General features: G+C 35.6%; 105 protein-coding genes and 1 other annotated feature (2 of these 106 cut by a window edge). Of the genes, 26 read left to right on the top strand and 79 right to left on the bottom strand.

Annotated elements, in window-relative coordinates; translation table 11 throughout:
- The 6 genes from A5821_RS00815 to A5821_RS00790 all read right to left on the bottom strand — a co-directional run.
- A protein-coding gene (locus tag A5821_RS00815; RefSeq protein ID WP_086312483.1) for a cation-translocating P-type ATPase crosses the window boundary here: on the bottom strand, positions 1 to 30 show its beginning. 2,439 nt of this gene lie to the left of the window's left edge; only the first 30 of its 2,469 coding nucleotides appear in the window; its start codon is at positions 28 to 30; the stop codon falls past the left edge of the window.
- A 753-nt stretch (positions 31 to 783) separates the two neighbouring features.
- On the bottom strand, positions 784 to 1,611 hold the full coding sequence (nadE, locus tag A5821_RS00810) for an ammonia-dependent NAD(+) synthetase (RefSeq protein WP_086312481.1): 828 nt from the start codon (positions 1,609 to 1,611) through the stop codon (positions 784 to 786).
- Between the two features lie 83 nt (positions 1,612 to 1,694).
- Complete coding sequence (locus A5821_RS00805; RefSeq protein WP_086312479.1) at positions 1,695 to 3,167, bottom strand: nicotinate phosphoribosyltransferase; 1,473 nt, start codon at positions 3,165 to 3,167, stop codon at positions 1,695 to 1,697.
- Between the two features lie 81 nt (positions 3,168 to 3,248).
- The gene (locus A5821_RS00800; RefSeq protein ID WP_086312477.1) at positions 3,249 to 3,659 is read right to left on the bottom strand and encodes a GtrA family protein; all 411 of its coding nucleotides are present in this window, start codon (positions 3,657 to 3,659) and stop codon (positions 3,249 to 3,251) included.
- A gap of 109 nt (positions 3,660 to 3,768) precedes the next feature.
- Positions 3,769 to 4,401 (bottom strand): response regulator, encoded by a 633-nt coding sequence (locus A5821_RS00795; RefSeq protein WP_170922923.1) that lies wholly within the window; start codon positions 4,399 to 4,401, stop codon positions 3,769 to 3,771.
- 13 nt (positions 4,402 to 4,414) lie between these two features.
- Positions 4,415 to 5,506 (bottom strand): sensor histidine kinase, encoded by a 1,092-nt coding sequence (locus tag A5821_RS00790; protein WP_086312475.1) that lies wholly within the window; start codon positions 5,504 to 5,506, stop codon positions 4,415 to 4,417.
- Between the two features lie 122 nt (positions 5,507 to 5,628).
- On the opposite strand from A5821_RS00790, the gene A5821_RS00785 reads away from it, so the two are divergent.
- Genes A5821_RS00785 through A5821_RS00775 form a run of 3 tightly spaced genes read left to right on the top strand, consistent with a single transcriptional unit; the run spans position 5,629 to position 8,889 of the window.
- Complete coding sequence (locus A5821_RS00785; RefSeq protein WP_086312473.1) at positions 5,629 to 6,561, top strand: ABC transporter ATP-binding protein; 933 nt, start codon at positions 5,629 to 5,631, stop codon at positions 6,559 to 6,561.
- Positions 6,562 to 6,575: 14 nt separating this feature from the next.
- Positions 6,576 to 7,724 carry an ABC transporter permease gene (locus tag A5821_RS00780; RefSeq protein WP_086312471.1) on the top strand — a complete coding sequence of 383 codons (1,149 nt, stop codon included), beginning with the start codon at positions 6,576 to 6,578 and terminating at the stop codon, positions 7,722 to 7,724.
- Complete coding sequence (locus A5821_RS00775; protein WP_170922921.1) at positions 7,711 to 8,889, top strand: ABC transporter permease; 1,179 nt, start codon at positions 7,711 to 7,713, stop codon at positions 8,887 to 8,889. Before A5821_RS00780 ends, A5821_RS00775 begins: the two co-directional genes overlap by 14 nt.
- A 47-nt stretch (positions 8,890 to 8,936) precedes the next feature.
- On the opposite strand, the gene A5821_RS00770 is transcribed toward A5821_RS00775, so the two are convergent.
- A complete protein-coding gene (locus tag A5821_RS00770) occupies positions 8,937 to 9,293 on the bottom strand; it encodes a DUF1827 family protein (protein ID WP_086312465.1) in 357 nt (118 codons plus the stop codon).
- 181 nt (positions 9,294 to 9,474) lie between these two features.
- Between A5821_RS00770 and A5821_RS00765 the strand changes: the two genes are divergently transcribed.
- Positions 9,475 to 10,233 (top strand): MerR family transcriptional regulator, encoded by a 759-nt coding sequence (locus A5821_RS00765; protein ID WP_086312463.1) that lies wholly within the window; start codon positions 9,475 to 9,477, stop codon positions 10,231 to 10,233.
- 131 nt (positions 10,234 to 10,364) lie between these two features.
- Here A5821_RS00765 and A5821_RS00760 read toward each other — a convergent pair whose 3' ends face one another.
- From A5821_RS00760 to A5821_RS00675, 18 genes are all read right to left on the bottom strand, one after another.
- The gene (locus A5821_RS00760; RefSeq protein ID WP_086312461.1) at positions 10,365 to 11,573 is read right to left on the bottom strand and encodes a hypothetical protein; all 1,209 of its coding nucleotides are present in this window, start codon (positions 11,571 to 11,573) and stop codon (positions 10,365 to 10,367) included.
- Positions 11,574 to 11,657: 84 nt separating this feature from the next.
- Positions 11,658 to 12,509 (bottom strand): HAD family hydrolase, encoded by an 852-nt coding sequence (locus tag A5821_RS00755; protein ID WP_086312459.1) that lies wholly within the window; start codon positions 12,507 to 12,509, stop codon positions 11,658 to 11,660.
- Positions 12,510 to 12,824: 315 nt separating this feature from the next.
- Positions 12,825 to 14,489: a hypothetical protein gene (locus tag A5821_RS00750; RefSeq protein WP_086312457.1), complete on the bottom strand. Its 1,665-nt coding sequence runs from the start codon at positions 14,487 to 14,489 to the stop codon at positions 12,825 to 12,827.
- Positions 14,490 to 14,527: 38 nt separating this feature from the next.
- A complete protein-coding gene (locus A5821_RS00745) occupies positions 14,528 to 15,490 on the bottom strand; it encodes a glycosyltransferase family 2 protein (RefSeq protein WP_086312455.1) in 963 nt (320 codons plus the stop codon).
- 76 nt (positions 15,491 to 15,566) lie between these two features.
- Complete coding sequence (locus A5821_RS00740) at positions 15,567 to 16,304, bottom strand: hypothetical protein (RefSeq protein ID WP_086312453.1); 738 nt, start codon at positions 16,302 to 16,304, stop codon at positions 15,567 to 15,569.
- Positions 16,304 to 17,275: a DUF5067 domain-containing protein gene (locus A5821_RS00735; protein WP_086312451.1), complete on the bottom strand. Its 972-nt coding sequence runs from the start codon at positions 17,273 to 17,275 to the stop codon at positions 16,304 to 16,306. Before A5821_RS00735 ends, A5821_RS00740 begins: the two co-directional genes overlap by 1 nt.
- A gap of 26 nt (positions 17,276 to 17,301) precedes the next feature.
- The gene (locus tag A5821_RS00730; RefSeq protein ID WP_086312449.1) at positions 17,302 to 19,884 is read right to left on the bottom strand and encodes a YfhO family protein; all 2,583 of its coding nucleotides are present in this window, start codon (positions 19,882 to 19,884) and stop codon (positions 17,302 to 17,304) included.
- A 36-nt stretch (positions 19,885 to 19,920) separates the two neighbouring features.
- Entirely contained in the window at positions 19,921 to 20,592 is a 672-nt protein-coding gene (lepB, locus tag A5821_RS00725) for a signal peptidase I (RefSeq protein ID WP_086312447.1), read from the bottom strand.
- A 40-nt stretch (positions 20,593 to 20,632) separates the two neighbouring features.
- Positions 20,633 to 21,388: a signal peptidase I gene (gene lepB / locus A5821_RS00720; RefSeq protein ID WP_086312444.1), complete on the bottom strand. Its 756-nt coding sequence runs from the start codon at positions 21,386 to 21,388 to the stop codon at positions 20,633 to 20,635.
- 10 nt (positions 21,389 to 21,398) lie between these two features.
- Positions 21,399 to 22,067: a hypothetical protein gene (locus A5821_RS00715; protein ID WP_086312442.1), complete on the bottom strand. Its 669-nt coding sequence runs from the start codon at positions 22,065 to 22,067 to the stop codon at positions 21,399 to 21,401.
- Between the two features lie 17 nt (positions 22,068 to 22,084).
- The gene (locus A5821_RS00710; protein WP_086312440.1) at positions 22,085 to 23,134 is read right to left on the bottom strand and encodes a DUF916 and DUF3324 domain-containing protein; all 1,050 of its coding nucleotides are present in this window, start codon (positions 23,132 to 23,134) and stop codon (positions 22,085 to 22,087) included.
- A 184-nt stretch (positions 23,135 to 23,318) separates the two neighbouring features.
- A complete protein-coding gene (locus A5821_RS00705) occupies positions 23,319 to 24,119 on the bottom strand; it encodes a WxL domain-containing protein (protein WP_086312437.1) in 801 nt (266 codons plus the stop codon).
- 30 nt (positions 24,120 to 24,149) lie between these two features.
- Positions 24,150 to 24,947, bottom strand: coding sequence for a WxL domain-containing protein (locus tag A5821_RS00700; protein ID WP_086312435.1), 798 nt, complete (start codon positions 24,945 to 24,947; stop codon positions 24,150 to 24,152).
- Positions 24,944 to 25,285 (bottom strand): LPXTG cell wall anchor domain-containing protein, encoded by a 342-nt coding sequence (locus A5821_RS00695; protein WP_086312433.1) that lies wholly within the window; start codon positions 25,283 to 25,285, stop codon positions 24,944 to 24,946. Before A5821_RS00695 ends, A5821_RS00700 begins: the two co-directional genes overlap by 4 nt.
- A 21-nt stretch (positions 25,286 to 25,306) precedes the next feature.
- On the bottom strand, positions 25,307 to 27,757 hold the full coding sequence (locus A5821_RS00690) for a hypothetical protein (RefSeq protein ID WP_086312432.1): 2,451 nt from the start codon (positions 27,755 to 27,757) through the stop codon (positions 25,307 to 25,309).
- A 233-nt stretch (positions 27,758 to 27,990) separates the two neighbouring features.
- Positions 27,991 to 29,322: a pectate lyase-like adhesive domain-containing protein gene (locus A5821_RS00685; protein ID WP_086312430.1), complete on the bottom strand. Its 1,332-nt coding sequence runs from the start codon at positions 29,320 to 29,322 to the stop codon at positions 27,991 to 27,993.
- A gap of 183 nt (positions 29,323 to 29,505) precedes the next feature.
- Positions 29,506 to 30,216 (bottom strand): winged helix-turn-helix transcriptional regulator, encoded by a 711-nt coding sequence (locus A5821_RS00680; RefSeq protein ID WP_086312428.1) that lies wholly within the window; start codon positions 30,214 to 30,216, stop codon positions 29,506 to 29,508.
- Between the two features lie 367 nt (positions 30,217 to 30,583).
- On the bottom strand, positions 30,584 to 31,648 hold the full coding sequence (locus A5821_RS00675) for a tyrosine-type recombinase/integrase (protein ID WP_086312426.1): 1,065 nt from the start codon (positions 31,646 to 31,648) through the stop codon (positions 30,584 to 30,586).
- A gap of 650 nt (positions 31,649 to 32,298) precedes the next feature.
- On the opposite strand from A5821_RS00675, the gene A5821_RS00670 reads away from it, so the two are divergent.
- Positions 32,299 to 33,042 carry a TraX family protein gene (locus A5821_RS00670; protein WP_086312424.1) on the top strand — a complete coding sequence of 248 codons (744 nt, stop codon included), beginning with the start codon at positions 32,299 to 32,301 and terminating at the stop codon, positions 33,040 to 33,042.
- 136 nt (positions 33,043 to 33,178) lie between these two features.
- On the opposite strand, the gene A5821_RS00665 is transcribed toward A5821_RS00670, so the two are convergent.
- From A5821_RS00665 to groES, 3 genes are all read right to left on the bottom strand, one after another.
- Positions 33,179 to 33,565, bottom strand: coding sequence for a RidA family protein (locus A5821_RS00665; RefSeq protein ID WP_086312422.1), 387 nt, complete (start codon positions 33,563 to 33,565; stop codon positions 33,179 to 33,181).
- 333 nt (positions 33,566 to 33,898) lie between these two features.
- A complete protein-coding gene (groL, locus tag A5821_RS00660; RefSeq protein WP_025868464.1) occupies positions 33,899 to 35,527 on the bottom strand; it encodes a chaperonin GroEL in 1,629 nt (542 codons plus the stop codon).
- 62 nt (positions 35,528 to 35,589) lie between these two features.
- The gene (gene groES / locus A5821_RS00655) at positions 35,590 to 35,874 is read right to left on the bottom strand and encodes a co-chaperone GroES (RefSeq protein WP_086312420.1); all 285 of its coding nucleotides are present in this window, start codon (positions 35,872 to 35,874) and stop codon (positions 35,590 to 35,592) included.
- Between the two features lie 270 nt (positions 35,875 to 36,144).
- Between groES and A5821_RS00650 the strand changes: the two genes are divergently transcribed.
- Together A5821_RS00650 and A5821_RS00645 are read left to right on the top strand one after the other, a co-directional pair.
- A complete protein-coding gene (locus tag A5821_RS00650; RefSeq protein WP_086312418.1) occupies positions 36,145 to 36,327 on the top strand; it encodes a hypothetical protein in 183 nt (60 codons plus the stop codon).
- Between the two features lie 87 nt (positions 36,328 to 36,414).
- Positions 36,415 to 37,083 carry a CPBP family intramembrane glutamic endopeptidase gene (locus A5821_RS00645; protein ID WP_170922991.1) on the top strand — a complete coding sequence of 223 codons (669 nt, stop codon included), beginning with the start codon at positions 36,415 to 36,417 and terminating at the stop codon, positions 37,081 to 37,083.
- 71 nt (positions 37,084 to 37,154) lie between these two features.
- Here A5821_RS00645 and A5821_RS00640 read toward each other — a convergent pair whose 3' ends face one another.
- The gene (locus A5821_RS00640; RefSeq protein WP_086312414.1) at positions 37,155 to 37,820 is read right to left on the bottom strand and encodes a redox-sensing transcriptional repressor Rex; all 666 of its coding nucleotides are present in this window, start codon (positions 37,818 to 37,820) and stop codon (positions 37,155 to 37,157) included.
- Between the two features lie 216 nt (positions 37,821 to 38,036).
- Between A5821_RS00640 and A5821_RS00635 the strand changes: the two genes are divergently transcribed.
- From A5821_RS00635 to A5821_RS00615, 5 genes are all read left to right on the top strand, one after another.
- Complete coding sequence (locus A5821_RS00635; RefSeq protein WP_086312412.1) at positions 38,037 to 39,977, top strand: ABC-F family ATP-binding cassette domain-containing protein; 1,941 nt, start codon at positions 38,037 to 38,039, stop codon at positions 39,975 to 39,977.
- A gap of 20 nt (positions 39,978 to 39,997) precedes the next feature.
- Positions 39,998 to 40,633, top strand: coding sequence for a TrkA C-terminal domain-containing protein (locus tag A5821_RS00630; RefSeq protein ID WP_086312410.1), 636 nt, complete (start codon positions 39,998 to 40,000; stop codon positions 40,631 to 40,633).
- Between the two features lie 827 nt (positions 40,634 to 41,460).
- Positions 41,461 to 42,651: a quaternary amine ABC transporter ATP-binding protein gene (locus A5821_RS00625; protein ID WP_207110983.1), complete on the top strand. Its 1,191-nt coding sequence runs from the start codon at positions 41,461 to 41,463 to the stop codon at positions 42,649 to 42,651.
- Positions 42,644 to 44,359, top strand: coding sequence for an ABC transporter permease/substrate binding protein (locus A5821_RS00620; RefSeq protein WP_086312406.1), 1,716 nt, complete (start codon positions 42,644 to 42,646; stop codon positions 44,357 to 44,359). The genes A5821_RS00625 and A5821_RS00620 overlap by 8 nt, the downstream gene beginning before the upstream one ends.
- Before the next feature lie 147 nt (positions 44,360 to 44,506).
- Complete coding sequence (locus tag A5821_RS00615; RefSeq protein WP_249921810.1) at positions 44,507 to 45,094, top strand: YcxB family protein; 588 nt, start codon at positions 44,507 to 44,509, stop codon at positions 45,092 to 45,094.
- Between the two features lie 272 nt (positions 45,095 to 45,366).
- On the opposite strand, the gene A5821_RS00610 is transcribed toward A5821_RS00615, so the two are convergent.
- From A5821_RS00610 to A5821_RS00585, 6 genes are all read right to left on the bottom strand, one after another.
- On the bottom strand, positions 45,367 to 46,683 hold the full coding sequence (locus tag A5821_RS00610; protein ID WP_086312402.1) for a glucosaminidase domain-containing protein: 1,317 nt from the start codon (positions 46,681 to 46,683) through the stop codon (positions 45,367 to 45,369).
- A 529-nt stretch (positions 46,684 to 47,212) separates the two neighbouring features.
- Positions 47,213 to 47,920: a hypothetical protein gene (locus A5821_RS00605; protein ID WP_139844033.1), complete on the bottom strand. Its 708-nt coding sequence runs from the start codon at positions 47,918 to 47,920 to the stop codon at positions 47,213 to 47,215.
- Positions 47,921 to 47,933: 13 nt separating this feature from the next.
- Complete coding sequence (locus A5821_RS00600; protein WP_170922919.1) at positions 47,934 to 48,470, bottom strand: signal peptidase I; 537 nt, start codon at positions 48,468 to 48,470, stop codon at positions 47,934 to 47,936.
- Positions 48,470 to 48,793, bottom strand: a complete 324-nt coding sequence (locus A5821_RS00595) for a hypothetical protein (RefSeq protein WP_086312395.1) — start codon at positions 48,791 to 48,793, stop codon at positions 48,470 to 48,472. Before A5821_RS00595 ends, A5821_RS00600 begins: the two co-directional genes overlap by 1 nt.
- 22 nt (positions 48,794 to 48,815) lie before the next feature.
- A complete protein-coding gene (locus tag A5821_RS00590) occupies positions 48,816 to 51,863 on the bottom strand; it encodes a family 43 glycosylhydrolase (RefSeq protein ID WP_086312393.1) in 3,048 nt (1,015 codons plus the stop codon).
- A 326-nt stretch (positions 51,864 to 52,189) separates the two neighbouring features.
- Positions 52,190 to 53,008: a helix-turn-helix domain-containing protein gene (locus tag A5821_RS00585; RefSeq protein WP_086312391.1), complete on the bottom strand. Its 819-nt coding sequence runs from the start codon at positions 53,006 to 53,008 to the stop codon at positions 52,190 to 52,192.
- 119 nt (positions 53,009 to 53,127) lie between these two features.
- Here A5821_RS00585 and A5821_RS00580 point away from each other — a divergent pair, with 119 nt between their 5' ends.
- Positions 53,128 to 54,882, top strand: a complete 1,755-nt coding sequence (locus A5821_RS00580; protein WP_086312389.1) for a glycoside hydrolase family 35 protein — start codon at positions 53,128 to 53,130, stop codon at positions 54,880 to 54,882.
- 25 nt (positions 54,883 to 54,907) lie between these two features.
- Here the strand turns inward: A5821_RS00580 and A5821_RS00575 are convergent, their stop codons facing one another.
- Entirely contained in the window at positions 54,908 to 56,623 is a 1,716-nt protein-coding gene (locus A5821_RS00575) for a sensor histidine kinase (protein ID WP_086312387.1), read from the bottom strand.
- Positions 56,620 to 58,146: a response regulator transcription factor gene (locus tag A5821_RS00570; RefSeq protein WP_086312385.1), complete on the bottom strand. Its 1,527-nt coding sequence runs from the start codon at positions 58,144 to 58,146 to the stop codon at positions 56,620 to 56,622. Before A5821_RS00570 ends, A5821_RS00575 begins: the two co-directional genes overlap by 4 nt.
- 181 nt (positions 58,147 to 58,327) lie before the next feature.
- Here A5821_RS00570 and A5821_RS00565 point away from each other — a divergent pair, with 181 nt between their 5' ends.
- The 3 genes from A5821_RS00565 (at position 58,328) to A5821_RS00555 (ending at position 61,420) form a co-directional block, all read left to right on the top strand.
- Positions 58,328 to 59,632, top strand: coding sequence for an ABC transporter substrate-binding protein (locus A5821_RS00565; RefSeq protein ID WP_086312383.1), 1,305 nt, complete (start codon positions 58,328 to 58,330; stop codon positions 59,630 to 59,632).
- 86 nt (positions 59,633 to 59,718) lie between these two features.
- Entirely contained in the window at positions 59,719 to 60,597 is an 879-nt protein-coding gene (locus A5821_RS00560) for a carbohydrate ABC transporter permease (protein ID WP_086312380.1), read from the top strand.
- A 1-nt stretch (position 60,598) separates the two neighbouring features.
- On the top strand, positions 60,599 to 61,420 hold the full coding sequence (locus tag A5821_RS00555; protein ID WP_086312378.1) for a carbohydrate ABC transporter permease: 822 nt from the start codon (positions 60,599 to 60,601) through the stop codon (positions 61,418 to 61,420).
- A 240-nt stretch (positions 61,421 to 61,660) separates the two neighbouring features.
- Here the strand turns inward: A5821_RS00555 and A5821_RS00550 are convergent, their stop codons facing one another.
- The 6 genes from A5821_RS00550 to A5821_RS00525 all read right to left on the bottom strand — a co-directional run bounded on the left by A5821_RS00550 (position 61,661) and on the right by A5821_RS00525 (position 66,862).
- Positions 61,661 to 62,734, bottom strand: coding sequence for an ABC transporter substrate-binding protein (locus A5821_RS00550; RefSeq protein ID WP_086312376.1), 1,074 nt, complete (start codon positions 62,732 to 62,734; stop codon positions 61,661 to 61,663).
- Positions 62,731 to 63,567 (bottom strand): ABC transporter permease, encoded by an 837-nt coding sequence (locus A5821_RS00545; RefSeq protein ID WP_086312374.1) that lies wholly within the window; start codon positions 63,565 to 63,567, stop codon positions 62,731 to 62,733. The genes A5821_RS00550 and A5821_RS00545 overlap by 4 nt, the downstream gene beginning before the upstream one ends.
- On the bottom strand, positions 63,564 to 64,373 hold the full coding sequence (locus tag A5821_RS00540) for an ABC transporter permease (RefSeq protein WP_086312372.1): 810 nt from the start codon (positions 64,371 to 64,373) through the stop codon (positions 63,564 to 63,566). The genes A5821_RS00545 and A5821_RS00540 overlap by 4 nt, the downstream gene beginning before the upstream one ends.
- An 11-nt stretch (positions 64,374 to 64,384) precedes the next feature.
- Positions 64,385 to 65,470 (bottom strand): ABC transporter ATP-binding protein, encoded by a 1,086-nt coding sequence (locus A5821_RS00535; protein ID WP_025868447.1) that lies wholly within the window; start codon positions 65,468 to 65,470, stop codon positions 64,385 to 64,387.
- Between the two features lie 137 nt (positions 65,471 to 65,607).
- Positions 65,608 to 66,150 carry a helix-turn-helix domain-containing protein gene (locus A5821_RS00530; RefSeq protein ID WP_086312370.1) on the bottom strand — a complete coding sequence of 181 codons (543 nt, stop codon included), beginning with the start codon at positions 66,148 to 66,150 and terminating at the stop codon, positions 65,608 to 65,610.
- A 193-nt stretch (positions 66,151 to 66,343) separates the two neighbouring features.
- Positions 66,344 to 66,862, bottom strand: coding sequence for an FUSC family protein (locus A5821_RS00525; protein WP_086312368.1), 519 nt, complete (start codon positions 66,860 to 66,862; stop codon positions 66,344 to 66,346).
- Between the two features lie 268 nt (positions 66,863 to 67,130).
- Between A5821_RS00525 and A5821_RS00520 the strand changes: the two genes are divergently transcribed.
- The 4 genes from A5821_RS00520 to A5821_RS00505 are packed head-to-tail and all read left to right on the top strand — an operon-like array spanning position 67,131 to position 70,111.
- Positions 67,131 to 68,123 (top strand): oxidoreductase, encoded by a 993-nt coding sequence (locus A5821_RS00520; RefSeq protein WP_086312366.1) that lies wholly within the window; start codon positions 67,131 to 67,133, stop codon positions 68,121 to 68,123.
- Between the two features lie 14 nt (positions 68,124 to 68,137).
- Positions 68,138 to 68,911 carry a phosphopantothenate--cysteine ligase gene (gene coaB / locus A5821_RS00515; protein ID WP_086312364.1) on the top strand — a complete coding sequence of 258 codons (774 nt, stop codon included), beginning with the start codon at positions 68,138 to 68,140 and terminating at the stop codon, positions 68,909 to 68,911.
- The gene (coaC, locus tag A5821_RS00510) at positions 68,908 to 69,450 is read left to right on the top strand and encodes a phosphopantothenoylcysteine decarboxylase (RefSeq protein WP_086312362.1); all 543 of its coding nucleotides are present in this window, start codon (positions 68,908 to 68,910) and stop codon (positions 69,448 to 69,450) included. The genes coaB and coaC overlap by 4 nt, the downstream gene beginning before the upstream one ends.
- A gap of 16 nt (positions 69,451 to 69,466) precedes the next feature.
- Complete coding sequence (locus tag A5821_RS00505) at positions 69,467 to 70,111, top strand: ECF transporter S component (RefSeq protein WP_086312360.1); 645 nt, start codon at positions 69,467 to 69,469, stop codon at positions 70,109 to 70,111.
- 207 nt (positions 70,112 to 70,318) lie between these two features.
- On the opposite strand, the gene A5821_RS00500 is transcribed toward A5821_RS00505, so the two are convergent.
- From A5821_RS00500 to A5821_RS00460, 9 genes are all read right to left on the bottom strand, one after another.
- Complete coding sequence (locus A5821_RS00500; protein WP_086312358.1) at positions 70,319 to 70,891, bottom strand: hypothetical protein; 573 nt, start codon at positions 70,889 to 70,891, stop codon at positions 70,319 to 70,321.
- A gap of 491 nt (positions 70,892 to 71,382) precedes the next feature.
- Complete coding sequence (locus tag A5821_RS00495) at positions 71,383 to 72,081, bottom strand: hypothetical protein (protein ID WP_086312354.1); 699 nt, start codon at positions 72,079 to 72,081, stop codon at positions 71,383 to 71,385.
- A 44-nt stretch (positions 72,082 to 72,125) separates the two neighbouring features.
- Positions 72,126 to 72,776, bottom strand: coding sequence for a hypothetical protein (locus tag A5821_RS00490; protein ID WP_139844032.1), 651 nt, complete (start codon positions 72,774 to 72,776; stop codon positions 72,126 to 72,128).
- 53 nt (positions 72,777 to 72,829) lie between these two features.
- Positions 72,830 to 74,167: a DUF4474 domain-containing protein gene (locus tag A5821_RS00485; RefSeq protein WP_170922918.1), complete on the bottom strand. Its 1,338-nt coding sequence runs from the start codon at positions 74,165 to 74,167 to the stop codon at positions 72,830 to 72,832.
- On the bottom strand, positions 74,157 to 74,531 hold the full coding sequence (locus A5821_RS00480; RefSeq protein WP_086312349.1) for a DUF3958 family protein: 375 nt from the start codon (positions 74,529 to 74,531) through the stop codon (positions 74,157 to 74,159). The genes A5821_RS00485 and A5821_RS00480 overlap by 11 nt, the downstream gene beginning before the upstream one ends.
- Positions 74,528 to 74,842, bottom strand: coding sequence for a TIGR04197 family type VII secretion effector (locus tag A5821_RS00475; protein ID WP_086312347.1), 315 nt, complete (start codon positions 74,840 to 74,842; stop codon positions 74,528 to 74,530). Before A5821_RS00475 ends, A5821_RS00480 begins: the two co-directional genes overlap by 4 nt.
- A gap of 257 nt (positions 74,843 to 75,099) precedes the next feature.
- Positions 75,100 to 76,728, bottom strand: coding sequence for an ABC transporter ATP-binding protein (locus A5821_RS00470; protein WP_086312345.1), 1,629 nt, complete (start codon positions 76,726 to 76,728; stop codon positions 75,100 to 75,102).
- 18 nt (positions 76,729 to 76,746) lie between these two features.
- On the bottom strand, positions 76,747 to 78,123 hold the full coding sequence (locus A5821_RS00465; RefSeq protein ID WP_086312343.1) for a radical SAM/SPASM domain-containing protein: 1,377 nt from the start codon (positions 78,121 to 78,123) through the stop codon (positions 76,747 to 76,749).
- A 92-nt stretch (positions 78,124 to 78,215) separates the two neighbouring features.
- Positions 78,216 to 78,350, bottom strand: coding sequence for a hypothetical protein (locus A5821_RS00460; protein ID WP_276204495.1), 135 nt, complete (start codon positions 78,348 to 78,350; stop codon positions 78,216 to 78,218).
- Positions 78,351 to 78,678: 328 nt separating this feature from the next.
- On the opposite strand from A5821_RS00460, the gene A5821_RS00455 reads away from it, so the two are divergent.
- Both A5821_RS00455 and A5821_RS00450 read left to right on the top strand, forming a co-directional pair.
- A complete protein-coding gene (locus A5821_RS00455) occupies positions 78,679 to 79,533 on the top strand; it encodes an Rgg/GadR/MutR family transcriptional regulator (protein ID WP_086312339.1) in 855 nt (284 codons plus the stop codon).
- A gap of 81 nt (positions 79,534 to 79,614) precedes the next feature.
- Complete coding sequence (locus A5821_RS00450; protein WP_086312337.1) at positions 79,615 to 79,860, top strand: hypothetical protein; 246 nt, start codon at positions 79,615 to 79,617, stop codon at positions 79,858 to 79,860.
- Positions 79,861 to 79,965: 105 nt separating this feature from the next.
- Here A5821_RS00450 and A5821_RS00445 read toward each other — a convergent pair whose 3' ends face one another.
- Together A5821_RS00445 and A5821_RS00440 are read right to left on the bottom strand one after the other, a co-directional pair.
- The gene (locus tag A5821_RS00445) at positions 79,966 to 80,418 is read right to left on the bottom strand and encodes a hypothetical protein (RefSeq protein WP_086312311.1); all 453 of its coding nucleotides are present in this window, start codon (positions 80,416 to 80,418) and stop codon (positions 79,966 to 79,968) included.
- 242 nt (positions 80,419 to 80,660) lie between these two features.
- Complete coding sequence (locus A5821_RS00440; RefSeq protein ID WP_249921809.1) at positions 80,661 to 88,142, bottom strand: isopeptide-forming domain-containing fimbrial protein; 7,482 nt, start codon at positions 88,140 to 88,142, stop codon at positions 80,661 to 80,663.
- Between the two features lie 1,060 nt (positions 88,143 to 89,202).
- On the opposite strand from A5821_RS00440, the gene A5821_RS00435 reads away from it, so the two are divergent.
- The gene (locus tag A5821_RS00435; protein ID WP_086312310.1) at positions 89,203 to 89,511 is read left to right on the top strand and encodes a hypothetical protein; all 309 of its coding nucleotides are present in this window, start codon (positions 89,203 to 89,205) and stop codon (positions 89,509 to 89,511) included.
- Between the two features lie 52 nt (positions 89,512 to 89,563).
- On the opposite strand, the gene A5821_RS00430 is transcribed toward A5821_RS00435, so the two are convergent.
- The 22 genes from A5821_RS00430 to A5821_RS00325 form a co-directional block, all read right to left on the bottom strand.
- Positions 89,564 to 89,986, bottom strand: a complete 423-nt coding sequence (locus A5821_RS00430) for a cupin domain-containing protein (protein WP_086312309.1) — start codon at positions 89,984 to 89,986, stop codon at positions 89,564 to 89,566.
- A 376-nt stretch (positions 89,987 to 90,362) separates the two neighbouring features.
- Positions 90,363 to 91,652 (bottom strand): DNA cytosine methyltransferase, encoded by a 1,290-nt coding sequence (locus tag A5821_RS00425; RefSeq protein ID WP_086312308.1) that lies wholly within the window; start codon positions 91,650 to 91,652, stop codon positions 90,363 to 90,365.
- On the bottom strand, positions 91,645 to 94,308 hold the full coding sequence (locus tag A5821_RS00420; RefSeq protein ID WP_086312307.1) for an SNF2-related protein: 2,664 nt from the start codon (positions 94,306 to 94,308) through the stop codon (positions 91,645 to 91,647). Before A5821_RS00420 ends, A5821_RS00425 begins: the two co-directional genes overlap by 8 nt.
- Complete coding sequence (locus A5821_RS00415; RefSeq protein ID WP_086312306.1) at positions 94,305 to 95,564, bottom strand: chromosome partitioning protein ParB; 1,260 nt, start codon at positions 95,562 to 95,564, stop codon at positions 94,305 to 94,307. The genes A5821_RS00420 and A5821_RS00415 overlap by 4 nt, the downstream gene beginning before the upstream one ends.
- 316 nt (positions 95,565 to 95,880) lie before the next feature.
- Entirely contained in the window at positions 95,881 to 96,510 is a 630-nt protein-coding gene (locus A5821_RS00410) for a DUF443 family protein (RefSeq protein WP_086312305.1), read from the bottom strand.
- 5 nt (positions 96,511 to 96,515) lie between these two features.
- Positions 96,516 to 96,806 (bottom strand): DUF4176 domain-containing protein, encoded by a 291-nt coding sequence (locus A5821_RS00405; protein ID WP_086312304.1) that lies wholly within the window; start codon positions 96,804 to 96,806, stop codon positions 96,516 to 96,518.
- The gene (locus A5821_RS00400) at positions 96,803 to 97,396 is read right to left on the bottom strand and encodes a hypothetical protein (protein ID WP_086312303.1); all 594 of its coding nucleotides are present in this window, start codon (positions 97,394 to 97,396) and stop codon (positions 96,803 to 96,805) included. Before A5821_RS00400 ends, A5821_RS00405 begins: the two co-directional genes overlap by 4 nt.
- 82 nt (positions 97,397 to 97,478) lie before the next feature.
- Positions 97,479 to 97,778: a DUF4176 domain-containing protein gene (locus tag A5821_RS00395; RefSeq protein WP_086312302.1), complete on the bottom strand. Its 300-nt coding sequence runs from the start codon at positions 97,776 to 97,778 to the stop codon at positions 97,479 to 97,481.
- Complete coding sequence (locus A5821_RS00390) at positions 97,779 to 98,486, bottom strand: DUF443 family protein (RefSeq protein WP_086312301.1); 708 nt, start codon at positions 98,484 to 98,486, stop codon at positions 97,779 to 97,781.
- Between the two features lies 1 nt (position 98,487).
- Positions 98,488 to 99,900 (bottom strand): hypothetical protein, encoded by a 1,413-nt coding sequence (locus A5821_RS00385; protein ID WP_086312300.1) that lies wholly within the window; start codon positions 99,898 to 99,900, stop codon positions 98,488 to 98,490.
- Positions 99,890 to 100,246, bottom strand: a complete 357-nt coding sequence (locus A5821_RS00380; protein ID WP_086312299.1) for a DUF3958 family protein — start codon at positions 100,244 to 100,246, stop codon at positions 99,890 to 99,892. The genes A5821_RS00385 and A5821_RS00380 overlap by 11 nt, the downstream gene beginning before the upstream one ends.
- Positions 100,247 to 100,266: 20 nt before the next feature.
- A complete protein-coding gene (locus A5821_RS00375; protein ID WP_086312298.1) occupies positions 100,267 to 100,554 on the bottom strand; it encodes a TIGR04197 family type VII secretion effector in 288 nt (95 codons plus the stop codon).
- A gap of 239 nt (positions 100,555 to 100,793) precedes the next feature.
- Entirely contained in the window at positions 100,794 to 102,062 is a 1,269-nt protein-coding gene (locus A5821_RS00370) for a hypothetical protein (protein ID WP_086312297.1), read from the bottom strand.
- Positions 102,063 to 102,250: 188 nt separating this feature from the next.
- Positions 102,251 to 102,745 (bottom strand): hypothetical protein, encoded by a 495-nt coding sequence (locus tag A5821_RS00365; protein WP_086312296.1) that lies wholly within the window; start codon positions 102,743 to 102,745, stop codon positions 102,251 to 102,253.
- Positions 102,746 to 102,766: 21 nt separating this feature from the next.
- Positions 102,767 to 103,525, bottom strand: coding sequence for a class I SAM-dependent methyltransferase (locus tag A5821_RS00360; protein ID WP_086312295.1), 759 nt, complete (start codon positions 103,523 to 103,525; stop codon positions 102,767 to 102,769).
- A gap of 78 nt (positions 103,526 to 103,603) precedes the next feature.
- Positions 103,604 to 104,191, bottom strand: a complete 588-nt coding sequence (leuD, locus tag A5821_RS00355) for a 3-isopropylmalate dehydratase small subunit (protein WP_086312294.1) — start codon at positions 104,189 to 104,191, stop codon at positions 103,604 to 103,606.
- Positions 104,191 to 105,567, bottom strand: coding sequence for a 3-isopropylmalate dehydratase large subunit (gene leuC / locus A5821_RS00350; protein ID WP_086312293.1), 1,377 nt, complete (start codon positions 105,565 to 105,567; stop codon positions 104,191 to 104,193). The genes leuD and leuC overlap by 1 nt, the downstream gene beginning before the upstream one ends.
- 37 nt (positions 105,568 to 105,604) lie before the next feature.
- Positions 105,605 to 106,291 carry a class I SAM-dependent methyltransferase gene (locus A5821_RS00345; protein ID WP_086312292.1) on the bottom strand — a complete coding sequence of 229 codons (687 nt, stop codon included), beginning with the start codon at positions 106,289 to 106,291 and terminating at the stop codon, positions 105,605 to 105,607.
- 36 nt (positions 106,292 to 106,327) lie between these two features.
- The gene (gene leuB / locus A5821_RS00340) at positions 106,328 to 107,368 is read right to left on the bottom strand and encodes a 3-isopropylmalate dehydrogenase (protein ID WP_086312291.1); all 1,041 of its coding nucleotides are present in this window, start codon (positions 107,366 to 107,368) and stop codon (positions 106,328 to 106,330) included.
- Positions 107,368 to 108,891 carry a 2-isopropylmalate synthase gene (locus A5821_RS00335; RefSeq protein ID WP_086314276.1) on the bottom strand — a complete coding sequence of 508 codons (1,524 nt, stop codon included), beginning with the start codon at positions 108,889 to 108,891 and terminating at the stop codon, positions 107,368 to 107,370. Before A5821_RS00335 ends, leuB begins: the two co-directional genes overlap by 1 nt.
- Positions 108,892 to 109,383: 492 nt before the next feature.
- Entirely contained in the window at positions 109,384 to 110,400 is a 1,017-nt protein-coding gene (gene gap / locus A5821_RS00330) for a type I glyceraldehyde-3-phosphate dehydrogenase (protein WP_086312290.1), read from the bottom strand.
- 45 nt (positions 110,401 to 110,445) lie between these two features.
- Positions 110,446 to 110,952 carry an HPP family protein gene (locus A5821_RS00325; protein WP_086312289.1) on the bottom strand — a complete coding sequence of 169 codons (507 nt, stop codon included), beginning with the start codon at positions 110,950 to 110,952 and terminating at the stop codon, positions 110,446 to 110,448.
- Positions 110,953 to 111,085: 133 nt separating this feature from the next.
- On the opposite strand from A5821_RS00325, the gene A5821_RS00320 reads away from it, so the two are divergent.
- Positions 111,086 to 111,679 carry a CGNR zinc finger domain-containing protein gene (locus A5821_RS00320; protein ID WP_086312288.1) on the top strand — a complete coding sequence of 198 codons (594 nt, stop codon included), beginning with the start codon at positions 111,086 to 111,088 and terminating at the stop codon, positions 111,677 to 111,679.
- A 47-nt stretch (positions 111,680 to 111,726) separates the two neighbouring features.
- Here A5821_RS00320 and A5821_RS00315 read toward each other — a convergent pair whose 3' ends face one another.
- A complete protein-coding gene (locus tag A5821_RS00315; RefSeq protein ID WP_086312287.1) occupies positions 111,727 to 113,007 on the bottom strand; it encodes an O-acetylhomoserine aminocarboxypropyltransferase/cysteine synthase family protein in 1,281 nt (426 codons plus the stop codon).
- Between the two features lie 147 nt (positions 113,008 to 113,154).
- Positions 113,155 to 113,413, bottom strand: a binding site (T-box leader).
- A 149-nt stretch (positions 113,414 to 113,562) separates the two neighbouring features.
- On the opposite strand from A5821_RS00315, the gene A5821_RS00310 reads away from it, so the two are divergent.
- Together A5821_RS00310 and A5821_RS00305 are read left to right on the top strand one after the other, a co-directional pair.
- Positions 113,563 to 113,919: a hypothetical protein gene (locus A5821_RS00310; RefSeq protein WP_086312286.1), complete on the top strand. Its 357-nt coding sequence runs from the start codon at positions 113,563 to 113,565 to the stop codon at positions 113,917 to 113,919.
- Between the two features lie 32 nt (positions 113,920 to 113,951).
- Positions 113,952 to 114,113, top strand: coding sequence for a hypothetical protein (locus tag A5821_RS00305; protein ID WP_086312285.1), 162 nt, complete (start codon positions 113,952 to 113,954; stop codon positions 114,111 to 114,113).
- Positions 114,114 to 114,519: 406 nt separating this feature from the next.
- On the opposite strand, the gene A5821_RS00300 is transcribed toward A5821_RS00305, so the two are convergent.
- Positions 114,520 to 114,954: a hypothetical protein gene (locus A5821_RS00300; RefSeq protein WP_086312284.1), complete on the bottom strand. Its 435-nt coding sequence runs from the start codon at positions 114,952 to 114,954 to the stop codon at positions 114,520 to 114,522.
- 147 nt (positions 114,955 to 115,101) lie between these two features.
- Positions 115,102 to 115,343: the 3' portion of an ATP-dependent Clp protease proteolytic subunit gene (locus A5821_RS00295; protein ID WP_086312283.1), read on the bottom strand. The gene runs 346 nt beyond the window's last position; 242 of the gene's 588 nt are visible here — the last part of the coding sequence; its start codon lies beyond the right edge, outside the window; its stop codon occupies positions 115,102 to 115,104.

Here is a 115,343-nt window from a genome sequence, read left to right as displayed (position 1 = left end):
ATCTCTTTTTTTCCTAAACCATTTTTTCATATTTTCATTCACCTTCTTATTACTATTGTTAAATCAATTGTAGAGTACTTTATGCACTATTTCAGATAACTAGGTTAATTTTACACTTTTTTTAACCATTTGAACAAAATGAAGGTACATTAAAGTGAATTTTGGTGCAAAAAAAGAAAGGCTAAATTTTTAGTCTTTCTTTTTTATTAGATTGAATGTGATCACTTATATTGGGTTGACGCAAGAATACCTTTTCCAATCAAAATGGTTATACAAGGTTGCAACATGCTCACTCCATAACAGAGTGAGACGGTGATGGTAAAACACAAACCTTCACATGGGGCATTTCAATCCACTCACTCCATAATAGAGTGAGACAATGATAACGGTATTTTTTTATGTACTGATTATCTATTTCAATCCACTCACTCCATAATAGAGTGAGACAGTCGTGATGTCGTATCGATTAGTAAGGCATATTCTAATTTCAATCCACTCACTCCATAATAGAGTGAGACTTTTATACAGCTTTCGTATACTGCTAGAGGTACCGATTTCAATCCACTCACTCCATAACAGAGTGAGACTGTGAAAAATAATGTTTTTTCGCAAAAAAACTCTCATAATCACCAATTTCCCACATAAATCTCGAATAACATTAAAATATAATGAGAAAAACGGAAAATTGAGATCTTTTCCTCTCTAATTTTGGTGCAGATCTCCCAGAGATTTCATGGTCACTTGGGGTCCGCACCTGAAAATATCTATTTCCTTATTCAAGCCTTACTTCCAGAAATCATCAAAAATTGAAATTGGCATATGTCGCTTGTGTTGCGTTTTTTTATACCAGCCTTCGATCGTTTCTCTTGCCTTTTCCGATACTGCTTTTCCTTCAACATAATCATCAATATCGTCATAGGTCACCCCAAGCGCTACTTCATCTGCCACCAGCGGTTTGTCATCTTCTAAATCTGCAGTTGGAATCTTTGTATACAATTCCTCTGGTGAACCTAGTTCCTTCAATAAAGATTTGCCTTGACGTTTATTTAAACGAAATAATGGTAAAATGTCTGCACCGCCATCACCATATTTTGTATAAAAACCAGTAATATTTTCTGCTGCATGATCCGTCCCGATGACAGCACCTGCTTTTTCTCCAGCAATCGCATATTGAACGATCATCCGTTGACGTGCCTTCATATTTCCTTTATTGAAATCACTGATAGAAATGCCCGATTCTACAAGTGAAAGAACACAGGCATCAATTGCAGGTTTGATATTTACGCGCAAAGAAACATCGGGATGGATAAACTCTAATGCTTTTTTAGCATCTGCTTCATCTGCCTGTTCACCATAAGGCAAACGAACTGCGACAAACTGATACGCTTCATCTTTCGTTTCTGCACGCATCTCTTCCATTGTCAGTTGAGCCAGACGTCCAGCCAATGTGGAATCCTGACCTCCACTGATTCCTAAAACAAAAGTTTTCAAAAAAGGATATTTGTATAAATAGCTTTTCATAAATTCAATACTTTTTCGGATTTCTTCTTGCGGATCTATTTGAGGTTTTACACCTAACTCTTCAATAATTGCCTTTTGCAGTGACTCCATAGAAAATCCCTCCTAATTTTAAAAGCGTAGCGGGCTCGTTCAATCTTTTTTATTAAGAACTAGCCTGCTCAACTAGATACGATTTATTTGCCTTCACTTAATGCTTTTACATCCACACGGACTTTCTCAAGCAAACGCATTTTATGATTCCAGCACTCAGTTGATAAATCAACTGGGTATTTTTGCGGATTAAGGTCACGTTTGTACTCTTCCCATAATGAGTCTAGGTTTTCTTTTGCATAGCTTTTGATTTCTTCTAAAGTAGGCATTTCGTAGACACGTTTACCTTCAACAAAAATGTCCTGTAGAACAGCTCTTGCTTCAAAGTCTCGAACAGTCTTATTAATGAATGTATGAACTGGATGAAACATATAAATCTCCTCTTGTTTACGAGGATCTTCATCCCAAAGTGTCACATAGTCTCCTTCTGATTTTTTGTCAGATTTGCGTGTGATCCGCCAGACTTGTTTTTTGCCAGGTGTTGTCACTTTTTCAGCATTACTTGAAAGCTTGATCGTATCTTCCATCTTGCCATTTTTATCTTCGATCGAAACCAGTTTAAAAACGGCACCTAATGCTGGTTGATCGTATGCTGTGATCAACTTTGTTCCCACGCCCCAAACATCGATTTTTGCTTTTTGCATTTTTAAACTTAAAATGGTATTTTCATCCAGATCATTTGAAGCATAAATTTTAGCTTCTGTATAACCTGCTTCATCTAATTGTTCACGTACTCGTTTTGAAATATATGCCATATCTCCACTATCCAAACGAACACCTAAAAAATTGATTTTATCGCCCATTTCTTTGGCTACACGGATTGCGCTGGGAACACCTGATTTCAAAGTATCATAAGTATCAACTAAAAAAACGCACTCTTTGTGGGTTTGCGCGTATGCTGTAAAAGCATCGTAATCATTTCCGTAGGACTGTACTAGTGAATGCGCATGGGTTCCACTGACTGGAATTCCAAAAATTTTACCCGCTCGAACATTACTGGTTGCATCTGCTCCACCAATGTAAGCGGCACGTGTTCCCCAAACAGCTGCATCCAATTCTTGCGCACGGCGAGTACCAAATTCCATCAAAGGATCGTCTCCAATCACAGATTTGATTCGTGCTGCTTTAGTTGCGATCAACGTTTGGAAATTGACCATATTCAAAAGAGCTGTTTCGATCAATTGACATTGTGCTAAAGGTCCTTCGACTTGAATCAATGGTTCATTGTTAAACACTAAATCCCCTTCTAATGCGGAACGAACTGTACACTTAAATTCAAATTCTTTTAGATAAGTCAAAAAATCCTCTGGGTAATCTTCAACTTCTCTAAGATAGGCAATATCTGTATCTGTAAAAGTTAAATTCTCCAAATAATCGACTAAGCGTTCTAATCCAGCAAAAATAGCATAACCATGATTAAAAGGCATCTCCCGAAAATAACATTCAAAAACGGAATGTAAGTCTGCTCTTCCTAATTTCCAATACGTTTGCATCATGTTGATTTGATATAAATCTGTATGTAACGTTAAGCTATCATCATCGTAAACTTTTTTCATCTGACTGTGCCACCCTTTATTCTTTCTAGAATTTTAATTCCTATTATAACAAAAAACTGTCTTTTTAACTAAAAACTGATTTTAAGATGCTTTTTTCTTGAAGATAAAAAACTTGCTGAAAAAATAGTTCAATACAACCACTGCTACTTGCGTTACCATTTTTGCCCAAAAGTCTGAGATGTGCATCACTTCGATCATTAACACCATCAATGCCATATCAACGACGAAGGATAAAATACGGTACCAATAAAACAACAACATCTCTCTAATAAAAGAGCCGATATCTTCATGATTACTAGCAAAAACAAAATATTTATTTGTAAAAAATGCAAAAAGTACAGATAAAAACCAGCCGATTGCATTACTTATTTTATAGTCGATTCCTAAAAGATCTTTGCAGATAAAGAAAATAACTATATTCACAACTGTTGTTGCTACACCAAACACTAAATATGAAATCACTTCTTTATATTTATGAAATAATTCTTTCACCGTTCACGCTTCCTTTCATTACTCTTTTTATTTTATCAAAGATAGAATAGAAATCCTACTGATTTTCTAGTTTCTTATCATTCCTTTTCGTTGAGAAAAAACGTTGATTCTATTTTGCATAAATATTTTTGTAATAAAAGATGGCTAACTGCGTTCTGTCTCTGAGCTCTAATTTTTCCAATAAATTACTGATATAATTTCTGATGGTTCCTTCACTTAAATAAAGTTTTTCAGAGATTTCTTTATTATTCAGCCCTTCAGCTATCAAAGAAATAATAGATAGATCTTTTTCGTTTAATTTAAGTTCTTCCAAACAAGTTGTTTTTTCTGTTTGTAGTAGATGAGGGAGACGATCCATGATCGTTCGACCAAATACCGATTGTCCATTTTTGACTGCTTTAATTGATGGGACGATTGCCTCTAAGTCCTGTTTTAACAAGTAACCTTTAACCCCGATCCTAAGCGCTTCAACGATATACTCATCATCTGAAAAAGTTGTTAAAAGTAAAATAGCCGCTTGTTCCTCTTTTGCTAAAATCTTAGTAGCTGCCTCTATTCCTGTCGACTCTTTCATCCGAATATCCATCAACAAAATATCAGGTTGTAACTCTTCATATAAAGTTACAGCTTGTGCCGCACTATTTCCTACTCCAATTACACTAATTTCACCCGTTGCTTCAACAATCGTTTTAAGTGAGGTCGTCACTAACAAATCATCATCTACAATCAATAATCGAATCACTTTTTATACTCCTTTATTTTGGCAAAATAGCTATTAACGAAAAACTTTTTTCTTTTTGTTGATAACTTAATCTGCCTTTTAATTTTTCCATTCTTTCCTGCATACCAATCAGACCGATACCAATTTCACTTGGGGTCTTTTCTTTGTTTTGTGTACCGTTATCTTCAATTGTTAATTTATAAAAACCTGGGTGATTCATAAAGCCAATCGTTACTTTATCGGCATTACTATGTTTCATTACATTTGCCAAAGCTTCTTTAATCAACATAATACATGCCAGTTTGTATTCTTTACTAATAGATTCAGGGAAAACACCCGCTATTTCTACCTCGCAAAATGTAAAATTCAACAAGATATTTTGACAAGCTAAGGATAAACTTAATGATTCATCATACAAATCATGAACACTGTCTCGAATACTGTTCATTCCTTCTGTGATCGTTTCTTGAAGCTGATTTAAAGGAACAGCTAATTTTTCTTCTTGATTTATTGCTTTTAGAGCGCCTGTTTGAAGGAGAGCACTAGAAAGTAAATGCCCGACATTATCATGAATATCTCGTGCAATTCTATTCCGTTCGTTGGAAAGTTCCAGGTTCACTTTGATTTCTTGCTGTTTGATCAACTCCGAATTTTCTGTTTCAAAGGTAAAGTTATTCTCATCTTTTTCTTGCTCTAGCCAAAGATAGTCCTTGCGTAGCGAGTAATCTTTTACGGTTAGAAAAGCCAAATAACCAGCTAAAGCACACAATAGTAAGATATAAAACTTCAAACTATTCGGATATGCACTACTGTATAAAAAAAAGACCAAGATCAAGCCACTATTTAAAATCGATACTTCTTTTCGTTCATCCATCATGCCATCATAAAGAAGGACAGGAACAAAATAAGCATACTCTTGCCACTTGACTGTTGCTATCATCAAAAATAAGATACCAAAAAATGAAAATTTAGGTTTTTTTGTAACCCAAAGCAGTACACTCAACACTATTGTGGTTAACACAAAAATAACCATTTCACTTTGATAGGCTTGATTTAAAAGAATCATGAAACATAACCCTAACAAAATCGCTTTATCCAATAAATTCCGTATTAAAAATGTATTCATCGATTTTCTCCAACCTCTTCATTTATATGACAAATGTCACATGAATATAGGAAAATATTCACTTATATCTTAATATGCTTTGAGCTATAGTTCTATTATAAAGAAAAAAGGGAGAATTTCATATGATAATCGAAATAAATGATCTAGTAAAACGATACGGAAAATTAACAGCATTGAATCACTTTAATTTACAAGTAAAAAAAGGTGATATTCTTGGATTGCTTGGACCTAACGGGTGTGGAAAATCAACAGCGATCAATTGTATGCTTTCACTGTTATCATACGACACTGGAGAAATCAAGCTCTTTGGTGAAAATATGACCCCTACTCGTTATGATATTAAAAAACGAATCGGTGTAGTTCCGCAAGAAGTCGCTGTTTTTGATGAATTGACGGTTATCGAGAATATCGATTATTACTGTGGGTTATACATTACTGATAAAGTAACTAGAAAACAATATGTTTCAGAAGTGATTTTGCTTGTCGGTCTAGAAGATTTTACTACTTTTTTACCTAAAAAACTTAGTGGTGGACTAAAGCGTAGACTTAATATCGCTTGCGGTATCGTTCATAAACCCGAATTGATCTTTTTAGATGAACCTACCGTCGCGGTTGATCCTCAAAGTCGTAATAAGATTTTAGACAGTATTAAAGAACTTAATCGTCAAGGGGCGACTATTGTCTACACGACTCATTATATGGAAGAAGTAGAACAGCTATGTAACAACATTGTCATTGTTGAAAAGGGTCAAGTGATTGCAGAAGGAACAAAAGAGCAATTAAAAGGCCTGATCAAAGGAAATGAAAAAATTGTGATCGAAATACCTGATTTTCCTTCAGTCGTCAGAGAAGAATTACTGCAGATCCCTGGCATTATTGATATTACCTACGACAATATTTTTGTAACGTTGAATACCGAGAAAAATAAAATAGTCTTTACTCAAGTACTTCATATCCTAGAAAAAAATCAGCTTTCATTTGGTAATTTTTATACCCAACAACCTACACTTAATGATGTTTTCCTAGAGATAACAGGAAGAGAATTAAGAGATTAGAGAGGAGACCGCATATGTTTTGGCATTTATATTACTATCGCTTAAAGATTCAATTGAACAATAAAATTTTACTATTTTGGTCATTGATTTTCCCATTACTCTTAGGTTTGTTTTTTACTGCGGCTTTCAGTAATCTTGATACACTTGATTTAGTAAAAAAAATTCCTGTAGGTATTGTCACTGATGATAAAATCCCACCTAAAAGTACTGACTTTTTTTTGAACACTTTGAATGGGGTCAAAGTGAAAGATCAAAAAATGTTTATTCCAACTATACTTTCAAAAGAAACAGCAGATAAACAATTACGTAATGAAAAAATTGCTGGTTATTATACTATTAAACAAGATGATCTTTCACTTACTGTCAGCAAGCAAACGATTCAACAAAATATATTGGATTCTTTTATGAATCAATTTCTCCAAAGTAAAACAACCTTGGCTACTTTAGAAAATGAAGATCCTGCTCTTCTTGCTTCATCCATTACCGAAAAAATCGGGAAAACAACGAATTATATCTCGGTAAATAAAGCTACTGCCTCAAAAGGTAGCGTTAAAAGCTTTTATTTCTTCACGTTGATTGGAATGTGTTGTATGTTCGGTATGTTCTGGGGAATCGGTAACGCAAATGATGAACAAGCAAACCAGTCAGCAAATGGTATTCGTTTAAGCATGACGCCAAAAAATAAATTATTCATCGTATTAACAAATTTAGCTTCTTCTTTTACGATATTCATTGTTGAAATTTTCTTTATCTTAGGATTTTTCCATTTTGTTTATAATGTCGACTTTGGTGATCGCTGGTCTTTGATTTTACTGACTTGTGCACTAGCTTCTCTTACAGCACTTTCGTTAGGTCTTTTATTCGGCAATCTTCTTAAAGTCCCTCTAAACCAGAAAGTTTCACTTGCCGTGTCATTTCAAATGACCTGCAGCTTTTTAGCTGGAATGATGTCTCCTGATGTCAAACTTTTAGTCAATCAGCATCTTCCATGGCTAAATGCGATAAATCCAGTTAACTTGATCAGTGAGGCTTTGTATAAACTTTATTATTATCAAAATATCAGCAGCTTTTACACTAACTTGCTTAGTTTGGGACTATTGACAGCCATTTTTATCACAGCTAGTGTTATTTATGAAAGGAGAGTACAGTATGTCAGTCTTTAAAGCTACTCTTGGCATTCTAAAAAAGAATTTGGGAACATTGATTCTTGCATTAGCAATCAGCTTGGGCATTTCTTTTGCTTATTCAGGTTCAAATCCAGCAGCTACTGAACTTGAAAAGTTGAATGTTGTCATTTTTAATAAGGATGATGGCAATACAGCAAAACAGCTAGAAACTTATCTGAAACAGACAATGAATGTTGTTTCATTAGAGAATACGCAAGAAACAATCGATGACGCTTTATTTTTTGGAAAAGTTAATTATGTTCTAACGATCCCTTCGTCACTTTCTCAAGAAATTAAACTTGGAAAACAGCCTAATCTAACAATTCAGGTCAAACCAGATAGTTTTAATCAGGTTTATATTGATTCAATAATCAATAATTATTTATCTACTTATCAATTTTATCGAGAAGCATTTCCAGAGAAAACAGACACTGAAATCGGACATTTGACCACTAAAAATGTTGCAACTTCAGGGAAGATTCACTTTGCTTCTTCTTACGACCAATCAAAGAAAAATACCGCAACAGGAAAAGTTTTTGGTGTATTAGCCTATACTATGTTTATGACTATTTTCAGTTCGATCTCTTTAGTTAGTTTGGCTTTCAATCGTAAAGAAATCAAGCATAGAAACTACTGTTCTCCACTGTCCAAACGAACTTTTTCACGCCAACAATTTATAATTCAAATTGGCTTTTGCTTGGTATTTTGGCTAGTTTTTGTTAGCCTTGTTCTGTTCGTTACAAAAAGCAGATTTGATCAACACAGTGCTTACTTTATCTTGAACACATTCCTCCTGTTTCTCGTTGCGGTATCTTTTAGTAACCTAGTTGGTAGCATTATCAATAATCCTGATATGGTTTCCGGCATCAATAATGTGTTTATTTTAGGTAGTGCTTTTGTTAGTGGTGTGTTTGTACCTGCAGAAATTTTACCTGATATCGTAACGAAAGTCGCTTCTTTTACACCAAGTTATTGGTATATGAGAAATTGTACATTAATTGGAAATACGAGCCAGTTCAATAGTGAATTTTCTACGAAATTTCAATTTAACACAATAATTTTATTGATTTTTTCTTTTATCTTTTTCTTATTGACAATGCTAGTCAGAAAAGAACATGGCGGTTTGAAATTTTCTCTTGTAAAACCAGCTATTGAAAAATAAAAAAAACTAGAAAAAGCAACATAACTGCTTTTTCTAGTTTTCTATTTTTATGCTGGATCAACGTTTTTTTGAATCACTATAATATCTTTTCTAGGCGCGCTGAAAGAATAGCCTTTTTGCTGCATTTCATTTTTCACACCGATATGGACAGTCACTTCTTCTCTTGTCGTATTCAAAAGCCTTTTGATCACATAATCTACTTCTTTTTTAGTAATTTTCTTTTTAGTATTGATCATGATTATATCGATCTTATCAAATGCATCCGCATACACAATTTGAGTACGGTCTAATGCATAGAGTTTGAAAAACTTGATTGCTTTAGCACCAAAAACGAACTTCGTGATATTAGGATAAAAATACTCCAGATCTAGATTTCTGTTGATGGGTGTTTCGATTAATTTCATCGACTCAACTCCTTATTTTTTAAAATTTGTCTTGATAACTTTACATAAAAATTTTACTCTTTCATCGGCTCTTTGTAAATCAAAAAAGAAACATTCACTAAAAAATATGTTATTCTATAAAAAACACTTGACCTTCTCGTTAAGTAAAGGTTTATGCTAGGTTCATACAGGAGGGAAACAAATGGAATACACAATAAAAAAAATTGCTGAATTATCTGGAATCAGCACTCGAACATTGCGTTATTATGATGAAATCGATTTATTAAAACCGGCGCGCATCAATTCTTCTGGCTATCGTATTTACGGGACAAATGAAATCGATAAGCTGCAGCAAATTCTTTTTTATCGTTCTTTAGATATGAAGTTAGAAGACATCCAAAAATTACTGACTACACCGAGTTATGATCCTCAACACGCGTTACAGAATCATTACAAACAATTATTGGAAAAACGCCAACAAATCGATCATCTGATCCTGACTGTAGAAAAAACGTTACGTTATCAAAAAGGAGAAATAACTATGACTGACAAAGAAAAATTTTCAGGGTTCAAACAAACAAAACTGCAAGAAAATGAACAAACATACGGCGAAGAAATCCGGAAGAAATATGGTGAAGAAACAGTGGAAAGTTCCAATCAAAAGTGGTTAAACCTAAGTGAAACAGAATTTAATGGAATGGAAACTGCTGAAAAAGAAATGTTTGAAGCCCTAAAAATCGTAATGACAACCAAAGATTATCAATCTCAAGAAGCCAAAACAGTTTTCCAAAAACATAAAGAATGGCTAAGCTATACATCTCCTGCATACTCAGCTGAGCTGCACAAGGGGCTTGGTCAAATGTATGTTGGCGATGAACGATTTGCTTCTTATTACAACGAACGCGCAGGAGAATCTGCTGCACAAACGCTAAATCAAATCATCCAAAACTTTGCAAAATAAGTCGTGATTTGTGATTTTACTGAATAAAAAAGAGCCTGGGACAAAACTAAAAATCAGTTTTGTCCCAGGCTCTAAATCCGAATAAACGGTGAGATCAGAAGCAACCCCTTCTGATCCAACCTCTTACTTATTTAGATAACCGTTTCATCCGTTTCTACTGCTATCGAGTGCAGTATTTCATTCACTTGTTGATCCAAATCAAGCTCAGTTTCTTCAGATGCACGATCGATTTCACATATGATCCATCCATAATTATGAGCTGTTTCAAAAAAATAAGTCGTATAATTGTTCGTTTCTGATTGTCCATTTTCACTTGTTTTAGTTGTTAAGATATATTCATTTTTAAACAAATCTGGATGCAACTTTTCAACACTTTTCTGATTATTTCTTTTCCCTTGATCTTCCATCACTTGACCTACAAACTCAGATAAACTAGAGGCACTTGCTATTTCGCTCATGAATATAGAAACGTAAAGTGCATTACTCGTAAATGTTTTACTCGATTGTCCTTTGATTTCATCTACTGAAAATAAAGTTCCTTCTTCTTCATGGAAGTATTTTGGCAGCTGAATTTTCAGCGTTTCGTCTTCGTTTGTAACAGACAGCTCAGTGATCCTGACTTGAGCTTCCTGATCAATTTTATCGTGATAGTCTTTTTCAACTTGCTTTTCATATATCGTTCGGCCATCATCATCTAAATATTTTTTCGCACCAAAATAAACAAAAGTCCCAACTATCAAAAGTAGGAAAATAGTTAAAATAGCTGATCTAATTCTTCTTTTTTTCCGCTTGGCAATAAAATTAGTATTTTTTAGGATTTCCTTTTTATAATTTGCTGAATGCTTGATTTGCGTAATATCATAATAAAAAAATTGTAGCGGTTCTTCCAGCATTGTGCGATCAATTTCATCTGTAAAACCAACCAATAACGTATATTGTCGGATTTTTGATGGAAAGTTTCTAGTGTTTCTCTTTTTCAACTTCACAAACAGCTCTTGCTCTCCTAAAAAATAATAGGATTGATTATCTTCTTGAATTTCTAGCTTCTCCATTTTCTGAAAATCACTTGGCAATTGTGCTTTTATCCGCTGAAAATACGTTTCAAAGGCTTCCGCACGCAGATAGCGCAATAAATAAACCACCAGTCCTGACTCACTCAAAAATAATACTACTAGTAACCATCTAACTATTGACTCTGATAAACCGATCCCAACAACCGTTATCATCATGATCGCAAGTAGGAAAAACAAATATTTTTGATAATGTTTTGTATACAATTGTTTGATTCCTGATTGATAATATTCTAAATCATGTTCGATATTTTCCTTTATTTCTTTCATCAATACTCCCCCAAATATGAAAATAGATTATTTGATTCCATCTCTTATTTTTCCATAAACGACCTTTTTTGTCTAAAAAAATTATTATTTGATGATTTCTTCAAAAATAAATTGTCCAACGCCGCCTTCTAAGCAATCAGCGACAATCAACTGACATTTCTCTTTGACAATGTCTTTGGCATTTCCTACTGCAACAGGGATATCAACAACATCTAACATTGGTAAATCGTTCTCACCATCACCGATACCATAACTTTTTGCATCTGGAAATTTTTTCATAAATTCTTGGATTGCATTTCCTTTACTGCTCTTTGGATCAACGATTTCCAGACATTGAATAAATGAAGAAAAGACCTCTGTAGCCTCACTACTCAATAAATCGCGTAATTTTTCATGTTCATGGTCACTTGCTTCCATCAATTCTATTTTCATCACTTTTAATTCAGGATGTTCAGCCAAATAGGCAAGTGGGTTCACAACATGCTGACACTGCTCTTTGAAAAAAGCTTCTTTGAAATCCATGATTTGTTTACCAGTTTCTCCCATTGGTTCAAGCTTTTCTCTTAATGCTAAAATATTAGACTCATAATTTTCAACTGCTTTTAAAATAATTCCTTCATTTGTATGAATATGATAAAAAATTTCACGTTCCTCTAAAATAGTGATGACTCGTCGACATTCATCCATCGATAAACAGTGATTATACTGAACAGGCTCTCCTACTAATTTATAGCCGCCACCATTGCTAAAAATAACATCACATTCACTATCCAATTCATCCATCAGTTCTGTTAGCTGAGCATAGCCTCTTCCACTAATAAAAACAAAATGATCTCCTTGTTTTTGGAGAGCATAAATCGCATCATAATTTATTTGAGGTACTGCTCCTCCAATGTCTTGAAATGTTCCATCTATATCACAAAAAACAACATTCATTTGTTACGCTCCTCTTTCATCTCAATCTATCGTCTACTCTTTTTGATTCTATTCAATTGAAATTTACTTTTTTATTTCAACCATTTGAGTATATCATAAATTTTCTAAGAAATTTCTTTTAATTCAGTATCAGATTTCTCAAATAGTTTAGTCGAATCTTCTATTTCATTTTAGTTAAATGAAAGACCTGTGTAAAGTGCTGATCCACAATCAACTCCTTACACAGGTCCGTCAAAGTATCTATTTTAAATGAGGCGCACACTATTCAATGGTTTTCTTATTTTGATTTTGCTAAACTCTTTAATACTATTTCAACTACTTATTTTTCAAAACATTCACCATATATCCAAGCAAGCCTAGCCAAGACAATATGCTTAAAACAACCCCAAAGATAATTATCTTAGAACCAATATATCGCACTTCAATTTGATTCGCTCCCTTTGGAACTATAAATTGAATCGTACCTCTTTCACTTGATGTAATGTCTGTTTTTTTTCCATTGACTAAAACCGCACTGTTCTTATAACGAATAATCGGCAGATCTACTTCTGTACGACTTTTATCTGTTGAAAGTTCAAAAACGATTCGTTGTTTTTCCCCAATCGGTTCCATTTTTAATACTTTATTATCTACATACCCAATATGTTGATAGATGTCTTCTAAATAAAGTTGGGATTTTTCTGGAACATATTGATCGATCCACATAGAATAACGATTTTCTGGATCAGTGAAGAAAATCGATTCAGTATCAAAACCGAAGCGTGATGCATTATCCAGCATCTTATTTACAGATAGTAACCACGGAGTCAAACAAAGTAAAATAGTCCCAGCCAAAAGGGCTAACTTGCGTTTAACAGAGAGCTTTTCACTCACTATTTTGATTATATTTGCACCTGTCAAACAAGCAAATAACGTAGGGAATATCATTAGTCTAAAGGGAAACTGAATAACAGATAGCGGTGTTTGCTGTAAAAGCTGCCACGGAAAAAGACTTGTAGTCAGCAAAAATGTGGCGATACTGATACCATAAATAAGTTGATAGTTCCTCGTCATTTTTTTTACGAAAAATACGCCGATAAAAAGAATCAATAGACAAATAAACCCAATATTGTATACGCCACCTAAGCTTGACTGCATCAAATCATTAGAAAAACTTCTTAAGACTAATTCCGAAATATCATCTGCAACAAGATTCATTGGTGAGGGTTGCAGGAAGGATTGAAAAAGTTGTTCTTCACCAAAACCGAACAAATATCCTGCAGAAGCAAAGACTGCAACGAGCCCTGAAAAAAAAAGTATCAGAGTTCGTTTAACCCGCTCTTTCATAAAAAACAAACTGCTTCCCCAAAATAAAAACAGATATAAACAAGCTAAAAAAGCTGAAAGAACATGCGTATAGACAATCAATGAAAAACCAATGGTAACAAATACCCAGTAACGTTTATCCCCAAATAAAACTTCGTAACTTCCTAAAAGTACCAGTGGTAAAAAAGTCAACGCAATAAATTCGGCTAACGCAAACCGCGTGAATCCATCAATCGTCCGATAAATAGAAAATGTATACAATACTGAAAATGCCGCACTTGACACCCAAGAATGACTAAATCGCTTCATACAGCAATACGCTATCAAAGCCGTAAAAAATGTATACAGATAAAAGCCTATATATATCGCTATTACAGGATTTTTTATCAATAAACTAACACTAGAGAATAACGTCAATGTCAGCCATGGATAAAAAAGGTTTACGCCATAACCAATCAGATAAAAAGACCGCGTACTTATCCCTGGAAAGTTCATACTGCCATCTTGAAGCCAACCTGTGATTTCTTTTATCCTACTCAACTGATAATGCAAATCATCTCCATAAACCAAATAACCTCGACTTACGAAGGGCATTATAAAAAGACCTGCAATTACTAAAGCGAATAAACAGACAAGTACATATTCATTATAAATTAAATTCTTTTTTCGTTTCATTCCTACCACCTCGATTCACTGAAAAATAATTCTTTTACTTAATCAAACGACTCCGAAAAACTCTCTTGTTCAATAATAAATCTAGGACGATGCTTTACTTCCATAAAAATTTTCCCTATGTAAAGTCCAATTATACTGATCGAAATCAGTTGTAGACCACCCAAAATCCATAATGAAATCATCATTGATGTCCAACCTGATACCGTTTCACCTATTATTTTTCTGCTAAGAGAATAAATCGTAATAATCGTTGCCACCACAAGTGAAATCATCCCTAAAGATAAAATAAATTTGATTGGTGCAATTGAAAAAGAGGTCAACCCTTCAATTGAAAAGCTGATCATTTTCTTTAGTGGATATTTAGATTCCCCTGCTTCCCTTTTTTTTCGATCATAGTAAACTTTTGTCGAAGAAAATCCTAAAAGCGGAACGATCCCTCTAACAAAGATGCTCGTTTCCTTGAAATTTACTAACTGTTTACAAGCTCGCTGGCTCAGCAGACGAAAGTCAGCATGATTTTGTACTAATTCTACCCCTAACAAATTCATCAGCTTATAAAAAAGCAGCGCTGTATATTTCTTGAAGAATGTATCAGTTTCTCTCTTTTTACGTACGCCATAAACTACCTCATAGCCATTATTAAAGGCTAAAATAAACTCTTTGATTACTGCAGGATCATCTTGCAGATCTGCATCAATGGTCACAATACAACTGCTTTTATCAAGAGCCAAATCCAGCCCTGCAAGGATAGCCGCCTGATGCCCAAAATTTCGGCTAAGCTTTAACCCTGTCACACATTCCTCTTCTAATGAAAATTTTTGAATCATTGACCAAGTTTGATCCTGGCTTCCGTCATCCACATATAAAACTCTGGAATTATTTGCAATCTGTTGTGTTGCGATCAGTTCCTTGATCAATTTAAGTAAAATTTTGTTGGTTTCTACTAGTACTGCTTCCTCATTATAACAAGGAACTACAATCGTCAGAATCGTCCGTTTCATAAACCGTGCAACCCTCCATTCTTTTTTAGATGCAAGTTACAAAGAGGCATTTGCCCCTTCAGTATTCTTCAAAAAATTATTCCGTATAATCAACAATCGTCGCATAAATTTCTTTTAGCTCTTGTTTATTGTCGAACCCACCCAAAAGGGCTTGGGAAACTTTCTTTTTTTCTACAGCTTCTTTATCATTGCTATAAACAACCGCTTTTGAAGACGTTGGACGTTTATCCAATTCCTTATAATCCTCATTAAAGTTTTGAATCGAACGGGCTGTTAGTTTTTTGGGCAAATCGATGATTTCTGCACTTTTTGCCAATAATTCATCAAAATTATCTTTAGGATATGTGCTCTTGTCACCATACGTTGTCATTGCAAGACTTTGAGTAGCTAAACGTACTTCTTTTTTTTCTTTATCAAACGTATATTTTAAGTCGATCAATGCAAAAACTTTCAACTCAGGTCCTTCATTCAATGGGTAATAGCCACGTACTTTTAATTCATCTCCAGAAGCATACATTGTATATTCTGGGGCGCCTTCGACCATTCCTTGTATGGACACGTCATTTTTAAGCATCTCTTTTGTTTGCTCAATAAGACTTGGAACGCGTACTTTAAACTTATTTTCTAATGTAGTTAATGCTTCTTTTTCTGTGATTTTAGGATAATCAAATGTCCCAAATGGTTTTTCTCGTGCTTCATGCCATGTTAGTTTTTGATGCTCAACTTTAGTTGCTTGTTTCTTTGAGGAACAAGCGCTAATTATGGATAGACCTAGTAGGATAGTCAAAGTAAATAGAAAAGCTTTTTTTTTCATTATTTCCCTTCTCCTTGCACAGCTTCATTGGATACCACAATTGGGATGTCCTTGGCATTGTTAAAAACAGTTTTTTCAGGAATCAATAAAACATCGCTATCATCTTTTAATTCATATAACGTCACGCCTTCTAGAGATCCTTCTTGGGGAATTATTTCATTTTTTTGTTCGATCAATTTAGGGATATCTAAAATTGTATTATCTTGCGCTATTTTTCCCTGCGTCAATGTTTTTCCGTTTTGTGTTACCTTGATCGTGGTATCCCATTTATCTGCTTTGATCGATTGCTCTTTTGATTTATTTGTTATTGTATACCTTAGTGCCACAAGCTTTTGCTCCGCTTCTCCTACCACATTCATAACACCTGTCAATGATAACGTCAGCTCATCATTTTCAAAAACAATCTCTTCGTCTTCTGTATCAGCTTTAGGTCCATTATCTTTTACCTCTTTTACAGAGCGAGCTGACTCATCGATGATTTCAGCTCTTTTTTCATAATTACCATCTTTTGCTGAATAATAATTTAACTGAACCATTCCGTGTGCCGTTTCAATATAATATAGATGTAACCAAGTAGCACGCTTATCGAAAAGTGTATCCAAGGTATACTTATAGCCTTTATATTTTCCAACCTTAAACTCTTTCATAAAAATATCTGACTCATTTTTGTAATTATATTGTTTTTTTAATTCTTTTCGGATTTTTTTGCCAAAGTCAGTTAAATCGATTGATTCTTTTCTTTCAGACATTACAACCAAAGTTGAATTACTTTTCATATCTTTTGCACCAAAAATGGCTTCATTGCTATAGGCCACCTTATAATCTAAGGATTTTTCCCATGTGCTTGGTAATTGAAACGTATAATCGATTCCTTTGCCGTCAAATGATTCTTTTTTTTCTGATAGTTTAGCAGAACAACCGCTTAAAACGAGCAGTAGTATGAATCCTAGCCCAATAATTTTTTTTTTCATCTTAAACTCCTTTTCCCTTCCCACTCTTATAACCACTTCATCTTTTTTCGACCATCTTTAATGATCCACCTATTAAAAAAGATAAATAGAATAACACAGCCGATAAATAAACTAAAACCGATTTTAAATCCTTGCGGTAAAAAAACAAATTTAATGGTATGTGTTCCTTTAGGTACAGGCAGTGCCAAAAAGGCATCTTTAAAGGTTGGAATCCTTACTTTTTTTCCATCGATATAAGCACTCCAACCTTTATCATAGGGAATTGTTGTCAACACAACTTGCTCCTTATCAAGGTCAACATCCGCTTGTGCTACTCTTCCACTGGTCTCAAAAGAAACACCGTTTTTTTGAATCGCTTGAACAGATTTTTCAAAAACATCAACATTCATAAACATAGCTGTTGGTTTCACTAAATGAACCACACCTTCTCCAGTAAAGCTTACTTCAACTTGGATTTTTTCGGCTTTTTCATAGTAACCAAGATTATAATATTGACCATTTTCTTCAAGACCTGAACGTTGTTCGAGTCCATTGACTTTAGTGATTGCTTCAACTTCCATTCCTCTTCCATATAAACTTAAATAAGCTTGTGAACGCGCTGGAACATCTATTGAATAGGTCATTTTTCGTAATTTATTTGGCACTGTTTTGGAATAATAAAGAAAAGAACCCTTGTCTTCGATTTGAACATTTTCCTCTTTGATCATTTCTGCTTCAGAAAAATAAAACAACTGCTCTTTTTGATCCGCTAAATATTGTATCAACTCTGACTGATTTTTTACTGCATTTTTTTTATAAATTCCTTGATCGGTCAAAATTCCCAAAGGCAATGTTAAATGATTTTCATATAGCTTTTGTTTGCCCGATGTTTCTTTTAATGTAAAACCATATTTTTGTGGATCTTTTTCAGAAATGTTGTATTTGATTCCCAGTAAAGCATCCATCACTAAGGTATTATTCGCATATTGTATCGTTAAATTTGTACCATTAGAGCGAAAACCCAATTCATCTAGATACATAGACGAATGACGATTTCGGATAGATGAAAACATTGAAACTCCGCTATAGCCATATAAAAAACTTTCGTTTCTAGAACTACTATTTAAGTTAGCTAAACGATACAATGTATTATTTTCTTTCCGTGTCGCTTCAACCAACTGATTTACATCATGATAGTTTCGATCATACGCTACCCGTTCTGGATAGTGCCATTCTTCATTGATTCCTGAAACTAATCGCTGTGTATTGATCGTTATCTCACCAACGAAACTTATAGATAAAACCATTAGCCAAAGCATTTTATTTTTAGGCCATTTTACGTTGATAAACCAGATTGAAAGGTATATAAGTAAAAAGAAAACCGTTGCTGAAATCGATGTTTTATCTAAAAAATCATACCGTTTTCGATTCGCTAAAAAAATGATTGCCACGTATAGTAAAATCAAGCCCATCACAATATTGACTAAGTGATTGGTATCTTCTTTCGTAACTTTTTCCCAAGCAAATCCTGCTAACAATAAACCTAAAAACGAAAACAGAAAGCTAAATCGAAATAAAAACATATTTGGTGAATGAAATCCGTGCCAAAACAAATTCAGCGGCTCAATATACACACTTCCTACTAGTAACAGAAACAGACTTCCATACAACACTTTATTTTTCAAAGGAAATTTAGGACTAACAAAATAAAACAAACAAAAAACCAAACCGATCAACCCGAAATAAAGAAACGGGGCACTACCGTATTTACTTGTGTCATAAACACCCACCATCGTCTTAACAGGTATATCCCAAACATCTGTACCTTTTGTAAAAAACTGCTTCAATTCAGTTAAGCTTTCACCATTATTTTTTAAATCAAACAACGTTGGCAAAATCGTAACCATCGAAGCACCACCTGCCAACAATGAAGTAATCAAATAAGGAATCAAACTTTTCTTGTATGCTTTAGGTTCAGTCAAAAAGCGACAAAAAACATAAAGAAAAGAAAATACTCCAATCATAAATGCCATATAAAAGTTGGATAAAAATAATAAAAGATAACTGATAAATAAAACGGTTGGTTTGCCCTGATCCATCAAACGATGAATCCCTAAAATCACTAAAGGTAAATAAATCAACCCATCCAACCACATTTGCTGAGGAGAATACGCAATTGCAAAACCACTAAGCGCATAACTAACACTCAGTATGACCTTACTCCATTGAGGCAACTTAAAAAGTTGCTCACTCATCACCCAAAATGAGCTGCCGATTGCACCAAATTTCAACAAAATAATGAAGTAAAGTGCATCAGGCACTTGGCTATTATCAAAAAAATAAACCAACGGACTAAAAATACCATTTAAGTAATAGGCCATAAAAGACCAATAATTCAGGCCTAAAGAACCATACCAAGAGTAAAAGAAACTCTGTTTCCCATGTAGTGTATTGTTCAAGCTTGCAAAGAAATTAGACGTTTGTGACAATGCATCACTCGCTAAAATCGTTTTCTCACTTCCTGGATAAATACCTAGAAGGAAATAAACAAAACACATGATTCCCATAGGCAAAAGCATGCTTAAAAGTAATGCCCAGCCTTTCTGTTTTATCCAATCAGTTCTTTTCATATGGTCATTCCTCCTATAAATTCACGCTTTATTTTCTTACTTTACTTGACCGATTTTATCCAGTGGAAAATAGCGATAGGTTACCACTCCTTCAATTTGCTTTTCCTTGATCAATCCCATGGTTCGGCTATCTTTTGAAGCACTTCGATTATCTCCTAAGACAAAGTAGCTTCCGTCTGGAATCTTGTGGATATCTCGAAGTTCTTGAAACACTTCATCACTGACCATGACTTTTAATGTACTATCTGGTAAATCCTCCGCTGGAATTGGATTTGCCGTATTCAATGTCCACTTGCCTGCTTTTTGAGGTCTAAGGTAAATCGCCTGTTTATCTGCCCATAACTGATCCCCTGGAATGCCGATAACACGTTTCACATAACTGGAGGCATCTGGCATTTCCGGATCAAATGTAATCAAATCATAACGAGCTGGAATGCGCCCTTTTCTTACAATAATGCGGTCTTTATTTTCCAAAGTAGGGAACATCGATGATCCAGATACTTGATGCGTCTTATTCTGGAATAAAAAGAAAAAACAAAAGACCAAGATCAGTAAGAAAAAAATGTCACGTTGTTTTACGGTTCGTTTAGTTTTAATCTGTTGCTCTTTTAATAATTTCTCTCTTTTTTCTTTTGAGTAATTTCGTCGCTTTTTTTTCGTTAAAACTCTTTGTTTTGTTGGTTGGAAACGTGTATTATATGTAGACACTCAATGCCCTCCCACTATGTAGTCCATTCACGATTTTCGTTTAAAATTGAGTCATATGATGAAATGGCATTATTCTCGCCTTAACAACTCCCAAAATATCTTTTTTTTCGATCCAGCCAAATTCACGACTATCAGCTGCATAATGTCGATTATCTCCTAATACAAAATAGCTGTTTTCGGGCAATGTTCTTGCATTTGTTAAGCCAGTCAATGTAAAGTTTTCAGTCAATAAACGGTTTTCTTTGACCGCCTCACTGATTTCAGCTTTCAAGTAACGCTCTATCACAGGTTTTTTATCGATCAATAATTGGTCATTTTCATAAGCAACCTCTTCATTTGGGAGACCGATTACTCTTCTGACCATGACTTGTTTTGTATCTGGTTGTCTCAAATAAACCAAGTCGAATCGCTTAATTTGGCTGCGCTTGCTGACAAATAGACGATCACCATCATCCAAGGTCGTGGTCATTCCATAGCCATTCACTTTTGGTAGACTAAAAAATACCCATTGAAAGAGAACAAAAAACAACAGTAGCAGAAAAAAACTGACACCGATTTCCTGATAAAATTGGCGTCGTTGCTTTTTTCGTCTTTTCACCATTCTTTTTTTCTTTTTAGATAATACAGTCTTTGATGGCTTACGTCTTTTTTTCTTCGAAGTTGATTGGTCATCTCTGCTTGTAATAGCAGTACTTTTTTTTCTTCTCTTTTGCTGTTCTTGATTTGTTTGATTACTTTTTACTTTTCTTTTTTTATTCGATAATTCCTTTTTAGAAGTCGTAATCCTTTGTTTCATCGTGAGTCTCCTAATTTTTCTGTTTCAGCGCTGACTCGTTGACTTTGAAGTACTTGAAGACTGCTTTTTGTCGTTCATTTATTCTTTCGATATCTTTCAAATAGGCATCGATCGTCTCATGTTTTTCGATTTGTTCTTGGCTTAAAGTAGACAAGTTTAACCCGACATTTTTCATAGATACATAATAGCGTGTTAATAATTTTGCACCTTCCGTCGACAAACCACCTGAAACTGGACGATTTCCGTATGAGACTAATAGCGCACTTACTTCTTGAAATTGTGGATAGACCTTTTCAACACTACCGCCTGCTTTGATTGTTGCCATTTGCTCCTTTAAATCTTCTGTTAACAAATACCCCTGAACAACCACTTTTGCATCTTCTGACGTTAGATTGGTCAGTTGGTAATATCGTGCATAAAAGGCACTGCCTGTTGAAATGAACATTACAACTAGCAAAATAAAACTATTGCCGGCATAGCGCTTCTTTCGCCTTTCCAAAGTTTTTCTTGCTTGCAGCCATTTTTTTCTTTTGGCTTTGGTTTTAGGACGCTTATGCCATTGCTTCTTTGTTAATTCTTTTTTGATTGCTAAAAAATAGAAGAAACAAAAAAGCAATAGTAGAAAACAAAGTATTGCCAAAGAAAGCAAACCAATAAAAAACCAATCTAATAAAACCACTACGTTGATCTCCTCTCTTATTTACGCTTTTTCTTTCCTCTCTTTTTGACTTTCTTTTTCTTGTTAAGAGTTCGAACGGTAAAGAAAATAGCTAAGAAAGCAACAAAAACACCACCTGCAATCAACGCAATCAATTTCCAATCAATTCCTCTTTCTTGAATCAATGTAACATCTTGTGCATTGTATTTATCTGCCTCTTCATTCGTGATTTTAAAAGACTTATCCCAAGTCCATTTTTCTTCACCACTCGTAACAACAATGTGTGCCTTGTAATCACCAGCTTCCATTTGATCACCATTCATTTCTAATGGAAAATCGATCATCGAGTTTGGCGCCATCCGCATGTCAGCTCGTTTGATATCATATAAAACCGCTTCTGATCCTTTTTTTGTTACTTCCATCTCTACCGTCATATTATTGACAAAATCAGCACTAGTATTTGAAAAATCGGCAAAAATACTATTCCGATAATTAGCTAAACCTGCGTAAACGCTATTCAACTTTAGCTCTGGTTTTACCACAGTGTCAGATTCGCTCAATACCATGCCGATTACAAAGGCATATTCATTGATAACTCCTGTAGCTTTTTTATTTTCTTCCTCTTCTTTTTTAGATGGTTTAGATTTTAGATGGATACCTCCAACGATTTTCCCATCATAACTTGCTTGAGGCATCGTTATTTCGATCTTTAAAGGTTGGGTTTCTTTAGGAGCTAAGGTTATTTCTTTAGGTCCTTTCACTAGATCTTTAAAATCATATTTCAAAGAAGCATCATTTTTTATTGCACTTGGCCCAAATTCTAATACCCCATTAGAATTCGTTTTAGCGCCATTTAAGCCAACTTCGATTGTTTGTTCTTCATCTGCACGATTGGATATTAGTACTTCTACCGTTTGCTTTTGGCCGGGCTGCATAAGTAAATTAAAATATTCAAATTCTCCTTGTTGATTTTCTGGTTTCACTGCTTCATATGTAAACTGTAGATTTGCATATGCAGGAGTAGAAAATCCAAGAAGCACTACTATGTATAGGCACAAAAATAGGCCTAATTTGATTCTTTTCTTCATCTGATTGATTTGTCCTTTCTTGTTCCTTCACTAACTAGAGAATAGAAATAGAAGTAGTTCCCCTTAGGAACACCGTCCTTGCATTCTTTATTGCGATTCAGAGCAATTCAAGCTTCTTTCCAAAGGGGTTACTTCTACTGTTTATTCAACTCATTTTTCTTTATTAAAAAATCAGTGATTTACTTTATGGTTTTGGTGTTGCTTCAAGAGTCCATGTAATTTTAGCAACATATTTACCATTCATGATTTCTTCTGCTTGGTTAGCTGGAAGTTCTAATTTAACGGACTCTTCTGGTTTTTGAGTCGCATCTTCTGCGTCACCAAAGTAAACAGCATAACGTCCGCGACCTTTTGTTTCCTCTGTGTTTTTAAAGATTAATTCTGAACCTGTTTCATTAACAGTCGTTGCTTTGTTAAGACCTGTTGAAGAAGGTTTCAATGATTCATTGTCTTTATCAGCAACTAAATTGGCATTTCCGTAAGTAATTTGAGCCCCATTGATATTTCTGATTTTGCCTTTTGCTGTATCGTTAAATTGGAAGTTTTGAGAAATAACGGCTTTCAATTCATAACCATGGTCATCTACTTGACGATCATCTTTGAATTGAACCCAGTTTGCACGACCATCAACTTTGTCTGTTGCACCAACTGTATTGGCATTCGCTGTTGTTGGCTTAGCCCATGATGTTACAGAACCTGTTGTAGCAGATTGTGAGTTAAAGACTAATTTAGACATCCCTTGCACTAAGAAAGGTCCATCTAATAACGCTGTACTATCTGTGTCGATTGTTGATTGGCTCGTATAGTTTGGCGGTACCACACCAGAAGTATCATAGGTGCCGTAAGTTTTACTTGTGAATTCAATTTCTCCTTCTCCAACACCTGGTGCTGCTGGATCTGCGGCTTTTGTTACTCCTGGAGCTGTTGCTGCTACTGCGATTGCTGCTAGTAATGCTGTACCAGCTAATTTGTGTGTTAATTTCATTTGTATTTCCTCCTAGTTTTTGTGTGATATCTATGGTAACTCGGCTAATATCCAAGTTAACACCGTTGAGTAAGAACCTGCTTCTTTTTCTGTCTCTTTTGGAACAGAAAGTGTAATCGCTTGATTACTATAAACAGGCTTTTTAAAAATCGGATCTTCTATTTCTTTACCGGAAACATCTAAGCGCTTTTGAAGTGAATTTGGACGACCATTTTCATTCTCTTTTGATGCACCAAATATGATGCTCCATGTCCCAGAGCCTTTTTCTGGCTGTGCTTGCGCCAAATTATAGGTATCTCCAATGTTACTCATGTGAATAACTTCTTTTGAAACACTGGGTGAAAGGGATGGATTTTTTGTTGAATTGGTCCAGATTTGATCTAAAGAGATCACTGCGCCTTTTAAGTCGGCTCCTTGTTTTGTCGTATGTTTAAATTGCTGTTCCTGTCTAACTTGCAGCGTCCAGCCAGTCGAATCATCACGATAATCTGACACTTGAATAAAATTTCCTCTCGCCTCAGTTTGATCATGAAACAATTGGGCATTAACTGGGAATACAGCAGTTTTATCGGAAATCATCACTGTACTAAAGTTCAACTTTGGTACAAAATCGATTCGTAAATCGCCTTCTGTCTGCGGTGTTTCCCCTGGATCGACTTGTATTTCAGGATGTTCAGGATCACGAATCACAGAATCAGTTTCTTTAAAACGTTTAAGATCTATTTCAGCTCCACCAACACGAGAGTCTACTGCTTGTACTTGGTCAAATTGTCCAGACAAAAATAAAGCGACGCCCAAAAATAGAATTAGATATGTTCTTTTTTTCATTGACTTTGGCCGCCCTTCTCATCAGTCTTTTTTTTCCTTTTGAAAAGGTAAAAAGTGAGTACTAGTATGACTAGAGCCAGTCCGCTTACTGACAAACTTTTTATGATCAATTCTCCAGTTGAAGGAAATCTTCCATCAGGCTTTTTTATTGGTATTTCACTAGAGTCACTGGACGATTCACTCGTTGGCACTGTACTTTCTTTGGTAAAAACAATTTCCCCATTTGTCTGTACAGCTGCTTCTTCTCCATAAACTGGAGTAAAGAACACAGTAAAAATAGAGCCTACAAAAACAAGGAAAACCAGAGCAACATTAACTTTTACTTTTTTTATGATCAATTGATTGTCTCTCCTTTGCTTTTAAGGCGTTGCATTTACTGTAAATTCAATTTTTGCTTGATATTTTCCTAATGTTTTAACAGCATCTCCTGGCACATCTAGCTTAAATCCTTTGCCTTTTGGATTCCAAGTTTTACTCACATCATACTCCGTGCTTGTTGTATGCTCGTCTATCAATAACTCAAGATTTTCTGAAAGATTGAATTTTTTTTCTTCATCTGTGCCGTCGTTATAACGTAAAATACCTGAAAGTACTTTTTTGGTGCCACTTGTCTCAGTCAAAGTAAAATCTTGCGTAAGCTTTGCAGAAAGTGTCCATTTCTGTTTAATTGCTCGCGTATCTTTGATGATCAAGGCTTTATCAAGCTTTGCTTCATTCACACGAATCGCTTTATAACTCGCCTCTTCAATTCCAAAATCTAATAAACTTGGGCTAGATGCAAGGAATAATGCTCCTTCAAATTCATAAATGACCGTATTACCGCTAACTGAAAGAGTAAATTCTTCCGTTGGCGTATTTGTTTGTGTATAGCCAGCTTCTGTGATAGCTGCAAGTCTATCTGTCACTTGCTTGATCTGCTTTAAGTTGATTGGAGCACCGATCATTTGAGTCGAATCAACATAATCTGGGTATTTATCAGTCATATAACTGCCATTAATTTTGTATTTAACACGTAATTCAGCTGCTGTCGGAACAATGGTTACTTTCACTTCGATATCTTTTGTAACATTTTTAGCAGTGGTTAACGTTAACCATAATGTTGTTTCGCCAAGAACGGATGTATCAGGTAATGCTTTTCCCTTAGTGTAGGTGACAACAACTGGCTGATCTATTAGATTTTCAGTGTCCACACGAATATTCTCTAAAAATGAATCTCCTGGATCAGGATAGTCAGTTGTCAAATTTGCCCCGACTGGTATTTTGATATTTTCTTTGGAATCCGCATTGGGCACACCTTCATAAAGAACTTTTGATTTTGTTTGGCCATCAATAATTTTTGATTCTAGCGTATCGCTTAAAGTACCTCCACTTGAAGTTGTATACGTATAGGATGCACTTGTTTTCGGACCTGCAAGTTCAAAAGTCATATAACCATTGTCAGCTCCACTCGCCTGATATCCATAAGCCGTATCATTTTTATTAAAATTAAAGGAAGTGTTTGTTTTTGCTTTTATCTTAATATCAAAGACTTTCCCATTAAAGTTCTCTGCATTGGCAGCAGTGGATAAATCCGCTTTTAAGATTAATTTACTTGCGTTGCTTGGATCTTTTTCTATTTTGAATAAGCTAGTCCAATCGCTATCTGTACCATATTCAAAAACCTTAATAGCAGATACATCAATATCGTAAAAGCTTGGTACTTCCGTTTCGATTTTGAATGAGTCATCTCTATTTTCAATTTTATTATCAGGAATTGTTTGTAGGATTGAATACGTTAAATCTAGATAGCTCGCGTCGGTATGCGTTGCCTCATTTTTTACTCCATAGACTATTGGAGTAGCTGGTGCTATTCTAGCAAGAGACTGCGTTCCATACATTACCACCATCTGACTTGGTCTTACGCTCGTTGTTGCCGCTCTACGTTCTAGACTTGTATAAAAAGTTTTCCCTGAAAATAGCTGGGTCAAAAGACTTCTTTCACTATTGACGGTTGTATTCGTACCGTAAAGTTCAAGTTTTCCTGCTGTTGGTGTGTCTTTCAAATAACCGATCCACGTATCTTTCAGCACATATAGATTACTAAAATCCCCGTCAAAATCCGTTGTGACTGCTTTCAGACCATTAATATTATTAAAGTTCCAAGTGCCGTGAAAATCGACTTTAGCACCTGTTTCATGATCAAAAAATTCATAGTGGTAGTCTACCTTGTCACCAATGGCGTACGCATCATTAAATCCTGAGCTGCTTCTTGTCGCACTCCCAAACATCAAAAACATTTCGTTCCAGACCTTTATATTGGTTGATGGAAACTCATCCGTTTTATCTTTATCGTTATAATTTACCGCCATAAAGTTTACATATGGGTATTTTCCAGTCGTCTCATCTGGGGAAATATCCATTTTATCGATCACTAGCTTTAAATCAATACTTCGCCCATTGTAAAGTCCAGCATTTTTTACCAAAACACTTTTTTCAGAGGCAATATTATCAGGACTAAATCTAAATACTTTGGATGCTTTTGGATCATTTATTCCTGAACCTGTTTTTACGAGTACATCATTAACCGGATCTTTTAATCCTTTTACTTCATAACTAACGTCTTTAGTCAGTTTGAACATTGTACCAAAATCTCCTGGAATTTCAGTCTCAGTTCCTACTCCATTTGCGATATTAATACCTGGAGCTAATAAGATATCGTTGTAATTTTCTGGGGCAGCCAATATAGCCTTATCTTTACTTGAATTTATATAGTAGATTCCAAGTAACATGAACCCTATGGCTATGGAAGCTCTCCACTTATTTTTTTTCACTTTTCCACCTCCTTAGCAAACAAACTAAGTTAAACTAACGATAAATTACAGTTGACGTATGCTTATTCTATAAGACAGTTGGGAAGATTCTCTGTTGACTCGCCAGAGAAATTCTTTTTCCAGTGAAGTCATTCAAAAAATTTCCCCAACGTCCTCAATTCGTATTTCATTATTTATACAAAACTTTACCTTAAACTATACTTGTTGATAGCTTCGTATTTTGAACAGAAAAATTATGCACCGCCGCCAACTAAAGAAATTTTTCCATAATTCTCTAAAGCAAAGTTAGGTGATAAATCGCCTGTAATAGATAATGTTTTACTGTTGCAAATTTTACCAAAGTTCAGTGAAAAATCTCCGGCGTCTAAATAAACTGGTGTGTATTCATATTCGCCGCCAGTTTGAGCCCATGTCGCTACTTCACTTACATCTGTTGCATTGATTGTCGTATTTGTTGAATAGAACAGTTTTGAATTTGCTTTTTTATTTGTTACTTCAAAGTTTTCAGGCGCATTTAAGTTGATTACCGCACCTTTATATTCACTTTCAATAACAGCTTTTGAACTGTTACCAGTAACCACTAATTCAGCACCTTCAGAAACATTTACTTCTGATCCGTAGTATTGTAATTTCATCGTTGCATAGTTTCCGCCACCACGGCCATTCAAGTGAACTTTACTTCCAGCAGCTAGATTGAACGTTGGTACTTTGTTCACGTAATCTGCACGAGGAATAAATTGGAAAGCAACCCCAGCTGCATCAACATCAAGTGACGCATCTGTCCCAACATCTACTTTTTGAACTTTGTCATAAAAAACTGGATAGTAATGGTTAACATTACTTTGTGGTCCGATTTTTACATTTACTTTTGCTTTATCACCGATAATTGCTTCACCAGTTGCTTTGCCTTTAATCAAAGCACCGTTGAAGTAGAATGCTGAAAATTGACCATGGTCTTTATTTGCAGCAATACCGTTATAGGTAGAACCAGCTTTGAATTCTAAATCGTGAACCCAAGCATTTTCTGCGCGAGTAGTAATATTATTTGTTCCGTCAAATGTTAGTTTTCCTTCACTAAGATGAACAAAACGAGCACCTGTATACGTAACATCTTTGGCTAAAACATCCCAACCATAACTTGAAGGACCATTACCAGATCCTCCTGTAAAGAAACGTCCATCGCTATCAGCACCAACGATATTCGCGTTAGTGATTGTTACTAGATTTTTACCCTTTGTGTTTTGTTTCCCGTAGATAGAGTTGTGAGCTGAATTAATCACGACACCTTTATCCGCATTTCCGTTGATCGTTAAATCACGATTAGGAATATTTGTGATGTTTTTAGTGAATTGAATGCTTTGATTCACATTGATCACAGTGATCGCAGGATTTTTTAAAGCTGCTTCAAATTCGGCAATCGTTGATACTTCAGCTGTTTCCTCCGCTGCATAAGCCACAATTGGGCTTCCTGAAATTGTTGTTGGTACTGTTAATACTACTGCTCCTAGTGCAAGAGTCGCTGCCAATGTCAGTAACCCATTTTTCAATACATGTGTTTTTTTCAAATCTTTTTCCTCCTAAAATTTTATATCGTTTACGAAACGTTCTACTCTGTCCCTCCTTTCCAGACAAACGAGCAACAATTGACTTAGCCCGTTAATTCTAGCCTGTTTCGCAAATGACCTTCTTAACTAAAATCAAATATCTACGCATGTCTTTTCCTCCTAAATCATTACTATCTTTTGACGCTAAATATTCAGCATATACCCTTTGGAACGGATTGTTTTGATGTATTTTGGTTTTTCAATGTCTGACTCCAGTTTTCTTCGTAAATGAAAGACTAAATTAGATACGCGATACTTTCTATTTCCATAACTGTCATTCCAGACATTTTTATAAATGTCTTCGTACGTCATTGTTTTTCGGGCATGTTTATGTAAATACTCAATAGTTAAAAATTCTAATTTCGTTAAGTTGACTTCCTCTCCATCATCTAAGCTGACACTTAAATTCTGCGGTATCAGTTTAAACTCGACAGGTTCACTGATCATTGGATTTTTTGGTGTTTCCTGCCGCTTATGCCGCTGCACTAGATTTCTCATCATTAAAATAGGTTCATCTAATCCATGTTCTTTATTGAAAATGCCATCTACTCCAAGCTGCAAATAGACAATTCGATTCGTTCGATTTGTATAATCAGATGATGTTAAAATCCAAAGTGGTACTGTCGTTTGCTTACGTAAGTTCATGATCAATTCACAAACCAAATTAAAATCACTTAGACTATTTTCTTCAATGATCAACGTTTCTATATGTTGTAATAGGTTATTATCTTGTTCAAGGAGCTGAACGACTTTTTCTTTTTTGATCATTTGAACCTGACAGCGAAGCAATTCAAATAGGTCTGTATGTTGCTCACTTATTTCATTATTTGATGCAATGTACCCAATCACATACATTGTTGATGCCCTCCCTTACCATCATTTTTCTATGTTTTTTGTTGATTTAATCTTTGAACCTTAACTTTCTGCAAACATTGAAGACTTTAGAGTTTAGAAATTCTAAATTTACGATTATAATAGGTAATGCGTCTATTCATTAAGGGCTTAATAAATGGACAAAACGGCGATGTATCTAAAAATGACTAAACTTTTTTCTTGAATGTAGCAGTTATAAGAAAAAGACAATTTTATGGTGATTTAGCTAGACTTTAGAATGACATTGACCATTTTTTGACGGCTTAAAAAACATATAATCGTGCAACGTCAATTTGTAAAAAAATTCCAGAACAAACGAGTTATTCGTTTGTTCTGGAACTTTTTGTATTTATGAAGTAACAGAATCCATGCTAAGTTTGTTATCAATCACCGAAACAGCTGCTTTTCTATTTTCCCAAAGAGAATCTGTATACGTATCTAAGGTCAATTTTATAGAAGCATGCCCCAATAATTTACTTAATGTCGCAATATCAATGCCCTGTTCTACACATCTTGTCGCGAATGTATGACGTAAAACGTGGAAATGAACAGATCTGATTCCCGCTTCTTCAATGCTTTTGCTGAATCGATAACTAATGACTCTTGGTTCAGCATAACTTCCTTTACAAGAAATCACATATTCAGAAGATTTACTTTTTTGCTTATTTAATAGGTAGCTTTTTAAATTTTTGGCCAAAGGAATAGAACGCTTAGAGCTTTTCGTTTTTGGTTCAGCTAGTATAATTTCTGTTTTATTCCGGCTTGTTGTACTAGGAATTCTATAAAGTGTCCTTCTTACATAAATGATATTCTTTTCAAAATCGATATCACTCCATTTTAAGCCACTGATTTCGCCTATTCTCAAACCTGTATATAAAGCTAAAATAACCGCTGAACAGTTTTTTTCCCTTAACGCAACTTGTTCGATTTTATCCTGTTCTCTCATACTTAGTGCTGATATTTCAGAACTTGTGGTCGCTGCCAAGAATAGATTTTTGCATGGATTAGACAGAATGTAATTTTCAATACAAGCCTTGTTCATTGCACTTTTTAATACAGTTATGATTGAACGAATAGTCGAAGGGGATAAATTTATATGAGTGAGGTAATTGGCAAATTCTTCGATATCTCGACTTTTCAATTGGGTTAATTGCTTTTTTCCTAGAAAGGGAATAATGTATTTGTCTATGCGCAAACGATAACTTGAATAAGTGGACATTTTGATTTTTTTACGCATCAATACATTCAGCCAATGATTTAACCATTCCTGAACCGTTCCTTTATATAAATTAATATTTTTATGAGTAAATGAATACTGAACTTTCAATTCAGCTAATTTTTCCTTTACGTATCTGTATCGTTTCCCATAAATATAGCCATAAATAATTTTGCCATGCTCATTTCTCGCTTTCATATATCGACCTTCCCACCGACCATCCTTTCTTTTATAAATGTTCTCACCTTTTCTACTCAAAACACGACACCCTTTCCCAAAAAAATTGACGGCTTATTTGACGGCTAAAAAATATAAAGCTATTTTCCAATATGCACTCACTGCTCTTTACTGAAGCAAATAGGATATATAGAATAAATATCAGAATAAAATCCATCTATTTTCCATATTTCGTCAAAAACAACAACTAACTTTTCTCATTTTTTTATCAATTTTATTAAAAAAATGATAAAAAACAGATATTTTACTTATAGACTGCTTCCTATTTTTGATATACAATGAATTAGTAGCTAGAAATCAAAGCTATTAGACAATTTTCAGTATTATTATTTTCTTATAACTGCTACATACAAGAAAGATCTTCATTACTTTAGCGCAGTTTTATTATAACAATATATCTTATTTTTTTCACCATTTAATTAAAATATATCTAATTTCAATATCATTTTTATATAATATCCAAAAACTGTTGATGATGAGTTTACTATAACTTTTATTGACAGTTTTTTATTTATTTGTTTCGAGGAAATTCTTCAATAATCAACTAATTTATAGAACTATCTGTGGTAAAATAAGACAACAAAATAACTTTTAGAAAAGGAGACACACGATTGGAAACTCCTCACTTTCTTTCTGGCAGCCAATTGAAATGGATTGCCATTTTTGCCATGTTACTTGATCACACGGCGAAAATCATTTCTTTTCAGCCTTCTCTAGCGATGTCACTTCCTTTTACTTCTGAACCTGATCCTTTGGCTGAATCACTTCAGGCTATTTTTCCAGTATTTATTCTAATTGGCAGACTTGCTTTTCCGATTTTTTGTTTTTTACTAGTGGAAGGGTTTCTCCATACTTCAAATACGAAACGGTACCTAGTACGTTTAGCACTATTCGCTTTAATTTCTGAGGTTCCTTATGATTTAGCTTTTTCGCACCAACTTATTGATTTAAGAAGCCAAAATGTCTTTTTTACGTTGTTGATTGGGTTGATTGTGATTATTGGGTTAAAAAAATTAGCTACACGATCTATGGCAACGACCATCCTTTCTTTGGGGCTGATCGGAACTGGTATTTTCTTGGCGGAATGGCTCCATACGGATTACGGTGGTTGGATTGGGGTTTTATTGATTGTCGTTTTGTATCTATTTAGAGATTTTCGTTTATTAAAATGTCTTTTAGGAGCAATAATTCTTTTACAAAATAGCTTGTTTGGTCCAATCGCTTTCTTTCTAATCTATTTTTATAATGGCAAGCGTGGCAAACAGTGGAAGTACTTTTTTTACTGGTTTTATCCGGTTCATTTGTTCGTATTAACAAGCATTCAGCAGTTTTTGATTATGCCTTACTTCAATTAATGAATACATCTTTGTTAATAAAAAAAGTAACCTAACATCGTTATATGTTAGGTTACTTTTTTCTGTCTATCCAACAGTTTCGCAATTGATCTGATAGCAATATTATCATATTTTTGGCGATTCTATTTGGGCACAATTACTTAGATTTTTTATAAACTACTACTTCTATTTCAATATCTGCACCCAATGGTAACTCCTGAACACCGACACATGTTCTAGCTGGAAAAGGTTCTTTGAATATTTTTCTATAAACTTCATTCATATCCTCGAAATACTTCATTTTCGTTAGATAGACATTAACTTTCACCACATCATCTAGGCCTACAGATGATGCTTTCATCACTTCTTGTAAATTAATAAAGCATTGTTTTGTTTGCTCCTTAATACTGCCGGTTTCTTCAACATAAGTTGTGCTGTTTTTAGCAACTTGCCCTGAGAAAAAAATATAGTTTCCAGCATCAATAGCATGTGAATATGGTCCTGAAACCGATACATTTTTTCCTGTATAGCTTTTTCTGTTCATAAGTATTCTCCTTATCAATCGTTTTGTGACTATCCTTCAAACCATTGTTATAGAAACAAGATTAAGTTGCAGTTTTTTTAAATGTTTGATTCACAAAAACCACCATCTTTTCTTGTCCTTTAGGATTTGACTTTCTTTCGGTAACATCATCTGACTATATCGAATTCAGTCTAAATAAGAATATAAATAACCTACAAAAAATCGTCAAAACCCTCCTAAGTAAAAATTTTTTAAACAAGTTCTATTAATTTGGCTCAGTTGCCCCCCCTTGAACACTACACTTTTATGTATATAAAAAAGAACCTTGGATTATCAAGGTTCTTAATTTAGTACCTACATCATGCCGCCCATTCCCATTGAAGGGTCCATTGGAGGCATTGCAGCGCCTGCTGGTTCTGGTTTATCTGCAACGACTGCTTCTGTTGTTAATAACAATGCCGCAACCGATGCTGCATTTTGTAATGCTGAACGAGTAACTTTTGTTGGGTCAACGATTCCTGCTTCCACCATGTTTACCCATTCGCCATTAGCCGCATTAAAGCCGATACCTAAATCAATATTTTTTAATTTATCTACGATTACTGAGCCTTCGTATCCAGCGTTTTCAGCAATTTGACGGATTGGTTCTTCTAAAGCACGAACAACGATTTTCACACCAGTTGCAACATCGCCTTCTGCTTCTAAAGCAGTGACTTTGCCGATAACATTCACTAGTGCAGTACCGCCACCAGAAACCATTCCTTCTTCAACAGCTGCACGAGTTGCGTTTAATGCATCTTCAATACGTAGTTTTAATTCTTTTAATTCTGTTTCAGTTGCAGCTCCAACTTTGACAACGGCAACTCCGCCAGCTAATTTTGCTAAACGTTCCTGTAGTTTTTCACGGTCAAAATCAGATGTTGTTTCTGCAATTTGGTTTTTGATCAATTGAACACGAGCATCGATCGCAGCTTTTTCTCCTGCGCCTTCAACGATGGTTGTATTGTCTTTATCTACAACAACTTTGCTTGCATTCCCAAGGTTTTCGATTGTCGTATCTTTTAATTCAAGTCCTAAATCGTCAGTGATCACAGTACCGCCAGTTAAAATAGCGATATCTTCAAGCATTGCTTTACGACGATCACCAAAGCCTGGTGCTTTAACTGCTACTACGTTAAATGTTCCACGAATTTTGTTCAATACTAATGTTGGTAAGGCTTCTCCATCAACATCATCCGCAATGATCAATAGTGGACGGCTTTGTTGTAAAATTTGTTCTAATAAAGGCAAGATATCTTGGATGTTCGAGATTTTTTTATCCGTGATCAAGATATATGGATTTTCTAACGCCGCTTCCATCTTATCATTATCTGTCACCATGTATTGTGATAAATAACCGCGGTCAAATTGCATTCCTTCAACTACATCAAGTTCTGTTTCGATACCTTTTGATTCTTCGATTGTGATGACACCATCATTGCCGACTTTTTCCATTGCATCAGCAATCAATTGTCCAACACGGTCAGAACCAGAAGAAACAGCTGCAACTTGAGCAATTGCTTCTTTAGAATCAACAACAGTTGAAATATTGTGTAATTCTTCAACAGCAGCTTTTGTAGCTAATTCGATCCCACGGCGAATTCCTAATGGATTAGCACCAGCGGTAACGTTTTTCAATCCTTCACGAACGATTGCTTGTGTCAAGACTGTCGCAGTTGTTGTACCATCACCTGCGATATCATTTGTTTTTGAAGCAACTTCAGAAACTAATTTCGCGCCCATATTTTCAAAGTGATCTTCTAATTCGATCTCTTTAGCAATCGTTACACCATCATTTGTGATCAATGGTGAACCAAAAGATTTTTCTAAAACAACGTTACGACCTTTAGGACCTAATGTTACTTTTACTGTATCCGCTAAAATATCTACTCCACGAAGCATTGCTGCACGTGCATCTTCTGCAAATTTAATTTCTTTTGCCATAATTCCTTCACCTCAAAATTTTATTTTTTCTATTTAAAATGCTTGATTACGTTAAACAATAATTATTCGACGATTGCAATGATGTCTTTGCCTGAAACGATCAGATAGTCGTTTCCTTCATATTTCACTTCTGTTCCTGAATATTTTTCAAACATTACTGTGTCGCCTTCTTTAACATCGGCAGGAACTTTTGTACCGTTTTCTAATACACGGCCTTCACCTACTGCGATAACTTTTCCTGTTTGAGGCTTTTCCTGAGCAGCAGATGCTAAGACGATGCCTCCTACTGTTTTTTCTTCTTCTTTCGCGACTTCAATAACGACGCGATCGCTTAATGGTTTTAACACAATAAATCCCTCCATAAAAAATATTTTCCTTTATTAGCACTCTTCATAACCGAGTGCTAACTCACACTATTTATAATACTCATTTCCCTTTCGTTTTGCAAGTCTTTTGACTAATTTTATAAAATAATTCTTTCATCATTTTTGAGTAACTCCCTGTTTTTGACAAGTTAAAAAAATCAGTATATTTCGTCCCATTGAACTTAAATAGCTCAATTTCTTCGCTATTCTTCATTTCGTGGTAAAATAAAAACAGAAAGAGAGGCGATTGAAATGAAACAACGGATCACTGGAGCTTTAACGATAACTGGACTTTATTTAATTATTGCGAATGTTGGTAATTTCTTCTTTGGGGTAAACCGACGTTTTGACTGGACAACTACTTTATGGGAAGCCGCCTTTTTCTTCGTATTTATCTTTCTACTACTAGGGTATCGAAATAATCATAAGAAATAATCATCTGCTAAAACAGTGGTTAGCTATGGTATACTTTTTGTATTCTGTAATTTTCGAAAGGAGTTTTGTTTTTATATGCCAAGAAATATGTCTATAAAGAACTTAAGTATTGCAACGATTTTACTGTATGGACTTGTGTTTTTTTCTCCATTTATTTTCAGACCATTTTCACCAGATATCATAATCGGAGGTACAACCTTCACTTATATTTTTGGTGCGAGCTTGATGATCTGGCTTTATTTCAAAAATAGAAGTTCTGCTACGACAATCGTTGAACAAGAAGCCAAACTAACTTCTCCAGTCTTCACTGCATTACTAGGTTTCAGCGGTATTTTAATCGCTATGATCATTCAAGCAGTTGTCTTTAGTATCGAAACAGCAATCACTGGGGCTAAACCTAGTTCAGAAAACACTCAAAATATTATTGCAATTATTCTGACTAATCCTCTGTTCATTTTAGCTACAACTATTGGTGGCCCTATTATGGAGGAATTTGTTTTCCGCCGTTCTTTGATTGGTTTGACAGAAAAATATACTGGCTTTTGGATTGCAGCAATCATTAGCTCTTCCTTATTCTCTGTTATCCATCAAGATGGCCATTTCTTTGTTTATTTTTTCATGGGCTTCTTTTTTGCTATTCTTTACAAAATGACTGGAAAAATCTGGACTTCAATCATTGCCCATTGCGGAATGAATACGCTGGTTGTGATCGCTCAGCTTGTTTTACATTACGGAAATATAGAACTACCTAAATAAACGATAGTACGAACAGTAAAAAAACCTGAGATCGCCCTTTTAATAAAAGGGGAAATCTCAGGTTTTTCAAATTATTCTTTTTCTTCTTCAACATCCGTGTCGATTAATTCACTATCATGGTGTAAGAAGTAAATCAACGTTTGTAATTCATTCGTCAAATCTACATTTTGAATCAACACATCAGGTGGTGCAACTAAACGAGCAGCGGTAAAGTTCAAAATCCCTTTCACTCCTGCATCCGCTAGCTGACTCACAACTTCTTGCGCTTTTCTAGCTGGCAAAGTCAAAATCGCTACTTCGATTTGCTGTACCCGAATTTGTTCCATCATATCACTCATTGGATAAACTGGAATCCCGTCGACAATTCTACCAACAATGTCGTCGTTAACATCAAATGCGCAACTCACTCGAATACTGTTGCTTTGATGGAATTTATATTTCAATAAGGCACTTCCTAAGTTACCCACACCAATCAAAGCTACATTCGTAAGCTCATCATCATTCAATGTTTTTGCAAAGAAGTTCATTAGATTCTCTACATCATATCCGTAACCACGTTTACCTAATTCGCCAAAATAAGAAAAATCTCGTCGAATCGTCGCGCTATCTACTTGCACTGCATCACTGAGCTCAGTAGATGACACTTTATTTTTTCCTGCATCATGCAAGATTCTCAAATAACGATAATATAGGGGAAGGCGTCGTGCCGTTGCTTTTGGAATAATTTGGTCTTTCACAATCGTACCTCCAATACTCTAAATATAGACAAATATCCACCTCTCATAATATCAGTTGTTCTAGATAAAAAGCAATCTAACAGCTCAGGAAAAGAAATATTTTTCAAACTTTCTTGAATTGTCCTAGAAAAATTTGTGCTCTTACTGTAGGATAGGTGCTTTTTCCAACCAATTTATGCTACACTAAAGGCATTGAAATAGAAATGAGGATGCCCCATGATTTTACTCCAAGCAAACCAAATCGCCCGTTATTTTGGCGCTGATACTTTGTTTGAAAACATACAAATGGAGATCAGCACAAATAGCCGGATCGCATTAGTCGGCCGCAACGGCGCTGGTAAATCTACTCTTTTAAAAATAATCGCTGGTATTGATGCACCTGATGCTGGTACGATTGCTAAAAATAAAACTGCAAGTCTAGGGTACTTAGCTCAAGATACTGGACTTGATTCTGATAAAACAGTTTGGGATGAAATGCTTGAAGCCTTTGTTGACGTGATCACAATGGAAAAACGAATGCGTGAACTAGAATTGATCATTAGTGAACTGTTGCCAGATGCGACAAATTATGAATCGGTCATGAAAGAATATGATCGATTGCAACACGAATTTTCAGAAAAAAATGGCTACGGTTATGAAAATGAAATCCGTTCTGTCTTGCACGGATTTGGATTTCAAGAAGAATTTTATTCTAAACATATCAGCACATTATCTGGTGGTCAAAAAACCCGTTTAGCTTTAGCTCGCATGTTGCTGCAAAAACCGGATATTTTAATTCTCGATGAGCCAACGAACCATTTAGATATTGACACTCTTTCATGGCTGGAAAATTACTTACCTAGCTATTCTGGTGCCCTTTTAATTGTCTCACATGACCGCTACTTTTTAGATAAAGTTGTTACTGAAGTCTATGAAATCAGTCGTCATAAAATGCGTTATTACAAAGGAAACTACTCTAAATACCTAGAATTAAAAGCAGAACAATTAACCAGTGAGTGGAAAGCGTATGAAAAACAACAGACTGAGATCAACAAGCTGGAAGATTTTGTTGCCCGAAATTTAGTTAGAGCATCAACCACAAAGCGTGCTCAAAGTCGTAGAAAAACACTGGAAAAAATGGAACGTTTAGATCGTCCTCAAGGGGATGAAAAATCTGCGAATTTCCTATTTGCTATCGAAAAAACTTCTGGAAATGTTGTTTTACAAGTAGAAGATGCTGCTATCGGATACGATGCTCGTATTTTATCTGAACCTGTATCTTTAGATGTTCGTAGACAAGAAGCCATTGCCCTTGTTGGACCGAATGGAATCGGTAAATCAACCCTACTAAAATCGATTATCGGAAGTATTCCTTTCATTAAAGGGAGCGCAACACTAGGTACGAATGTTCAAATCGGCTACTATGACCAAGAACAAGCGAACCTTCATGGAACGAAGACTGTTTTAGCTGAGCTTTGGGATGAACACCCCACGACTCCTGAAAAAGACATTCGCAATGTTTTAGGTAGCTTCTTATTTAGTGGAAACGATGTGGAAAAAACGATCCCTCTCTTAAGTGGTGGTGAAAAAGCCCGTGTTGCTTTGGCAAAATTATCGATGGACAAAGAAAACTTCTTAATTTTAGATGAGCCGACCAACCATTTAGATATCGACAATAAAGAAGTCTTAGAAAATGCTTTGATTGATTATGAAGGAACGCTATTATTTGTTTCACATGACCGTTATTTCATCAATCGAATTGCAACGAAAGTCATTGAACTTTCCGAAACTGGCAGTAAATTGTATTTAGGCGATTACGATTACTACTTGGAAAAGAAAAAAGAAGAAGAAGAACTCGCTGCACTACTGGCTGAGCAATCCACTATTAAACAAGCCGAAACTGTAAAACCTAAAAATGACTTTTATCAAAATAAAGAACAACAAAAAATACTCCGTAATCTAAATCGAAAAATTACACAAATCGAAGAAAACTTAGCAACTTTAGACACAACGATCGCCCAATTAGAACAATCAATGACCGATCCAGCACTTGTTGATGATCACGTAAAATTGATGTCATTAAATGAAGAGCTAGAATCGCAAAGAACACAACAAGAACAATTACTATCTGACTGGGAAAATCTTAGTTTAGAACTTGAAGAATTAGAAGATAAATAACTGATGAAAGGCGGTCAAACATGACTTCAAAACGTATGAATGTGACGAAACCAAAGTATCAGCAGATTGCTGTAGATGTCGCCGCTAAAATTGCTGATCAAACATTCCCAGTTGGAGATAAGATCCATGCTCGTTCTACTCTGGCTAATAAATATAGTGTTTCTCCTGAAACAGCCCGCAAAGCAATCAGTGTGCTAGTTGATCTTGAAATCGTGCAGGCGAAACACGGCAGCGGATTTTATGTTCATTCAATGGAAAAAGCCAAACTCTTCGTTGAACAATACCAAGATGTTCAATCGATCCACGACCTAAAAGACGATCTGATCGATAGTGTAAAAAAACAAAAAGAAGAGTTGAGCCATTTCTCAGAAATTTTAGATAAGCTTGTTGATCAGACCAAACGTTTTGACTCATTCAATCCGTTAAATCCAGTCACTTTTACATTAACAAACGATGCCGCTCATCTTGAAATGACGATCAGTGAGTTAAATTTATGGCAAAGCACTTCTGCTACTTTGATTGCAATCAAACACGGCGATGAATTGCTTGTCTCTCCTGGTCCCTATGCAAAATTAACTGCTGGCGATACGATTTATTTTGTTGGTCATGAATCCACATTGCAACGGGTCCAAAATTTTTTCTATCCGAATTCATAATACAAGAAGAACAATCGAACGAATATGTTTGACTGTTCTTCTTTTCTATTCTCTCATTTCTATGCCCCTAATTTGACAAAGTGACTACACGATGTTAACCTAGAATGGTCACTTTTTTACAGAAAAGAAAATGATTTTCTTTACATGTGAATAAGTTTTAGCACTGTAGCTGATAAAAAGAGCGTTTGTAGCTATTTAGTTTTGTAGGATAACTTCGACTGAACGAGCCTATTATGCTTTTGCTTTGAAACACAATGAATAAAGTGAATTGATGTTGAAAAGTACAAGGTGTAGCAAAGCGGAACGTTGTTAGCGTATGTTATCTAGCTTCACGAGCTAGTCTCTCGGGAAAAAGATAAAATAAGGTTGTGGCGAAAGAACGCCACCTTCTGATTTTCCTATTTTCCTGTCGAGACTGAACGAGCTCGTTATGCTTTTAGTGTTATCTAGCTTCACGAGCTAGTCTCTCGGGAAAAAGATAAAATAAGGTTGTGGCGAAAGAACGCCACCTTCTGATTTTCCTATTTTCCTGTCGAGACTGAACGAGCTCGTTATGCTTTTAGTGTTATCTAGCTTCACGAGCTAGTCTCTCGGGAAAAAGATAAAATAAGGTTGTGGCGAAAAAACGTCACCCTCTGATTTTCCTATTTTCCTGTCGAGACTGAACGAGCTCGTTATGCTTTTAGTGTTATCTAGCTTCACGAGCTAGTCTCTCGGGAAAAAGATAAAGTCCGATTGTGGCGAAAAGCGCCACCCTCTGATTTTCCTATTTTCCTGTCGAGACTGAACGAGCTCGTTCAGCTTTTAAAATAAGGAGGAATTTTGTTTTGCCCAAAGTAAAAGTTTCGCATTTAACAAAAATATTCGGTAAAAAATCAAAGCAAGCACTGGATATGATCAAGGAAAACAAAGATAAAACTGAGATCTTGAAAAAAACCGGTGCTACAGTCGGTGTTTACGATGTCAATTTCGAAGTAGAAGAAGGAGAAATCTTCGTGATCATGGGACTTTCTGGTAGTGGTAAATCAACGTTGATTCGTCTATTGAATCGTTTGATCGAACCAACTTCTGGAAATATTTTTATTGATAATCAAGACATTTCAAAATTGGATAAAGAAGGTCTTAGAGAAGTTCGTCGGAATAAGATGAGCATGGTCTTTCAAAATTTTGGCCTCTTCCCACATCGCACGATCTTAGAAAATACGGAGTATGGCTTAGAAGTTCGTGGCGTTCCTAAAGAAGAACGGACTGCAAAAGCAGAACAAGCGTTAGAAAACTCAAGTTTGTTGGCGTTTAAAGATCAGTTTCCTAATCAATTGTCTGGTGGAATGCAACAACGTGTTGGTTTAGCTAGAGCCTTGGCAAATGACCCAGAAATCTTATTGATGGACGAAGCCTTTTCTGCTCTTGATCCGTTGATTCGTCGGGAAATGCAAGATGAGTTAGTTGATTTACAAGAAAACGTGAAAAAGACGATCATCTTTATTACCCATGATTTAAATGAAGCCTTACGCATTGGCGATCGCATCGCTTTAATGAAAGATGGGCAAATCATGCAAATCGGTACTGGTGAAGAAATTTTAACGAATCCTGCCAATGATTACGTTCGTACATTCGTTGAGGATGTTGATCGTTCTAAAGTCTTAACCGCTCAAAATATCATGGTTCCAGCATTAACAACGAATATTGAAATTGATGGTCCAACGGTTGCCTTAACTCGTATGCGTCAAGAAGAAGTTAGTATGCTTTTAGCTGTAGATAAAAAACGTCAACTAAAAGGAGTCGTTAGAGCTGAACGCGCATTAGAAGCTCGTAAAGCTGGTAAGCCTTTAACGGATTATGTGGATACAGATATCACTTCTATCGACAAAGATATGTTAGTCAATGATATCTTCCCGATCATCTATGATTCACCTACGCCAGTTGCTGTAACTGACAACAATAAATTGCTTGGTGTTGTAATTCGAGGCAGTGTTCTTGAAGCATTAGCAGAAACAGAGGTGAACATCAATGAATAATTATCAATTACCTGTAGCAAGTTGGGTCGAAACGATCACAGAATGGATGACGAATACATTTTCTGGTGTTTTCAGTTTCTTCCAATCAACGGGTCAAAGTCTAATGGACGGAATCACTTCGCTATTAGTTTCGATTCCTCCCCTACTATTTATTATTATTTTAACAGCCATTGCATTTTTTATTTCAAATAAGAAAATTGGTTTAAGTTTATTTACACTGATCGGATTACTTTTCATTTATAACCAAAATTTATGGACAGATTTGATGAGTACCGTGACTTTAGTTTTACTTTCTAGTGTGGTATCGATCGTTATTGGTGTACCTCTTGGAATTTTAATGGCAAAAAGTAACAAAGCCCAAAGCATTATCACACCTATTTTAGATTTCATGCAGACGATGCCTGGTTTTGTTTATTTGATTCCTGCCGTTGCATTTTTCGGAATCGGCATGGTTCCTGGGGTATTTGCCTCAGTGATCTTTGCTTTACCACCAACCGTTCGTTTTACCAACCTCGGCATTCGTCAAGTGCCGAAAGAACTTGTTGAAGCCTCAGATTCATTTGGTAGTACAGGTTGGCAAAAATTATTCAAACTTGAGTTACCTTTAGCTAAAAACACGATTATGGCTGGTGTCAATCAAACGACTATGCTAGCACTTTCTATGGTGGTTATCGCATCCATGATCGGAGCTCCTGGTCTTGGCCGCGGCGTTCTTTCTGCCTTACAACGTGCCCAAGTCGGAAATGGTTTCGTTAATGGTGTTGCTTTAGTGATTCTAGCAATCATCATCGATCGTTTTACTCAGAATTTAAACAAGAAAAAAACTGCTCCAACAAAATCTAAACTATCAAAAAATCAAAAAATTGGCGGGATCGTGATTGCTGCTGTGGCAATTATCGCGTTGATTGGCGGCTCTACTCTTTTCTCTTCTGCTAAAAACGAAGAGAAAAACATTTCGCTTTCTTATGTAGAATGGGATACAGAAGTTGCCTCAACTCATGTGGTCGGCGAAGTATTAAAAGATATTGGCTACAATGTCTCACTAACACCATTAGATAATGCTATTATGTGGGAATCGATCTCAAAAGGCGAAACTGATGCAATGGTTGCCGCATGGCTTCCTGGAACGCACGGTGAGCAATACAAACAATACAAAGACAAAGTAGATGATTTAGGTGAAAATCTGAAAGGTGCCAAACTTGGCATCGTTGTTCCACAATATATGGATGTCAATTCAATTGAAGAGTTGAAAGATCAAGCAGGTAAAAAAATCACTGGGATCGAACCTGGTGCAGGCGTTGTGGCTGCAGCTGAGAAAACACAAAAAGCTTATAATAACTTATCAGATTGGTCAGTTGAAACCTCTTCTTCCGGTGCTATGACTGTCGCACTTGGGCAAGCTATCAAAAACAAAGAAGAGATCGTGATCACTGGTTGGTCTCCTCATTGGATGTTTGCGAAATATGATCTTAAATATTTAGAAGATCCAAAAGGCACGATGGGTAAAGAAGAATCTATTCATACAATGGCCAGAAAAGGCTTAGAAAAAGAAAACCCTGAAGCCTATAATATCTTGAAAAATTTCCATTGGACAAAAGAAGATATGGAATCTGTTATGTTAGAAATCAACAATGGAACAGATCCTACACAAGCGGCTAGAAATTGGATCGATAGTCATTCAAAAGAAGTTGCTGAGTGGAAAAAATAATTAAAAGTGCTGACCGTAAAAATTACGGTCAGCACTTTTTTTCAACATCGTTGAGATACTCACCGCTAATTTTACTTTTGACTATCAAGAAATCCTCTTTCTTTTCAACAGAGCAAACGTTATAATCCATAAGAGGAGATGATGAAAATGGAATTAAAATTAACACAAACCTTGACTGAAAATAGTTGGTTAGAGTTCAATAGAATGTATATGAAAAAGAAATACAAACATCGAAGATATTTACTTGTAAGTTTATCTATTATTAGTTTTTTCCTGTCTATCAATTCTATTTATTTAATCTGGAAATTCTTCCAACAAGATACATTCAAATTTATGTCCATCAGCTTAGCTGACATACTGCATTATTGTCCGATATTTTTTTATAGTTCATTACTTTTTTTGTTGATAGGCGTAGAATTGCTGATTATCTATTATAAAGAAATTGATTTCAGACTCAAAAAAAGTTTAAAGGACCCCTCAAATAAATCTTTTTTCATCAAAAAGGACTTTATTATTACAGATGAGGCTGTTGAAGTAAGAACACCATTATCTGTTTCCACTTATGAATGGTCTGTATTCATCCGATGTATTGAAACGAATGATTTTATTGTGCTACAACTAAACTCGATGTCTGTTTTACTCATTCAAAAAAAAGAGTTACAGCAGGAAGAACTTTCTAAATTAAAACAAATAATTTCTGAAAAAATGGCTGATTTATATGAATTTTGGCGCTAATGAAGTTTTAACTGTAAACAAAAAATAACCACCGCTGGGTAGGCGGTGGCAAGGAGTTCTTTTTTACTTGAGGAGTAAAAATGAAAAAGTGTTTTGTTTGGGTTTGTTATTGGGTATGTACACATAATAACCCGAAGTTTTGAAGAAACTGTGCCTAAATCATTTAGGTTTTCTATAGAATAGTTAAGAAAAAGTAAATTGGCATCTGGTAAACAAAAAAGTTAATGATAATGTTGAGTATTTCAACTCGACATCATCATTAACTTATTTTTTTATTTTGGTGTCACGTAAGCTAAAGTATTTGCTGTGTCTTTATCGATCACTCTAAATGAAACCACACCTAATCCAGCAACATTCATTTCTGAGATTAGAATAGAACCATCATCATACACATGTTCTACAAACGCTACATGTCCATATGTCCCATCAGCTCCTGCAACAGTTGGTTGGAAACTAACGGCCGTTCCTGCTTTAGGTTTGTTAGTAACCTCATAGCCGTTGGCTTTACCTGTTGAACCCCAGTCCATTCCGTTGCCCATTGTTGTTTCAACATAGCCGTCTAATTGGACGATACGGTTATAGACATATTGTGTACAGTTTCCTGCAGCATAAGCTTCTGAACCTGAATAGCTCTCACCTGTGTATTCTTTAAAATCACTATCTGGATGGCTGTCTGTAACAATGATTCCACTGGTTGAAGTAGATGGTTTTTCTTTGTCATATTCCGTCAAGTCATATTCTTCGATAAAAGCATTCAGTTTTTGATCATAGCTAGTATCTGTTGCATAAACACCTGTTAACGATTTTGTTGCTTCGCGATAGCTTACGGCATTTGACTTCCATGTACCTGAATAAATTGTTTTATTTGAATCAATGCCTTCTTTCATTAGCTTAGCATAATCCTCAAATGATTCTTTGTATCCAGGATATTTCTTGAAAGCAGCATCGATTGTATACCAGCTACCAGAGCCGTCATCTTCTTGTGTAGAGAAGACGACTTTTTCACCTTTATACTCCCCTTTGATTCCAAAGAGATTATGATAAGGTTGTTGGCTTAAATCACTGTTGCCAGAACCTGTTTCTAAAATGGCTTGGGCAATCATAACAGAAGCATATAAATCATTTTTTTGCCCAACAGCACGCGCTTTTTCACCAATTCGGCGAATGAACGTTTCTGTTGGTTCATTTTTTACAACCTTGATATTTTGATCCAATTGCGCTTCAGTAGGTGCATGATCGACTGTTGGTTGTTGAACAACAGGTTGTTCCGGCACTGTTTCAATTGGCGTACTTGGTTGCGGTGATACAGGTACTTCCTCATGACTACTTTCTGGAGGTTGTACTTCCTCTGAAGATTCTGTACTGGTATTGGTTGTTTCTGATGTACCAGTTTCTTCTGTTGAAGATGAATCTGTGGGTGTAGTTGTGTCTTCAGTTGAAGAACTTTCGGTTGTTTCCGTCGTTCCTTCTTCGATGTTGTTTGACTCTGACTCTGTTTGTGTCAATTCATTGGCATGACCAATTACTGGCACTAAATTAACACTGAGCAGTACACAAATCATCTGGAGTGATAATAGTTTTTTCTTCATTCATTTTAGTTCCTCTCACATATTTTGACGATTCAGATGTTTTCTCAGTCTTCTAGAACCTATCACTTATTTTTCGGATTGATTCCCTTTGTAAAACAATCAGGCAATCTTGTGGTAATGTGGAAAATCGTTCATAAAGCATTTTGATTATGAAAATATCAAAAATTCCCGATTAACATCAGGGTTCTTTTCATATCTCTTCATAGCCCCACCTGCCCTTTACCTTTAAAAATCGCGTTTAACCTTCTATAAGTTGAATTTATTTTACCATAAGTATAGGTGAAAATCTTGTACTTCACTCAAAATATTGGAAAGTTTCGAAAAAAATTCATGATTCAGACAAAATATGTTCTATTTTTAACGATTGCTTACACAGTTAGAAAAAACCTCTTAATTGATCACAATGTTTTGTGCTGATCATTTAAGAGGTTTTAGCGTTCTTTTGTTTTATTGAGATGTAGACTTTTTAACTTATTAAGTCATTAACATCTTAGATAACTTTTCCTTTATTAATATAATTCACCTATTTTTACTTTCCACGAGCCATTAGCTCTTGTAAACGCACTTGTCCATTTGAAATTGTCCGTTTACTGCGTCCATTTTGTGTATTTGCTTGAACATCAGTCAACTCTTTAAATGATAGCCCAAACTCTTGACTCAGCGCTCCGTCAATAACTTGAGTTGCTCTTAAAAGTGCACCAATTTTAATTTCAGCTTCTTGGTATTTATTTCCCATAATTTCGCCATCATAGTCTGCTCTTGTATTGACAGCTAAACTAGCTCCAGCTTCCATTAACACGTATAATTGTCCCAAAGTATCCTTGAACCAATAAACATCCTCATTATCGGTATAATCGCCTGAAGTTGGTGCTAAAGATAATTTAATAGCATTGGGAGTATCGCTAATAAACTGACGATCTTCAACTGGAATGACAGTGAATTGATCATCAGCATAAGCAAACTTAATTTGGGAACTATTGTCGATTTTTACCATCGCAGGAATATCGCCTTCATTGCGAATCTCCCCATTAATTTCTGAAAATGTACCTGGCTCAAAGCCTTTAGGATCGGATAACTCTTCAAAGCTAGCGGCAATTCTTAATTTTCCCATCGTTACATCTTGTTTCATTTCTATCCGAGCTGTCCACCATGCATAAGTTGCCCCAAATGCCACTAGCACTATCGCTATGCCTGTCAACACTAGTTTTGTATTCTTGTTTTTTAACCAATTATCCATTTTACCCTTCATTTTAATTCCTCGTTTCTAATTTTATCCCTTTCTCACTCGAAGGCGAGTTTTCTCTTAATAATGTGAAAAAATATCTTAGTAATATCAATAGAAGTAAGCTCAATATAAATGCAGTCATTCCACGAGATGTTCCTATCAGTAGAAAAAATGTTCCAAGGCTGGGAATTGAAAAAATAACTTTCCCAACAATTTCTTCCTTACGTCGTTGTCTTTCATCCGAAAACTCATTCGTATCTCCTTTGGTTTCATAAACAACACCTTGACTATTTTCGGTGATAGCAACAACACGGTGTGTGACATATTCCCCTGCAAATTCAAGAGTCACAACATCACCAACTGCTACTTCTTCTCCAATTTCTTTAACTAAAACAAGACTATTTTTAGGTATTTCGGGTGACATACTATCACTCATCACAACACGCACTTGATAACCAAAATAGCTAATACCATTATTAAATCGCAAGATAACTGAAAATATAATAAACACAATGATCACAAATAAATAGACTGTAGCAAGAAATCGTCTAATTTTTCTCATCATTGTTCTCCTTCCTGTTGCAATTCAACATCGGTTTGCTCTTTTTGATCCATAATAGTTACCTCAAGCGAACTACTAACAGTCTCTATAGAACGTTTTGTCGCCTTTATTGTCACTTCAGTTGATTCACTGGATATCGAGTCTTGGCTAGTTGATGATTGCTCAATATCTAGTGAATCCGTTGTTGTTTTGGACATAGTTGTAGTTAGCCCAAACTCAAGCGGCAAATAAACTGTGAAATAACGGGAATCCCCAAGTGCACCTAACGGAAAAATAAAACTTAATATCAATACGCTAAGGATAACTTTCCATTTTCGGTTCATTGGTCCCCATCCTTTCAATTTTTTAACGTGTCACTCTTAAAGTAAAGCGAGCTTCTTTACCATTTGCTGCTTTAGCATAAATATAAGTTGTCCCAACTTTTTTACCAGTTATAACCCCATTTTCATTAACACTAGCAACTTCATTTTTTTGAACAGACCATGTTAAGTTGGATGACGCAGTTTCTGGTAAAACATGACTTACCACAGTTAATTGTTTTCCTACTTTTAGAACTTCAATTGCGTTTACTTCCAAAACAATGTTTTCAACTTCTGGTTTTTCCTCTACCAAATGATTCATTAACTCAACAATCGCTTTTTCTAAATCAGTTACTGCTTCATCAACAAGTGTTTGAGTTGCTTTGGGATTATCTTTAACAGTTGTCGCAGCATTACGTGCGATGACAAAATTTGCCCAAGCTTCTGCTTGATAATCTGTTTCAATTAAATTATTGGCTTTTACTATCTTATCGACTAAGACACTGAAGTCAACTTCTACTTCACCCTCTTTTGCAAAAATTGATAACCAACTTAACACGGGATCAGGACCCTCTTTTTTCGTAATGCTAACAATGACTTTGCCAGCTTTAGCTAAATTAAATTCTTTTTTAACAATAGATTCTTGATTATCAGAACTTAATGCAACTGTTTCTTTACCGAGGAGTTCATCCTCTATTTTAATTGTTAATTCCATTTGACGATTTGCATTCCACCACTCTTGGAAACCAGCACCAAGTTCATAAACGCCCGCTTCTAAATCAAAAGCATACTCAATACTCTTGTCTTTATTCGCCCACCAACCACTTTCTAAGATATGCTTGCCTTTATGGCGATCAAAATCAAAGTCTTCTGCATTTTCATCTTTCGTCGTTCCTAAATAACCTGCTTTGTTTTCTTCCGTATATTTTTGATCTGCTTTTGTATTTAGTAATGTGTTTCCAAGTAAATCTTTAGCAGCATCAAAGTATGGTGATTTTTCGGCCCCACTATCAAAGAAGTATCGCAACCCTTTTGGCGCAACATGAACGTCATGCCATACATCTTGATCTTTTTCTGGTAGATACCCTTTAATAAAAACTGTCCCTAATTCTTTACCGTTATATTGTTCATATTGCCATTCAACTGGTGTTACTTCGGTTTCAGTGCCATAGGAAATTGTGACTTCGTTTGGCATTAAATCTGCAATACCGTCCATCGATAAGACACTTTTGGGTAGTCCTTTGGAAGTTAAATCAAATAGTCCTTTGCCATCAAGTTGATCTAGAGTCCAATGCTCAGCTCTTCTAATTGCTAGCTGATTACCAGGTTTAAATTCGATCGGCAACCAAACATATCGAGATTCACTTAGATCCCAAGAATTCCAACGATCCCCCATATAAATAAATTTGCCGTTTTCAGGATCTACAGGAATAACATGCGTACTTTGAGTATCATACGTAGTATTTGCCCCCCAATCTACGGAAGGATCGCCCATACCACGCCAAGGTCCCATCGGACTATCAGCAACAGCATATTGTGCTGGATTTGGACTCCAACCTGTCTGACCTGAGCTAATCATGTAATATTTATCCTTATAGTTGAACATTGCAGGTGCTTCACGTGACCAGTGAATAAACTCCCGAGTGAAATCTACGCCTTCAGTTGCTTGGTCACGATCTACAGCTAAATTTGTGTAGTCATCATTTAATTTAGAAATAATGGTTGTTTTATTTCCTTCTGAGGAATAAATAACATACGCTTGACCGTCAGTATCTTTAAATAATGTCATATCTCGCACTGAACCACGACCAGCCCAACCATCGAAACCATAATCGCCATTTGGATCGTTATGATAATTCAGTTTATAACTACCAAGTAATTTAAAAGGGCCAGTCGGACTGTCACTAATCGCAACGCCAGCTTTAGCTTTACCATAGTCAGCATCACTTCCAGGGAACCGACCATCAGCATGGAACCAAATCACATATTTGCCTGTTTTATCGTTATAAAGCATTTTGGGTCGTTCGATAACTGTATTATTCCGGTCTAAATCGATAAAAATGTCATCCTTTTTTTCTTCTGAATAATCACCATAAAGAGACTTAAAGTAATCATCCGTTTCAAACTGATTCCGTGTTTCCATTGGTTTTAAAACGACACCTTCATCTTTCCAATTGTATAAGTCTGTTGATGTATAAAGATGAATCCCACCAACCGGACGATAGTCATAGGTCTTATCTTCACCGATCCAATAATACTTGGTTTCACCATCAACGGTTAATTTTTGAACTTGGCCGCCATGAGCTTGGATGGTATTTCCATTTGTATCATACATCAAGTCTCCTGCAGTCCCACTAAACGATGTATAAGGTGCCATCGGTTCTTTTTCTGCAACTGCTTGAACTTTGATATAATTGATGATTGGATCGCCTTCTGGACCAGATCTCCGCGGAGCCTTTACCGCTACATTCAATTCACCATCCGTCACAGTTGTAACAAAAGTTTTGCTTACCCACTCGTTATACCCAACTTCTCGGTCGGCATCTACCGTCTGCCCTTCAAGCATAACGCTAAGCCAACGCGTTTCCCAGTAGTGCTTAAAAGCTACGGTAACCTCATACGTTTGTTCTTTCATCCCAGGAATTTTCTCTTTTGGTAATTCAAATGAATAACCCAACATACTTTTTTCTTTATCAAAAGTCACTTTATCTGACATATAGACAAAGCTTTCGCCAATATCTGTGGCATCATTGCCTGATTTGAGCATGACAGAATAGTCATTGTCCGGATCCGCTCCCCAAGTCATGCCCGTTTTTGAATCTTTTTCAAATTTCTGATCGACATTTGATTGTAACAAGCCCATTTTTTCTGTTTTGGGTACCACTGACGGATCTGGCGTACCTGCATTAACAGAATACAAAACACGATCGTTATTGAGAACTGCTTCTTCAGTAAGTACTATCTCTTTTTCCGTTTCAGCCTCCATCCTTTCAGTCGCCAGAGCAACTCCTGATCCAGTAATAGATAAACCTAACATAACACTCGTTACAAACATTAAAGAAACTTGCGGTAATTGTTTCACATCATCCTTCATTTCTTGTTTGTTCTCCTTTCAAAACCATTGTTTTATCAATATCATTAATTCTTTCGTCCTGCACCTCACTTTCACTCAATGATTACCGCATCATTATATCTATGATCCCTCTTTTTTGAAACCGCTTACTAAAAACCTCTTAAAATAATCCGAAAATGTGTAAAAAGTACAAAGAGTCAGATGTTGTTGCAATCATTGAAGGTGTAACAAAAGAAAAGCAGCAACCAAAAGGTCGCTGCTTGAAATCCGGTTTCTATTCCACTAGGAAATCATCATGCATCAACTAGCTGCTCAACATGCAAATAACCTACTGATTTTTTGTCATCTTAGTTTTGTGTGGCGCGATATAAACGACGAAATTGATTCGGTGTGTACCCTACATTCTGTTTAAACATTGCAATAAATTGACTTGGGGATTGAAATCCGACTCTTAAACTAATCTGCTGTACTTCCAATTGAGGAAAATTGATCAGCAACTCCTTTGCTTTATTGAGGCGCCAGGTCATTAAGTATTGATAAGGACTTTTCTGGACAAAGCGATTAAATAAACGATTTAAGTACTGTGAGCTAATATAGATTGACTGAGCTAATTCTTCAATCGAGGTGATTTCACTATAGCGTGTTTCAATTTCCACTATTATCGGTGCAATATATTGTTTGTATAAAGGGTGTTCACTAACAATATTCGTCTCATTTCTTTGGCTTAAGTGAAGAAAAAAAGAATAACATTGTTGGGAAAGTTCGATTGGTTTTAATTGCTGGTTGATATGACGTGAAATAATCTGATCAATCCAATCTGAAAAAGAAAACTCCACCGTATCCATTGCGGTAATAAATGCATTACTTTGTAGAATTTGATGGAAGCTTTCCTTAATTTCCCCTTCAAAAGTTGCGAATTTCGTAACCCATTTGTCAAGTGGATAATAAGCATGTGAAACAAAAGGCGGAATTAAGATTCCCTCTCCTTGTCTTAAAATTACTTGTCGATCGTTAATTAAAACTTCTCCTGATCCTGATTCTGTCTGGAGCCAATGGTAACAAGGATAACCGTGTTGGCGCTGAATTGAAACTTGTTCCCAGTGTTGCCCAACACTTTCTAAGGTGATCGGTAAGGGGCTTGTGCTTAATTGAAAATAAATTGGCATTTGCTTCTCCTTTTGTTTCGTATTCTTATATTATTTAGTTTAACATATTATACTATAAAAAATTGAAAACGTTATACTAAGTAAAAAGAAAGTAAAAACAACTAAAGGAGCAATGCAATATGAAAACATTTGATATTAAAGATGACTTTTATTTAGACGGTCAGCCTGTGAAAATTATCTCTGGAGCTATTCATTATTTTCGAGTTGTACCGGAATATTGGCGTGATCGCTTGGAGAAGTTAAAAGCTTTAGGCTGTAATACAGTTGAAACATATGTCCCTTGGAATTTCCATGAGCCTCATGAAGGTCAATTTAATTTTAGTGGGCGTTTCAATTTACGTCAATTTATTCAAATCGCAGATGAATTAGGCTTATATGTAATCTTGCGACCTGCTCCGTACATTTGTGCGGAATGGGAATTTGGTGGCTTACCTTACTGGCTGATGAAGGAAGCTGATTTAAAGGTTCGGTTTGATAATCCAATCTTCCTTGAAAAAGTGGATAATTATTTTGCTAGATTGTATCCAGAGATAGTGGATTTACAAATCACTCAAGGTGGGCCGATCATCATGATGCAAATCGAAAATGAATATGGCGGCTTTGCAAATGATAAAAGTTATATGGGGAAAATTGCTGATTTGATGGAAAAACATGGCACAAAAGTACCTTTTGTAACATCAGATGGTCCTTGGGGTGATATGCTTGAAAACGGATCAATTCAAGAGCGTGCCTTGGCAACCATTAACTGTGGATCGAAAATTAAAGAACATTTTAAAGTTTTAAAAGACTTCCATCAAGAAAAGAAGCCACTAATGGTAATGGAATTTTGGATTGGATGGTTTGATGCATGGGGTGATGAAGAACATCATACAATGGATGGCGAGACAGCTGCCAATGAATTGTCAGATATTTTAGAGGAAGGTTCGGTCAATATTTACATGTTTCATGGTGGTACTAACTTTGGTTTTAGTAGCGGAGCCAATTATTATGAAAAGCTAGCGCCAGACGTAACGAGCTATGACTACGATGCACTGCTAACTGAGTGGGGTGACATTACGCCGAAATACCGTTTATTCCAAGAAGTCATTGAGAACTATCGAGAAATTCCGACAGTAGAATTCACAACTGACATAAAAAAAATAGCCTATGGGGCATTGCAAGCTAAAGCGAAAACGTCATTATTTCATAACATTCAAAACTTAGCACAAAAAATCACACATAATTACCCTCTTTCCATGGAACAATTAGATCAAGGATTAGGCTATGTTTATTACGAAAGTAACCTTGGCCGCAAGCGACCTATAGAAGATTTTCGTTTAATCGGCTGCATGGATCGAGCCCAGATTTTTATCAATGATGACCCTATTGCAACTCAATATGATTTAGAATTAGGCACACAATTGGCATTTGATTTAGAGGCTGAAACAAATAAACTAGGTATTTTAGTTGAAAATATGGGCCGTGTCAATTACTCAATCAAAATGAATCATCAAGAAAAAGGTATTCGTGATGGTGTAATTATCAATGGTGCATTTCAAAGTGACTGGGGGATTTATAGCTTGCCTATGGATAACCTAACACAACTGGACTTCTCTGAAAAATGGACCGCAGGACAGCCAGGATTTTATCAGTTTACTTTTGACGCTGAAGAAATAGGCGATACGTTTATTGAGTTACCAAATTGGGGGAAAGGTTTTGTCACAGTAAACGGTTTTAATATTGGACGATTCTGGGAGAAAGGTCCACAAGTGAGACTTTATATCCCTGGTCCTCTCTTAAAAATCGGTGCAAATACAATCATCATATTCGAGTCAGAAGGAAAAGTGGGCACAGAAATCATCTTAACAGATGAGCCAAAACTAAATAAAGACTAAAAAAAACGACTTGAGTCTTTTAGACTCAAGTCGTTTTTTCGGGATAATTGATTGGTAATAGTAGTTTAATTGAGGTTCCCTCTCCCGGAGCTGTTTGAATTTTCAAACCATACTTTTTACCATAAAGAAGTTGTAAACGTTCATGGATATTTCGTAACCCAATCCCCGAATAATGCTGTTTTAAGGTTGACTGACTATGGAGAGGTCTACTAACATCAAACCCAACGCCGTTATCGATAATTTCAATTTGTAATTTATCCTCTACCGTGGTGGCGAAAACTTGAACATAGCCCTCTTGATGTTCCGAGAAAGCGTGAAGATACGTATTCTCAATAATAGGTTGAATAATCATTTTTGGCACGAGTAATTCTTCAGCAGCTTCATTAGCAAAAATATTCGTTTGAATTCGCTCACCATACCGTAATTGCAAAATGTTAATATAGGCTTCTACCCCAGTTAACTCTTGCTTCAAGGGAATAACTTCATTCTTATTGCTAAGAGTATGGCGCAACAGTTGAATAAAATTATCAATTGCCAAACCAGCCTTGTCCTGTTCCCCTTGCCAGATTAGAAACTTAATTGCGGTTAGCGTATTATAAATAAAATGAGGTTGGATTTGCATTTGTAATGACTGAATTTCAGTCAGTCGTTTTTCTTCTTCAATAGTCATTAAGTTATCAAAATAGCCTTGTAAATCTTCCAGCATCAAGTTATATGCTTTCCCTAATTCTTGTGTTTCATACGTTCCTTCAATCGCAACACTATTAGAAAACTCCCCCTGGGTCACACTGGGTAACGTATCAATCAAGCGATAAATAGGTCCTGTCATCCGTCGAATCACAAAAAAGGCAATAAGGCTTGCTATCATAATTGAACAAATAACAATAGTGACGGTTGGACGTATCAAGTTCATATTTTTAATTAAGATGTCTTCATTGATAAGATTGTAGAGTCTAAAATTGTAAGAATATAGCTTTAATGAATTCGTATAATTATTATCCATTGCTATAATTTTGTCACTTAAGGTGGTACCTAATTGTGATTTTTGATTGGAGGAGATAATAGTATTTTTACTATCAATAATGTAAATAGTATGAATATTTTTTGCTAGGACTTGCTCGTAAATCGAGGCAAAATGTTGCTCCGGAACAAAAATCAATGCATAACCGATAATTCCTAAGTCATCAGTAATTTTACGAATATAAAGCAATCCCGGTTGCTTTTCAGTTGAAATGGTTAACCCATTTTGTTGATAAAAATATTGGCTCAAGGCAGGATTGCGATCGATTTCTTTCATCAAATCACTCTTAATAAATACATCTAAAGCTTGGCTTCTGACTCCTTCGTTTTGAAAAAAAGTACGGCCATTCTTACCAATTAAAATCAAGTTTGAAGGAGTGTCATTAAATATCCAACGGGTAGCGGTCATTTCCTTTTTTAACTCGATAATTGGCTGAATTCCTTTTGATTGATCCTGTTTAAAATAAGCTTGCACGACTTGACTTTTGGATACCGTTTCGAAAATGCGGTTAATATTGTCATTTAATTGTTCATAATCATTTTGGATCTTATTCATCAAAATTTGGTTTGATTCTTCATATGAATATACATAAGCACTTTTTGAACGATTAAAAACAACCGCTACAGAAAGTAATGTAACACTAATAACACAAAAAATAACGATCATCAAAATCCGTGTGAAAAGTTCATTTTGTTTTATCCATAATTTTAAATGATTCATAAGCGGTTCTCTCTTCTATAAACAGAGGGAGTAACATGATATTCTCGTTTGAATAAGCGAGAAAAATAACTTAGATCTGAATATCCTGTAGTCGCACTAATTTCTGATACATTATAGTCTGATGTCAGGAGTAATTTCCTAGCGGCCTCTAAGCGCACTGTATTTAAGTAATCGGAAAACGTCATCTTAAAGTGAGTGGAAAAGAAAGTAGAAAGATAATTATAGCTAAAATGAAATTCTGCTGCCAAACGGGCTAAAGATAGATCCGACTGATAATTATCGAGAATGTAGCGTTCAATGCTATTAACTAATTCATGTTCTTTTATGTCTTGTCTAGGTTTTTGCAGTTGTAGTGTTTGGCGAATTTGATCATTCAACGTTAAAATAAGCTCTGAAAAATCTTCCAAATAACTCATCTTTCCTATCTGATTCAGGAAATAGGTTTTTAATTTTGAAAAGCTAGCCTCATTAGGATAGGCTTCTTCAAGACTAGATAAAAGTGTGTAAAAAATATTACTGGCTTGCTGTTTCAAATAAGAAGCACTAGCAAAACTTAAAATCATTTCATTAAAAAATTCCTCAATACGCGCAATTCCTAATAAGAAATCATTATTCACTAAGGCTCTTAGAAATTTCTTTGTGTCAAATCGTTCGTAGTGTTTTAGCATATACAATTCATTAAATTCAACAATAAAGTGGTGTTTAAAATAAAATCGTTGTTCTTTTGTCCCCGCCTTCAGTTGACTAAAGATGTTATTAAGTTGGCTTATCTGAGAGAATGGCTCACTTAAGGTAAAGAAACTACCGGCTTCGATTTGCCGCAAGCTGTAGAGTTTTTCCATAAGCATTGTCTGCCCATTCGTCTGAACGTTTCTAAAGGCAAGTAATAAACCGGCTTCATCATTACTCGTTGCATAAGCCAATGATTTTACCTGAGTATTGTCAAAGGTCAATTTGCTTAGTACACGTTGGAGGTTACCACGGTCTTGGTACCAAATGGCGTTAGTATAAACCAATTGATAACAATTGTATGTAAGAAAGTTTTCAACGGCACTTAGGTTCGTCTCTTTGTAACCGACTAAATAACGATTGAGGGTTTGACTTAATACTTCTTCCTCTGAAACAATTGCTTTTGTCACTACCAACTTTGTTGCGATTTTATTTAAGGCTTTAAGCAAGTTTTCTTTGGTCAGGGTTGGTTTTAATAAATAATCGACAGCACCGTTTTTAAAAGATTCAGACACATAAGTAAATTCGTCATAACTACTTAAAACTAAAAAATGAATCTGTGGAAATTGTTCTTGGATTATTTTAGATAATTCTAAACCATCAAGTTCAGGCATAATTAAGTCAGTAATAACAATATCAGGTTGGAGTTCAATGATTTTATCTAAGGCAATTTTGCCATTTTCTGCTTCACCAACAATGTGAAACTCGTATTTTTCCCACTCAAGTAAGTGTTTTAAACCATCGCGTATGGCGACCTCATCATCAACGAGTAAAATAGTTATTACATTAGTCAAGAAAACGCCTCCTTTCCCTTATTGACTTCATTATAACATTTAAACGTTTTAAATGAATTAGGATTATTTTATGATTTTTGGACAATTTTATCCAGTCACCTGAAACAACTTGTTAGCGCTTCCTTTTGATCCACGTAATGTGTATAGTATGAATGTAAATAAAAGAAAAGAGGGAATGAACATGAAAAAGTTTTTTGGCTCCTTATTAGTCTTAGTTTCAGTATTAATGTTAACAGCTTGTGGCGGATCTGGTGACAGTAAGGATGCTGATGTAGGGAATAAAGACGGTGGAAGCAGCGAAAAAATAACGCTTTGGGCTTGGGACGAAACGTTTAACATCAAAGCTGCGGAAATCGCGAAAGAATATTACGAAAATAAAGATGTTGCTGTTGAGGTTGTGACTATGTCACAAGATGATATTGTTCAAAAATTAAATACTAGTTTAGCTTCTGGAAATAAGGAAGGACTCCCTAATATCGTATTAATTGAAGACTATCGAATTCAAGGTTATCTAACCTCTTATCCAGATGCATTTTCAGATTTAAGTTCAATTGTAAAAGAGGAAGATTTCTCAGAATATAAATTTGCTGTAAATAAAGTGGATGATAAGATTTACGGCGTACCATTTGATAGCGGAGTCGCAGGTGTCTTCTATCGCCGCGATTACTTTGAAGAAGCTGGTTATAAGGAAGCTGACTTACAAGATATTACTTGGGATGACTTGATCAAAATGGCTCGCGTTGTCAAAGATAAAACTGGTCATGCGTTGATGACAATGGATCCAAGTGACTTAGGTTTAACACGTATCATTATGCAATCTACAGGTAAATGGTTTACTGATGAAACTGGCGAAAAGGTCACCTTAAAAGGAAATGAAGCTTTAAAATATGCCTTACAAATTCAAGCAACTATCTTAAAAGAAGGTTTAGCCGAACAAGTTTCTGACTGGGATGGCGGCGTAAATGGCGTTCAGTCTGGTTCAGTCGCAAGTTCTATTCAAGGATGCTGGTATGCCAGTACGATTCAAGGGGCTAAAGATCAAGCTGGTAAATGGGGTATTGCGCCAATTCCAGTAATCAAAGGCGATAAAAATTCTAAACATAGTTCAAACATTGGCGGCGGAGGCTGGTATGTTATCAAAGGCTTACCAGGCGAAGAACAAGCAAAAGAATTCTTAGGACAAACCTTTGCCTCAAATGTTGATTTAATGAATCAACTAGCAAAAGAAGTAGGCGTTATCTCTACCTTAAAAGCTGCCAGCGAGTCACCTATTTATCAAGAAGGTGTAGCATTCTATGATGGTCAAAAAGTCTTTGAAGATTTTTCAGATTGGTCTGCTGAAGTACCAAAAGTGAATTACGGTAAAGACACATATGCCATTGAATCAATTTTAACTGAGAGTTTACAAGAAGTGATTAATGGCGGAGACATAGATAAAGTCTTAACAAATGTCCAAAAACAAGCTGAAGACCAATTAGAAAATTAAAGATTTAATGCGAGTAGAGATTGTTAAACTCGTCCTCTACTCGCATTATTATTCATCGGCTGACAACAATCAGGAGGCATCAAGTTATGCAAAAAAGAAAGAAAAAATTCGACATCTTTGCTAATGGTGATGGTTTTATACTATTACCCGTAATTTTAATTACGATCTTAGTCTTTATTCCAATGGTAATAGCGTTATTAAATTCCTTTAAATCTGGAATTCCAACAAATATGACTTTTAATGGACTAGGTAATTACAAAAGAATGCTTTCAGACAGTACCTTTAGAAAAGCTTTTGGTAATACTTTTTTATACTTAATCATTCAGGTTCCAGTAATGTTAATGCTGTCACTCGCTTTTTCAAATATATTGAACGATAAGCGTTTAAAGTTTAAAGGATTCTTTCGTACAGCATTATTTTTACCTTGTATTACATCTCTAGTATCTTATTCATTGATTATGAAAAGTTTATTTTCTGCAACGGGTTTAGTCAACCGTGTCTTGTTGGATATGAATCTCGTGGCAGCACCGATTCAGTGGTTGACTGATCCTTTTTGGGCTAAAGTCTTAATTATAATTTCTATCACCTGGCGCTGGACAGGTTATAATATGATTTTCTTTATTTCCGGTATGCAAAATATTGATCCAGAAATTTATGAGGCTGCCGATATAGATGGAGCCAATAAATGGCAACAATTTTTCAAAATTACGATACCAAATTTAAAACCAGTTATTTTATTTACCACAATTACTTCCACAATCGGCACATTGCAATTGTTTGATGAAGTTCAAAATATTACTGGTGGTGGTCCTGCCAATGCAACGACCACTCTTTCACAATATATATATAACCTAAGTTTCAAATTCACACCGAATTTTGGGTATGCAGCAGCCGTTTCCTTTGTGATCGTGTTCTGTATAGTCATTTTAACAATTATTCAAAAACGTGTAGCTGGAGATGAGTAAGATGGAAAAAATATCAAAAATATTCAAATACCTCGTTTTAAGTATCGCTGCTTTTATTTCTATCTTCCCTTTTGTCTGGATGATTTTAGGTATGACCAACAAAACCATTGATATTACCGCTGGTAAAATTATGATTGGTGACCAATTGATGATTAACTTTCAAAATCTTTTTAATAGTGATTTAAACTTTCACAGAGCCTTACTCAATTCCGCCGTGATTGCCCTTCTCACAACCATATTCGCTTTATTCTTATCATCGATGGCAGGTTATGGCTTTGAAATTTTTCGTTCTAAACGGAATGACCGTATTTTTAGTTTTTTACTTCTATCAATGATGGTTCCATTCTCAGCAATGATGATTCCCTTATACACCATGTTTTCAAAATTAAGTAACACACCATTTGGGATCAACACATTGTTCAGCGTGATTATACCATCTGTCAGTACTGCCTTTTTAATCTTTCTATTTAAACAAAATATTAAGGCTTTTCCTCGCTCTTTAGTTGAGGCTGCTCGGATTGATGGATTAGGTGAACTAGCAATTTTCTTTAAAATATATATGCCAACAGCAAAAAATATTTATGCTGCGGCTGCGATTATTACCTTTATGAATAGTTGGAATAACTACTTATGGCCACTAGTAGCCTTGCAATCTCCTGAAAAGCGGACAGTTCCTTTAATTTTATCAGCCATGGGTGCCTCTTATACACCAGACTACGGCATGATTATGAGCGGAATTGTGATTGCCACTTTACCGATTGCTATAATTTTCTTTGTTTTACAAAAACAATTTGTTCAAGGCATGTTAGGTTCAGTAAAATAGGACAAAAAACTAGTTTTAAAAGTACTAGTTCTTGATTCATCGGGTTTTAAAAAGAATACCCAAATTATAAAGGGGCTGAGACATAACTCTTTGAGTTATGTCTCAGCCCCTTAAAATCCGAATAAACGGTGGAAAAACATCTATTTTCTGAATGTAAAATCTTGGAAAACTGATGGCAAAAATATGCGCTTATATACTTTTGTATTATTGTTTTAACGCTATTTCCACTGACTTTCTCTACTATTTTCGGTACATTTTAAACTCTAAAAACAGGTCATTATAAATCCCCAAATATTTCGCCCCTAAATCTTCATAAACTTCTAAATGTTTAATCACTTCATCACTTGGATAAAACTGTTCATCACTAGAAATTTCTTTAGGCAATAATTTTTTGGCTGTCTTATTAGGTGTAGAATATCCAATATATTCTGCATTTTGAGCTGCATTTTCTGGTCTCAACATGAAATTGATAAATTCATAAGAGCCTTTAATATTTTTCGCAGTCTTAGGAATCACGATATTATCAAACCATAGATTGGAACCTTCTGATGGAATCACATAATGCAGGTGTTCATTCCCGTCTAGCATTTCAGAAGCTTCACCGGAAAACGTAACCGCTACTGCACTTTCTTCGTTGATCATATACATTTTGATCTCATCCGCTACGATTGCTTTGACATTTGAAGTAAGTTTGTTTAGCTTATCTGTTGCGTCACGTAGTTCTTGATTATTTTTACTGTTTAAAGAATAACCTAAACTATTCAATGAAAGCCCCAGCACTTCGCGCGCTCCGTCGATCAACATTACATTATCTTTTAATTTAGGATTCCACAAATCATCCCAATGTTGGATTTGCCCTTCGTCAACAAATTTATCATTGTATATGATACCTAAAGTTCCCCAAAAATAAGGAATTGAGTATTTATTTTGCGGATCAAAATCTAAATTCAAAAATCGTTCATCAATATTGTTTAATCCAGTCAACTTCTTATGATCGATAGGCAAAAGCATTTTTTCTTTCATCATTTTTTGAATCATATATTCAGAAGGAATCGTAATATCATACGCGGTGCCACCTTGTTGGATTTTAGTAAACATCGCTTCATTTGAGTCAAATGTTTCATAATTGACTTTATATCCTGACTCTTTTTCAAATTTGCGCAGTAAATCAGGATCGATATAATCGCCCCAATTATAAATCGTCAATGTATCAGCACCAGCCATACCGCTGGCTTTTTCTAATTGACGAACTCCGAAAAACAGAATCAAGATGATTGCTAAAATGCCAATAAGCAACGATTGTAGTTTTTTCATTTGAGATTCGCCACCTCACTTTGTTCACGACGTAGTTTTTTCATCCGTTTCGATGTATTGTCTTGGCTGATAAAATAATAGCCGATCACTAAAATCATAGAAAAAATGAAAACTAATGCACTCAATGCATTGATTTCTAAACTAATCCCTTGTCTTGCTCTTGAATAGATTTCAACTGAAAGTGTGGAAAATCCATTTCCTGTAACAAAAAAGGTCACCGCAAAGTCATCTAGTGAATACGTAAAAGCCATAAAATAGCCTGCAATAATTCCTGGCGATAAAAACGGTAAAATAATGTTTTTGATCACCTGAACATTATTCGCACCAAGATCACGAGCCGCGTCCACCATTGAATCATTCATTTCCTGTAATTTTGGCAGCACCATCAGTACGACAATTGGAATACTAAAAGCAATATGAGACAATAACACACTGGCAAATCCTAAGCTAATAAAACCAACAGCTGTAAAAAAGATCAAGAAGCTAGCACCAATAATAACATCAGGAGATACCAGCAAAATATTATTAAAACTCATTAAAGCTGTCCTAGTTTTTCTACGTCTCGTATAATAAATCCCCATCGCACCAAATGTGCCGATGATCGTTGCTAACAACGCAGATAAAAAAGCCAATAAAAACGTATTTAACACGATGATCAATAAGCGTGTATCTTCAAAAACAGCCGTATAATTCGCAAGAGTAAATCCAGTAAATTGATTCATCGTATCTGTATCATTGAATGAGTAGAAAATTAGGTAAAAAATCGGCGCATACAATAAGGCAAAAACGAGGATCAGATAAAGATAAGACCACTTAAATTTTTTCTTTGTCATTTCACCCGCCCCTTTTTCTTCTTCTCACCAGTCAGCAGCATCACGATAAACATCGCCACAATCAAAATCACACCGATCGTTGAACCCATGCCCCAATTTTGTGTCACCATAAAATGCTCTTCAATGGCTGTCCCTAGTGTAATCACTCGATTTCCACCAATCAAACGGGTCAACATGAACAATGAAAGTGAGGGTATAAAGACCGCTTGAACACCACTTTTTACACCATTCAATGATAGCGGAAAGATCACGCGTTGAAATGTTTCAACACTGTTTGCACCAAGATCACGACTAGCACTAACTAGCGAAGGATTCAACTCTTCAAGCGCATTAAAAATCGGCAGAATCATAAAAGGAATTTCAATATAAGTTGCAACAAATAGAAAACTAAAGTCCGTAAATAAAATTTGATGTGGACCGATCCCAAGAAAACTTAAAAACTGATTCACATTCCCATGTATACTAAAAATCCCGATAAAAGCATAAGCTTTCAGTAAGAGATTCACCCATGTCGGTAAAATCACTAACATCAACCACAATTGTTTATGCTTTAGCTTTGTCAAAAAGTAGGCTGTAGGATAACTGATCAAAAACGTAAATAACGTAATCAAAAACGCATACCAAACCGAATTCAACGTCATACTCAAATAAGTGCCCGAAGTAAAGTACGTTTGATAATTATCTAACGTAAACTGACCGTTCATATCAAAAAATGACTGATAAATAATCATCAAGACCGGGGCAATCACAAATAATAACAGCCACATCACATAAGGAATCGAATAAATCCGACGCATTGTTTTCATTATTATTCCCCCTATTCTTCGTAGCTTTCTAAACGAGCATCAAAGTCTTCTTCTGACTCATTAAAGCGCATGACATGAATATCCTCTGGTTCAAAAAACAGACCGACTTTAGCGCCTTCTGTTGCTTTTCTAGTTGAATGAACCATCCACTCATTGTGATCCTCATCATGACAGATGATTTCATAGTGTACGCCACGGAATAATTGTGTATCCACCGTCACAACTAATTTCCCTTTATCTGCTGTCGTAATCGTCAAATCTTCAGGACGCAACATGATTTCAACGGGTTCCGCTTGGCGCATCCCGCCATCCACACATTCAAAACGTTTTCCAACAAACTCAACTAAATTATCTTCTATCATCGTACCATTGACAATGTTACTTTCGCCCACAAAATCAGCCACAAAATGATTGATCGGTTCATCATAAATATCTACAGGCGTACCGCTTTGCACGATGTGTCCTTTGTTCATAACAAAAATTTCATCACTCATTGCTAAGGCTTCTTCTTGATCATGGGTAACGAAAATAAACGTAATGCCTAACCTCTGCTGCAATTCACGTAATTCATACTGCATATCTGTTCGCAATTTCAAATCCAATGCAGATAACGGCTCGTCTAATAGCAATACTTTAGGCTCATTGACAATTGCTCGAGCAATTGCCACACGTTGACGCTGACCACCAGACATCTCACTAATTTCTCGCGTTTCATACCCTGGTAACTGAACCATCCGCAAAGCATCTTTGACTTTCTTTTCAATTTCTTTCTTTTGAATTTTTTTGATTTTCAACCCAAATGCTACATTATCAAACACATTCATATGAGGAAACAACGCATAATCTTGAAAGACAGTATTCACTTGACGTTTATTCGCTGGAATATCATTGATTCGTTGCCCATCAAAGTAAATGTCCCCTTCTGTCGCATCTGCAAAACCCGCTAAAATGCGCAAAATCGTTGTTTTTCCACATCCTGAAGGACCGAGTAATGTATAAAACTTCCCTTGCTCAATTTCAAAACTAACATTCTTTAAAACTTTTTCATCTTCATATTGTTTCACAACGTTTTCAAACGTAATAATATTTTTCTTCACCCGCTGATACCTCCTCTATTAAAATTGTACTGGGCTTATTAAGCTCTGTTTGAAAAATAAGAAATTATAACTAACGCCCTTTTTGACTCATTTATAATTTATCTTTTTTCCAAAGAGATAGCCTAGAAAACTAACTATTATAAATATGACTCTGTCGCTACAATCAGCACACAACTTTTTCCTTTTGAATGATTGATTAGCTGATGGCGTTCTGTGGCTTGGTAATACATTGCTTCACCTTTTTTGGCAGAATAAGTCGTTTCACCTAATATCAATGACACGGAGCCATCGATCACATAGATAAACGTTTCCGATAATGAAGGCTCAAAAGTCTTATACTGGCCGTTCTTATCAAAGGTCAAAACGATTGGTTCCATTTCTTTCTCATTTGATTCAGGGATCAGCCATTTCAATTCATAGCCGTTCTCTTCATCATAATAAAGTGTACTATCTTCCTCTTTATAAACAATTTTTTGCGCCAAAGTTTCCTCACTAAAAAATTGTTCTGGTGTAATCCCTAACACTTCTAAAATATTAAAGAATGTCTCCATTGAAGGCGAGCTAAGATCACGCTCCAACTGAGAAATATAGCCTTTTGTTAAATCAGTTCGCTCGCCTAATTCCTCTTGTGTTAAGTTTTTTTGTACACGTAAATTACGCAGCTTCTCACCGATTTCCATCTGACCACCCCATTTCGATTTATTAAAAAGTTTGCTCCTACTAAACTACAAGTTTAATTTTACCTTTTCTAGTATACGAATTTTTCAAAAAATAGCAACAAATTTTAGTAATAAAATTTGATTTTTTTAATTTTACCTCATACTTTTATACTAGCACTGATTACCGATTTTTAACAAAATAAAAAAGCATCTGTTATTCAGACACTTCCTCATTCTTTATAAGTCTTACAATTCTTTCTTTGCCAAGCTTCAACGGGATCAAATAATTCACTAACAAAGCAATTCCCATACCAATAAAACTGTCCACTACTCGAGCAAACGCATAGCCATATGACTGATCCGCTGGAATCATAAAGACGATCGTTAACAATGTTGCACATGCGCCTACCGTTCCCTCATGATAGCCTAGACTTGCCAATAAGGCGATCATCAGAGTGATGATCACTGGAATAAAAATCAACTGGACAAGCTCTGTTCTGCCTAGCCAATTAAAAACTGCAATCACAGCGATTGACATGATTGCGCCCATCACATTTCCGATAATTCGATGCTTGCCATATTTGAGTGTATTTTCCATATCTTCCCGCAACGTAAAAACTGTTGTAATCGCTGCAACCACATAAGTTTCCCGTTTTAATAAAATACTGACCAAAATACAAAAAAAGACACTTAACCCTGTTTTAAATGTACGCATACCAATCTTAAATTTCAACAAACTGAATTCCTTTCACTGTCTAGCAAAGACCTTGACTCATTATTTTTTTCTTATTGTCCAATTAAATATCTCATCTTCTATTCTAACTTATTTTTCTTCTATTAAGAAGGGGTCTTCAAGAAGAATTTGCTAAAGATAAAAAGAGAATATGTTATGATAGTAACAATAAAACTAAAATTATTAGGTCTCAATCTGTTTTGTTGAAATAAAATAAAAAGAGCAACAGAGTGAACATTTGGACCTACACTAAAAAAGGAGAATCGTTATGGATATGTTTTCTGCATTTCGTGTCAAAGAAGAGGATGAAAAGATCACTACAACCTTCGAAAAAATCCCACTTACAGATTTATCTGACGGAGAGGTAATCGTCAAAGTAGCCTACTCTTCCGTTAATTATAAAGATTCATTAGCTGTTAAACAAAATGGCGGCGTTATTCGTAATTACCCTATGATTCCTGGAATCGATTTAAGCGGGACTATATTGTCATCCCAAGACGCTCGCTTTAAGGAAGGGCAACATGTTTTGGTCACAGGTTATGGTTTAGGCGTATCTCATACAGGAGGTTTCGCTGAAATCGCTCGAGTACCTGGCGATTGGATCGTTCCTTTGCCAGATAAATTAAGCTTAAAAGACGCTATGCTTTTTGGTACAGCGGGTTTCACTGCCGCGCTGTCTGTTCAAGCATTAGAAGATAGCGGACTCGCTCAAAATAAAGAAGCAACCATTTTAGTTACAGGCGCCTCTGGTGGGGTCGGAAGCTTAGCGATTGCTATGTTAAAACAATTAGGTTATAAAAATATCCTAGCGTTAAGTCGAAAAAAATCTGCGATCGATTCTTTGAAAAAAATTGGTGCGACTGATGTGCTTTTATTAGATGAATTTATGCCAGAAAAAATCAAACCATTAGCGAAACAAACAATCGATTATGCTATCGATACTGTTGGTGGTGACGTAACGGCTGCGCTGCTACCTCAACTTAAGTATGGCGGCAGTATCGCTATCTGCGGAAATGCTGCTGGCATCAAGTTAAACACAACGGTTTTACCTTTTATTTTAAGAGGTGCAAATCTTTTAGGTATCGATTCAGTCAATGTCCCTATGAAACAGCGGTTAGCGATTTGGCACCGTTTAGCTACTGATTTAAATGTAAGCCAGCATGAACTCGTAAATGAAATAGCTTTACAAGAACTACCGCAAACCTTAGATCAGCTACAGTCTGGTACACATATTGGACGAACGATCATTAAAATGAACTAAAGGAGCAACCTTACATGAATATTTTAATCACAGCTGGAGGAACATCAGAAAAAATCGACAATGTCCGTTCTATCACAAATCATTCGACTGGACGTTTAGGAAAAGCAATTGGTGAAACCTTTTTAGCTCAGGGACACCACATCACCTATGTGACTACTCCCCAAGCTGTCCGACCTACTCCAGACTCCAATTTAACCGTTATTGAAATCGAAACCACTAAAGACTTGGAAACAGCTTTACTTGATCAGTTTGAGCATCAAGTTTTTGACGGAATCATTCATAGCATGGCCGTTAGTGATTTCACAACTGAAACAACCTTGTCAGAAGATGCTTTTATCGAAAAACTCGCAGCGAAGCTAGTAAAAGATGCCGACTTAACTGATTTAACCAATTTGACCGAAGCTCTTTACCTTAGTTTAGATGAAATTGGAAACACGATCCAGCAAGAAAAAAAGATTCCTTCTGGAACAGATCGTCTCTTGCTTTTTTTGAAGAAAAACCCTAAAATAATTGCAATGCTTAGAGAAAAACAACCGCAAGCAGTTCTTGTTGGTTTTAAGCTGTTAGTCGGTGTTTCTACTGAAGAATTAATTCAGGTTGGTCAAGCGATCCTCGCGAAAAACAAATGTGACTTCGTACTCGCAAATGATCTTGAAGCAATTCACGGCGACCAACATCAGGGAATCCTGATCGATGGCAAAGGACAAACCGAAACAGCTCAGACCAAAAACGAAATCGCTCAACTGATCGTTTCTAAAGTTGAAGAAAAATGGAGGATGCAAGGATGAAAACTATCTTATTAGGTGTTTCTGGCAGTATATCTGCCTATAAAGCAGCTGACTTAACCAGCCAATTCACTAAACTAGGCTACAATGTCGAAGTGATTATGACAACAAACAGCACCAAATTTATCACCCCATTGACACTGCAGTCTTTGTCTAAAAACCCTGTTCATACAGATGTTATGGAAGAAATCACGCCTGATAAGATCAACCATATCGAATTAGCAAAGAAGACAGATCTTTTCTTAGTAGCTCCGGCTTCTGCTAATGTTATAGGCAAACTAGCAAATGGCATTGCAGATGATATGCTTTCAACCGTTGCGTTGGCTTTAAAAGAAGAAGTCCCTAAAGTGATTGCACCTGCAATGAATACCTATATGTATCAAAATCCAATCATGCAACGAAATTTAGCAACACTAAAAGAAGTGGGCTATCAAGAGATCGATCCCCGTGAAGCGTTATTAGCATGTGGTGATTTCGGGCGTGGTGCCCTTGCAACAGTTGAGGAGATTGTCGCTAAGATCAATGACATTTTAGCGAAATAATTTTGAGGAGTCATTTATGAAAAATACAAAAACATTTACATTAACGGCTATGTTTTTAGCAATCCTAATTCTATTATCGGCAGTACCATTTTTAGGATTTATTCCAATTGGACCAATCAATGCGACAACGATGCACATTCCAGTGATTATCGCTTCGATCGTTTTAGGTCCAAGGATCGGTGCTTTTTTAGGCGGTGTCTTTGGAATCATCAGTATGATTCGCAGTACGATCGTCGTATCGCCGTTATCCTTCGTCTTCTCTCCTTTCATACCTGTGATTGGAACCGATCAAGGAAGTTGGAAAGCAATTATTGTTGCGATCGTTCCACGTATTTTGATAGGGGTCGTTCCTTATTTTGTGTTTATGGGATTAAAGAAAATAACGAAAAATAAACCCAGTTCTCAACCTTTTAGTTTGTTCATTGCAGGTTTTTTAGGCTCTGCGACGAATACAATTCTCGTGATGAACTTGATTTACTTTTTATTTAAAGATTCTTATGCGCAAAGTATTGGTGTCAGTGGTGCAGCGATTTATACTGGTATTTTGACGGTTATTTTCACTAGCGGTGTGGTTGAAGCAATCGTTGCAGCAGTCGCTACAGTTGGTGTGGCTTCTGTGTTGCTGCGATTAGTGAAAAAGAATGCTACGCAGAAATTGTGATGGTAAAAGAGCGTGTAATCAAACTCCTAAATCAGTTTGATTTACACGCTCTTTCATACTCATTTGCTTCAAAATACAAAATTGTTTTCAATTCTACAGCTGTTCGACACTAAATTTTTTTGTACTTCATTTGGTATCTAGAGTAATATATTGAAAAAGATAAAACTTAAAGTCAATAAATGATTTTCAAAACTTTTATAAATCTAACTAATAATATATTTTCTTTGCTACTTCTTCTATTTCATTTAGAATTTCCTCTAAAATTTCTTTATCTATTTCAATGTTTTCTAAACAATCGTATCTTTCTACGAAAGAATCAAAAGATTCAAAACATTCCCCTTCCTCAGGATCATTATAATCCCAACGATATTCTGGGCTGATTTCAATATAACTTTTTTCCCCATCATTATATATCCATGTAGATCTAGCTAAATAACTTGGAGTAGTCCATAATCTGTAAGGACTTGTTATATCTTCTAATTCTATCTCTTCCTCCGCAATTGCATGAGAAATAACTACCCATTCATAACCGATGCCCTTAGGAAATTTTGAATGGTCAATTTTTAAACTATTTGCCAAAGCTTTTTGAAAAAGAGATTCTATCAAATTAAAACCAGTGACTACAAAATCTTTAAATAAAATATATTCATCTTCGCCGTTGATATATTTTATGATTAATTCATCATACGCATAAACTTTGCCATTTTCTATTTCATCGAAAGGTATGTCGATAATTATTTGCTTAGTTAAAGATAGTGGGTATTTTTTTTTCATTTGCATTATAAAATCTTCCCCTTCTTATTAACTAGTTTAGCTTTTCTAAGAATTGCTTGCATCTCATTACTAAGTTCCTTCCACGTTCTTACATGACCTTGGAACACCCCATCAACTGTTTTATCAAGAACAACAAATTCTCCATCGCTTATTCCGATTCTTCGTGGAGTATTAATTTCATCAATTGGAAGTGAGTTATCCAATGCTGATTGTCCATTTTTTGTTTTTTTACTTTTAACAGAATTACCTTTATTGGAATGGTACGGAACCTCTTTATAAACCCCATTTTGGATGTTTCAGAGCATCTTACCCACTACCAATACTTCCAAAAGCATTCACAATAGTTCCAGATCTATTAGCCTTTTGCAGCAGCTCCAATTGCTATTATCACTGGACTCAAGGCTAACAGTAAAAGGCCACCTACACATGAAGATTTTCTTTTTAGAGAGAGGGATACAGAGAATTTTCATTTAACTCCATAAAAACATATTTACACTCTATAACTCAACGGTACTCAAAAATCCCTCTAAAATCTTCACCATTTCTATACAAACTTTTCTGTCTAAACTAAATTGTGCGTCAAACGTATATGATTCCATAAATTCTTCAAATGAGGTTTGTTCCTCATTTACATTACTGTCTATAAAATCCCATAAATATTGTGGGCTAATTTCAAAAAATATTTGTGAATTTCTATTGTATATCCAAGAAGCACTACCAATTTCTGGTGAGACTGACCACAGACTATACAGTTCCGTAGGGTCTTCTTCAGAAAATTCATCTAAATTATGATAATAGATATTCCATTCATATCCGACACCAGTTAAAAAAGTTTTTTCTGAAACTGGTAATTCATTATTTAACGAAAGCAATAACATATTTTTTAAGGATTCAAGTCCCTCATGCAAAGAGTCTTTAAATAAAATAATCTCTCTCTTGCTATCTAGATATTTTATAGTTGTTTCATCATGAAAATAGCGTTGTTCTCCATCATTTTCACTATTTATTTGTAAATATTTATCATCTGCTAAATTTAAAGTTATCATCGTATCGTATGTTTTGCTGGAAAGTGGTGCATTCATAAAAATATTGCCCCTCTCTTTCGGTGTCCCGCAAAATTGAATATATTCATTTGCCATTTGTTTGGCGGCGATGCTTTGAGATTTTACTTCACCTGCATAAAAATCATTACTCATAGCGCTTAGCCTCGTTATTCCCCTATAAAGGTATGTCTTAATAACTATTCTGATTCTGACATACTTGAAAATACTTCTTCCATATACTCACGCTCTTCTTTTTGATTCTTTAAATCTTCTAAAATTTCTGTTTTAGATAAAGATTTTTTTTCTTTATTAAACTCATACATAAAAATCAACTTGTTATCTTGTTTTACTTTTAAATAGAAGTGATTAAGTGGCTCATAAAGTGAATGAAGAATACTCTCAATTTCAGAAGCATATTCTTCATCAGATAAATTTTTTCTTAACTCTATTTCCACCTCATAAAATGATTCCGTTTCTTGAAAATATTCTTCAAACTCTGTGCTGTCTGTAAAATTTTTAGTCGTTTTCCCACCCACAAATTCAATAACTGAACTTGTTATAAAGTGTTTATCTTTCAACAAATCTTTCGTTCTTTGATCAATTGTGTCCTGATAAAAATAGCTTGCATAGTTATCTTTGATCTCACCAGAATTACTAGCCCAAACTTCTACTACTCTTGAAGTATTCTCTTTAGGTGAAAAAGTCCCCATATAAATGCGTTTCGTTGGATATTTTTTGAAATATTCTGTCTCACTTTTTTTGTAAACAAATTCTTCATGATATTTATTTTCCAATTTTGATGTGATAAATTGTTTGGCAGTTTCTTTATCTTGAAACTTATTATCCAAGCTTGAACAACCTCCTAATAGTAGTAATAATGAACTGATGAAAAAAAAATTTTTTAATTTTTCCATGTGAATTCTATTACATCCCCTTTTTCTCTGACATTCCTTATATCTTTTTCTTTTCTCAAAGCTTCAAGCATTGCTTTTCGCATTTTAACATCGGGCACTTCTATCTCAGAATGTGTCATTAAAGCTTCTTTGTTAATTCCACTATCTGTTTTGATTACTAAATTCCAAAAATGTTTACCGTATTCTGCATAATCTCTTGTATCATTGGTAAGTAACTGTTCTTTAGTATTAACATCATAAACTGTTTGTTTCATTTTCAATTGATCAGCTTCTTCCACACAAGCATACCAATCTGGTATTGCCGTCTGAATTTGGGTAATTAGATCACTTGATTCTGGATTTTTATAATATAAACCAATTTCTGCTCCATATGCTTCCCCAAACCCATAAGTCCCTTTCCATAATTGTAAACGGTACTCTTTTCCATTCGCATTAAAAAGGCTCACTTCTGTATCGAGATCCATTCCTAGATAAGGTCCAAATTCATCAAATAAATCCATGAATCCGCCCATACTTTGAATAGAATGCTTATTTGTATAATAATAATCTTTATCCATATTGTATTGAAACCCTAAGAATGGAGAAATTATAGGGGAAAAGAAGCTAAACAACGTTGTTTCTATTTCATTGATATCAAAAGAATTATCATTTTCAGATTTTGCCCAGCCGATTTTTCTATTTCTAAAAGATTTATCTAATTCTCTCTTAGCCCAAGCTTTCCCAATCGGTTTCGTCCATGCTAAATTCATCCTAGACACTTCAAACGTTCCAGAAGTCGGATTCCATGCTGCACCTTTTTCAACCTCCGCCAATCCTGCATCTAAATTAGCCAATTGTGCTTCAAAATCCGCAAATAAATTCGGTGAGCTTGCATTAAACTCGTATAATTTCTGTAGCTTTTCTTCATTCTTTTGAATTGAGCTTTGTACGCCCATATAGCGCTGTTCCATACGTTGGTTGGGTTCTTTTTCTTTATCCATCGTGCGTGCCATATTTTGCAGTAAGGCTTGTCCTTGTGCGATTTCTGCTTTTAATTGTTCTTCGATCACATCGCATGTATCTACAGATGATTGAAATTCTTCTGGGAATTTACTATGGGCTTCAATTAAAGCCTCACATGCTAGTATAAACCCACTTGCCAAAGATGGATAGACTGCTGAAAAATAAAGTTTCGCTGAATCGTAAGTTTTGCTGGAAAGTGGTGCATTCATAAAAGCATTGACGCTATCTTTCAATGTTCCGCAAAATTGAATATATTCATTTGCCATTTGTTTAGCAGCGGCACTTTGAGATTTTACTTCACCTACATAAAAATCAATAGCCATAGCGCTTGTCCTCCGCTTCGTCTCCTTCGGCAAACAGCTGGGTTCTCTCAGCGTATAATTCCTCTTCTTTGTCTCTCAGCTGTACTTCCTCACTTACTAAACGTTCAGCTATATCTTCTAGGCGTTGGCGTTCGTATTGGTGTAAGCGGTTAGCTTCGTTATCCAGCTCCATAAAATGACCTGTATAACGCGAACCTTGATTATTGCCGATTAAGTCTTGATAATAGCGTTGCTCCTGTTGATGGATCGAAAAATAATCTGATTCCAAATCCTCTAATTCTCGAATCTCACGCCGTTTATCTTCTTGATCAATACTTACTTTCCTTAACTGTTGATTGATTTTTAATTCTCTCTCTTCACTCATGAACGACTGCCACCTCCAAGATTTGGAGAAAACAGTGGTAAGTCGAAACTTCTTTTGATTTTTTGATCGATTTCGCTGAATTCTTTTGCGACCGAATAAATATTATTCCCGTCACGAGCGATCGCATTGGACACGCGCTGACCACGACTATGAATGCTCGCTAAGCTATTTTTTGCGTTACTATTGCCACTGACCGTCGTGCGTTCGGCCTTGCTCACCGCCTCATTCACAGATGAAAAACCGCTTGCTGCTTGACTGAACTGTGCTGAGATGCCGCCTGCAACGGTCACACTGCTTTTGATTCCTGACATTTCCCAAACCCCTTTACCTTGTTTTTACCTTCACATATATCAAGTCTCCTCAACTCCCATTTTGCCATATTTACATACCTTATAGTTATCAAATATTTCTTTGTGACGTAAAAATTTTGCAAATTTGAAAATGAAAATGAAAATATTTTTATGAATAGCAAAAAACAGACTTATTACTTGATCAAAGCAATAGGTCCGTTCCATATATATTCTATTTAGAAATTCTCAACTACTCATATGTTTCTTTAATTTCATGCTCATAGTTGAACTATTTTATTAACAAATGAAAGTTTCTCATCAGAATGTGAAACAATCAAAACAGTTTTAGAAAAATAATTTTTTTCTAAAACATCAAATATTAATTGTCTAGTTCTCAGATCAATATTTGATGTTGCCTCATCAAATATTAGTAACTCTTTTTCCCCAATCAAAGCTCTCAAAAAAGCTATTACTTGTGCCTGACCGCCTGAAACACCATTTCCTAAATCAGATAACTCTGTATTTAATTTTTCTGGAAAATTTTCAAAATAGTTCTTTAAATTGCATTTTTCTATTATAGTAAAAACATTCTCTTCAGAAGATGTTTCACAGCCATATAAAATGTTGTCCAAAATAGTCCCTTTGTATAGCTCGATGTTCTGTGACACCATTCCTATCTTAGATCTGAGATTTATTTTATCAAGTTCCGTACTTAGCATCCCATTGATTTTTATTTCTCCACCAGTAACGTTATAAATTCCTAATATTAATTTCAATATTGTAGATTTACCTGCTCCGTTTTTCCCTCTGATTAAAACTTTATCGCCTGATTGAATACTTAAATTTAATCTATTTAAAAACAATTGACTCTGACCTGAGTATTTAAAAGATACATTAGAAAAACAAATAGTATCTATAGTTTCAATTTTTTTCATTCCTATATTTTCGTTTGGTAATGAAAATAATTCTAAAACTCTATCAATTATTACTATTGTCGGTTTTAAAGTAATGCTTATATTTGATAATCCTTGTATAGCTGGTAAAATCTGGCTTAAATATAGTGAAAATGTTGTGTACCCACCAATAGTCATCTCATTTCTTATAATAAAAACACCAGATACTCCTAAGATAAGAACTGTTATGAAGCTATTTGTTAGAGAAAATAATTGTAAATAGCTAATTAAATATCGTGTCTGACGAATTGTCTTTTTTAATAACTTGTCCATTTTATTCATTATATTACTTATCCTAGTATTTTGTATATTTAATATTTTTATATTTTCAATTCGATTAAAATCTTCAAATATGTTTCCACTTACTTTCCCACTTGCTTCTTGTATTTCTGTTGCACCAGATTGAATTTTATTTGTACTCTTCACGGATATAACAAAGCAAATTGGAACAATCAACATACTCATAAGAGCAAGTTTTGAATTAACGGTGAACATTATGATAAATGAAAAAAATATATTAAAGATTCCAATCACACTACTTAGATTTACAGGATTTAATAATGAACTTATCTGTTGCGATTCATCAATTCTAGAAACTAGGTAGCCTTTGTCAAATTTTTCTAAAATACTCATCGGAGCATTAAATACGATCTCAAGTAAATCTACTTTTAGTTCTTTATTTATTCTCTGTTGGGCTTTTGAAAAACATATTTGATATATATACGATAATAGAATGCTGATTACATGAATAGATAATATAACTAAAATAAATTGAAGTAATTGTACATAGCTTCTATTTGTTGACGATAACATATCAACTGTACGACCAATGATCCAAGATAACGGAGAGGTTATCAAAGAAAATAGTATCATGGACAATAAACCAATAACTATATTTTTCTTATTTTTCACCATATACTTTTTCAAAAAATTTATTCTTTCACTTTTTATCATCAGAATCGCTTCCTCATTTTAAGCTATATCAATTGGATATTGTTTCTTTATTACAGGACTAACGACATCCTTATACCAGAAACACTTATCGCCAATTTCTTTTGCTTTTAGAATTCCTCTTAAAATACAACCACCACAAAATCTAATGTGCTCACATTGTTTGCATTCTTTGATGGATGGATTAGGAGATTTTAATTGAGCAAATGCTTCCAAAAACTCTACGTTACTATCATATATTCCTTTTACAGCTGTTTTATATACATTTCCCAAAGGCTCTCCAAAATATTCACCTGTATCCATCGTACACATTTTCAGGTTACCTTTACTATCAATGACCGCTTGGTTAACAATAGCCCCACAATTTTTAACTTCTCCCTCATGTTCTTTTGTAGAATTAAAACGAATATCATTTTTGTATTTTCTGTACAGTTTCTCTAAAATTTCTTCCAGTTTAACTTGATCATTCAAAGTCAATATTAACTCATCATTCTTGAACTGAGCCCTTCCTAATGAGATAACTGGACTGATTCCCCAGTTTCGAATTTCATACTCATACAACCATTCTCCGATTTTTGGCAATTCAGAATAATTATTTCTAGTTATAATAGTTGCAACTCTTAACACGATTCCAGCAGTCTTTACCTTAATTATATTTTCTTTGATTTTTTCTGTTGTATTAGGACGTTTGGTAAACCAAGTAACATAGTCATCGTCTAAACTATGTAAATCTATTTGAATCGATGTAGAACTTCTATTTTTCTTCATTAATTCAATTTGGGCGTCATTTAAATTTATTCCATTTGTCAAAATACAAACGGAAGCAAAATTCAACTTATACGCATGTCTTAAAATTTCCGTAAAGTCTGGATGTGTCGTACATTCTCCGCCAGTAATTTCTATACCATTTACTCCCAGAGCTTTTAATTCATCAAACAATGACTTTATCTGATCCAAAGTTGGCATCTCTTTTTTCAGCGCTCCATAATTTCCATAACAATGAAGACATTTTATATTGCATGTATTAGTGATTTCGATTGAGACAATTTTCGGATACTTGGTATTTTCTTCTCGTATAAAGACATTTATTTTTTCACAGATTTCTCTTCCAAAAAGTTTCACGTCCATTTCATTAACGAATTTTTCTAAAAACCTAGAAACAATGTCGCCAACATTTCCAACCGAATCATTGTATTTACATGACAATTCACTAATAAGCTCTTCCTTCGTTCTAGTTCCATCTATCTTACTTATGATTTCAAATCCTACGAAGTCTAAAGAACAACTCTTATTATCTTTTGTATATACATAGTCTTCATCAAAAATAGTTAAATCAACTTTATTATTTTTTTGGACTACAAATTCTAAAATTTTATTCCAATATAAATAGTTACTCATTTTGAACTCCTTTCTGTACACAATTGTTTAAACTTGAAATAAGGTATATCCTACTTTATTTAGTTGATTAAAAATTTAACCCTCAACGATAATTACCACCATTTTCCATCTTTACCACTCACAATTGACAATCCTGTTCCTAGTGTAAGTGATAGCCCACATAATCCGCAGAAAGAGCATCCAACACATTCAACAAACGATCTTGTGTCCATATTTGGTTCTTGCATAGTATCACCTCCATTCTTGCGTAAGCTATATTGTCTTATTTCAAGCTTAAAAAATTGAATAACTCTCATTTGTTTTATCCTCCAACAAACCAAATAATATATACCATGATTGAACACCTCCTTTGCTTTATGATAATATAATAACAACAATTATTTTATTTTTTCAAAATGTAAACTTTTTTCACATCCCATAAAAATACATTTTTCTTTCATCGTAATAACACTTTAATTGTGAAAACAATCACATAAAATTCAATACATAGCTATATTTGGAATAGCTTTAAATAAAGTCTAAAACTTACATTATTTCTAAAGGAGGATTAAGAAAATGTTTAACTACGGAAACACATATAAAACAGTCAGAAAGGCAAAATGTATCTCTCAAAAAGAAGTTTGTGGCAATCATATTTCGAGAACAACGCTATCTAAATTTGAAAACGGACACTCAGATATTACTTTGTCTAATTTCATTTACTTGTTAGAAAAACTAGATTTGACCTTCGAAGAATTTTTATACTTGATGGAAGATAATCATGGAGTAGACATGACTAAAGGGAACATCTTAAAAAAATTTATCGCAATCAAATCGAATCTTGAACAAGACAAAATTGAACAATTGGTTACAACTTGTAACGACTATTTAGATCAAGAATATAATTGGTATGTCCATTCGATTTTAGAAGTACTAACTGTGTTACAAAATATGCAGCAAAATCCCCTTGATAAAATTCCTTGCATAGATAAAATTATTGTTTCAAGAATCTGGCATTATCTAGAGACCACCGATGAATGGTTTCTTTTAGATATATATTTGATTAACAGTATTTTATTTTATTTCTCAATGGACTCACTAGTATTCATTGGAAATAATCTTTTAAAGAAAACTGAAAAATATAATCATTTTACCAATATTCATCCCTTAGTTATATCAATATATTTAAATCTCATTTTCCTACTGATGCAAAATAATCTTTTTGATCTTGCTTTACATTTTTGTGATCTTATAGAGGTAAAAGCGTCTGATTCAAAACGATATGACTTTATTTCAGTACTAAACGTCAGAAAAGGAATTTGCAATCAAGAAGAGTCTAGAGTAGAATTAGGCTTACAAACAGTTTGCTTATTCAATGATTATTTACTAAAAGAAGATTTATTAAAGGAGATCCATCAGTTCCGTCATTGATAATTGCTCACATGGAAATTCGATTTTTAATTTTTGAATATGCATTAGTTAAAGTTGATAAAAAAGGAAGGGGAAATTTAAATGAAACATTCAACTACTGAAGAAACAACTGGTATTATTGAAGAGGTCTTTCTTGTGGCTCCCGAAGTCATGAAGATTTATAACTCTAAATGGGCAATCGTTTCTTTTACCGCTGATGGGGAAAAATATGTCTCTGAAAATAGAATTCAAGTACCTATGAGTTGTGACGTTGGAAGTACGGTTAAAATTAAATACGATATTGACCATCCAACGAAAGTTTGGAACAAATCTATTTTTAAGTTTTAAGGAAAAATTATTTTCAGCATTGTGAAAAAAAACACAATACTATTTCTTCAATTTAAACTAAAAAAACCTGTCGTTATATTCTCGACAGGTTTTACTTTTCGTTTTCTATGATTTTACATACGTCACTTTATTCCCCAATTCGCTTGCTGCAAACTGATTGGCTTCAAAAAATAATTTGATCATTTTTTCATTCCTTAGTCGAATGACGATATGCGGTGATTTTCTAAATGAGATAAAACTTGTACTGATCCCTGCTAGATTCCAGTTGCTAGTGATCGTAAAATAGCGGATATCTTCGTACATCAGGACTTTCTTTCGATTAAAATGAACCAGCTCCAAGCCGTTCTCATACAAATACAACCCATCTTTTCTAAAGACAAATTGAAAAGCCGATAATACTGCAAAAAACGCGCCTCCGATCAATCCCATCTGCATGCCTAGTCGATCGACATCCGCAAAAATAATCAATCCAAAACACAGTGCTACTGGAAATAAAAAGAACACCCCCAACAAGATTCCTCTGCGATACGCATCAGAATATAACCTTCCCAACTCCATTTATTTTCTCCTTTTTACTTTGTTTGTACCTCTTTTATCGTATCATTTTTTGGTGGGCAGGAACAGAATAAATTGATTGATTCTGGCTATTTTGACACTAAAAAAAGTACTGGGTACATAACATATAATGTTACATCCCCAGTACATGAAATTTGAATAATCGTTGAGTCGTAACGTACTTCGTTTTTCAGTTTCCTTCTCTCTTGAAGTTGAAAATTTCAAGTCTACAACGTTACCTTTATTTATTGACTATTTTTTCTTTTTTGCTCCATATTTACTAATAATGTCGCAGCAATCATAGCTATCCCTATAAACATAATAGCATTCAATACTGCTTCTCCTGCTTTTGGAAAATCTGGTTTTCCAGGAACGTCTCCTTCAGGAACCACAGGTACTTCAGGTTCATCTGGTGGATTGGTATGATCATCGACTTTTGCTTTGTTGATAATCGTTCTTCCTGCGATTGCTTCTTGATTGATTTTGACTTTAAAGATGATAGATCGTGTTTTTGTATCACTGATTTTTGGATATTCCGCAGTGACTTTTCCGTCTTTTACAGTGATGTTCGTTGGTTTGGGGTCGTCCCCTTCACTTCTTAGACTGTTTTCCACATAAGTAACGCCTTTTGGTAGATTGTCGGTCACAGTGACTTGGTTTAATACTCCATTTTCTACTGTATTACGGAAACTGATGCGGTATTCGATTTCTTCACCGATTTTCACCGTTTTTTTATTAACCGTTTTGCTGCTTTCTAGTTTTCCTGCTGGCTCTTTTGGAATAACTGGTACTTCAGGTTCGTCAGGTGGCGTTGTGTGATCATCTATTTTCGCTTTGTTGATGATCGTTTCCCCGGCAATTACCTCTTTATTGACTTTGACTTTAAAGACAATAGATCGGATTTTTGTATCACTGATTTTTTCGTACTCAGCGGTTATTTTGCCATCTTTTACAGTTAAATTTGTTGGTTTTGGATCGTCCCCTTCACTGACCAAACTGCCTTCCACATAGGTCAAGCCTTTTGGTAGGTTATCGGTCACAGTAACTCGATTTAGTATGCCACTCGCAATTTTATTACGAAATGTGATACGGTACTCGATTTCATCGCCGATTTTTGGTGCTTGATTGTTCACCGATTTTGTGACTTCTAATTGTCCTGGCGTTTCGACTGGCGTCACAGGTACCTCAGGTTCATCGGGCGGATTTGTGTGATCGTCGATTTTCGCTTTATTGACAATAGGTTGTCCAACTTTAGCTTCTTTGTTGACTTTGACTTTGAACACGATAGAACGAGTTTTTGTATCGCTTATTTTTCCGTACTCTGCGTTGATTTTTCCATCTGTCACCGTTAAGTTTGTCGGTTTTGGATCATCTCCTTCACTGGTTAAACTACCTTCTACATATGTTAAGCCCTTTGGCAGATCGTCAGTGATTGTGACTTGGTTTAAAATACCGTTTGTCACCTTGTTTCGGAATGTGATACGGTATTCGATTTCGTCGCCAATTTTTGGTGCTTGGTTATTGACTGATTTCGTACTTTCTAATTCACCCGGTGTTTCTACAGGTGTCACTGGAACTTCGGGTTCATCAGGCGGATTCGTATGATCATCGATTTTCGCTTTATTGACGATAGATTCTCCGACTTTGGCTTCTTCATTGACTTTGACTTTGAACACGATAGAACGCGTTTTTGTGTCGCTGATTTTGCCGTACTCTGCAGTGATTTTGCCATCTGTCACCGTTAAGTTTGTCGGTTTTGGATCTTCTCCTTCACTGGTTAAACTGCCTTCTACATACGTTAAGCCTTTTGGCAGATCGTCAGTGATTGTGACTTGGTTTAAGACACCATTGGTTACTTTATTTCGGAATGTGATTCGATACTCGATTTCGTCGCCGATTTTTGGTGCTTGGTTATCAACTGATTTCGTACTTTCTAATTCTCCAGGTGTTTCCGCTGGTGTCACTGGAACTTCGGGTTCATCGGGCGGATTTGTGTGATCGTCTATTTTCGCTTTATTGACGATAGTTTCTCCGACTTTGGCTTCTTCGTTGACTTTGACTTTGAACACGATGGAACGCGTTTTTGTGTCGCTGATTTTCCCGTACTCTGCAGTGATTTTACCATCTGTCTCCGTTAAGCTTGTCGGCTGTGGATCGTCTCCCTCACTAGACAAACTTCCTTCCACATAGGTCAATCCTTTTGGCAGGGCATCCGTTACCGTCACTTGGTTTAGAACGCCGTTAGTTACTTTGTTACGGAATGTGATACGATATTCGATTTCGTCGCCAATTTTTGGTGCTTGGTTATTGACTGATTTCGTACTTTCTAATTCACCCGGTGTTTCTACAGGTGTCACTGGGACTTCGGGTTCATCTGGCGGATTCGTGTGATCGTCTATTTTTGCTTTATTGACAATGGTTTCTCCGACTTTAGCTTCTTCGTTGACTTTGACTTTGAATACAATAGAACGGGTTTTTGTGTCGCTGATTTTTCCGTATTCAGCGCTTATTTTCCCATCTGTCACCGTTAAGCTTGTCGGCTGTGGATCGTCTCCTTCACTAGACAAACTTCCTTCGACATAGGTCAACCCTTTTGGCAAAGCATCCGTTACTGTCACTTGATTTAGGATGCCATTAGTCACTTTGTTTCGGAAGGTGATTCGATACTCGATTTCGTCACCGATTTTTGGTGCTTGATCATTCACCGATTTCGTGACTTCTAATTGTCCCGGTGTTTCAACTGGCACAACGGGAATTTCTGGCTCATCTGGTGGATTTACATGATCATCGATCGTGATTTTATTGACGATTTTTTGTCCAACGACCGCTTCTTCATTGACTTTGACTTTAAAGACGACCGTTCGGATTTTGGTATCTTGAATTCTTGGATATTCAGCAATGACCTTACCATTTGTCATCGTTAGACTTGTTGGTTGCGGGTCATCTCCTTCACTTGCTAGGCTTCCTTCCACATAGGTCATGCCTTTTGGTAAATTATCGGTTACAGTGACCTGATTCAAGACACCATTTGTAATTTTATTACGGAAAGATAAACGGTACTCCACTTCCTCTCCGATTTTTGGCGACTGATTATTGACTGTTTTTGTACTTTCTAGTTCACCTGGTGTTTCTACAGGTGTGATTGGAACTTCAGGTTCATCAGGCGGATTTGTGTGATCATCGATTTTCGCTTTGTTGACGATGGTTTCTCCGACTTTAGCTTCTTCATTGACCTTTACTTTGAACACAACGGATCGAACGGTCGTATCATCGATTGTTGGATATTCGGCAGTCATTTTGCCATTTTCCATGAGTAAGCTCGTTGGTTTTGGCTCAGCACCTTCACTGGTCAAACTACCTTCGACATACGTCAATCCTACTGGCAATGTATCGGTCACCGTCACTTGATCAATTACACCATTGGTTACTTTATTACGGAAACTAATACGATATTCGATTTCATCCCCAATTTTTGGTGCTTGATGATTGACTGATTTGGTTACTTCTAATTGTCCTGGTGTTATAACTGGTGTCACTGGGACTTCCGGTTCATCGGGCGGATTTGTATGATCATCGATTTTCGCTTTATTAATGATTGGTTGATCAGCAACTGCTTCTGTATTTACCGTTACTTTGAAAACGATGGTTCTTATTTTTGTATCTGTAATTTTGGGGTATTCGGCGACTAATTGCCCATTTTCCATCGTTAAGCTTGTCGGCTGCGGATCATCGCCTTCACTGGTTAAGCTACCTTCGACATACGTCAGTCCTTTCGGCAAGGTATCCGTCACAGTCACTTGAGTTAAAACACCATTTTGGATTTTATTACGGAAGCTAATCCGGTATTCAATTTCATCTCCGATTTGTGGTGACTGGTGATTCACTGATTTGGTACTTTCAAGTTCACCTGGTGTTTCAACAGGTGTGATTGGGACCTCAGGCTCATCGGGCGGATTCGTATGATCGTCGATTTTGGCTTTATTGACAATTGCTTCACCAACTTTTGCTTCTGCGTTGACTTTGACTTTAAAGACGATGGAACGTATTTTTGTATCCTTGATCGTTCCATATTCCGCAGTCATTTTACCATTTTCCATGTTTAAGCTTGTTGGTTTAGGATCATCTCCTTCACTTGCCAAGCTCCCCTCTACATAGGTGACCCCTTTTGGTAAAGTATCTGTAATCGTCACTTGTTTTAAGACACCGTTTGTTATTTTGTTACGGAAGGTGATGCGGTATTCAACTTCGTCGCCGATTTTCGGTGATTGATCATTGACTGATTTCGTAACATCTAATTGCCCTGGTGTTTCTACTGGCGTGATTGGTATTTCAGGTTCATCGGGCGGGTTCGTATGATCATCAATGGTAATTTTATTCACGATTTTTTGACCCACGATTGCTTCTTCATTGACTTTAACTTTAAACACAACTGTTCGGATTTTCGTATCTTGGATTTTCGGATATTCTGCGATCACTTTTCCATCCGTCATGGTCAAACTCGTTGGTTTTGGCTCATCCCCTTCGGTCGTCAAGCTTCCTTCGACATAGGTTAACCCTTTTGGTAAATTATCAGTCACTGTTACTTGCTTCAATATACCGTTCGTGATTTTATTACGGAAAGAGAGTCGATATTCAACGATATCACCGATTTTGGGTGATTGGTTATTGACTGATTTTGTGCTTTCTAATTCACCTGGTGTTTCTACAGGCGTGACTGGGACCTCGGGTTCATCAGGCGGATTCGTGTGATCATCGATTGTCGCTTTATTGACGATGGTTTCGCCGATTTTGGCTTCTTCGTTGACTTTGACTTTGAAAATAATTGATCGAATTTTTGTGTCGCTGATCTTTTGGTATTCCGCCGTTATTTTCCCGCCTGTCGCAGTTAAACTTGTCGGCTGCGGATCATCGCCTTCACTGGTTAAGCTGCCTTCTACGTATGTTAAACCTTTCGGTAGTTGGTCGGTCACGGTCACTTGAGTTAACACACCGTTTTGGATTTTATTGCGAAAATTAATGCGGTATTCGATTTCGTCACCAATTTTTGGTGACTGATGATTGACCGATTTTGTACTTTCTAATTCGCCAGGTGTTTCCACTGGTGTGATGGGTACTTCGGGTTCATCAGGCGGATTCGTATGGTCATCGATCGTCGCTTTATTGACGATTGGCTGTCCCGCTACAGCTTCTTCATTAACACGAACTTTAAAGGAAATTGTACGTGTTTCGGTATCAGCGATTTTAGGATATTCCGCTTTTACCTGTCCATTCACAACGGTTAAGCTTGTGGGTTTCGGGTCTTGTCCGCTACTTGTAATACTGTTTTCGATATAAGTTAGGCCTTTTGGTAAATTATCGGTCACTGTTACTTGGTTCAAAACACCGTTTGGTATTGTGTTTTTAAATTGAATCGTATAGGTTAATTCGTCACCGATTTTTGGTGATTGATTGTTGACTGTTTTTGTACTTTCAAGTTGTCCTGCAAGTTCTTCTTGCGCAATTTTCACTTCTACAACATTTGATTGATTATTGATGATCGTATTTGTTGCAGTATCTTGTCCTTGAATCGTTGCACTATTTGGAATTAGTTGATCCGCAACGGCCGTATTATTGATTTTTGCTTGAAATTGATAGACAGTTTCTGCGGTCGTTCCTTTGTAGCTACCGCCTTGAGTCCCGTTGGCTCCTTCACCAACACGGAATGTCATCGTACGGTTAGCGGCCGTATATTCTCCTTGGTCATCTCCAACTGCGTCAGTTTTAACTCCTGCATTTGGTCCGCTGACAATGGATAATGATCCTGGAACATAATCTAGGCGGCTATCTAGCACATCTTTCGATACGGTGTTAACCGCTTCTGAGTTTGCTTTGGTATTCTTTAAATGAACGCGATATGTTACGGTGTCTCCAACCTTATATGTCTCTTTGGGATTCATGATTTCTTTGGAGATTTCTAATTCAGGTGTTTCAGCGTTGATAGAAAATCCAATCGCATTGGTTGAATAGTCATCCCCTGAACTCGTTGTTCTAAAAGAAATTTGCTGCTGCCCATTGGTAATGATTCCTTCTGGTAAGGACAAACGATCGACATCAATATCTAAAAAGTTTGGATAGCCTGGTTTAAATTGTCCTGGATATTTATCGACCATATGTTGGTCATTATCTGAAACCGTTCCATTCATCGCATTTTCAGCAGGATTGATCGTATTACTGATATTGACCCAAGTACCTGCTTTATTTTTGATTTGGGCATTGTCACCAGTAAAATATTTATCTCCTTGAACAGTAAACCAAGTGATGATAGGTTCTAGTTTTCCTTGTTTGGACGTTATAAAGTCTTTCATGGCAAACTCATTGTTCGTGCCTGCTTTATTTCCTCTAGCGCCGTAATAGACGTTAAACGCACGAGACTTTTTGGCTTGGTCTTTTGTTACCACAAATAAACTCCAACCACTGAAGTTATAGTATTGATATTTTTTATTCAAATCCTTGGTCATCGGGATATCGGCTAAGGTATACCCACCAGTTCCACTCTTATCTCCTTGAATAATAGCTGTAACATCAGCAAAATTAGAAAAACCTGTATTGTTATAACCAAAATATTGACCGGGGTCATTATCATTTTGATCAATCCGGTGATAACGTTGCGGCGCCACTCGGGTAGAGGTTCCATTTGGCGTCGTAAACTTAACAGGCGCACTGATTTCTTCATCGCTTAGATTATCGTAAAAGCCCGGTCCTTTATAACGAGAAGCACTCCAAAATAATCCTGCCCACGCAATTTCAGAAGAACCATCTAGATCTATATAGGCTCGACTTGAGTTATAAGTTGTCGGATCTCCATCTACATCGGCAAATTCTAGTGCAAAATTGTTGATGGCATAGCCGCTGCTTGGTGTTTTAGCATTTAAAAAGGTTTGCGCTGCTGCGGTGCTCTCATCTAAAATTTTTAAATTGGTATTTCCTGTTGAAAAAAGTTCCCCTTTATGGATACTTTTATAGATTGGTTGGTCAAAACCTCGACCTGGCGTTGGTGCAATTCTTGGTCCAATCGCTTGAATAGTTGGTGTTTCTTGGTTGGTATCTTCGGAGGTCGTTATGGTTTCTTCTTTAGGTGTAGCAGTTGTTGACTCTTCTGATTGGGATTCTGCTATTTCTGTGTCAGTTTCTTTTTCTTGTAAAGATGTACTGCTCGCTTCTTGTTCGATTTTCGGCAGTGTTAGGGTGATGTCCCCTACTTTTTCATCTGCCTGATTTATTTCAACAGCAAACTGATGAATTGATTTGTCTGTTTGCTCGGCACTGATTGTCAGATGTTTCGTGGTTTGAGGTTGGATCGTGGTGATGATTAGTTCGGTCCCCTCATCTTGGTTTTCTTTTTGGTCAAACTGGATTGTTTGGTCGTCGGGCGCCACCAGTTGGTCTTCGCTTTTTAAGGTTGCTGCGTCGAATTTTACTGGTGAGTCCTTTGGGTTCTTTTGTTTTAGGACGACCTGCTCGATTGGTTGATCGCTTTTGTTGGTTACTTCGTAGTTTACGTCAACTAATTTATTGTTGGTTTCATTTTTCTTGGTGTCTGCTTTGACGTATAAGGATTCTGAGTCGAAGATGTTCTCTTCTGGTTTGGTCAGTCCTTCTGCAAACACACTGGCGACGGGTAACAAGTTGGCGATCACCAACATCAAAACGGCTAAATAGTTCAGGGAAATTTTGTACACTTTATTCATTTATATCTTACCTCCTATCTTTTTACTATAGTATGGCTAAATAAATAATTCAAAGATATCGGGTTGAAAAATTAGTTTTTTCTCATAGCTGGAGTTCAGGCTTTTTTCAGATGCATTTGGCTGGATTTTGGTTGGGAAGGAAAAAGTTTTTTTGTTATTTTATCTTATATATAAGGGAGCTGTTTTGGGTGTTATTTAATGGGTGGAAATGCCGAATTTCGTTGCGGTGGGTGGTGTCTTTCGGTATAATAAATGGTGTAGGATAGAAATAAGGATCGTTGATCGATTCAAGACATATAAATAAAAATTGGCACTTCAATCGTTCGGCGGCAACCTTACGATCGAAGCCTTGTTAAGACGCCCAAAGCTGTCCAAACAAGTTGCCAATAGTGCTAGCAACTTGTACTAGCTTCTTTATTGTACCTAAAATGGTTTGAGATTTCTAGGAAATCTTTGCTTTTTTCGGTGATGATTGGTTGTTATGTATATGGGATTAGACTATTGTCGACGGTATTGGGCATCTGCTCAATGCCGTTTTTTCTGTCCTACGAGTACTTTTGAAGGGAGGAACGTTTTAAGAATCGATGAAAAACTGGATAAAACAAAAAGGCACTTCACCATTTGGCGGCAACCGAATGATGAAGCCTTGAATAGACACCCAAAGCATGTCTACACAAGTTGCCAATTTGCTAGCACCGAAGCACTAGCTTCTTTATTGTACCTAATTTTCTTTTGGAATTCTAGTTGGTTTTGTTAATTTCTTGGGATTAAGGGTGGTTTAGGGGTGAATTGTGGGGTTGGTTTGGCTGATTGATGACGGTATTGACAGGTTCGGTATCGTTTTTTGTTTTACTCTGGGAGAAGGCGTTATGAATACAGCAAGGCTTTGAAAGTCGTTTGTAACGCTGGGTGGTTTGGTTTGCCTCGTCAATGTGCATATAGAAAAAGCCACTGAATCCAGAAATTCAGTGGAAAACTGGCGGGAGAAGTTGGGTTGGGGCTTGGGTTTCGTTTGGCGCTTATCGGCTTTTCTCTGCCTTATTTAAAGGAGATCAGGAGAATGGATAAACAAGGACAGAATTTAAAGGCAGTTACGTATCATGATATTATTGAGTTGCGGGATTTTATGGAGAAGATGGCTTCTTGGCAGGAGCCTTTGGCGATTTTGGATCATTTTTTTCAGTTTCGGTCTGGGCCGATCAATAAGAAACGGATTGTGAAGGAGTATTATGCGCGGGCGCAGATGTTTCATGCTTTTTATGAGGATTATAATCGGTTGATTGCGTTGGGGGATGAATTGGTGATGGAGATGGTTAGGGCTGAGAAGGTTGAGACTGGGTTTGAGGTTAGGAAAAAGGATTTGGAATAGATTGCGTATTTTATAAAAGAGGATGGAAATGATCCATCCTCTGAATGTTGCGTTATTCCTTATTTAAAATGGTTGCTACTTCGCTGTCGCTATATTCTTTTTTATCATTTTTTATTATTTCTCGATTATCCATTCCTTGAGGGACAAATCTGAATACGGTAAATGTTGCTTCGATATTTTGAAGATTTAGGATTCTGTGTAGACTGCTATTCATGCGAATTACATCACCTTTTTGACAATCTTTATGAGATTTTTTACCGTCTGCTATTGTTTCAACTCTGATCTGTCCATCGGTTATTACTAGTATTTCTTCAATGCTTTGGTGGGTGTGCCATCCTTGGCTTGTATTTGCTGGTACTGAATTTAGATGGATTTCGAATTCGGGAAAGATGTAGTAATTTACGTTTGTTCCGTCTTCTTTTTTAGCGAAAATGGATTCGTTTTTTGTCATTATTTCTATGAGGTTGTTTAGCATTATGATTCATTCCTTTCAGTGAGAATAATTTGAATCTGTCTTTGATTTTAGTTTGTTTGCAATATGTGTATCCTCTCCTTGAATTAGTATTTATTATAAACAAGCTATTGAGAATTTCTATCCACGATTATCTATTTTTGAAATATTTTTAGCAATGAACTATCTTTGTCATTTAAATAGTAATTTGATTCAAAACTTATCATTCTATAATAAACTACTTTCATAAGACAACCTTTTAGTAACTGACAAAATAACAAAATTTAAACTCAGTGAAAGATGAGCCTATACAAATTGTAAAACACATAAAATAAACAGAAATTGCAATAGTCGCAAATTCTGTTTATTTAGCCATGAACAATTGTCATTTTTATCTACATCAATGCTTTATTACTTCCAATTTACTGCTGTTGATATATTTTTTACGGTGTTCCTTTTTTGCCAATTTTTCAATTTCTATTCCTATAACTTTAACTAAATCAACAACTAGTGCATTCCCCATCATAAAATATCTATTTGAAGGAGTAATATTTTTCTCTAAAGTCCAACCAATTGGAAAAGTGTTAATTTGTTCTGCTTCTTCTGGTGATATAAGACGAAGTAGACCGTTCCCTGGATCTTTTATCACATGACTCATTCTCGACACAGTATGCTCCGATGTAACCATGGTTCTTGCTGGCTTGTTCAATGGGTCAGGAAAAGCAATTGCCCCCATTCCGTATGGATATTTATGACCCGATTTTGAAATTTTAATTGTTTTGAAACCATCTTTTAATTCTTTAAATTTATTTTCTTTTTCAGGTGTTAGATATAACGTTTCATCAGTTTCATTTGGCTTAATTATGCTTTCTAATGTTTTTGGTTTTACTATATAGGGCTGATAGTCAGCCATATATATATGTCCATCAATCATAAATCCCGTTTTTTTGAACGCTTTTTCCACTGAAAAATTATCCGAAAAATCGATTAAACTATTATATTTTGTTAAATCCACTTCACTAATTTCTCCAATAGAAATATTTTTTAACGAACTCGATAAAGGAGGCATTGATTTGATAAATTCAGCAATATTCTCTTCACCTAACTGCGCTATGTTTTTCACATACTTTTTAAAATTTGTATCTTTTCTAAATGCAAATATAAATGTCCGTCGCCTTCTTTGTGGGAAACCATAATCAGCTGCATTGATCATTTTCCAAGTTACACCATATCCCAAATCAGAGAACGTTCGTAAAATCATACCAAAGTCTCGACCTGGTTGTACACTATTTATTCCTGGAGAAGTAAGTAAACGGTCAACATTTTCTAAAAAAACAAACTGTGGCCATTTTGCTTCGATTACATCTTTAATATCCCACCAAAGCACTCCCTTTTTTCCAAAAATCCCCTTTGCTCCAGTTGAAGCAACAGAATAATCTTGACATGGAAAACCACCAACCAACATATCCATATACGGAATATTAGTTTTATTTATCAAAGAAATATCTTCATTGACAACGTTCGTTTCTGGAAAATTCTTTTTATATATATTAAAAGCGAACTGATTTTTACGAGATGGTTCAAATTGATCTGCCCAAATCACTTCAAAATGAGAACTTGCACGTGATAGCCCCAGATGGAATCCACCGACCCCGGCAAACATTTCCGCTACTCTAATTTTTTTATCCATTTACCCTAATTCTTTTCCTTTCCTCATCGATAATTTTAATTGCATCCACTATCTCATCTTCACTATATTCAATGGATAATGTATTATCGTCAACCGCATCATACATAATTTGCTCTTTATCTTTAAGTCTTCTGTATATTTTTTCATCTATATAGCCTGGACGACCACTTGTAACAGGTTCACTTTCTGTTTGTAAATAATAATATCGTGTATGGTCATTTTCCTCTAACCCCAATCGATGAATGCGGTCCCTTGATTGTAACATATATGTTAAGTTAAAATCATACTCAAAGTACACCGCATCATGGACAGATTGATGTAATGAAATGGATTCTCCAAGTGTTTGTGGATTAGATACCAAAACCTGCACGTCACCATCTCTAAATTCATCGATTAGTTTAACTCGCTCGTCTTTCGGTGTGCTGCCATAAACTAAATTAACAGATAGATTCTTTTTTTTAAGAGTATCTTTGATTTTGATAATAGTATCAACAAAAATCCCCCAAACTAACACTTTTTTTCCTTCGGAAACAAGATTTTCCACTAGCTCAATGCCTGACGTAAATTTTGGCGATACAATAGATTGAACATCTAAATTTTGGTATTGATTCTGTTTAGTAACGATTTTATCTCCACCTAATAAATCAAAAAAACTACTACTAGTAATGCCTGATATCCTTTCAGATTTACTTTCATCATCATTAAATGACATTAATTCATCATAATCAATCGCATAATTCAACAAAGTTGGATTAGTCGATGCTTGAATTAAACGAATCAATTTTGCTAAACTAGACGATTCATTATAATAAATGGCTTCTGCTAACTCAATTTGTTCTAAACTAGGATTAACACTAATTATAATATCTTCATCAGCTTTTGGAACTTTTAAATCTTTTTTATTAGTTCTCCAAAAGAAAGGATGAAGCGATTTATTGATTTCTTCTATTTTTCTCACTTTTGGATTATTTAGTTCATCTACATCCCAACCAAAGAAACCACTATACTCATTACCGTATAAAATATGCAACAAATTATAAATATCGCTGTATTTATTTGGAATTGGCGTCCCTGTTAATACATATCTAAATTTAGGAATTTGGGATATTTCAAGTGCATATTGTGCACGTTGCCCATTAGGATTTTTAATTCGATGTACCTCATCAAACACCAACATTGTATTCTCGTCAATTACACTTTTTAGCTGGTTCATAACTCCGGGTAGCGATTCGTAATTAACTAGTATTAAATTACTAACTCCCCAATCAGTTTTTAGTAATTCTTTGAAATATTTATTTTGAGCATCTATAAAACTAAGTGTTTTTTTATCTCCAAAAACTATTTTAAATTCTCTTTTCCATGAATCAAAAGCATTGATTGGACAGATAACAAGAATACGATCTATTTTCTCATTTTTAGGTGTATTAGCTCTATTTAAATAAGCAAAAACACCTAATAACATTGCAGTTTTTCCAGCTCCTGGAACAGAAAAATTAGCAGCTCGCATCATCTCATATTCATAGTAAGCAGCTCGTAAATGTAAATCACGTAAAGGACGACTGACCTCTTGTTGGACAATCATAGAAAAATTTTCAAAAGTAACTTTTTTGGATTCTGGAAATTTTTCTAAGTCATTCTTATAAACTTCACCTAAAATCTTATATTGCTCAATCGAATATTTATTTCGTGTAATAAATTCTTCAACAGCTTTAGAAATTGTGACTCGGATGCCTTTTCTTCGTGCACGTTTTTTAGTAACATCGATAATTCGTTGCAAATCTTTGTAGGTCACACCATTACGAATTGTAGAATTATCTTCTTCAAAAAAAATTGTTAAGTCGCTCCCAACTTTTAACTTACGATCTTTTCGTATCAACTCTTGAATACTATTATCGATTCTTATTATACGATTATCAAATAATCGAAAATTAATAGTATCATCATCAATTAAATCCAATTTGTCATCTTGCTCTTCGACAAAGTTAGTAATAGTAGCCAATTGCTGATAAGGTGCAAATTCTTCATAGGCTAATTCAGAAGCTTCCACTACTGTAACACCATATTCTTTATTATTCCAAAGACGCATAAATCTTTCTTGGCTTTCTAGAATACGAGACTGCACGTTATTACTATTATCCCATGAAACATCCACACTTATCGATTCATAATTTTCACTAATACCATTTTTTGTTTCATTTGCTGAACCATTAAAAAATACTACCTCATTATCACTATATATCAGCCCAAACTTATCATGAAAAACTCCTTGCTGTACTAGCGCTACTTTTACTCGTGCACGACTATTTGCTATCATAAATGCTAAATTTCCCAATTGTTGCTGGGTCTTGGTACTTAACTTATCGTTTTGTTCGGATATTTTAAGTGGCTTCAACTCTTCTCTAAGACTATAACCTGCTTGAATACGGTCATAATCTTCTTTTGAAATCTCTTTTGAAATAATAAATTGGACTTCCCCACCATTTTTGGCAAGTTCTTCTAGGCCTTCTGCGTATAAATCAACACCTGCACTACTAAAATATCCCGATACACGCTGATAAAGATTCGCCTGAGTCAATAATTTAACATAAAAATCATCTACCAAACTATCTGTGTACTGAGATTTCAATTTATTTTTAACGTCTGATGAAAAACTCATTTACTCATCCCCTGGTTTAGTTTAAACAATATATCACGGATTTCACTTAATACTTCTTTTGCTTCAAAAAATTCATCTTTCGTTAACTCTTTGAAGTCACTAGCATTAAGCTCCTGTAAATTATCTCGAATATCGTTTAGTTCCATTAATGCTTCTTTTCTTTCAGAATCTTTCACACCTTTATATACCAAACGTTTAATTGATGACTGAATATCCGTTACAGTTTTTTCCAATTCAGGCGAAGATTTGGTTACTTGCTTTAAATCATTACTACTCTTTATTGGTTTTTCAGAAAAAGCATCAATAATATCATCGACTTTATCATCGACGGCATCTAGGAAATATTGCTTAACTTCGTCATTTTTCAAAATATGAGTTTTGACATCGCGCATTATACGTGTCACATCGGCATTCCCCTCTGTTGATTTTACAACCGCAAGATGGGTTAAAACCGCATCAGTAATTGATTCTTTCTCTCTATCTTTTAACTTATTAATTGTCCCTTCTATTTCTTCAATAGGACCATCTAATTTTAGTTCTCTTGCTAAATAAAATTTATCAACTGAATTTCCACCCGGTGAAACTATTTCTACAAACCTAAGAATTAGTTTTGCTAAACGAATATCGCGGTTGATACCTTTCGTATTGCCAGCGCCAGAGGCTTTTTTATATTCTTCAACTGTCATCAATTTTTCAACTTTAATGGTATTATAAACATCAAAAATACGATCAATTGGATCATAGTTAACACGTTCTTCTCGCCCAAGCTGCAAATCTAATTCTAATTCTTTTATTTTTTTCTCGTCATTTCCAGAATTAGCATCTAACGGTAAAATAACAGCTTCGAATGTTTTAGGAATATTATCTTGGGTTTGATACATTCGTAGAGCGGTAAATCTACGATTTCCGTCAATAACACGACCGTCAGGCAATACTACACCCGGTTCCTGCTGAGTTCTTTCTTTTATTGATTGGAGGGTTTCCTCTAATGCTCTAGAATTAGAATCATAAATGAATTTTTCAAAAATTTTGTTGTATTCAGAATTACCAGGTTCAGGTTGTAGTTGTCCATTTTCCGCTTGATATTGTTTATATACTGTATTAATTCGGCCATTTTTATCATTATAGTACAAATACTCTAATGGAATTTTATATACTTCCCAAGAGTTAGAAACTTGTCCAGGAACCGTTAATTTCTTTACTTGTCCAGTCTTCTCTAATTGATTTGCTGCAACTTTTTCTAGTAGATTGATCATAGTTATCCACCTTTCAAACTTTTGATTTCTTCATAAAACACTTTTAAATGACATTCGATTTGAAATTTTTATGTTTCTTATCGACTTAATGTTATTATTGTATCTAATACGTTATTTATGCCATCATAACTATACTTTCCAATTAACACTGCAGTTTTTTTCTCGTTACGCTGTTCAGTTTTATCAAACCCAATCCCTTTTATTGTTCTTTTACTTTAGTTTTGGAGAAGTCCAATCGTTGGTATCCTGTATAGAGTAAAAGTTAACAACCATGAAGTTATTGATTATTCTTAATACATTTAGCTTTTCTAACACCCTAGTCTTTTATACGAAAACGACTACCATAAGGAAATAAACAACTCCTATTCATAAATATAAAAATAAGCACACCTAAAATAAAAACTAAAATTAAATCAAACAGATAAAAAATCGTTATATAGATTATCCCAGCAGCAATCAAAAGGATCAAAATCAATCGAATAATACTGTTCTTCTTGTAATATGTAGTAATGCTCCCTTTATCAATCTCAATTATCACATTGCAACCTGTTTCAGATAATCTTTTTCTAAGTTTATACTTATTATAGAACATAACGATAGATCTAAAAATCAACAAACAGCCAAACGTTATCAGTAAATAAATTGCACGTTTATCTACTTCAGAAGTAACATCAAGCTCCTGAAAAAAAATAGTCGATAGTTTATAAACTGGCCTTCCAACAAACATTGAAATAACAACACTAGTCATAATGTTATATTCTTTTGGACCATTGGACACTAGTTTACTAAACTCTCCTTTATCTATCTCAACTGCTCTAAAAGGGAAGAACCAAACAAAAGTAGGGAGAAAATAAGCAAGAATATTGCTATCCATATCTATTAAGTAATAGTTTGTATCTAGTTCAGCTAGTTTGTATCTTTTATTTGTAGATTCATAAACTTTCATTATATCTACAAAATTGTAAGCCTAGGATATTTTATATCAGGCAAAGCTTCTTCAATTTTTTTCTGAAAAGCTTCTTCTTGCTCTGATTTAAAACCTTCAAAAAGGACTTCTTCAATATCTTCATGGTTAAAAAAGAAACTTTCCTGATCTTTCACCCCTTCTGGATATAAACAAGCAAGATATTCGAAATACCCTATATTTCCCTCGTTATTATACAAAGGAAATCTAGATGTTAGCATTAAAAGATGTGTTCCTTTTTTTAGTTTTACAACACTGCCTAGCGGTAAAAGTTTCATAAATTTATTTCTCCTTTATTATCATATAAGATCGATTTTTTGTTTTTTTCAATATATCTATACGCCTTTATTCTCTTTAGCGGTGAGACAACTCCTATAAAAAAAGCAAAAAGCGTTGTGAAAAAGAATGATGCAAATAACAATAACAACGAATAAGTTTTAAAATAGATTGGAAGCAAACAGATCAACAACATAGCAAAGAGAAAAATAATAAGAAAGAAATTATTTTGTGATTGCTTCTTCCCTTTAACAAGATAACTTGTTAGCTCCTCTTCATCAATGTTAGTTAAGTATTCTAATTTATTTTTATCACTATTAGCAATTTTATTCACTAATATATTAAATATAATTCCACCTAAGATACCGATAATTAGAATTAAAGTTACTAAGGTGATAGGAGCCAATGAAGCTTTAAAAAGAATGTTGCCAAATAAGGAATAGATAACCACTCCTAAAAATCCAGAAATCAACGTTGACTTATATGAAGTCATCCCAATTTCAACAACAACTAATTTCTTAGTCAATGTATCTAAAAATATACTCTTACTCCCTGCTTCACTATTGTAAATAGTAATGTATCGTTTCCACATTGTAGCTTTCTCACCTGCTATCTATATAATAAAGATTAGTTATTGACTTTATTATTGTTACACTAACTTGCCCCCCAAAGCGCTATAATGGTTTATCCACTTTGCCTTTTTTTACTTCTGCTGTATTACTTTGTTTCCATTCTTGATAAAGCTCTTGGAAGCGTGACTCGTCTTCATCCGTAAATCCTTCAAATAATACTTTATCTATATTTTCTTGATTAAAATATAAAACCTGATCCTGAACTAAACCTATAGGATACACGCAACCTGAATAATCGAACATCTTCGTTTCATTATCGATAACAACCAAAGGTCCTCTGTTCAAGATCATGATCTTTTTTGTTCCTTCTTTTAAATAAATAACACTTCCGATGGGTAACATTTATTTCTCCTTAATTTCACGTATTTTATATTTATCATTACTCAATGCTAAATTGTTCGTTAATAGAAAAAATAGCAACAATAAAGTGAAACTTAATGATATGATCCAATATCCCTCAGATATTACAAGAAAGAATCCTGCCGTTATAACCAATAATGCAAGAAAAAAATACACTACAATATTTTTTATAACGATGGAGATCGTAGCAGGAATAATCTTAATTTTAGTAAAAGGTAGATTTTTATATTGTATTTTGTTGACTATTCCTCTTTTGGATCGCTGAGCTAAAAATATTCTAATTATTATCGCTGGAAATGATGCTAAAATCAGTAATAATAAACTATGCATAGTTGATGGAATTATTGTAACTGAGTCACCAAATTGATGAATCTGGCTATATTTAATAGTAGAATTCCTATAAAATGTATTAACTAAATTAGGTAGTATTATATTAAAACCTAAAATTATCAAAGATAGCCAAATTAAGCTCATTTTATTATTGTTTTTAATGTCAACATGACGTACCAATAAATCATCGGCATCTCGCTCGTCTAGAATATAAGCTTTCTGTGGCACTAACCAACTTAATCCAAAAAAGACATATCCAAACCATGGAGAATCAGCATCAATTAAATACTGCTTAGAATCCGAGCATATCACTCTATATCTATTATTTTTATAAGGTGCCTTTAAATTGCTATTCTTCATCTTACCACGCCCAATTCATTGGATTGATTGCATCACCTAGATCATTTATTGCTTCCCCTACATCATCCAATTTCTCTTTTGCATAGTCAAAGCCATCATTGATTTTTTCGCCAGCCCAATCTAAACCATCATCTATTTTGTTTCCTACCCAATCTAGTTTATCTTGAACACCTAAGATGTTATTTTGGTAAATATAATCTAAACCAACAGATACAACTGTACCAACCGCTATTCCACCTAGAACAGCCCAGCCTCCTGGGTTTGTCAATAATAAACCAACACCTGCAGTCCCAGCCCAGCCTGCTGTAAATCCAACTCCAGCGGAAACAACGTTATGTGAAAGTGCTTGGCCAAATGTCTTACCATTATTAGAAATATCATTGTACATTCCTAAACCAAAACCAGCTGCCATAAACCCATAGCCTAGAGCTTTACCAGCAGTAGTAATATTTTTCCCGTATTTCAAAATCTGAGTTCCAATACCGTTTGGGTTTACCATGATAAAAGAATTAGAAGCATTCGGACCCATTATGCCTTCTAGAACGTTAATCAAACCAGCAAATCTTGAAATTCCCATACCTAATTGTTCAATAAAATTAGATAACGCATCATTTCTAATATCAGAGATGATATCGTCTTTATTTTCTTTCAAATATACTTGTAGCTCTTTTGGAACTTCGGCATCTGGATTCTTTTTGGCAAACTCTAAGATAGTTTCCCAATCACTTGAAGTAATATCAGGTATTTTCCCCATGATTTTTTTCATTTTAGTTTCTAAATATTGCTTCGAAACTTTTCCTGCCCAATCCAAATCTTTCCCTTTCGGAACCGAAAACGTCCCAGTCGCAGGGTTAAAACCACTATTCGCCTGCTGCAACCCTTGCGATAACGTCGAATAAAAACTATTCACCCCATCAAAAATAGCAGGTGACGTCCCATTAAACGTCATTAATTTCTCTAACTTCTTCTCTAAATCCCGCTTAGTCGTCTCTAACGATTCAATAATCCGCCGATTCGCTTGTTCCAATGGATTCGTTCCAGTCGGAAGCTTTGGCACCCCTCGATTAATACTCTCCATATTCAGAATCGACGTATTGATCTGCTGGATTCGTCTTTCTAAGTCATCTGACTTTAAATCAATACTATCAACCTCAGATGTATATTGATCCACAAATTTTTGACAAGCTTCTGCTGTCATGTCTGCACCCACTTCGGCACCTTGAACTAAAGGTTGGATCACAGCCGCAAAGAATTCTTTGGCAGAGTCATAGCCTTTACTTGATAATTCGCTTGCTCCCATAAACTGTTGATTGCTTTGCATCAACGACGTATAGCCTTGTGCTAATTGGCTGCACGCACTTTTCACACTAGACGCTTGGCTTCTCGCTTGACCGAGGTACATATCAATACTCATGCTGTTCCGACCTTTCTTCTTTTGTTTTTATTTCTTGCCAATGTAGGTCTTCTTGTTGATCTTCTAACGCTCTTGTTTGTTTTGTTAGTTCTTGCTGTTGTTCTTCTAAAAAGTCTTGAACGCCTCGGCTTTGCCAGTTGATTTGTTCGACCATATCTTGATACAGCATATCTGTCTGGCTTTGGGCAAATTCTTCTTGTAATTCATTGAATAATTGCTTTTGATAGAAAAAATATTCTTCGTAATGTTCTTCCGTTTTACTGATGTTGCGTTTTAAGTCTTCGAGTTTTTCTTGTTCACGTTCGAGTTGGATTTTTTGTTGTTTGATTTCTTCAAGGGTGGACATCATTTATTCCTCCTTTCAGTTTAAGGAAGCATTTGATTATACTGCATTTGAGCAATTCGTTGATCGACTGCTTCGAATTCGGCTGCCACTGACCGAATATTATTACTTGCTTGGGTAATGGCTTGGACAAGTGAGGTGTTGAAGGTCGTTAATTGTGTAATTGCTTGTTGCGCATTGTTATTACCTGCAACGGTTGTTTGGGTATCTTTTGTGATCGTTGTCCCTTGATTTAGAGAGCTCACCGATGATGCTATAGATGTAGCAACAGCTTGTGCTACTGCGGAATTACTATTTATATCTTTTGGCATAGCTTATCCTCCTATGGTTAATCGTTACTAAGATTGTATAATAGTATATATATTTAATTGTAATTCTTAAACAACTCAATGTAAATATATAATTTTCAAATGTGTCATATGATTAATTAAAAGAAATTTATAACATACACGAAACAACCTAATCTAAGTCCTATTTTTAGTTTTTTAAGTCATACAAAAAACAGATAGCCTAGAAAATGTCCATTTTCCAAACTACCTGTTTCGTTAATTTACTTCTGTACTCTTATCAAATCTAGCACATCTCTTGGATTCCCTACATCAACATTCACTGTGCGTACATTATCCAAAATATCCTGAGTCAATGCTCTCACTTTTTCTGGATCATTGGCAACTTCTGCGCCGATTTGCCAATGACTTGGTACTGGATATACGTTGATCGTTCCATTCCGGTTACTTGTGTAAACGATTTGTCCCTCAGCGCTATAGCCACCGTATAGTATAATAACATCCGTCGGATACGTGACACTCCCTTTGTCATATTGATCGAGCGGTGTTCCTGCAGCTATTGTTTTTGCATTTAGTTCTGACGGTTTCACACCAATCAAGGTCAGCCACACTCGAGCATATTCAATCTGATCGTCTGAGTAACCAAGTAATAGTTTATCGTCTCCTGTCGCTTGCTCTTTTGCTTTATCTGCCTCTGCTTTGGCTTGTTCTATAGCCTTATTGACTTCTTGTTCAGCAACTTGTTTTTGCTGAGTTAAAGCATTGATCTGACCTTGAGTATCGATCATAGCTTTCATTAAAATCAATTTTGCAGTAAACGTTGTTTTCAGTTCTTCGTTTTTAACTTTTTCGATTTCTTTATTTAAGGTATTATAATCGCTTTGTTGGACTGTTTCTTTTGGTATATTTCCGTCAAAGGATTCGTTGAGTAACTTTTTGATTTTCTCTTCTTGATCCACTTGTTCTGTAGCATTTTGAAGGATAGAATCGATGGCTTCTTTCCATTTCCCTTTTAGGTCTTTTTTTTCTGAGAGTGTATCCTTGACTTCGGTAATTTTTCCTTTCGTCAAGTCTAGCGTAATCGGTAATTCTTTTTTTATGTGGTCACCTTTGATTGCAAGTTCTTTTGAGCTGAATAACTCATTTGTTTCTGTTTGTATCTCTAATTTCGTATTTGCCAATGCAACTTTTTTCTGTAGATTTTGAATAGTCGTTTCTGCTGTATTCGTATTTATCTTGTTTTCATACTCGCGTTTGAGTTTTTCAATTTCAGTTTGTTTCTTTAACAGTTTTTCTTTGGTTTCTTTGATCGTTACGGGTTTGATTTCTTTACTTAGAAATTCTTGTTTTTCATCAAAAAGTGCTGCAACTTCTTCATAAAGAGTACCAGCTTTCGTTGTTTCTTTTTCTATAGCTGCTACCTCATTTTGTGCCGTGGTAATTTTTGCTTGCTTTTGGAATATGATGCCCCCGATGGCGAGAGCTACAAGTGCTAGCGCTCCAATAGAAATCCCCAAAACTTTTTTCTTCATTTCTTCCCCACTCCTGTTCGTTAATAGAAATAACTTATTATTTTTTACTCCCCATAGATAGTTTAGCATATTTATCTATTCTGTCATTTTAAATTCGAAAAAAAGTATAGTTAATAAAAAATAAGAATCATCCATTAAAGGCTAACTCTTATTTTTTGCTATTTATTAGATGAACTCTTACTTGAAGCTTACTCTACATCTTCTTCAAACGTTATTTTTCCGCTTTTTACCTTATTCACCGCACTAAACATTTTTGCTGGAAACATTCTTTTGATGTCTTCTTCATAAAACGAACCATTTCCAGGTTCTTCATATTGAATGACTGTGTAACCATTGTTTTGTTTTTCAAGCGTATAAACTACAGGAAAATTTGAGCCATAAACATCTTGTCCAGCTCTATCAATCCCTGAAACTGTTTGGTTAAGGTAAACAGTTATTTTTTCTTCATTAACTTCCTGTCCATAAAAATCTAAAGTCAATTTGATTTTTTTTACCTCTGGACTAGCTTCTACTGTTTCAGAATTAAAATAGGTTTCTGCTTTCATATAATTGAAGATTGTTTCGCCATATTTTTTTCGTTCTGATTTACTAACGGGGTCAGCGCGATCATCCTTCTTTAGTAGTATTGATCCAATTACGACTAGAACAATACATACAACTGCCACTCCAACTTTCTTTTTCATTTTCTTATCTCCTTATCCTACTCATAACCCCCTATATCGCTTCACAGCTTTCATCCTTAATCTCCTATAATCAGCCTCCCACTGGCTCTCTTTCCACAATTTCCCCTTCAAATCTCGCTCCATATGTTCAAGAACCGTCTCTTTCTCCCCGCCCGTCAACTCACCCAATTCATCAGCATAAAACTGCTCCATCCACTCTCTCAAACCACATTCCCCACCTTTAAGTGGTGTTGGTCGATCGTATTCCATCATCTCCACAACTTCAAAATGATTCTTTTCAAGCAAATTCCGATAATCTGAAACCGACGTAAAACAAAATGGCTCTTCAAAAGGAAACCCCAACGCATTTAACTCCTTCCCAAAAGCTTCTCTAATCGCCTGAACATTCCCCACTGCACCAAACTCACAAATCAACTGACCATTCGCCGTTAAATGTTCACTAATATTTTTCAATAACCGATCTTGATTCGGTATCCAATGAAAAACAGCATTTGAAAATGCTACGTCATACGTCTCAATTTGATCAGTAGGATTTAAGATATCTTCCAGAAAAAAATTCAAATCAGGATAACTCTCTTTTGCTTGATTAATCATATCCAATGATTGATCGATCCCAGTTACCTTATGCCCAAGTTCTGCAATTTGCTTCGTCAACGCTCCCGTTCCACAGCCAATATCCAACACTTTTTTCGGCTCTTTGGGCAATAGTTCCAATAATCCAGCTCCATATTTAAAAATAAAATCATGTGTCGTATTATATTTTTTAACATCCCATTCCATTACATGCACTCTCCTAACGATGTAATAAAAAGAAGCTACACCGAAATTTATTCATCGATGTAGCATTCTTACTATTTCTTATTGCCAATAAGCTGGAACCTTCGCTTCATAAGCCGCAATTTCATCATCATGGGTCAAACTGATGGCAATATCATCCAACCCGTTTACCAACTTATGTTTCCAAGTGCTGTCGATTTCAAAAGAATACGAACCATTTGGCGTAATAACTTCTTGCTTAGGCAAATCGATCGTAATCGTTTCATCTGCCCCAAGTCCTGCTAATGCATCCAATTCTTCATGCGTCAATACAATCGGCAGTAACCCATTTTTTGTCGCATTCATATAGAAAATATCACTAAAACTCCCTGCAATAACGGCTCTAAATCCATAATCATCCAACGCCCAAGCCGCATGTTCTCTTGATGATCCTGAACCAAAGTTATCACCTGAAATCAAAATCGTCGCGTCTTTATATTGTGGTTCATTTAATGTAAAGTCTGGATTTGGTGTACGATCTGGCAAGTAACGCCATTCATCAAATAAGAACTCACCAAAACCTGTTTTTTCGATTCGTTTTAGAAATGATTTTGGAATGATCTGATCAGTATCGATATTATCGTTCATTAGTGGAACCGTTGTTCCTGTATGTTGTGTAAATGCCTCCATTATGCCCCAAGCTCCTCTCTAATGTCTCTAAATGTTCCTTCAATTGCAGCGGTTGCCGCCATCGCTGGGCTGCAAAGGTGCGTTCTTGCGCCTTTGCCTTGTCGTCCTTCAAAGTTTCGGTTAGATGTCGAGGCACAGTGAACGCCCGCTGGTACTTGGTCTGGGTTCATTCCTAGACACATAGAACAACCTGGTTCACGCCATTCAAAACCCGCTTCGGTGAAGATTTTATCCAAACCAATTTTTTCAGCCGCTTTTCGAACCGGTCTTGAACCTGGCACTACGATTGCCGTAATGCCTTCTTTAACTTTTTTGCCTTTTACGATGCGCGCTGCTTCTTCCAAATCAGATAGGCGACCATTTGTACAAGAGCCAATAAAGACATAGCCGATTTCGATATCGGATGGACGTTGTCCCGGTTTTAGATCCATGTAGTTATAGGCACGCTCGTCATTCATATCTTTGATTTCGGGGAAAGTACCTGTGATTGGGATACCCATTTCCGGATTAGTGCCCCACGTTACAAACGGCACCAATTCGTCGGCGTTTAGTTCTAAGTTAGTATCATAAACGGCGTCTGGATCACTTGGTAGTTTTTTCCAATCTGCGATTGCCGCGTCCATATCTTTCGGTGCATATTCTCTGCCACGCACATATTCAAAGGTTTTTTCATCCGGCGCCATCATCCCCATTTTTGCGCCGCCTTCGATCGCCATATTACAGATAGTCATGCGTTCTTCCATTGTTAGGTTTTCGATCGTTTCACCGTAAAATTCAACTGCATGTCCCACACCAAAATCAACACCGTATTTTGCGATCAACGCTAGGATAATGTCTTTGGCATACACACCTTTTGCTAGTTTACCAGTAATTTTGACACCCATCGATTTTGGTTTATTTTGCCAAATACATTGAGTTGCAAAAACATGTTCCACTTCACTTGTCCCGATACCAAAAGCTAAGGCTCCAAATGCGCCATGAGTTGCCGTATGAGAATCGCCACAAACGATGATTTTTCCTGGTTGAGTTAAACCTGTTTCAGGTCCTACCATATGCACGATTCCTTGACGGTCACTCCCGTTATCGCAAAGGGTTACACCAAATTCTTCACAGTTTTTTTGCAAGGCTTCGATTTGTTTTTTGGCCACCAAATCGGTGATATTAAAGATATCCTTTGTTGGAACATTATGATCCATCGTACCAAAAGTTCTATCTGGACGACGGACTTTTCTTCCTGCTTCTCTTAGGCCTTCAAACGCTTGTGGTGAGGTTACTTCATGAATCAGATGAAGATTGACGTAGAGTAATTGCGGTTCTCCAGCAACTCCTGATACTACATGTTGTTCCCATAGTTTATCAAATAGTGTTTTTCCCATGTTTAGTCACATCCATTTTTTATTTTCATTCAAATTCTTAAGCTTTTCTACCTAAATATACTGCGTAGTTATAATATTTATAGACGACATCTACATCTTGAAATCCAACTGTTTCCAATGTTTTTAATTCAGTCATCATCGGTTGTGGGCGGTCTTCTTCAAAATGACTTTTCAACCAGCGTTCTTGGATTTCTTTTAACGTAATCTTCTGGTTCATAAAAGCGATCCATTTTTGCATGAATGCTTCTTGTAAATCGGAACTTGATGCTTTGATTACATCTGCATTGATAAAGAGTCCGTTTGGATTTAAAGCATCGTAGATTTGACGATAAAATTGTTTATGCGCAGCTTGATCTTCTAAATGATGAAGAGCAAGTGAAGAAACCACCACGTCATAGCTTGTTTCAAATGTCAACTGTTCAAAAGAGCTGGCAATACAGGTCACTTGATTACTTAACTTTTGCTTAGCCATCCTCAACATTTCTTCACTCATATCGACACAAGTGATCACAGCGTTTGGATAATCTTCTTGAATAGCCTGAGCCAAGGTACCTGTGCCGCAGCCAAGATCGATTACTGAAATTGGTTGGTCTTTTTCAAAAGGAATACTTGCAACGATTGCTTCGATCATTTGGTCATAATAAGGAATGATTTTTTGAATAATATCGTCAAATTCTTGGGCTTCTTGGTCAAAATGGGCTTGAATCTGTTCAGTACGTTTCATTGTTTCTTCACCTACTCTTTCATTCGTTCCTTTAATTTAGTTCAATTCTTTGATTACGGCTTCGGTAAAATCAGTGGTTGTCGCTGTTCCACCAAGATCCGTTGTTAAAATGCCTTGGTTCATCACACGATCACAAGCATCTTCGATTTTCTTCGCTGAACTTTCTAAGCCAAACGATTGGCGTAACATCATCGCCGCTGACAAGATCATCGACATCGGATTGGCGATATTTTGATTGGCGATATCAGGTGCAGAACCGTGGATCGGTTCGTATAATGACGGACCTGTTTCACTGTGACTCGCGCTCGGCATCATTCCTAGTGAGCCTGGAATCACCGATGCTTCATCACTTAGGATATCACCGAATAGATTTTCTGTGACAATCACATCAAATGTTTTTGGTTTTTGAATCATGACCATGGCCGCTGAATCAACTAATTGATGTTCTAAGGTACAATCTGGAAATTCTTGTGCTACTTCTTCCGCTGTTTGACGCCATAATTTACTGGTTGCCAAGACATTGGCTTTATCGACAGAAGTAACTTTTTTATTTCTGGTACGAGCGATTTCAAAAGCTTTTCTGATAATCCGTTGAATCTCAGCTTTTGAATAAGTACATAGGTCCGAAGCTTCTGTCTCTCCTAGTTGTTTTTCGCCAAAGTAGATACCTCCTGTGAGTTCGCGGACAACAACGAAATCAACACCTCGAACATTTTCTTCTTTTAATGGAGATAAATGAACCACTGCATCTGGCACTGAGATTGGTCGGATATTTGCATACAATCCTAAGGCTTTTCTTAAGGCTAATAACCCTTGTTCGGGGCGTTTTGGTGCATCGTCCCATTTTGGACCACCGATAGCACCTAGTAAAATTGCATCGGCTTTTTCACAAGCTTTGAGTGTTTCTTCTGGTAACGGATCCCCTTGTTCATCGATACCAGCACCACCAAAGGCAAAGCGTTCAATATCGAAATCCAAATTATCTTGAACCATGATTTCGGCTATTATTTTTAGCGCGCTATCCATGATTTCTGCTCCAATGCCATCTCCTGGCAAGGCTACGATTCGTTTAGTCATTAGGCTCTCCCCGCTTCTTTTTGAAATTGTTCACTGGCTTTGACGTAGGCTTTGGCTGAAGCCTGTAAGACATCAAAGTCGATACCGATGCCGTTGAATTGTTTATTATTTTCACTATCTGCTAAGGTTACATGAACTTCTGCTTGCGCATCTTCTCCACCCGTGATGGCTTTGATGTAATATTCTTGCAGTTCTGGTTTTTGAACGAATATTTTATCGATAGAGTTATAGATAGCTTGGATACTCCCGGAACCAATCGCTGATTCTGTTTTACTTTCGTCTTCTCCTGTATTGATGGAAACGATCGCTCCTTGGCTGCCGTCAGAAACATATTGTAGTTGGACACGCTCTAAGCGATAATCTTCACTGCATTCTTGCGCTTGTCCGACCATCAGGGCGATCAAATCATCTTCGGTGACTTGTTTCTTTTTGTCAGCTAGTGATTTGAAACGTTTAAAGGCATCTTTTAGTTCCTCTTCTGTTAGTTGATAGCCAAGAGCTTCCATCTTTGTGGCAAATGCATGACGACCAGAAAGTTTTCCTAGCGGCAATGAGTTTTCGTTTACCCCGACAAGTGAAGGTGTAATAATTTCATACGTATCTGGATTTTTCAATACCCCATCTTGATGGATACCTGATTCATGTGCATAGGCATTCGCTCCGATGATGGCTTTATTTCTCGGTACCGCTACAGCTGATAGACGACTGACGAGATCGCTGGTTCTTTTAGTTTCGTTCAATAGGATATTGCTTTGAGCATTATAAAAATCTTTTCTGATATAAAGAGCCAATGCGACTTCTTCAAGAGCGGTATTACCCGCTCGTTCACCGATTCCATTGATCGTCCCTTCTACACGGCGGGCACCATTTTCGATAGCCGCTAAGGCATTGGCCGTCGCCATTCCTAGATCATCGTGACAATGTGAAGAGAAAATGATTTCTTGGTCGCTTTGAATATTTTCGATTAGAAATTTAAATAGTGCACCGTATTCCGTTGGATTTGAATAGCCAACTGTATCTGGAACATTAATGATGGTAGCTCCTGCATCAATGGCTGTCTGAACAGCTTTTAGTAGAAATTGCTTTTCTGTTCTCGTTGCATCTTCTGGTGAAAATTGAACTTTTTCAAATTTGCTTCTAGCGTAACTGACATGTTCTTTAATAGAAGCAATCACTTCATCTGGTGTCATTTTTAGTTTAAACTCCATATGAACTGGGCTTGTTGCCAGAAAAACATGGATTTGCGGATGTTTGGCGTTTTGTAAAGCTTCATGTGCGCGATCGATGTCAGCTTTTTGGCAACGTGCCAAACCTGCGACGGTCATCTTTTCAGCGCTTTCTGCGATAGCTTTGACGGCTTCAAAATCACCAACAGATGCAATCGGAAATCCCGCTTCGATCGTATCAATTCCCCATTTTTCTAGTTGTTTAGCGATTTGGACTTTCTCTTTGGTGTTGAAATTTACTCCCGGTGTTTGTTCGCCGTCTCTTAGAGTGGTGTCAAAAAATTGGATAGTGTTCATGTTCATACGTCCCTTCTGAATCTTCATTTTTTTGATTAGGTTAAATGAAGCGAACGAGACTTCTCTCTCTTCGTTCGCCAAGTATTGCGCATCATCAGCTCTGCAAGCAATCGCTGTGATTTGCAACAAAAAAACATCCCACGAATATGGGATGTTCTATCATCCCGTTCATGCAATGCGAAAACAGGACTCTCAACCTCTGATAAGAAAAAGCTGCGCTGCAGCTGGTTTCTAAAAATCAGTGTGATGAGTCCTTCAGTAATAATAAGAATGTAATTGTCGTTGTCTGCTTGTTCATCATCTTCAACATCCTTTATTGTCAGAATTTTTAAATAATTCAAACTATAGTGTTAAAGATACAGAACTTTTAAATCAAAGTCAATAGTTTTATGAGAATTTTTTTAAGAAAGTCTAATTTTATTTGTTTAAACATGCAAGTAAAAAGAGCATAAACTAACGACAGTCCATACTCTTTATTCGATTAGTCAACGTCTAATTTTCTAAATGTGCAAATTTTTCCAACAAACGAATCATCTGACAGACAAACCCGTATTCATTATCATACCATGCAACTGTTTTAACTAGCTGAACATCTCCTGCTGTTATCACTTCGGTTTGTGTAGGATCAAAAATCGAACCCGCAGTAGAACCGATGACATCACTGGAAACAATTTGCCGATCATCATAGTCAAAAGAAGGGTTCTCTATCGTGTGCTTTTGAATGACTTCATTTACTTGTTCCGCCGTAACGTTTGTTTTTAAAATAGACACTAATTCTGTCAAAGAACCTGCTACAACTGGCACTCGCTGTGCATGACCTTGTAATCGTCCATTTAATTCAGGAATAACTAACCCAATCGCTTTCGCTGCACCAGTGGAATGAGGAATCGTATTGACAGCTGCTGAACGAGCAGCACGCAAGTCTCCACCATTAACTGGCCCATCTAACAACATCTGCGTTGACGTATAAGCATGAATTGTCGTCATCGTGCCAACTTCGATACCAAATTCATTATTTAGATGATGCGCCATCAATGCTAGACAGTTGGTTGTGCACGATCCTGCAGAAATAATGGTGTCTTTTGAAGTCAATGTATCATCATTGACATTATAAACAATCGTCTTCATATCTCCTGCTGGAGCCGAAACTAGAACACGTTTTACTCCTGCATCGAGATGTGCTTGCGCTTTTATCTCTGAGGTATAAAATCCTGTGCACTCTAAAACAATATCTACTCCTTGCTCTTTTACCCAATTTAACTGACGAGCATCTGCTTGTGCGTATATCTTAATTTCTTGATCATCCACGATGATCCCATCATCTGTTGCACTAACTTTACCATCGTAAGCTCCATGAGTTGAATCAAGCTGTAATAATTGAGCCAACATTTTAGGGCTAGTCAGATCATTGATCGCTACCACTTCAATCTGATTCGATACCTCTTTAATTCTACGAAACGCCAAACGTCCAATTCGTCCAAATCCATTGATTCCTACTTTTATTGTCATATTACCATTCCTCTCTTTTTTCTGTTCAATTACGATTTAAAAATTTTACAACCAAAACGTTGGATATTTTCTTTTTTTATCTAGATTATTTACAACTAAGGCAATTACTACAATGACCACAGAACCTATTAACACAGGTGTAAATAGAAAATTCCAACCCGTCTGGCTCATCATAACAACTAATGGATCTGCCCCAGCTGGTGGGTGCGTTGTTTTTGTCAGCATCATACACATTATCGAAAAGCCAACTGCTACTGCAATCGAAGCCACTGAGTTGCCAAGTAATGTCTGACACGCTAACCCTATAAACGTTGAAATAAAATGCCCACCAATAATGTTCCTTGGTTGAGAAAGTGGTGCATCCCATACACCGAAAGCAAGAACACAACTCGCTCCAAATGGTGCCATTATCCAGCTCCATTCAGTCTTCTCGGTTAGAACGATTAAACTAAAAATGACAATAAAACCGCCCATAAACCCTATAATCGCTGCTTTTAAATCTACTTTTAGCGGTGAACGTGCAGTTGTGAACATTTTTTTTAACACCCTCATTTAACTAACCTCCTTTATAACGTATTATAGGTTAGTTACAACTAACCTGTCAACAACATTTTTATAAGTTAGTTATTAGCATTAATGATTGAACTATGATAAAATCATATTTAGTTAAAGAGGAGGGAGTCTTTTGTCTCATCATTTTCCAGATGTATCTGATTGTTTAATATTAGATTTCATCAACACAAAGATTTCAAAAAATGGAAAAATCACTGAGTTGATCGAGTCAAGAAGTGATTTAGCAAACTGGTTTGATCACGAAATTAAAAAAAATAGTCGTTACTCTTATCAATTATCACTATTTAAACCCTATTTTGAAAAAGCCGATGACCATTCAACACTCATCGCTTTTAGAGAGTTGCTGTATGAAAAATTATCAGCGCTGATTGCTGGTGAAAATACAAAAATTGAACTGTTAGATTTAATTAAAATAACGACAAAAGTACATCCTTTCAGCATAGAGATTATAAATGATACCTTATCATTCATACCAATAACGATTGATTATCATTCGTTTGAATCATTGATCTTACTTGATTTAGCCCAACTTATTGCTAATGATGATATTCATAAACTGCGTCGTTGTACTAATCCAGAATGTGTATTACTTTTTGTGGATCGTACAGGACGTAGAAAATGGTGCTCAATGAAAATTTGTGGAAATCGTCATAAAGTTGAGGCTTTTGCAAAAAGAAAAAAACAAGCACCAAATGAGGAGATATAACAAAAAAAGGGGAACAAAACTTATAAACGTTTTGTTCCCCTTTTTTACTATATTTTTTCTAATGCCTGTTCCAAATCTTTTAGAATATCATCAATATTCTCAATTCCAATTGATAAACGAATCAATTCTGGTGAAGTTCCAGAAGCATTTAATTCTTCATCACTTAACTGAGAATGTGTTGTTGAAGCAGGATGAATGATCAATGACTTTGCATCCCCAACATTGGCTAAGAGTGAAAAGAGTTCGACATGATTGATCAGGTTCTTCCCTGCCTCGGCTCCACCTTTCACACCAAAAGTAAACACTGAACCTGCGCCTTTAGGTAAATATTTTGCTGCAAGTTGATGATACTTATTATCAGGTAAACCTGGGTAATTGACCCATTGAACTTTCGGGTGCTTATCCAAAAATTCCGCAACAGTCAGAGCATTTTCTACATGACGTTCTAATCGCAAAGATAATGTCTCTAAACCCAAAATCAATAAGAAACTATTGAATGGCGAAATCGCTGCTCCTGTATCTCTTAATAAAGAGACTCTTAAACGAGTAATATACGCTGCAGCTCCCACGTCCTTTGTATAAGAAAGTCCGTGATAACTTGGATCTGGATCAACTAATTTAGGAAATTTGCCATTCGCCCAATTGAATTTGCCTGAATCAATGATGACACCGCCCAAAGCAACACCATGCCCACCAATAAATTTTGTCGCTGAATACACAACGATATCTGCTCCAAAATCAAAAGGACGATTTAAATAGGCTGTTGCAAAAGTATTATCAACGATCAATGGAAGTCCATGTTTATGAGCAATCTCTGCAATTGCCTCTAAATCAGCAACATTTGTAATTGGATTGCCAATTGTTTCTACAAAAATCGCTTTTGTGTTCTCTTTGATAGCATCTTCAAAGTTACTTAATTGATCTGGATCGACAAAAGTTGTTGTAATACCAAACTCTGGCAATGTATGGGCAAATAAATTAAAGGTTCCACCATACAACGTTGAAGCCGAAACAATATGATCACCACTACTTGCAAGATTCTGAATCGCATAAGTAACAGCAGCCGTTCCAGAAGCTACTGCAACCGCTCCAACGCCACCTTCTAACTCGTTCAAACGATCTTCCAAAACTGCAGTTGTAGGATTTGTGATCCTAGTATAGATATTTCCAGCTTTAGATAGCGCAAATTTTTCAGCCGCATCTTGCGTATCGTCAAATGTATAAGAAGTTGTTTGATAAATCGGAACAGCTCTTGAATTTGTTTCTTTATCCGGTGTGTGCCCACCGTGGATTTGGATTGTTTCGAATTGATAGTTAGAGTTTGTCATTATGCTTCATTCCTTTTCTATGTTTTATTCTGTTTATCTTGTTTACTTTACTGATGCACATGTCACCTTCTTGCATAATGACCACCTCTTTCTATTATTCTCATTAAAAAGGAACTAAAAAAGCCGCCCCCTACTAGCAATATGCTAGTAAAGGGCGACTGTCGCGGTACCACCTTTATTGGAATTTAGTTCCATCTCGATCCAAACGCCGAATTTCTTCTTGATTTGGTGCTTGGTTAACGGTAGCTGCCGTAAAAATCAAAATGATTTTTCCTCTCCAAGATCATTTTCGACAAGGGATCATTACTTTCTTGCACCAAACGAAAGCTCTCTACTTCTAGCTGAATGAAATGAATCAGCTAGATTCTAATGTCTGCTTGTGTACTCTTCTTTTCAATGAGTTTTTTTATTAAAACCAATATTAGAACATTCTCATTTTTTTGTCAACTTTTTTCTTTCATTTCCATTTTTTCTAAATATTTATTTGTATTTGAGTGTCCTATTTCTCTTTCTTTCTATTTTTTATTATAATTAGAGAAATTGGAGGTCGATTTAATGTCAACGAATAATGAAAAAGTAGAATTACTTTTATCTTATCTATCTGAGATTCACACGAAAAGTTTAACATTGTATGATTTAGTCACTAGCCGCCCGCGTCCTGAGGATACACGTATTCTTTTGAATATCAACGAGGTATTTACTTATTATCACAGCGTACGTGTCTTTTACTACAGTAACAGTGAATTGACTGCCTCAGAGGTTCACCCTTTTTTTAAAGCCTTTGAAGAATTCTATTTTGAATTAAAACAAGTCTTTCTCCTTGAAGAAGACAATAGTATCCTACTTTATAATAAGTTAACGGCTATGAAAGATTCTTTTGAGCAGTTGACGAATGATTTTAATGTTTTATAATAGAGTAGACAACAGGTAAAGAAGGTGCCCAAATGGATCAAAGCGAAGTCGTAGACCGCTTGCGCGAAGAGTTGGAAATTCCATTTTTTAATGGAACAATCGAAGAGCGTGAGTACACAGAAGCTGAATACCAAAAAATCAAAGCTGACCTAGTTCAGTATTTTGATGATTATGTTCGTAATGTAGAGAATTAATGCAAATGAATTGTAGTTGGATTTTTTAAGTCTAAAGTAAAGCTTAATTGCTTTTACTTTAGACTTTTCTATTTTCCCAAGTAATCTGATTTTTTTATTAATTAAAATAAAATCTAAAATTTCAGAATCAATCCAATATGTATAAAATAACTCTCTATATTTTAAAATACAAAAAATAAACATATATTAATGAAATAATAAATAGTCCGAAAAACAAAAATAAAAAAACCACCGGCTGAAAAGGCCGATGGAAAAGGAGTATTACTCAATAAGAGTAAAATGAAAAATAAAAAGGTTGTTGTTGGTATGAATATATAATACAACACATTTTTTCCTTTGTCTACTAAAAATAACATTAAAATGAAATTAAATATCACTATTTTTTGTCATTTTTTCGTTTATTTTTTTATTTTTTCAACAAAAGATTACTCATTCGTGTGATTGCAAATGAAATATCATCAGTTGCTTTATCTTGTTTTTCTTCTGAATTATTGAAAAGATCGATATCTATGCCTTTTTCAGGATCTAAAGATAAAATCATCTCGTTGCATCCAGCCAGATATTCGATGTATGAACGTTCAAATTTTTTATGAATACCCATCACGCGTGCTGGGGGACGTAATTTAGTCACTTTTTCCAACATGATTGTATATTCTTTTGTTCCATCTTGGAAAATACGTTGAATTTCAGCAATTCTTTCTGGTGCTAATTCAGTTGCTTTTCCTTCATCGATCGCTGTACGCACTTCTTCATAATATTCGTTCATTTTTTCGCCGACTTCTTCTGTTTCTTTTACAATATCATTGATGTTTTGAACATAATAGCCTAAATTTGGTTTCACTGTCTTTCCTACTTTCTTTTAGTAATCACTCAATTTTACACTTTTTCATAGGTAGATGACAAGAGGAATCTGGAAAAGAATATTTTTCTACTAATTTTTAAGAGAAAAAAACTGCAAACATTTTGTTGTCTGCAGTTTTTTAGTGCTTTATTTAATTTCATCACTTGTTTTGATGATTTTAGAAATCATACCATAATCTTTGGCTTCGTCAGCTGACATCCAGAAATTACGATCTGTATCTTTTGCGATTTTTTCGTATGTTTGACCTGTTGCTTCAGCAATCAAGCGGTTGACACGTTCACGCATGCGGATGATTTCTTTGGCTTCAATCTGAATCTCTGTACTTTGACCTTGGACGCCACCAGCTGGTTGATGAATCATATAGCGTG

Origin of the sequence: Enterococcus sp. 7F3_DIV0205, assembly GCF_002141365.2 — a bacterium.
GTDB lineage: Bacteria > Bacillota > Bacilli > Lactobacillales > Enterococcaceae > Enterococcus_L > Enterococcus_L palustris.
The sequence above is the reverse complement of the archived record's forward strand: the minus strand, read 5'-3'. Positions and strand labels throughout refer to the sequence as shown.

Coding starts and splice junctions, on each gene's coding strand:
- nadE (WP_086312481.1), bottom strand. CDS start 1,611: ATGGAGTCACTGCAAAAGGCAATTATTGAAGAGTTAGGTGTAAAACCT.
- A5821_RS00805 (WP_086312479.1), bottom strand. CDS start 3,167: ATGAAAAAAGTTTACGATGATGATAGCTTAACGTTACATACAGATTTA.
- A5821_RS00790 (WP_086312475.1), bottom strand. CDS start 5,506: ATGAATACATTTTTAATACGGAATTTATTGGATAAAGCGATTTTGTTA.
- A5821_RS00785 (WP_086312473.1), top strand. CDS start 5,629: ATGATAATCGAAATAAATGATCTAGTAAAACGATACGGAAAATTAACA.
- A5821_RS00780 (WP_086312471.1), top strand. CDS start 6,576: ATGTTTTGGCATTTATATTACTATCGCTTAAAGATTCAATTGAACAAT.
- A5821_RS00775 (WP_170922921.1), top strand. CDS start 7,711: ATGTCAGTCTTTAAAGCTACTCTTGGCATTCTAAAAAAGAATTTGGGA.
- A5821_RS00770 (WP_086312465.1), bottom strand. CDS start 9,293: ATGAAATTAATCGAAACACCCATCAACAGAAATCTAGATCTGGAGTAT.
- A5821_RS00765 (WP_086312463.1), top strand. CDS start 9,475: ATGGAATACACAATAAAAAAAATTGCTGAATTATCTGGAATCAGCACT.
- A5821_RS00760 (WP_086312461.1), bottom strand. CDS start 11,573: ATGAAAGAAATAAAGGAAAATATCGAACATGATTTAGAATATTATCAA.
- A5821_RS00755 (WP_086312459.1), bottom strand. CDS start 12,509: ATGAATGTTGTTTTTTGTGATATAGATGGAACATTTCAAGACATTGGA.
- A5821_RS00750 (WP_086312457.1), bottom strand. CDS start 14,489: ATGAAACGAAAAAAGAATTTAATTTATAATGAATATGTACTTGTCTGT.
- A5821_RS00745 (WP_086312455.1), bottom strand. CDS start 15,490: ATGAAACGGACGATTCTGACGATTGTAGTTCCTTGTTATAATGAGGAA.
- A5821_RS00740 (WP_086312453.1), bottom strand. CDS start 16,304: ATGAAAAAAAAAGCTTTTCTATTTACTTTGACTATCCTACTAGGTCTA.
- A5821_RS00735 (WP_086312451.1), bottom strand. CDS start 17,275: ATGAAAAAAAAAATTATTGGGCTAGGATTCATACTACTGCTCGTTTTA.
- A5821_RS00730 (WP_086312449.1), bottom strand. CDS start 19,884: ATGAAAAGAACTGATTGGATAAAACAGAAAGGCTGGGCATTACTTTTA.
- lepB (WP_086312444.1), bottom strand. CDS start 21,388: ATGAAACAAAGGATTACGACTTCTAAAAAGGAATTATCGAATAAAAAA.
- A5821_RS00710 (WP_086312440.1), bottom strand. CDS start 23,134: ATGAAGAAAAGAATCAAATTAGGCCTATTTTTGTGCCTATACATAGTA.
- A5821_RS00705 (WP_086312437.1), bottom strand. CDS start 24,119: ATGAAATTAACACACAAATTAGCTGGTACAGCATTACTAGCAGCAATC.
- A5821_RS00700 (WP_086312435.1), bottom strand. CDS start 24,947: ATGAAAAAAAGAACATATCTAATTCTATTTTTGGGCGTCGCTTTATTT.
- A5821_RS00680 (WP_086312428.1), bottom strand. CDS start 30,216: ATGTATGTGATTGGGTACATTGCATCAAATAATGAAATAAGTGAGCAA.
- A5821_RS00675 (WP_086312426.1), bottom strand. CDS start 31,648: ATGAAAGCGAGAAATGAGCATGGCAAAATTATTTATGGCTATATTTAT.
- A5821_RS00665 (WP_086312422.1), bottom strand. CDS start 33,565: ATGAACAGAAAAAGCTATACAGGAAAAAATGTATCGGTTTCAGGACCA.
- groL (WP_025868464.1), bottom strand. CDS start 35,527: ATGGCAAAAGAAATTAAATTTGCAGAAGATGCACGTGCAGCAATGCTT.
- A5821_RS00650 (WP_086312418.1), top strand. CDS start 36,145: ATGAAACAACGGATCACTGGAGCTTTAACGATAACTGGACTTTATTTA.
- A5821_RS00645 (WP_170922991.1), top strand. CDS start 36,415: ATGTCTATAAAGAACTTAAGTATTGCAACGATTTTACTGTATGGACTT.
- A5821_RS00635 (WP_086312412.1), top strand. CDS start 38,037: ATGATTTTACTCCAAGCAAACCAAATCGCCCGTTATTTTGGCGCTGAT.
- A5821_RS00630 (WP_086312410.1), top strand. CDS start 39,998: ATGACTTCAAAACGTATGAATGTGACGAAACCAAAGTATCAGCAGATT.
- A5821_RS00620 (WP_086312406.1), top strand. CDS start 42,644: ATGAATAATTATCAATTACCTGTAGCAAGTTGGGTCGAAACGATCACA.
- A5821_RS00615 (WP_249921810.1), top strand. CDS start 44,507: ATGGAATTAAAATTAACACAAACCTTGACTGAAAATAGTTGGTTAGAG.
- A5821_RS00610 (WP_086312402.1), bottom strand. CDS start 46,683: ATGAAGAAAAAACTATTATCACTCCAGATGATTTGTGTACTGCTCAGT.
- A5821_RS00605 (WP_139844033.1), bottom strand. CDS start 47,920: ATGGATAATTGGTTAAAAAACAAGAATACAAAACTAGTGTTGACAGGC.
- A5821_RS00600 (WP_170922919.1), bottom strand. CDS start 48,470: ATGAGAAAAATTAGACGATTTCTTGCTACAGTCTATTTATTTGTGATC.
- A5821_RS00595 (WP_086312395.1), bottom strand. CDS start 48,793: ATGAACCGAAAATGGAAAGTTATCCTTAGCGTATTGATATTAAGTTTT.
- A5821_RS00590 (WP_086312393.1), bottom strand. CDS start 51,863: ATGAAGGATGATGTGAAACAATTACCGCAAGTTTCTTTAATGTTTGTA.
- A5821_RS00585 (WP_086312391.1), bottom strand. CDS start 53,008: ATGCCAATTTATTTTCAATTAAGCACAAGCCCCTTACCGATCACCTTA.
- A5821_RS00580 (WP_086312389.1), top strand. CDS start 53,128: ATGAAAACATTTGATATTAAAGATGACTTTTATTTAGACGGTCAGCCT.
- A5821_RS00575 (WP_086312387.1), bottom strand. CDS start 56,623: ATGAATCATTTAAAATTATGGATAAAACAAAATGAACTTTTCACACGG.
- A5821_RS00565 (WP_086312383.1), top strand. CDS start 58,328: ATGAAAAAGTTTTTTGGCTCCTTATTAGTCTTAGTTTCAGTATTAATG.
- A5821_RS00560 (WP_086312380.1), top strand. CDS start 59,719: ATGCAAAAAAGAAAGAAAAAATTCGACATCTTTGCTAATGGTGATGGT.
- A5821_RS00555 (WP_086312378.1), top strand. CDS start 60,599: ATGGAAAAAATATCAAAAATATTCAAATACCTCGTTTTAAGTATCGCT.
- A5821_RS00550 (WP_086312376.1), bottom strand. CDS start 62,734: ATGAAAAAACTACAATCGTTGCTTATTGGCATTTTAGCAATCATCTTG.
- A5821_RS00545 (WP_086312374.1), bottom strand. CDS start 63,567: ATGACAAAGAAAAAATTTAAGTGGTCTTATCTTTATCTGATCCTCGTT.
- A5821_RS00540 (WP_086312372.1), bottom strand. CDS start 64,373: ATGAAAACAATGCGTCGGATTTATTCGATTCCTTATGTGATGTGGCTG.
- A5821_RS00530 (WP_086312370.1), bottom strand. CDS start 66,150: ATGGAAATCGGTGAGAAGCTGCGTAATTTACGTGTACAAAAAAACTTA.
- A5821_RS00520 (WP_086312366.1), top strand. CDS start 67,131: ATGGATATGTTTTCTGCATTTCGTGTCAAAGAAGAGGATGAAAAGATC.
- coaB (WP_086312364.1), top strand. CDS start 68,138: ATGAATATTTTAATCACAGCTGGAGGAACATCAGAAAAAATCGACAAT.
- coaC (WP_086312362.1), top strand. CDS start 68,908: ATGAAAACTATCTTATTAGGTGTTTCTGGCAGTATATCTGCCTATAAA.
- A5821_RS00505 (WP_086312360.1), top strand. CDS start 69,467: ATGAAAAATACAAAAACATTTACATTAACGGCTATGTTTTTAGCAATC.
- A5821_RS00500 (WP_086312358.1), bottom strand. CDS start 70,891: ATGCAAATGAAAAAAAAATACCCACTATCTTTAACTAAGCAAATAATT.
- A5821_RS00495 (WP_086312354.1), bottom strand. CDS start 72,081: ATGAGTAATGATTTTTATGCAGGTGAAGTAAAATCTCAAAGCATCGCC.
- A5821_RS00485 (WP_170922918.1), bottom strand. CDS start 74,167: ATGGCTATTGATTTTTATGTAGGTGAAGTAAAATCTCAAAGTGCCGCT.
- A5821_RS00480 (WP_086312349.1), bottom strand. CDS start 74,531: ATGAGTGAAGAGAGAGAATTAAAAATCAATCAACAGTTAAGGAAAGTA.
- A5821_RS00475 (WP_086312347.1), bottom strand. CDS start 74,842: ATGTCAGGAATCAAAAGCAGTGTGACCGTTGCAGGCGGCATCTCAGCA.
- A5821_RS00470 (WP_086312345.1), bottom strand. CDS start 76,728: ATGATAAAAAGTGAAAGAATAAATTTTTTGAAAAAGTATATGGTGAAA.
- A5821_RS00465 (WP_086312343.1), bottom strand. CDS start 78,123: ATGAGTAACTATTTATATTGGAATAAAATTTTAGAATTTGTAGTCCAA.
- A5821_RS00460 (WP_276204495.1), bottom strand. CDS start 78,350: ATGCAAGAACCAAATATGGACACAAGATCGTTTGTTGAATGTGTTGGA.
- A5821_RS00455 (WP_086312339.1), top strand. CDS start 78,679: ATGTTTAACTACGGAAACACATATAAAACAGTCAGAAAGGCAAAATGT.
- A5821_RS00450 (WP_086312337.1), top strand. CDS start 79,615: ATGAAACATTCAACTACTGAAGAAACAACTGGTATTATTGAAGAGGTC.
- A5821_RS00445 (WP_086312311.1), bottom strand. CDS start 80,418: ATGGAGTTGGGAAGGTTATATTCTGATGCGTATCGCAGAGGAATCTTG.
- A5821_RS00440 (WP_249921809.1), bottom strand. CDS start 88,142: ATGAATAAAGTGTACAAAATTTCCCTGAACTATTTAGCCGTTTTGATG.
- A5821_RS00435 (WP_086312310.1), top strand. CDS start 89,203: ATGGATAAACAAGGACAGAATTTAAAGGCAGTTACGTATCATGATATT.
- A5821_RS00430 (WP_086312309.1), bottom strand. CDS start 89,986: ATGCTAAACAACCTCATAGAAATAATGACAAAAAACGAATCCATTTTC.
- A5821_RS00425 (WP_086312308.1), bottom strand. CDS start 91,652: ATGGATAAAAAAATTAGAGTAGCGGAAATGTTTGCCGGGGTCGGTGGA.
- A5821_RS00420 (WP_086312307.1), bottom strand. CDS start 94,308: ATGAGTTTTTCATCAGACGTTAAAAATAAATTGAAATCTCAGTACACA.
- A5821_RS00415 (WP_086312306.1), bottom strand. CDS start 95,564: ATGATCAATCTACTAGAAAAAGTTGCAGCAAATCAATTAGAGAAGACT.
- A5821_RS00410 (WP_086312305.1), bottom strand. CDS start 96,510: ATGAAAGTTTATGAATCTACAAATAAAAGATACAAACTAGCTGAACTA.
- A5821_RS00405 (WP_086312304.1), bottom strand. CDS start 96,806: ATGAAACTTTTACCGCTAGGCAGTGTTGTAAAACTAAAAAAAGGAACA.
- A5821_RS00400 (WP_086312303.1), bottom strand. CDS start 97,396: ATGTGGAAACGATACATTACTATTTACAATAGTGAAGCAGGGAGTAAG.
- A5821_RS00395 (WP_086312302.1), bottom strand. CDS start 97,778: ATGTTACCCATCGGAAGTGTTATTTATTTAAAAGAAGGAACAAAAAAG.
- A5821_RS00390 (WP_086312301.1), bottom strand. CDS start 98,486: ATGAAGAATAGCAATTTAAAGGCACCTTATAAAAATAATAGATATAGA.
- A5821_RS00385 (WP_086312300.1), bottom strand. CDS start 99,900: ATGAGTATTGATATGTACCTCGGTCAAGCGAGAAGCCAAGCGTCTAGT.
- A5821_RS00380 (WP_086312299.1), bottom strand. CDS start 100,246: ATGTCCACCCTTGAAGAAATCAAACAACAAAAAATCCAACTCGAACGT.
- A5821_RS00375 (WP_086312298.1), bottom strand. CDS start 100,554: ATGCCAAAAGATATAAATAGTAATTCCGCAGTAGCACAAGCTGTTGCT.
- A5821_RS00370 (WP_086312297.1), bottom strand. CDS start 102,062: ATGAAGAAAAAAGTTTTGGGGATTTCTATTGGAGCGCTAGCACTTGTA.
- A5821_RS00365 (WP_086312296.1), bottom strand. CDS start 102,745: ATGAAAAAGAAAGTTGGAGTGGCAGTTGTATGTATTGTTCTAGTCGTA.
- A5821_RS00360 (WP_086312295.1), bottom strand. CDS start 103,525: ATGGAATGGGATGTTAAAAAATATAATACGACACATGATTTTATTTTT.
- leuD (WP_086312294.1), bottom strand. CDS start 104,191: ATGGAGGCATTTACACAACATACAGGAACAACGGTTCCACTAATGAAC.
- leuC (WP_086312293.1), bottom strand. CDS start 105,567: ATGGGAAAAACACTATTTGATAAACTATGGGAACAACATGTAGTATCA.
- A5821_RS00345 (WP_086312292.1), bottom strand. CDS start 106,291: ATGAAACGTACTGAACAGATTCAAGCCCATTTTGACCAAGAAGCCCAA.
- leuB (WP_086312291.1), bottom strand. CDS start 107,368: ATGACTAAACGAATCGTAGCCTTGCCAGGAGATGGCATTGGAGCAGAA.
- A5821_RS00335 (WP_086314276.1), bottom strand. CDS start 108,891: ATGAACACTATCCAATTTTTTGACACCACTCTAAGAGACGGCGAACAA.
- gap (WP_086312290.1), bottom strand. CDS start 110,400: ATGACAATAAAAGTAGGAATCAATGGATTTGGACGAATTGGACGTTTG.
- A5821_RS00325 (WP_086312289.1), bottom strand. CDS start 110,952: ATGAGGGTGTTAAAAAAAATGTTCACAACTGCACGTTCACCGCTAAAA.
- A5821_RS00315 (WP_086312287.1), bottom strand. CDS start 113,007: ATGACAAACTCTAACTATCAATTCGAAACAATCCAAATCCACGGTGGG.
- A5821_RS00310 (WP_086312286.1), top strand. CDS start 113,563: ATGTCAACGAATAATGAAAAAGTAGAATTACTTTTATCTTATCTATCT.
- A5821_RS00305 (WP_086312285.1), top strand. CDS start 113,952: ATGGATCAAAGCGAAGTCGTAGACCGCTTGCGCGAAGAGTTGGAAATT.